This window comes from Candidatus Chlorohelix allophototropha, assembly GCF_030389965.1.
In the GTDB taxonomy this organism is placed as follows: Bacteria; Chloroflexota; Chloroflexia; order Chloroheliales; family Chloroheliaceae; genus Chlorohelix; species Chlorohelix allophototropha.
This window is the reverse complement of sequence record NZ_CP128400.1, coordinates 1,268,773-1,384,115: the sequence shown is the minus strand read 5'-3', so window position 1 is coordinate 1,384,115 and position 115,343 is coordinate 1,268,773. Positions and strand designations below refer to the sequence as shown.

Genomic DNA, 115,343 nt, shown 5'->3' with positions numbered 1-115,343 from the left:
TACCTCCCAGAACGGCTGTTTTTCCTATATGTCTTAACTCTTGCAAAGAAAATTCTGTGCCTAAAGCGAACATCAGCAGCGCTACCCCGATTTCTGCCAGCACCTCTACATCGGATACTACTAATGCCGGTCCGGGGGTATAAGGACCAATGAACACACCACCAAGCAAATAGCCGATTATAAGTGGTTGCTTGAGCCACGCTGCCACTAAACCGCCCACAACCGCTGCAATAACCGCTAGAACCAACGCAGTAATCAAATTGTAGTTAGAACCAGAGTCGGTTGCCTGAATTATTCCTGCTATCCATCCCATCCCTTACTCCATCGTAGAATTGCCCCGCTAAACCAAAAGTTGTATTGGTTAATTATAGTGCAAAATCCCTGTGAGTTGGATAAAATGCGGTTAGAGTTACATACACAAACAACAGCTATAGGGTATAATTCACTAGTGTTTGTGGCTAGCTGAACTTATAATTAGATTTTTCATATGAAGTCATTTCAATATCATTCTCAATTATTAGAGCGTTTTCCTTCGGTAACCGGAGGAGTTATAGTGGCACAAGGCTTGCGTAATAGGCAAACACCGCCCGAATTGCTGGCGCAATACCAAGAACAACAGAAAGCGACAAGGCAGCTTATCGGCGATACCCCGCTTAGCCAGATACCAGCGCTCTCCGCATGGCGTTCAACTTTTTCAGCTTTTGGGGTAGAACCTACTAAATACCGCTCGGCTATTGAAGCCCTATTGCGGCGTTTAACCAAGAAGGGTGACATTCCCTCAATAAATTTGCTGGTAGATATTGGAAATCTGGTCAGTATCCGTTATAACCTGCCGATCGCAGTTTTCGATACTCATCAAACTACCGGCAGCATAACAGTACGCTTATCTGAAGGAACTGAACACTTTACACCGCTTGGTGAAAGTATTACCGAAACTCCTGAAGTGGGTGAAGTGATATTTGTAGATGAAGCGCAAATCGTATCGGCACGACGCTGGTGCTGGAGACAAAGCGCGGAAAGCGCGGCACGCCTAGAGTCGGAGAATGCCATAATCACGGTGGAAGCGCAACATGTCGATGGTCGGCGTGAAGTAGAGGCAGCGTTGGCTGACTTGCAGGAGTTGATTCAAAAATACGCGGAAGGTAAATTTAACGCGAAAGTGCTGAACTTACAAGAGCCTGCTATTTAGCAAAAAGAACAAGCAGTAAGATACTATTGACACAACAAAGTCGAAATGATACCATAAAAATCAGCACTTATTAGCACTCATAGAGGTAGAGTGCTAATATTACTAGGGTAAATTAAAAATATCATTGTCTTTCTAGATACATTTGCCGAGCCATTGTTGGTAACATTTAAGATATGAAACGCCAGGAACGCAAAACAGGGGGAATAGAAAAAGAAAGCAAGGTTAACATGGAAGAGCCGCAAGAATCCATGACTGAGCGGCGCAAGGAATTGTTGCGAACAATAATCAACGAGTATGTCAATAACTACCTACCGGTAAGCTCAGAGATGATCGTTAACAAATACAAACTTCCCATAAGCCCGGCTACTGTTCGAAATGAAATGGCGGAACTAGAACGAGAAGGATACATTACGCATCCGCATACTTCGGCAGGGCGTATCCCCAGCGACAAAGGCTACCGCTATTATGTAGAGCACCTAATGGAACGACAAGGCGGACTTAGCCTACCGGAACAACATAACATCCAACACCAGTTCTATCAGGTACAATTGGAATTAAACGAGTGGATACGGTTAGCCGCCGGAGTGGTGGCGCGTACTTCCCAGAATGTTGGAGTGGTTAGCTCACCTTATGTATTTGATGGTCGTTTAAAACGGTTGGAAGTGATCGGAGTCCAGGAGCGGTTAGCATTGGTGGTTGCCGTAACTCAAGACGGTTCTATTAAAGAGCAAATGCTAAGTTTGGAAGACCCGATTACGCAAGAAGAATTAAGCATAATTTCAAACCGCCTAAATGCAACGCTATGTAACCAGAACCGCACTCAGATTGAAATAAAAGTACGGGATTGGGCAGAAGAGTTGGACAAAATTGTAGCAACTCGTTTGGTGGAAATGCTACGAAGTCTTGAACAGTATAGGGATGTACAATTGTATCGTGAGGGGTTGGCAAATATACTTAACCAGCCTGAATTTAACAATATTTCAACAATGCGACAGGTAATGCAGACGATAGAAACCGGCAACGCATTACCAACCTTAATTCCAGAAATCCTTCAAAATTATGAGGGAGGAGTTCAGGTAGTAATTGGCGGTGAGAACCGATTTGACGATATGCGCTTGCTAAGTGTAGTTCTAGCCCGTTACGGCATTGACGGTCAGGTAGTAGGTGTAGTGGGATTGGTCGGGTCAACCCGAATGGAGTATAATCGCTCAATTTCCACAGTACAATATATTGCACATCTTATGACTAACCTACTTACCGAACGTTCTGGTAATAATTTTATAGGTCCGACTTAAAGAACGGTCGCTATATTTATCAAGTGCGCGGCGAAGGGTTTCATTATCAAAGCCCCACTCGACGCGCTTAATTGTGAGAATAGAATAATATTCAAACATATCCTGATGAGAAAAGGTAGAAGAAGAGGAATGAAAATGGAAGAAACGACCAAACAAACCAATCAGGAAACAGATAGCACAGGTGAAGCAGTCACCGAAACCACCGTACGTACAGTAGAAGAATTGGAAGCGCTATTGGTGGAAGAACAAAAGAAATCCGCGGAATTGGCAGACAACTGGAAACGCTCTCTGGCTGATTTTCAAAATTTAAAACGACGCACCGAAATCGAACGCGCTAATTTAAATGCTGATGTAAAATCAAGAGTGATATTGCGACTATTACCCATAGTAGATGATTTTGAACGAGCGCTTTCATCTACTCCTGACAATTTGAAAGTTGAGCCGTGGGTTAATGGGGTCAGTTTAATAGAAAAGAAATTAAAAACCCTGCTTGATCAAGAAGGCATCAGTTCATTCGATGCGAAAGACGCAGATTTTGACCCTCGCTTCCATGATGCCGTACAGAGAGATGAAGATGGAAACGGAGATAAAGATATAGTAACCGAAGTTTATCAAAAAGGTTACATGATGGGCGATAGAGTGCTTAGACCGGCAGCAGTTAAGGTTGGAAGGGGCTAAAAATCGTTTCTATTTAGCGCTTCCTCTTGACGGGGTATGCGGTTTTGATTAAACTGAATTTAAGAAAAAGACAGGTATATTAATGGCTTCAAAACGTGATTTCTACGAAGTGCTGGGAGTTACCCGGTCAGCAACCGAAGATGAGATTAAAAAAGCATATCGCCGCTTGGCGATGAAGTTCCATCCTGATGTCAATAAAGAAGCGGATGCTGAAGAAAAATTCAAAGAAGTCAAAGAAGCCTATGAAGTCCTTAGTGACGCTAAAAAACGCGCCACTTACGACCAGTTTGGTCACGCCGGTATGTCTGGAGCAGGCGCTAACCCATTTGAAGGTTTTGGCGGAATGGGTGGTTTCAGCGATATATTTGAGCAATTCTTTGGTGGGTCAGGAGGACCCGGAGGAGCGCGTCGTGCTAGTCCACAAAGGGGTGCTGACCTAAAAACCACCATTACCCTTGAATTTGAAGAAGCAGTTTTTGGCACTGAAAAAGAAATCGAAATTGCACGTTTCGACACATGCGCGCGCTGCAAGGGTAGTAAAAGCGAGCCGGGAGTCGAAACCGCTAAATGTCCTAATTGTAACGGTTCTGGAGAAGTACGCCGTGTACAGAGCAGCATCTTTGGTCAATTTGTGAGTGTAACAACCTGTGACCGTTGTCGAGGCGATGGGCGGATTGTAAGCACCCCCTGCAAAGAATGCCGAGGTGAAGGAAGGGTTAAGGTAAGCAAACGCTTGCTGGTCAAGGTTCCAGCCGGGATTGACTCCAACTCACAAATTCGAATAAGCGGCGAAGGTGAAGCAGGTCCTCGTGGTACCCTACCCGGTAATCTGTTTGTGGGTATAGCGATTAAAGAGCATCCCATTTTTAAGCGAGTGGAAAACCATATAATGGTTGATGTGCCGCTCAATTTATGGCAGGCTACTCTGGGTGATAAGATTGAAGTGCCAACGGTAGATGGAGCGTTAGAAATAGAAGTTAAACCGGGTACTCAACACGGTGACATTATCAGGTTAAAAGAGCGGGGAGTACCGTTATTGCGGGGAAACGGGCGGGGAGATCAAATTATTACTTTCAAAATAATAGTACCCCGAAAACTTAGCGAAGAACAACGGCAGTTACTTCAGCAAATGGCGCGTACTATGCCGCGGGAACAAATCGGCAAAGAATCCCAACGTGATAAAGATGATAAAGGCGGGTTCTTTGGGCGATTCCGGGTTGGGTCATAGTAGTTTCAGCGGGAAGTTTGTAACTCTTTTTAATTTCAACGCAGCATATCGTTTGAGCAAAGAGGTAGTACCTCTATGTCGGTAATGGCTTTAATTGGCGGGCAATGGGGCGAAGAAGGCAAGGGTAAATTTACCGAGATTCTGGCCGAGCAAGCCAAAGTTGTGGTACGTTATAGTGGTGGGGGACATATACGCCAGCCCGTAATCAACGAGCAGGGTCGTTTTAATCTTCAATTTATTCCACGCAGCATATTTAACAATAAAGTAATCACAATACTTGGCGCGGGCATGGTGCTCGACCCTAAACGGGTTGTAGAAGAGATGGAAGCCCTTGTCGGTAACGGGATTAATCTTAAAAGGCTTTTTATCAGCGAGCAAGCTCATTTGATAATGCCTTACCATCCTTTGTTTGAAGAACAAGAACGCAGGGTTTATGGAACTCCTATTATTGATACCCTAGGTTCAGGTCTTGGACCTGCCTATGCTGATAAGGTGAGTCGAATAGGGATAAGAGTTGGCGACCTGATTCAGGAAGAACAGTTTTTATCGCGCTTGAGCAAAACGCTGACCGTTAAGAACGACATACTCACCAAGGTTTACAAACAAGAACCCCTAAATCTGCGTGAAATCTACCAGCAATATCTCAGTTACGGGCGAGCAATGCGTGAACGCATTTTTGATACTCGCCTGATTCTTCAAAAAGCAATTGAAGATAATCACACAATCATTCTGGAAAGCGATCAAGGTTCGATGCTAGACCTTGACTTTGGATCTTATCCATATGTCTCCAATGCTTCGCCAACCGTTGGTGCGGCTTGTATCGGGTGTGGGCTTCCACCTTCGGTCATAAAAGCGTCGCTGGGTGTCTTTAGCGCTTACATAATTCGCTCTCAGACCGGACCATTCCCGACCGAAATGTCAAAAGAAGAAGGCGCACCATTGGTAAGCTTTCGAAGCCAGGACAACAGCCGTGGAGGGCGCAGAGCTACCAACCCCATTACAGGTGAGCGATATCGCCGCTATGGTTGGTTCGATACGGTTGCAGCCCGTTTTGTAGCACAGCTAAATGGCTTAACTTCTCTGGCGATTACCAACCTCGATGCACTGGATGATTTCAAAATTGTCAAGATTTGTACTGAGTATCAAGTATATGATACCAACGTGCGACGGTTCCCCTCTGATATTGGAACACTTAAAATAGCTACCCCTGTTTATGAAGAATTACCGGGCTGGGAAGCTCCAACTGCCCATATTAAAAGCTTTGATGAATTACCGGCTAATTGTCAGAATTTCATAAAGCGAATCGGTACGCTGGTTGGGGTTAATGTGGATATAGTTTCTACTGGACCGGATCAAAAAGATACCATTGTGATGCGTGATCCTCTGAGACCGATAAATATGAGTCGAGTAATGGGGAATTACGGGTAAAAAAAAAGCTGGTCCCCTCACTCAAAGGACCAGCTTTGGCTTGTTGGATTCACTTACTCACTGTCACTAACTATATTGACTTGCTCACCTATCTAACCTAGCAAGCTCACCGCTTTCGCGATCGGTAGCAACCAATAAACAGTATCTATCAGATAAAATAATTATCTATAAATACAACTTCACCAGCTTCTACCTGTTCAAGCCATCTCAGTTAAATAAGTTAAGGATATATCTAATTAAAAATGCATTTGCCACTAACTCTCGGGTTTAGGATGAGGAATCTGTATCCGAGAATTAGTAGCAATTACCAAGTTCGTTGCTTACTTAATAGCAATAGCAGCGTTCGGGCTCAAAGAGACTGAACCATCTTCAGGCTCAAAGAATACGTCAAACGGTGTAATATTGCCACGGGCAATTGTGTTAACAAAACCCAGATAACTACCGCCCTGGAACAGATAGCTATTTCGCCCAATCTTCTTGCGGAAGGTCGGCTCTGCTTTCTGAATTCTCCAGCCATCTGGCGTAGTAAGCGTATAATTGAACTCCAAGTCCAACGGGATGGGTTGTGCTGGAATACCATGATGCAGGATTGGTATTTGCGGATGGTCAATAACCTTTAGCAAGTTACCGGCTCGTTCTACACCACTGGGTAATTCAGCTTCGGCAGCCACGCGGATACTTGCACCATCGGTTACAAATTTCGCTTTTACGTAGGCTTCGCGACCTTTCAACTGAGACACCGGGAATAGGCGAGTCCAGTAGGTAATACTGTCCACTTGACCAGTACCACTTGTAACGAAGGATACACGGCTAAGGGTTTTGCCCTCACTAGCACTCAGGGTGCGAACCTGAATATCCTCATACAATTGACCGGTGAGATCAGCAGTGCTCCATAGAGGACCAAAGAACACAGTCTTAGTTAAGACTTCGCTGTTCTTGGCGGTCACAGTACGAACTTGCTCCCATGCTTCACGAGCAATCTGGGTATCAAGCGCAATACGTGCCGTAACATCATGGAACAAACGACCACCGATATAGGTCTGGGATCGGGTCAGATTTAGGCTGCTATCGGGAACGTAAGTTTCTCGCCGAACTGTGCCGCGCCACTCAAATGGGTGTATGAAATCGCCTACGATAATGCGCCCATAGCCCTTACTCTCACGGGTTTTATCATCTAGGTCCGTGATAAGTGCGTTTATTTCCAAGCCCTTCTTAACGCCCTCCACAATCGATTCAACGCGAACCGTAATGTCGGAGATATCGTCACCCTTGGGCCTAGCTCTAAACTCTATCTCGGATTCGAGTGGGAGTTTGGGTACTGCCGCTGGGCAACCTATCGTAGCACGGGCTGTAATGTTAGCCCACCAATCGTTATCGTAGCGGCAGCGCCAATCGGCCAGACCCTTCCCTTGCTCTGCCCTTCCTTCAAGGAATGCTGGCATACGGGAATCCTCCTTCTAAAATACTTGTGGCTTGTCAGTTGTCAATAGCCGCGTCGCCAGCAGTTTGCTTACGACTGCTACCCACTGACGACTGATAGGTTAAACTAAAGGGCAGACTGCATTTCGCCTTGGTTTCACTTGGTTGGCGTGCCACTCGTCTGCTGTTTCAAATAGAGCATAATATTTACTGCCTGCTGAGGCAATGGAATGCCGGAAGGCATATTTCCATGTCCTAGTAAGATAAACTTCACTACATTTGCATCGTTCACGGGCGTACCATTGTAAAGAGTTGCGGTTTGGTAAAGATCACCCAACCACGCGCCGATACTGGTAATGGTCGGAGGACCATAATGACAACCGACACAAATGCGATTAAAGTTAGCTTGCCCTTGAGCAAGGGCACTTTTCAGCGCTTCCTCACCCTGTGCTCCTTGGGTTTTCCACGCTTCCACGTACGCAATCTTCGTACCGTCGGCGGTTAGTGGGATTTTAGCGTATGCAGGACCGGCCGCTTCTCGAGCAGTCTGCTGGGTGCGCCCGTTATAGTCGCCTGCTACCAGAAAACCGAGGAAAAAGAGCAGGATCGCCCCGATGATAATACCACTGAACCAGACAGTGTAAACCACCAGTTGTACACGGGGTTCTCCCAACACCGTCCTAACATTTCTGTTTTGTTTAGGTTGGTAAGCCACTGGTTTTCTCTCCTGTCTAGCTAGACTTGCCGGATACTAGATACTTAAAGGCTTGATGGGCGTTAAAAATTAAACGCAAGAAGAGTTATTCCTACGTAAGCAAACAGGTATTTACTATTGAGTTTATTCTATTAAAACTGGCTTCAGGGTGCGGTAGTTTTTGCTACACCCTCGATTCTGCGCCATCTTCGACAAATTTTGAACAATAGGTTTTGTAGTGGTTACTACTGCGCATATCCCAACTTAGTCATAAATTAATTACAGAAGTCTCATTTCTTTCAAATAGATTAAGGTGGATCCCTATGCTTAAAGTAAATGATACCAATGCTGCCTCTGCCGGGTTACTCACCTCAAAAGCGGTTGATTACATCGAGAGCCTAAAAAAAGAGTTGTACCAGCCGCGTCTCAAAGCTAAACGCCGCGCTGAGATAGAAGATGACCTTGCCAAAATTGCGGCAGGGAAATTTGTTGAAATCAACGGGGTTAAGCACTTTATAATGGATGAGGGGCCCGCGGATGGTGAGGCGGTGATTTTGGTTCATGGCTGGGATTGTAGTAGTTTCTGGTGGCATTCAATCATTGGCAAGCTCAACGAGGGCGGGTATCGTACAATCAATTATGATCTACGTGGGCATGGCTTGAGCGATGAAAACCATCCGGGAAATGATGACTATAGTATCAAGGCTTATGTGAATGACCTCGAAGCTATACGCCAGCATTTTAAATTGGAGAAATTCCACGTTGCTACTTTTTCGCTAGGTTCTGTTATAGCAGTATCTTATGCCGCAAAATATCCTGAACATGTTGCCACCTTGACTGCCTTTAATTTTGGTTTATTCCGATATAATCCGATTGTAGTAAAGGTTATGCCGATAACGCTTAGCACTGTTTTCAGTAAAGTTTTGCGTCCTATGGGTCCTAGAAGTTGGCGGTTTGTTTACTACTACTCTCGATTGACACTCACTAAAAACCCGGTGGACAAGCGCGACATTTTATACGGCTTACTTAGTCTCCGTGATTGCCCCTTCCGCACCTCGTACAATAGCGCCCGTGACATCATGTCAAAACCAGTGCTAGATGAGTTGCCCCTTTGGTGTGCCGCTGTTAAAGCGCCAACTTTGCTGGTGCCGGGTTCACATGATCGGGTTATCGGCAAAAAGAATGCTAAAGCGTTAGCAGACCTAATCCCAAATCTTACCTACTTTGAAATGCCTAAGTGTGGACATTTAATTCTGGCAGAATTGCCAAAACAAGTTGGGGAGTTGATGATAATGCACTTGGGGAAAAATTCAATTGGGAAGAGGAACGATCTTTTGGCGCACTCGGAGAATTGAAAGCCCTTTGAGATAAATTTGAAAAAAAAGCGGGCAAAGCGCTCGCTTTTTTTTATCAAGCCCATGATCAGGATCGAACTGATGACCTCATTCTTACCAAGAATGTGCTCTACCGACTGAGCTACATGGGCATGCCTGGAGTGGGAGTCGAACCCACACGGGTGATTAGCCCAACGGTTTTTGAGACCGCCGCGTCTGCCATTCCGCCACCCAGGCGTAACTCGTACAATATAATAACAAAGTTGAGGCTATTTTGCAACTCGATTGCTTTAACTGCCTGCATTAAGTAAAATCCGATATGTAAAGTGCCTATATATCAGCTGAACAGGAGAAAGATTATGAGCGCTGATACCGGATCTGAACCAAACTCTACCAATACACCCCCTCCAAGTCTTACTACAGCCGATACTCCGGATACTTTCCAATCGGATGAAGAAAGTGCCCCTATGACTATAGCCTCTGTGGGGATGGATGCGGCAGATAGTAATACTGGTTCTATGCAAACTTTCGGTTTGGATAAATCACAGTTTGCGCTGGACAGAATAAACTACTATCGTAGTCAGGTAAGCGTGGCAGCAGCAACGATGAACCAACCGTTACAGCAAGCGGCAGCGTCTCATGTTAATTATTACACCTTGAATGGGTCGGGTAATTATTCCATTCACGAAGAAATAGCCACTAATCAGGGCTTTTGCGGTAAAGATTTCTTTGCCCGTGCTGCCCATTTTGGTTATGTAAACCCAGATAGTACCAATGAAAACATTGATACTATTGCCGACCCTTTGCAAGCAGTCGAACGTCTGATGAACACCTTGAACCATCGTATTCCTCTACTTGACCCTGCTTATCCAGATATTGGGATTGCTTATGGCGCCAAACCGGATGGTACAAACCCGATTTCAGTTATAGATTTCGGAATGCCCGTGTGGAAAACCAGCTTCCAGCCTCAATTTATAATCTGGCCGCCTAATGGCAGTAGTGGGTTTTATCGCAGTTATCGGGGAGAAAGTCCCGATATGTTCAAGCGTGCCGGGTTGAATCCAACTTACCCTATCGGCAATCCGATTACGGTTACTTACCGGGGTTCGGGTAAAATTGTGTATGATCCCAATGGAATGAGCTTGAAAGATTCGAGTGGTAAGGAAGTGCCAAGCTACAAACTGGCAGATTTGAACTCGTTCTGGACTGCCCGCAATAGCGCCGCAATTTCTTCAATTCAACCACTTGCCCCGGATACGACCCTTACCGTCACCTTTACATTCAGTATTAACGGTGGCGCAGCACAAGTGGTAAGTTGGTCGTTCAGCACCAGCCCGTTGATTACTACCTCCACCGTTACCCAACCCAAAGCGGGTTTGAGCAACGCTGATATTTCGGTGCGGAATCTATGGCAGAACACCGATGCACCGGTAGCAGCAGGTAAAGTTAAGCGAAGTTGGTTATACGGACCTGAAATCTTCGAGGCGCGCTACGAACCCTACAAAGAAGCGCCCGGTGGTAATCGGTTGGTTTATTACCTTGATAAAGCCCGGCTGGAAATCAATAATCCGGCTGGAGACCGCAACAGCAAGTGGTTTGTAACCAGTGGCTTGCTCACCCGCGAATTGGTAGGAGGATTCGTGCAGGTAGGAGACAGCAGCTACGAACAACGCAGCCCGGCGCAAGTGCCGGTTGCGGGAGATCCTGCCGCATCCAATCTCAGTGCCCCTACCTATGCCTCTTTTGCAACGGTAGCCACACTCAATAATGACAAGCGTGTCGCAGACCGAACCGGACAAACAGTTCTTGAGACTATTGCTAAAGACGGCTCAGTGCAAAAAGTGGCAAACGCGCCTGCCCCGGTGACTTATAAACAATATGACAAAACCCTAGGACACAACATTGCGGATGTACTTCTGACCTATATGAATAGCATAACCGGAGGATGGCTCTTTGTATTGGGTTACCCCATTACTGACCCTTACTGGACAGTCACAAAATTAGCGGGAACTAATACATACGTACTAGTACAATTATTTGAACGCCGAGTACTTACTTATACACCGACAAATCCTGTGGATTGGCGGGTGGAAATGGGTAACATCGGACGGCATTATTTTAGCTGGCGATACAATCAATAAGCTATGTCATCGTAAGTAGAACGAGAATAACTATTTTGATATGTTATAATGTGGTTTGTAGAAATTGCCGGAAAGCCGGGTTATTAGATTTTTATAATATCCGGAATAGGCATAAATATTAATTAGCAATTATAGGTGGAATTGTGTTCAAAACTCTTAAGAATTTAATTACAGGTGGCGATAGTACCGATAAAGAATTGCGCAAATTAGAGCAAATCGCCAGCAAAGTTATAAATGAATATGATCAGGAATTTTCAAAACTTAGTGATGAAGAACTTCGTGCCAAAACCGACCAATTCAAAGAAAGATTAAATAACGGGGAAAGTCTGGAAGATATTCTGCCCGAAGCTTTCGCGACAGTGCGTGAGGCTGCATGGAGAACCCGTCGTCAGAAACACTTCAAAGTGCAAATAATGGGTGGGCAAGTATTACATAGCGGTAAGATAGCCGAAATGAAAACCGGTGAAGGTAAAACGCTGGTGGCAACCCTCGCTGCCTATTTAAACGCGCTTGAAGGTCTTGGTGTACACGTAATTACAGTAAACGATTACCTAGCAAAACGTGATACTCAATGGATGGGACCGATTTATCATGCTCTAGGACTCTCTGTAGCAGTTATCCAGAGCAATGGCGGCAATCCCAACCGACCTTCCGCCTACATGCTCGACCCTACCTTCCACGATCCTTCCGATCCCTCTATGAACTTCTTGGTACCGGTATCCCGCCATGCTGCCTATAGAGCAGATATTACTCATGGTACCAATAATGAGTTTGGCTTTGATTATCTGCGTGATAACATGGCACGCAGCGCAGAGGAATATGTACAGCGCGAATTGCATTACGCGATTGTGGACGAAGTAGATAACATTCTAATTGACGAAGCGCGAACTCCGCTTATTATCAGTGGACCGGCAGGCAAAGCCGATGATAATTACTACAAATTCGCCGACATTTTGCGCCAGTTACGGGAAGGCGAAGACAGAGATTACACTATCAAAGAAAAAGAGCGGGTTGTAAACCTAACCGAACTCGGTCTCGAACGAGTAGAGCGTATGCTCAATATCCCACCCTACGAAAGCATCTATGATGATAAATGGAGCAAATATACCCCATACCTTGATAATGCGCTCAAAGCGAAAGCTCTCTATCAGCGCGACCGCGAGTATATTGTGCGTGATGGGCAAGTTATCATCGTAGACGAGTTCACCGGACGCTTGATGGAAGGTAGACGTTACGAAGGCGGGTTGCATCAAGCGATTGAAGCCAAAGAGAGAGTACGCATACAACAGGAAAATCTTACCTACGCTACCATTACACTACAGAACTATTTCCGTATGTACGAAAAACTCTCAGGCATGACCGGTACTGCTATAACTGAGTCGGAAGAATTCTATAAAATTTATGGACTTGATGTAGTGCCAATCCCCACCAACAAAGAGATGAAGCGCGCCGACGAAAACGATATGGTTTTCAAGAGCGAAAAATCCAAATACGAAGCAGTGGTGGAAGAAATCGAGGAAATGTACAAAATCGGGCGACCCGTACTAGTTGGTACAACTAGTGTGGAAAAATCCGAGGTGTTGGCAAACCTTTTGCAGCGGCACAAAATTCCTCACAATGTGCTGAACGCAAAATTGCATGAAAAGGAAGCCGCAATCGTCACGCAAGCCGGGCGACCAGGTGCAATTACAATCGCGACCAATATGGCAGGACGCGGTACTGACATTATTTTGGGCGGTTCACCTGACAGCTATTTGCAAGACGAATTGGAGAAACGTGGCTTAAAGGCGGAAGACATAGGCTCGGAAATATATTCTGAAGCAGAAGAAGAAGCCCAAAAACGTTGGGAAGAAGCCCATGAACGGGTTATTGCCGCTGGAGGTTTGCACATTATAGGGACTGAACGCCACGAGTCGCGCCGTATTGACAACCAGTTGCGCGGTCGTGCCGGACGACAAGGCGACCCGGGTAGCACCCGTTTCTATATATCGCTGGAAGATGAGCTAATGCGCCGTTTTGGTTCAGATCGCATCAAAAGTCTGCTAGAACGCTTTAATTTTGAGGATGATCAACCGATTGACTTTGGTATGGTTGGTAGGTTAGTAGAGCAAGCGCAGACAAAAGTAGAAGGCATGAACTTCGACTTCCGAAAGCACTTAGTTGAGTTCGATGATGTAATGAACAAACAGCGCGAATCAATTTATGATGACCGCCATCGTATTCTCACCAGTGAAGACCTGCGAGAACAGATTAGTACCCTGATTAAGGGACGACTGGATGAGATTGTAGAAGAGCATACTCACGGCGACCAACACGAATGGGATTTAGCAAGCCTATTCCGCAACCTCGGTCTGATGCTGCGTAGTAGCGCTATCAAGTTTGACCGCCAGCCTCACGATGAAGAAGATCAAAAGCAAATGGTGCTTGAAGCTCTTGAGAAAGAGTTCAATATAAGCTTACACGATTTTGAAGGCAAAAATCGTGAGGGGATAGATGAACTTGTCTCAGAAATGCTTGATCACGCTTATAACGAGAAACTAGAGCGTCTCGGCGAAGAGAATATGAAGTTGTTCGAGCGGCTGGTATTGGTTCAGGTCTATGACGATAACTGGGTAAATTACTTGACCCCGCTTGAAGAATTACGACGCGGTATTGGTCTGCGGGCGTATGGACAACGCGATCCATTACAGGAATATCGCCGTGCTGCCTTCCAGTTCTGGAATGAGTTACAGGTTAACATCAAGCGCGATATTGCCGAAAAGTTCTTTGCCTATGAACTTCAACGGGCTGCTCCTCCACCACCGCCGATGCAAACCAATGCGCCGGAAGAGTCCGCCGATAACGGTAAAGCTAAACCTACACCTGCCAAATCAAAAAAAACAGGACCGAACGAGCCTTGCCCTTGCGGTAGCGGTAAGAAATATAAGAAATGTCACGGGGCAGTTGCGGCGATGCGCTAGAAATTAGTCTTAATATCCGGTTAGCAGGAATTAAACGCTATGTGAGTTTTTCTTATAACCGGATTGAGATAATATAGCATCGTATAAAGTTGTAAGGTATGTTAAGGTAGTAAAGGGTCAGATATGTCTCAACAAGATTTAAATTCCGGTTCGCACGAGGCAATCACACAACACTCTGCCCATATGGATGATTACCGTGCGCTGGTTAAAATTGCTTGTTTATTAAGTTCAGAACCGGAGTTGGATAATCTACTTAATTTGATTATTGACACCAGCAATAGCTTGCTGAATGCAGATCGCAGTAGTCTTTTTCTGGTAGATTATGCAACAAACGAACTGTTTAGCAAAATTGCGTTGGGAACTTCAAACGAAATCCGGGTGAAAATCGGCTCCGGTCTGGCAGGAACTGTGGCTAAAACAGGGGAAATTATTAATCTGCGAGATGCCCAAAACGATCCACGCCAACAAAAAAGAATTGCCAGTGAGCAAGCCTACATCCCACACACCATGCTTACTGTGCCAATGCGTAACCATTCCGGAAAAATTATAGGAGTAATCCAAACTATAAATAAAAAAACCGGGAGCTTCAATGAGCGCGATGAAGAGGTTTCCCTAGCGTTCGCCTCACTTGCCGCTGTTGCAATCGAAAATGCTACAATGCGACGCGACATAGAGTTAATGCTCAAAAGCTTCATCGAAACAATGGCAGATACCATCGACCTTAAAAGCCCACAAACAGCCGGACACAGCCGTCGTGTCGCCTTCTATGCCGCCGAAATCGCCCGTGAATTGAATTTGTCTAAAGATAATATTGAGCTTATCCGCATGGCAGGCTTGCTCCACGACTATGGGAAAATTGGCGTACCGGAAGTGGTTTTGAAAAAGCAGGGGAAACTCACTGAAGAAGAGTGGGGTTTTATGCGCCAACATGTATCCATTACTGAGGGAATTCTAAAAAGGCTGTATTTAATCGGAGAACTCAAGCGATTACCTAGCATCGCTGGACAGCACCACGAGCGGGTTAATGGCACCGGATATCCGAATGGGTTACTCAGTGAAGCTATTCAGATGGAAGCTAAAATCTTGGCAGTTTCCGATGTTTATGATGCACTGACAGTCCGACGCTATTATCGTGAGCCAATGACCCATATTGACGCGCTGAACTACCTGCGCACTCTGACCGGTATCGAATTTGAAGGTGACTGTGTAGAAGCATTGGTGCGGGTGGTAGAGCGTGTGGGAGCGCCGCAGAACCCTTATGAGGATACTGCACTACAATTTGGTAGCACACCTGCCGAAACATTAGCGCCTGATTTGTCACGCTTTCTGCAATAATTAGCAGTAACAGCCAACCAATATGATTTTCACTTCATTTCGAGTGAAGTCATGTTTAAACTTCCCCTGAATAAATGGTATCTTCAGAACGTTTGCTAGATAATACTGTCAGAAGTTATCGAATTTTTATGGTATATTTACTCCTATAACTATTGTAAACAATCAAAAATCAACTTGGAGATACATAATAATGTTCGAGCGTTGTAGCGGGATTTTGCTCCACCCTACCTCATTGCCGGGACCATACGGCATAGGTGAACTAGGCGAAATGGCTTACAGATTCGTGGATTTTCTGGTCGCTACCGATCAAACTTTGTGGCAATTTATGCCGCTCAACCAGACTGGCTATGGTGACTCTCCTTATTATAGTCTTTCGGCATTTGCCGGAAATCCTTTGCTGATTAATTTAGACAAGCTGGTAGAGGAAGGTTTCTTAAAACCAGAAGACTTACACAATTTGCCCAATTTCCCTGCCGAACGAGTTGACTTTGGTCCGGTTATTGATTTCAAGAAAAGAATCTTGGGAAAATCTTATCAGCGTTTCAAAACAGAGGCTTCGCCTGATGTGAAGAACAAATTGGCTGAGTTTGAAAAAGATAATAAAACCTGGCTGCCTGATTTTGCTTTATTCATGGCGTTAAAGGATCATTTTGGGGGAGCAGTCTGGAATAAATGGGACGGCGCTATAGTACAGCATGAAGCCAACGCAATAACTCAATGGCAAGAAAAGCTGGCGGATGAGGTAGGATATTATAGTTACTGCCAGTTCCTGTTCAACCGTCAATGGTTAGCCTTGCGCCAATACGCTAATGAAAAGGGTATCAAATTAATTGCCGATATTCCTATCTTCGTGGCTTATGATAGCTCGGATGTGTGGGCGAATTCAGGTCTATTTTACCTTGATGACGAACTCAATCCAACCCATGTTGCGGGAGTGCCACCCGATTATTTCAGCGAAACCGGGCAACGTTGGGGCAACCCACTTTACAATTGGGACAAGCTGAAAACCACCGGATACGAGTGGTGGATTGAACGCTTCCGACAAGCTCTGAAGATGGCAGATATAGTAAGGATAGATCACTTCAGAGGCTTTTACAATTATTGGGCGGTACCTGCTTCAGAAGAAACCGCCATTAAGGGCGAGTGGCGAATGGGACCGGGCGCGGATGTTTTTGATAAGATTCGCGAAGCGCTGGGAGATTGCCCGATTGTAGCCGAAGATTTAGGTGATATGGTTCCAGAAGTTTATGAATTGCGCGATCAACTGGGTTTGCCCGGCATGAAGATTATCCAGTTCGCCTTCTCAGACGATGCCTTGAATCCATTTTTACCGCACAACCATACCAAAAATTCAATCGTTTACACCGGAAGTCACGACAACGATACTTCAATCGGTTGGTACGAAAAAGCTCCAGCGGAGGAACAGCACCGCGCCAGAATGTACACCAATAGCGATGGTCGCGACATCAACTGGGGATTGATAAAGCTATCGTTCAGTTCGGTTGCAGATATGGCTATTATCCCCTTACAGGAAGTGCTAGGTTTGGGTAGCGAAGGGCGTATGAATTTCCCCGGTCGCCCCGCAGGTAACTGGCAATGGCGTTTTAGCTATGACCAACTTTCGTCAGGAATGGCAGAATATCTGAAAACCCTTACTATCCTCTACGGGCGCGACCCTGAGACAATAAAAAAGCGTAAGAAGTTAGCAGAACGCAATTCGGAGAAACCGAAAGTCTGAAATAGCCATAGAGAATTTTATAATTAAATGTCTGGGTAGTCCATTGGGCTACCCGGTTTTGTTAGCCAGCATAAATAAACGGTCATTATTATGTTAAAGGTCTCTTTAATTGCTACGGTTTACAATGAAGCCAGCAATATTGAAAAGTTGCTGAACAGCCTGCGTGAGCAAACGCGCCGCCCGGATGAAATAATAATTGTGGACGGTGGTTCAAAAGATGGCACACCTGACAAAATCCAGCAATGGGTTGAAGCAAACCCGGATTTGCCTTTGAAACTGATTATCGAGCAGGGCGCAAACATATCACGGGGGCGCAATCTGGCGATTGCCGCCGCTTCTCATGAGATTATCGCTACCACTGACGCAGGGGTGCGCTTGCTGCCAAGCTGGTTGGAAAAACTGGCGCTATCGTTTTACAGTAACCCAAACGCGGTATCTTGCGGCTTTTTCCGTGCCGATCCCACCGCAGGTTCTGTTTTTGAAATGGCAATGGGCGCAACTGTATTACCCACTGTGCGCGATATTAAGCCAGAAAAATTCCTGCCAAGCAGTCGTTCGGTAGCATTCTCGCGTAGCGCATGGGAAAAGATTGGCGGCTACCCGGAATGGCTCGATTATTGCGAAGACCTGATTTTTGATTTGAATTTGTTAAAGGCGGGCTATCCCTTTGTCTGGCAACCTGAAGCAGTAGTGCTGTTTCGACCCCGAAGCAGCCTAAAAGACTTTTACGTACAATATTACCGTTATGCGCGCGGAGATGGCAAAGCCGATTTATTCCTGAAACGCCACATATTGCGCTATCTAATCTATCTGGTGTTCGCCCCGCTAATGATATTTTTGGCGAGACGTTGGAAACCATTTTGGCTGGTATTATTACTTACTGGCGAGGGATATGTCTTTAAACCACATCGCCGGCTGATTCTTGGCGAAATACAGGGTTGGCAAAAATGGACAACGCAAAAGAAAATACAGGCACTCTTGCTAGTCCCGCTGATTCGCCTCACCGGAGACGTAGCAAAAATGATAGGCTACCCGGTTGGGCTATTATGGCGTTTCAGTAATAGAAATAAGAAGGATTAGAAGATGAGGCAAAGCCGCTTATTCGGTTTAACATTGCGCGAAACGCCCGGCGAGGCAGATACTGCCAGTCACCAGTTGTTGCTTAGAGCGGGTTATATCCGACAAGTTGGAGCGGGTTTGTATTCATACTTGCCGCTTGCTTACCGCGCAATCCGCAAAATTGAGCAAATTATCCGCGAGGAGATAAATGCTATCGGTGGTCAGGAATTATTGATGCCGGTAGTGAACCCAGCCGAACTGTGGAAAGAAACCGGACGCTGGTATAGTATCGGCGGGGAACTGGCGCGTTTCAAGGATATTGCCAACCGTGATATGGTGCTAGCAATGACCCACGAAGAAATAGTGGGCGACCTGATTCGGCGCGAGATTCGCTCTTATCGACAGCTTCCGCAATTGGTCTATCACATTCAAACCAAGTTCCGGGATGAATTGCGACCTCGCGCCGGGCTTATCCGTACCCGCGAATTTATCATGAAGGATAGCTACAGCCTAGATACAGATGAGGAAGGGCTTGATTTGCAATACAAAGCACATTACAAAGCCTACTTCCGCATCTTTCAACGGGTGGGGTTGCCTGCCAGCAGCGTCAGCAGTGACGTGGGTATGATGGGTGGTTCACAAGCACATGAGTTTATGTATCTAACCCCCATTGGAGAAGACACCCTGATAATTTGTCGCGCATGCGGTTGTCGCGCTAATCGTCAGGTTGCCGCTTTCCAGAAACCAAATCCGCCCCATGAAGAAGCCTTGCCAATTGAAAAAGTTTATACGCCCGGCACAAAAACCATCGAGGCGCTGGCAAATTATCTGCAAATCCCCGAAACTAAAACCGGCAAAGCGGTCTTTCTGGTGGCAACATTGGGTGAAGAACGGCGCGAACGGTTGGTTATGGCAATCGTGCGGGGCGATATGGAAGCGAATGAAACCAAAATTTCCAACGCTATAAAGGCAGTGGAATTACGCGCCGCTCGTTCGGAAGAGATAACAGTGGCGGGCGCAGTACCGGGTTATGCCGGGGCGCAAGGGGTAGATGCAATAATCATAGCGGATGATTTGATAACTCGTACACCCAATCTGGTAGTGGGAGCAAACGAGGAAAATTATCATCTTAAAAATGTAAACTACGGGCGTGATTTTACTGCCGATTATGTTACTGACATTGTGGCGGCGGGCGGAGGCGAAACATGTCCGAATTGTGCCGCATCACTAGAAGCGGTGCGCGGGGTGGAAATAGGGAATATTTTCAAGCTAGGCACACGCTATAGCGGTGCATTCGGCGCAAATTTCCTCGACCGTGACAGTCAGTCCAAACCGATTGTGATGGGTTCTTACGGAATCGGGGTAGGGCGATTGCTGGCGTGTGTCTGTGAAGAGTTTCGCGACGAAGCGGGTTTGAAATTGCCGATTTCGGTTGCGCCTTTCGAGGTTCATCTAGTTATGTTAAGTAGCAATAAACCGGAAGTTGGCGAAACTGCCGAAAAACTTTACCACGATTTGCAAGCTGCCGGGTTGGAAATTCTATTCGATGACAGACCAGATGCGGCTGCCGGGGTTAAATTCGCCGATGCCGACCTAATAGGGCTGCCGCTTCGCATTGTAGTAAGCGACCGCTCTCTGAAAGCAGGCGGAGTAGAGTTTAAACTTCGCGCTGCTGCTGAGCGTGAGAATGTGCCTCTCGATACCAGTGTTATGAAAGCGCGGTTGCTTATAGACAATCTTTATCAGGATATTAAGACCGCGATGCAGGAAGTAGAATTTGATACAAAGTAACGGGGAAATAAATCATGGGAACATTCTTGTCTTTGTTCCGGGCAATCAACGTGGGTGGAAATGCTCAGGTAAAAATGGCTGCCCTCAAGGAATTGCATGAGGTTCTTGGATTCACCAATGTAACAACCTATCTGCAAACGGGCAATGTTGTATTTGATAGCGAAGAAACCAACCCGCACCAACTCGCCGAACGCATAGCAAATGAATTTGAAAAAAGGTTTGGCTTCCGTACCGAGGTTATGATACGAACTCAGGCGGAATTAAAAGAAACCTTCCACAACAACCCATTCCATAACCAACCGGAAAAAGAGACAAAATGGATAGTGGCAATGTTTCTTTCAGATGCGCCGGATAGTCAGGTGGTAGAAGGGTTTTTGTCCAGCTTTTCCGGCGTTGAAAAACTCTTTATAGCGGGCAAAGAATTGTATATTTATTACCCAGAAGGGATTGGTAATTCAAAACTTACCAACGCGGTAATCGAAAAAAAGCTAAAGGTAACCGGAACCGGACGAAACTGGAATACCGTAACAAAATTAGCGGAAATGATGCAGCGTTGAAGGGGGTTTTTCGGAAAATCCCTTCATAACCACCCTTATTTATGGTACTGCTCATAGCAATGCATCTGTTCCGCGACCAGTTCGGCGATCAAACCAAAGCATCGATTGGCAGTAGGAGGAAAAGTGGTATGAAGTTGGTAGAAATTGCCACCGCCCGCAGTGGAGATAAAGGCGATAATTGCAATGTGGCGCTTTTTGTACGCACGCCCGAACTCTACGAATTGATCAAGCGGGAAGTTACCGCCGAACGGGTAAAAGCGCATTTCACCGGAATTGTAAAAGGTGAAGTGGAACGTTACGAAGTACCAAATGTACTGGCACTAAACTTCGTTTTGCGAAATGCGTTAGGGGGCGGCGGCACTCGTTCGCTCGCATTGGACAGCCTTGGCAAGACAATGGGCGCAGCACTGCTACGAATGGAAATCCCAGACGCTTAATTCGCGCCGAGAGTGCGCAGATAAATTACCCGCTTGCCGGGTTTCTGCGGTGCTTCGTTTTGGGCCTGCTCTATTTGCCGTAACTTTTCTTCGGCAGCACGGCTGGCTTCGTTCAAACTAGGATTGCCTGACCCAAGTGCGGTGTGACCATCCAACCATATGCGACTAGCCTCATGTTTGTCCGATAGTTCAGGACGGCTCAGAATTAACTGGTACATTACCGCTTCCAACCGCAAGGGGTCATTCATCATTTCTGAAGGCAGGGCATGCCCCGATTGAGTTAAGAAATCAGTGAATTGGAGCAAGTCACCCTGACGCAGAGTATGTTCAAGCTGGGCATCGTATAGAATACCACGCGCCTGAACTTCTGCTCCGGCAGGCTGCTTCACCACCGTTATTCTGAATTTCTTCTCGCCATCGGCAGGCTTACCACAACTAGCCATAACCTTTATCTCCGGCGCGAGAGCATTGCCTCCGCATAGGTCGCGAGGTATTCTTCGAGACCTAAGTCAATTAACTTCTTTTTGTCACCCAGCCTCAGCGCCATCAATTCCGCAGAAGTGAGGTCGTACTTTGGCAGCCATTCATCGGGCTGGAAAATGACTTTGCGACGAAAAATTTCATCGCCCATTGCAATATACACGATTTCTTTAAGAACCCGCAGGCTCATGAGAATGTAGTCTCCTTATAGCGTGATTCGATTGAAAATAGATGTGTATCTCTTCACAAGCGTGTTAATTATAACATAGTATCCCGATATAAATCAGCATTATTCGGGTACTATCGCATGTTCACCAACTGAAAACCAACTCATTACAAAGAAGAGCCATGATTCGATTCGAATCATTCATTTTTTCACCGAGATTATAGCATGAATGTGCTAATATATGCTATAATTCCGCTACGCATTTTAGTTCTAATCGACTTAACCGCGAAATCTGGAGTAAAAAAGCATGCCAATGGGTATAACCCATCGAACCATAAATACTTTCGTCAGCGTGCCTTTAACAGGAATGGGTTACCTACAGCTACACCGTACCACTTTGGAATGTGCTGTATTCTTGGGTGGGTACACTTTCGCCACTTTTTTGATGAATCCCGACCTTGATCTGGAAAGTGATGGCTATAAAAGCTGGGGACTCATGCGCTTCTACTGGTGGCCTTACCAGAAAGCTTTTGCACACCGAAGCTTTTTTTCACATTTTCCGATAATCAGTACCATTCTGAGAATAGTTTATTTACTGTGGTTGCCGATACTACTGCTCTACTTTCTAGGCGCAGCTATTCAATCTAGTGTCCGAGAAACTGTTTTTGATTGGGTTCCGGGTGCATTTCCCTATTTGATTTTCCTTGTTGCCGGGATGATGTTCAGCGACACCTTACATTTTTTTCTGGATATTACCAGCACAAATCTCAAAAAACTGCTACATTTTGGAAAGCATAGGGAGAGTTTTTTCGAACATCATGGCGAATCTAAACGGGGAAGGGGCAAGGGTTATCGGCGCAATTCAGGATATGGTTGGCGTAACACAGCGCGAAGGCGTTAGCGCGTAATTGTTGTAACGGTGACATCAATTTTTTTCAGATACCCGGAAAGCCGTAAAACCGGAAGAAATACCGAGTAGTTATCTCCTTTTACTTCATAATTCTCGAATAGCTGACCTTTTGAAACATAGGCAAGCAACGTCCCCTGTTCGGAATAAACAGGTAGATTATCCTGATTAACTATCAAGGCAGTTACGCGATCTTGAGGCTTTTCTCGTTGTGCTAACGGTGGTCGGGCATCAAGAAATTTTATGATGCCATCGGCAAGCCCTTGTGCAACCGCTTCCTGCCGATTGAGTAATACATTTCGATCTGAGGAATTGGTGAGATAACCCATTTCAATGATAGCAGCCGGAGTAATTTTGCTAATCGAATTTACACGCCGCCGATTATTAAAGGCATAATAGCCTGTCATATTACGAGTAATACTATCGCTTACCCCTAAGCCCGTTAGTTTGCCATAAGCATTGAAAATATTCCCTACTAGCGCATCATCGGTAACCGGAATGGCACTAAAACGACTGCGTGCGATCTTATAACCGCTGGCACTTGCTCCGGTGGAGGCATCGGTATGAATGGCTACAAAAGCATCGGCAGTGTACCCCGCAGGTACTGTGGCGGGCAAGATTTCAACTGTGATGCTATGTGCAGTGAGCAACGCAGCCACGCGCTTTGTAACCTCTAGATTCAAATCCACTTCGCGAATACCGCCCCCGCTGCCTCCGGTCTGGGAACGCAAGCTGGCAAATTCGTCAGGGAGTTGCTCAATTTGATAATGCCCAACCTGAAGAGCCACAAGAGGAGTATTATTCAGCCCGAAATTCTGTTTAAGCGTAGGGTCTGGTTGCGAAATCCGAGGGAGAGGATTCAGCACCGGAATTTTTGGAACTCCATTAATGCGGGGTAAGTCTGAAAGCGCCGGCAAAGGTGTTGCCTGAATTAGCGGTTCTGAGGCTTCTTGGTCGCCGGGCGTAGAAACAGCTTCAGGAGTGGCAACTATAGCAGGAGTGGGTTCTACAGTGACGGTAGGAGCTATGGTAGGAACTGAAACAGTCGATGGGCGGGTCACAACCAAAGTAGCTTGGATAGTTGCGGAAGTTGATGGTTGAGGAGTAAAAGTGGGTTCTGGAACTCCCGCAAGTGTATTTGTTCCACAACTAACTAAAAGAAGCGCCAGTTGTATTAAAAGAATCAGGATTCCATATTTTTTAAGGGAGCAGGCTTGTTTCATTAATTAGACTTCATGCTACATTCAGGCAGGAGGTAGAAAAGTTCCATCCTCGGCGCGTGGGAAAGGTAACACCGCTATAATCGCTTCCCGATTCAAAGCACCGTATATATGGGGAAATATCCTAGCATTATCCTCATATTTGAAAGGAGAAGTTAACTTTTCCAAATCTAGTAATAGAGCGTAAAAAGGACGGGGATCACCCTTATAGAAACGATTACCGGTATCAGCTAGGTTTTGTTCGCCATCGGTGCAATGAATAAATTCCTCGCGCCCGGCTACCATAGGTTCAGGGCGATATGGCTTATCCTGTGATTGGGCTTCAAAATACTCACACGGAACCATGTGATAAGTAAAACTCAAGAGGGTATTACTCCTGTCAGAAATAAAAAAATACGCCAGAGTGGGCTCGAACCACCGACCTTTTGCTCCGGAGGCAAACGCTCTATCCACTGAGCTACTGGCGCGTATAAATAGATAATAACACGAGAGAATCTAACTAGTCAACAAACTACCAGTGAGCCGGCTCAGCGGGGCGCAAATTCGGTTTATTCTCTAGGATACGTTTGAGGTTTACCAGAGTCTCGACGGTGGTTTTTTCTACATCTTTCTCGATCAGCATTTTATCTAAAAGCCAACCAAGAGCACGACCGGGCAAGGAATAGTCACTGGTAAATTTCACTTTAGTTTTAGTGGTATCGACTACACTGAATTCCCAAGTGGAAACACTCTTAACGCCATGCGTGCTACGGGAAACAAACCGTTTGTTAAGCTCAAATTCAGTGACTTCAAGCGTGGTTTTGATAGTCATACCCATATAGTTACCAGCTGCTTCTACTTTTGCACCTAAACCTTGTGCAAGTTGGGAAACTGGTACAAATTTGGTAAATTGAGGAGAATATTTAACAGTGTTATTAGGGTTAGTGACATAGTCAAAAACCACATCAATTGGAGCATCAATGTCTATAGACCTGCTGATCTCAGCCATGACTACTATTAAAACTCCTCTACAGGGTTTGCCGCATGTAGAAGCGACACATTCTCGCATTAGCCAATATTATACACCCAAACAAATGATTTCACCATAATCCCAAGATTTACATCCAAAGCCGCATGAGATTTTCAAAAGGCTACTCCATTCTCTTCGATGATATTATCTCATCTTGCCATGTTTAACAAATTTTTGCTGTGACTCTAGCTACCTACAATGAAAATCATACAAGCTAATCGCAAATTAATACGAGTGTAGATTCGTATTTGGGTATTATACAGATAATAAATACATGCTGTGAGAAGAAAGCGCGGATTTTCTTCTCACAGCATGCAAAGAATCTTACTTATTTAGATAATTTTCCAATCAAACCGTCTTACCGAACGTCTCTAATCCTTTCGGCAGGGCAGTCGATTTAATTGGGGATTCGTTCCTTTACCAAGTCTGCGAGTGCACCGATATAGAGCGGGTCGAGATTGAGCGCGGGAGGGCGTTCCAACCTAATACCGAGACTGCGTGCCAATGCCTGCGCCTTTATGTCTATATCAAATAAGATTTCTACGTGATCACAGACAAAGCCGACCGGAACACTGACAATATTTTTGATGCCTTTTTCCGCCAGAGCCTTAATATGCTCCTCAAGTTGTGGACCAAGCCATGGTTCAGGAGTACGTCCGGCACTCTGATAACTCCAACTCCACTGGCTTTCCGGCAAACCCGCTGACGCTGCTATTAAACGAGCGGTTTCGAAAAGTTGATCTTGGTAGGGATCACCCATTTTGAGGATGCGTACTGGTAGGCTGTGAGCACTGAAGATAACATGAACGTTATCCCGTTCTGAAACATCCCAGCGTGACAATCCGTCTTGAACTCGCTCTGCCAACGCCTGAATATACTTTGGAGCGCTATTGTAGCTATTTACAAATTCAAACTCGATATCGCCCCCAAACATTTCCAATCCGGCGCGCACTTTTTCTTGGTATTTTGCTACACTCATAATACTGTAGTGAGGGGCAAGGGCAATCGCAATAGCTTTCTTAATCCCGTCTTTGATCATATCACGAACGGTTTCTTCCATCCATGGCGACCAGTGACGCATACCAATATATACCTTATAGCCATCCCCTAGCTCATTCTGAAGCGCTTCTGCCTGTTTTGTAGTTATATCCAAAAGCGGAGATTTGCCGCCAATCTGAGTGTAATTACGAATCATTTCGTTCAAAACGGCTTTGGAGGTTGGCTTGCCACCCCGAATGTCGGCAAGATAACCCGGCAAATCATCGAGACTACCGGGACCACCATAAGCCATTAGCAGCACACCTATAGTCGAGGTTTGCATTGCCGTCACAGGGCTACCTCCACTTTAGCAGTCTGCTGATGGACATAATCAGCCAACCGCTTTACCATATCAACCGAAGTTCCCTGCAAGATGCCGTGACCAAGATTGAAAATGTGACCGGGTCGTCCGGCGGCTTGCTGCAAAATCAGATCTGTGTTAGCCTGAAGTTCCTCCCAAGGTGCTTTGAGCATAACGGGGTCAAGATTACCCATAATAGCTTTATCGTAACCGATTTCTTCCCACGCTTTGTCCAACCGAATGCGCCAATCTACCCCTATGACATCACTACCCATACCTCGAATCTCTTCAAGTAAGCTGGCAGTTCCGGTGCTGAAATAGATTACAGGCACTCCGGTTTTCTTGGCTACTTCGATGAGTTGCTTATTATAGGGTGCCGCATATTTAGCATAATCACGCGGGCTGAGCGCCCCTGCCCATGAGTCAAAAATTTGTAAAGCGGAAGCACCCGCCTCAACCTGTTTTACCATAAAATCACTTAAAACGGTGACTATACGATCCATCAAACGTTTCCAAGCAGCAGGCTCAGAATACATTAATGCCTTGGTGAATTCATAGTTACGAGAGCCAGCACCTTCAATGGCATAACTCGCCAGCGTAAAGGGTGCGCCTATAAAACCAATCAAAGGGATGTTGCGAGGGTTAAGTTCTGCTGTAACCATGCGGATAGCGTTGAGGACAAACGGCATGGTTTCCTCGGTAGGGGGAGTAGCCAATCGATCAATATCACGGGTAGTACGTACCGGATTATCGATCTGTGGTCCCTCGCCTTTAACAAAATCCAGGTTAATACCCATCCCAATAAGGGGGGTTAAAATATCGGCGAAAATGATAGCTGCATCGAGGTCAAAAGCGTTGATAGGTTGGAGAGTAATCTCGCAAGCCAGTTCCGCTGAACGCAGGGATTCAAGCATGCTGACTTTCTCACGAATAGCACGGTATTCCTGCATATAGCGACCTGCCTGCCGCATAAACCAAACCGGAGTAGCATCGGTAGTTTCCCGACGGCAAGCTCGAATAAAGCGTGTCTCATTTAACATTTAGTTATGTCCTCCTGATATTTTATCGACTCATTTTATCATAGGAAACCAAAGGTCAAATAGTACGTAGTAAATACTACAAGTTTGTTATTTTATTATCGAATCTTCCCTTAAAAATTTTCCTAATGAAAAATCCTCCTTCTCAATGTAGTTCGATAAGGAGGATTTTTGCTCCATGCAAAAATAAACTGGGAAACAAAGCGGGCTAAAAGCGGGACTTATTTAACCGCAGCAGTCTTTCGTTGCGCAAATAGAACTGGGGGTCTTACCCAGAACATCAAAACGCCATCCACCAAAGCATGCAACGCCACCACTGTCCAAATGTCAGCAGTGAAATAGTAATAGATACACCAGCCCACCACAATAGTAATTTGCACAAACGGCATCATACGTCGCAAAGGTTGTAATTTCGGATTGGCGCTAAAATGCGGCGGAATCAAACGTGCCCAAAAGAAGGCATGGATAAATCCACTGTAGAAGATGAAGCCGAATAAACCAAAAATAAAGTTGACGATATTTAAATCCCCAAACACAAGTTTTGACAAGTTGAACAGTAGATTATAGCAACCCAGAAAAACGAAAGCTTCTATCGCACCGTTAACTATCACAAAGATTGTTGAGGAAACCGGGGCTATAGGTCGCCCATTACCACTCGAAACCATCATATAGGGGATTTGGGAAAGTATTGTTGTTACCAATGCAACCAAAGCTAACCACCCATAATTTTGCCAAGCAGTTGCAACGCGCCAACTTGAAATATCATTCCAGAGTAGAGCGAAACCTACCACAGTACACAATACCCAATAAACCAGTAGGGATAAGTTGGTGTGTTCAATCTGTGGGCGACTGCCAATGTGTCTAGTTTGATCCAGCCCGTGAACTTTTGAAGAACTTTGTTCCATTTGCACGATCCTTCTTTTGTGTGTGTAATGCGAAAACAGCTAAATTTTGCTTAGAATAGCACAAAAAAAAAAAGAAATCATGAACCTATGCTACATCTCAAACTTATTAATAAAATTCATTTTATATGGTAGAATCCCGTTATAACCTATTAGCAATCTGCCAATGAAGTCAGGGTAGTACATGTTTGAAAACTTTGAGCAGCAATTAATAACAATTGGACTTAATACTATTAAGCTTAGAAAAGGGGGAGCAGGACCACCTTTACTCTTACTGCATGGTTATCCTCAAACCCACGTTATGTGGTATAAAGTCGCCCCGAAGTTAGCTCAACATTTTACACTTATAATCACTGACTTGAGAGGCTATGGTGATAGCTCTAAGCCTGAAAGTGATCCAGAACACGCCACTTACTCGAAAAGGGCAATAGCTACCGAACAGGTTAAGGTTATGGAAACGCTTGGTTTCAAGGAATTTTATGTTGCCGGACACGATAGAGGGGCGAGAGTAACGCACCGAATGGCATTGGATTATCCTGAAAGAGTTAAAAAGGCTGCTCTACTGGATATTGTCCCTACTTCCACTATGTACGCCAGCACCGACAAAGAAGTAGCTACAGCTTATTATCACTGGTTCTTCCTTATTCAACCATTCGATTTACCTGAAACCTTGATAGGAGCTAACCCGGAATACTATTTGCGTAAAAAAATAGCACAATGGAGCAGAAATCCTAACTCGTTTTCTGAAGAGGCATTATCCGAATACCTGCGGTGTTTTTGCCAACCTGCAACCATCCATGCTACTTGCGAAGATTATCGTGCCGCTGCTTCTATCGATCTTGAGCATGATAAGCAAGATAGCTACAAAAAAATTGCCTGCCCACTGCTGGTACTGTGGGGGAATAAAGGCTTTGTAGGTAAAAAATATGATGTGATAGCGGAATGGCGCAAAAAAGCGATTAATGTACAGGGGACAGGATTACCATCCGGTCATTTTTTACCGGAAGAAACACCGGAAGAAACATACCAAGCACTAACCAAATTCTTTTTGTAATACAGGATTGTTACATATAGCAATTTGGTGACGTTTCGTAATGTGCATCTTAAGGTTTTTCTGGTTAGATTATAGTTAGACATTAAAATATTTACAGAAGGGTTTTACTGTAGCTGCCCTCCCGAAGATTTAAAGGCTGTAACATAAAAGTTACTTCCCTACTTCCGGACAAATATTTCAATCGTTACGTTGATTAATGAGGTTAAGTATAGTGTGATTTAAATGAGGTAGTACGTCATTTATCTTGCAGTTATAGAACCTGTAATAATTTTTTAAAACTGTTAGCTATATCATAGTACCATGGTACTCTATAAGTCTAAAATGATAAGAAATCCGCTCAAATTACCGAAGCCGTAACAGCACTAATACCTGGAGGAACTAATGGACATACTAGTAATCGAAGACGACCCAATGACACTTAAAATGGTAGAGTTTCTACTTAAAGGTGAGGGTTATAATGTAACTAAAGCCGAAAGCATACGAGAAGCAGAAACAATATTGAAAAAAAGTACCCCTTGGTTGATTATTGTTGATAAGGGCTTACCCGATGGTAATGGAATAGAATTTAGCAAAAAACTAAATGAAACTGAACCTGACATCCCCGTAATTCTTTTAACAGGCGAAGGTCGTTTGCCTTATAAACTTGAAGGGCTTGAGAGTGCAGATGATTATATTGTAAAACCTTTTGAACCGGGAGAATTTATTGCTAGAGTAAAAGCAGTACTAAGACGGGTTGAGCGAGTACCGCGTGAATTGGTGCAAAGCCATCTTAAAGTAGGGGATGTAGAACTGGCGATGCGTGAATTGAAGGTAACGTTGCCCCACCGCAAATCTGTAATTTTAACACCCACCGAAATGAAAATTCTCGAATGTCTTATGGCACATGCCGGTAAGGTTGTAACGCGCGATAGCATTGCGGAAAAGGCGCTGGGGTATGAGTATGAAGGTGAAAGTAACGCCATTGATGTTTATATCCGCCGATTGCGCACTAAAATTGAACCTGATCCTGCACAGCCTATTTATATTGAAACTGTAAAAGGCAGTGGATACCGCTTCCGTAAAGTGCAGAACGGAGAATTGGTAAAATAATCCTTCCTGAAATCAATAATGAGCTATTATTGAAATACCTCCTTTAGGAAAAGCTGAGGCTGGACACAAGCTTCGTCAAAAGTAATGGAAGTACAATGCAGGATATTGAGTCACAAACAATCGTTTCAGCCGGGAAAGAGGAAGAATCTCTGGTCAACCCGGCGCGATATGAAATTGTTTTACGTAGTATAGTCAACCGTATTCTCAATTTACTAGATGCGGAACACTGTTCTATAGCGCTTATAGACAAGAAATCTGGTGAACTGGTCACTCGTGCTTCTTCACGTGTAACTGCTCCGGGTAAATTGAGGCAGAGCAGATTTAAGTTGCGTGTTGGTATCGCGGGTCATGTAGCTGCCACCAAACAATCTTTTCTGTGTGGCGATGTAAACCGGGCAGGGGAATATATTCGGATTGGAAATGATCAAATAGCCTCGCTAATGTGTGTGCCGCTTCTGCATAAAAAACAGGTGCTTGGCACTATTACTGTTACCAGCCCTCGATTTGATGCCTTTACCAGCGAACATCTACAACTACTTGATGAGATGGCTGACCAAGAAGCGGTTGGTATCGCCAAGCTCATTCACTCCGATGCCAGTTTACGCCAATCCAGTAGACTAGCCAGCCAATTACAGCTAAATCAGATAACGGCTAATGTTACAAACCGTGAAAACCTGATAACACGGGTTCTGGAATGGTTGGAAACAAACTTTAAGCAAAGCGAAAGCGCCTTCCTTCTTTTTGGTAAGCGTGCCAAGGATAATTCCTTTTACGGGTCAGCATTGGCTGCTCCTTTAATTTTACACCGGAGTATTCTGGCAGCTAATATCAACAAGATACAATGTTGGTTGACCGAAAATTGCCAGTTTCTACCCGAAGAGTATCGTAACTTTGTAAAATCGCAAAGCTTTAGCTCGATTATTCTTATCCCTGTTGGGCAAGAAGATAAAGACCACAATTGGGGTATTCTGGCTGTATTTAGCAAAAACCACGAAAATAAAATTGCAGCATCCGAGCTTGAATTGCTCGAAGAACTTGGAGAGAAATTAAGCGATGGGTTGGAATTGGCTGAAAGACACCAGCAATCCCAAGAAATGCGCTCGTATTTAAACCTTTTAACAACAAGCCTCAGTGATCCGTTAGTTGAATTAGACCTTGAAGGTCGAGTACAAGAATGGAATGATGCCGCAGAAGCTTTATTTGGCTTTAGTGCGCAGGAAATTACTGGGCAGTTTATACCCAGTTCAGGAGATATCGCCAAAGAAAAAGCGTTTTTCGAACATGTAAAACAGGGAGTCACTTTGGCTAATGTTGTTATGGAGAAACGACATAAAGATGGCTCAATTCTTTCTCTTTCAGTAACACTTGCTCCTATACGGGACGTAAATGAAAGTATCAGGGGCATTTCTTTGTTGGTACGTGATATTACTGAAAATACCCGTTTGAAACAGGAAGCCGCGCGGCGTAATCAGGAAATGACCAACCTGAGCGAAATCGCATTACGGCTCGCCAGCACTTTGGATACAAGTAATCTTCTCTTTATAATAAAAGACTATCTCGGCAAGCTGATTGATTATGATGCTTTGTATGTAGCCACCTTCGATGAAACCCGCAGTATCTTTGAAATCCAACTGCACGTAGAGCATGGCGTTTATTATGCCCCAGAAAGCTGGAATTCCACCGAACCTATTTTGAATTGGCTTCTCCAGCATGGACGGCAATTGGTGATAGATGCCAGTGATAATGACTTCCCGCTCAAACGGTTTCGAAGCCTCGAAGGGCATTTACCAAACGCGCTGTTGGTTACACCTACAAAACTAGACGAGCAGGTTAGCGGTTTTATTGCTATTGCCAATTACCAGAATGCGCCCTTTAAGCAGTACCATAAACAGCTAATGGTCATCGTGGCGAGTCAAGCGGCAATTGCCTTAGAAAAAGCGCGTATCTTAAGACGAAGCCAGCGCAAAGCCGAACATCTAACTATTCTACGACAAGTTGCGAAAGTAACCAGCAGCAGTCTCGAATTAACCGAGGTATTACGCAACACTTTCATTGAATTGCATCGTCATATAGATTTTAACTGGGCAAATATCCAAGTATTCGGGCCTGATGGACTATATCGTCAGCTAGAACATGATTTTATGTCGGGCAACGAACTGCCTGAGTTAAAATTTGGTTCGATAGGTTTAAGTCATAACGAAGTTGCAATCTCACTGCGAAATGCAGTGCCTATCACCGAGCTAGATTACAAAGTTCCGCGATTCCGCCGTATTCTTGAGAGCTATAATTCTCGCCAATTGCTCTCCGGTGTACTAATGCCACTTTGGTATGGCGAACGTTGTACCGGCTTGCTTCAAATCGGCGCTTCACAGGATTATCTTTACACCGAAGATGACCTGATTCTTATAACCGATATTATCAACCAAGCCGTTGGTCCAATCGAAAACGCCCTGCTACATGAATTGGTCATTACTCAAGTAGAGCAGTTAGAGCTTCAGGCAGCCCGAGAGCGTAAATTACTCAGACAAACCGCGCAAGAGCGAGAACGCCTTGAAGCAATTTTTGGTAATAGCAGCGATGGAATTATACTAATTGACGATAAATTTAATGTGTTGCGGTTAAACTCGGCAATTGGTTCTTTCATTGGGGCAGAATCAGAAGAACCCGGCAAAAAATGCCAAGAAGTATTGCGTTGTCAGGACAAAGAGGGCAATTTACTCTGCGAGATTGCTTGCCCCTTAACCAAAGCGCTGGTAATTAAAGAGCCATTGTTACACCACGAAATTCGCCTTGATAACCGGAAAGGCTTGCGACGTACAGTTTCCGCTAACTGGAGCGCGGTGCTGAGTGCAGAAGGAACCACTAATATAGTCGCTACCATGCGAGATGTAACTGCTCTTCGCGAAGTGGAACAGTTGAAAACCAACTTCGTTTCTATGGTTTCGCACGAATTGCGTAATCCAATTAATGTCATAAACGGCTTTACAAAAATGCTGGCGGAAGGCAAAGCAGGTGAATTAAACCAGCTTCAGCAAGAGTTTATCAGTAGCATCTTAGTAAGCGTAAATCAATTAAAGAAATTGGCTGAGGATATACTTGACTTATCTAGGTCTGATGCCGGGCGTTTTAGTGTGAATTTGGTGCCTATCTCACTCACCGATATTATGCTTAAGGCTGTGAATAACATAAAACCGATGATTTACGCTAAGAATATTCGGTTAATAACCGCTCAATTACCTGAAGAAACCTGTGTTGTACATGCGGATGAAATGCGACTTACTCAACTAATCGGTAATTTGTTTGAAAACGCAATTAAGTTTACACCGCAAGGCGGTAGAATAATGGTAGAATTAAAATTAGAGAATGATTTTTCAGTTATTAGCATTGCCGATAGTGGGATAGGTATATCGCCTGAGCATCTCAGCCGTATATTTGAACGTTTCTATCAAGTACAGGACGAAGAAGCGCGAAGAATACGGGGAAGTCAACTTGGCAGCGGGTTGGGTTTAAGTATTTGTAAGGAAATTGTGGAACGACATGGTGGTCGTATCTGGGTAGAAAGCATTCAGGGTAAAGGCAGCACTTTCTCATTTAGTATTCCCTTAGCTTGAAGGTAACCGGGTAAATGTCAAAAATAATGGTTGTGGACGACGACCTAAGTGTGCTAGAAGTTATCAAAAATGCTCTTACTCGCAAAGGATTTAAAGTAGTTACGAATGATAATCCTATTAATGCCCTTACACTTATTCTTTATGAACGACCTGACCTGATACTACTTGACTACAAAATGCCCGAACTTAATGGGCTTGAGTTTTTGTTAAAATTACGCGCTTCAAATTATCCCAAAACAATGTTAACCCCAGTTTTGATGATGAGTGCAGCACCTACCCCAACCTTGATTAATGCTTTAAACTCTATTGAATTAGTGGATTTTATCGAAAAACCATTTGTATCAAAAGAGCTAGTGGCAGGCGTTGAAAGTGCCCTTAAGCGATTCAAAGCTCGGTAGATTAGGCTCACCATCAAGTGTTTAAGCCTTTAGACTAATTAGGAACTAAGTCTTTATACCAACCCTTAACTACCCCTGTGACGGTTTTATCTGTGTTATAGCTTTTGTAGGATTATTAGAGTCAAAGTCCTTAAAATACGGTATTAATGCCTTGTTTTAATTTGGAGCATAAATTTAATGTCTACAACAAATATAATTGAAAATCAAAGGGGTAGCCCGGCTAATCAAACTAACCTTGAAGAAACCGAGTTGGTAGGGAAAATCCGAAACGGGGACGTGGATAGTTTCGCAATTGTATACGAACGCTATCTACCACAGGTTTATAGTTTAACTTACCGATTGCTAGGCAATTCAGATGACGCATTTGATATGACTCAGGAAGTTTTTACTAAAGCTTTCAAAGCGATTAATAAAGATTGTTCCGAGATAAATCTTTCGGCGTGGCTATATCGTATTGCTTACAATGCCTGCATGGATTTGTTGCGAAGAAAAAAGCGTATTAGTTGGGTTCCGTGGGATAACACAATCCATAGTAATTTAAATCGTTCAAAAGACGAGCCGGAACAAATTTATATTGGACAACAAACACGTAATCAGGTAAGAGTTGTATTAAATAAAATGAAGACTCACCATAGGATGTGCCTTGTTCTACGGGAATATATGAATCTATCCTACGATGAGATTGCCGCAATAATGAGCATTTCACCAAGTGCAGTCAAATCTATGCTATTCCGCGCTCGCGAACAATTCAGGTTACATTACCAGACTTTGTTTCTAATGGCAGTTTAGCAGCATGCAGAAATAAAAAAAAAGAGGCTTGCAAGCCTCACCTTAAAACTGATAGGATATTTAGAACCGGCTCAAGTGAAAACCATAGTCGGTTTTTTATTTAAATGTTTCCCCCATCATAACTGCTACCACTCAATTCTTCGTCTTCCTGCTCTTCAGAATCTCCTTGTTCTTCACTTTCAGCAGGAGGTGCTACTTTTACGGTGATATAAGTATTGGTAAAAATACACATCTCACCTGCTATCTGCAAAGAGCGTTCGGCAATTTGGGCAGCATCCAGGTCGGTATTGCGCAACAAGGCTTTGGCAGCAGCTAGGGCGTAGGAACTACCGCTACCGATAGCCGCAATTTTCTCGTCCGGTTCTACCACGTCACCATCACCGGAGAGAATCAGCACTGTATTTTTATCAGCAACCAGCAACTGGGCTTCCAAGCGGCGCAACATACGATCTGTACGCCATTCTTTGGTCAACTCTACGGCTGCTTTACGCAAATTGCCATGATATTGCTCTAACTGACCCTCAAACTTTTCAAAAAGGTTGAGCGCATCGGCAACTGCTCCGGCAAAACCCGCCAACACCTGACCGTTGTAGAGCGTGCGAATCTTGCGAGCAGTATTCTTTAATACCATTTCACCGAAGGTCACCTGACCATCGCCCGCCATTGCTACCTGACCGTTGTGCACTACTGCCAGTATAGTAGTAGCCTGTATTCGGGTTGAATTATGTAAAGTCAAATTATTGCGCTCCGCTTAACTCACCGCTTTTTCTGTAACATTTGTAACAATTGTAGAGGAAGGGGAAACTCGCACTAGGGGCAACTCCTGTTCCTCTTCGGGAATCTCATAATCTATTAACGTACCACAACTGGTACATTTCGCCCGATTACGCCCACTTAAGGTCATAAGGTTGCCACATTCCGGGCAAGGCTGCGAAATTGGACGTTCCCACAAGCTAAAGGTGCATTCGGGGTAGAGAGAGCAACCATAAAAAATACGGCGCTTGCGGGTTTTTTTCACCAATATTTCGCCCTGATGGCACTGGGGACACGCAACTTTAGTGCTTTTCAACAAAGGCTTGGCATTGCGACATTCCGGGAAGCCAGAACAAGCTATAAACTTACCGAATTTACTCATGCGAATTAGCATGGGTCGCCCACACTTTTCACAATCTTCCCCGGCGTATTCAGGCTTAAGCTCTACCTTGCTCATTTCGGTTTCAGCACGGACTACTGTGATTTCAAAAGGCTTGTAGAATTCAGCCAACACCGGTTGCCACTGCTTCTGACCGCCCGCTATTTCATCCAGATTATCTTCCATTTGGCTGGTAAAATTAATATCCACAATATCAGGGAAAAAATCTACCAGTAGGTCATTAACCAACATACCAAGTTCAGTTGGCTGGAAGTGCTTCTCAATTTTGGTGATATAGTAACGCTCTTGAACCGTGCTGAGAGTAGGCGCGTAGGTACTCGGACGACCTATGCCCATTTCTTCGAGCGCACGCACTAAACTAGCCTCAGTATAACGCGCAGGAGGCTGGGTAAAATGTTGCTCTGGCAATAGCTGTACCAAATCAAGGATTTCTTTAATTTCAAGAGCAGGTAGCGCCTTTTTGCTTAATTCATCTTCTCCAGCATCTTCATCCAAACTCTCCTGATAAACTGCCAGAAAGCCTGCAAAGCGGATTACCGAGCCAGTAGCGCGGAAAAGATAACGCCATTGCACCAATTCCGTTAAGGGGCGCGTATCAGCTTTTACATCCACTGAAGTGCTGTCCAGTTGCGCAGGAGCCATTTGGCTGGCGAGGAAACGCTGCCAAATGAGACGGTACAGTTTATATTGTTCAGGACTTAGAAAGGGTTTGAGACTTTCCGGGTCACGGGCTATGCTGGTAGGGCGAATCGCCTCATGCGCTTCCTGAGCATTTTTTGACTTGCGGGTATACACCGGAGGTTGTTCCGGCATATATTCTTTGCCATACTTTGCCTCTATTACTTGGCGTGCTTCCTGTTGCGCTACAGCGGCTACGTTGGTGCTATCGGTACGCATGTAGGTAATTAGACCTAAAGCGCCCTCTTCGCCCAATTCTACGCCCTCATAGAGCGACTGAGCAATTCCCATAGTGCGTTTGCTGGTGAAATTTAACTTCCGGTTAGCTTCCTGTTGCAAAGTACTGGTAGTGAAAGGCGCAGAGGGGTTACGGCTAATCTGACGTTGCCGAATATCACTTACACAATATAAAGCGCCTTGCAGTTCGTTTAAAACCGCTGCTGCCTCTGCTTCAGTTTTCAAAGAAGCTTTTTGCCCATTTATACTGTTAAGGGCAGCGTGAAACTGGGCGGCTTTGCGATTTTTACCCTTCTCAACCCGGAAATCGGTTTCGATAGTCCAATATTCTTCAGGATTAAATGCAGCTACCTCACGTTCGCGATCAACAATCAGGCGCACCGCAACGCTTTGCACCCTGCCCGCGCTCAAGCCCTTCTTCACCTTTTTCCATAATATAGGGCTAATCTTGTAACCTACTAACCTGTCCAGAATACGGCGGGTTTGCTGCGCATTCACCAAGTTCATATCGATATCGCGGGGATGTTTCAGGGCTTCCTTAACGGCTTCTTTAGTAATTTCATGGAAAACAACACGCCCTATACGCTTGCCGTTTTCAGGGGTAGCCAAACCGGTAGCACTGAGCAAATGCCACGCAATCGCCTCACCTTCACGGTCAGGGTCGGTTGCAAGCAAAATTTCATCGGCGGCTTTAACTTCTTTTTTTAGATCTTTAACAACCGCGTTTTTGTCGCGTGGAATAAGATATTGGGGCACAAAATCGTGCTCGACATCCACACCTAATTTGCTCTTAGGCAAATCGCGTACATGTCCATAACTGGCTTTGACGGTATAGCCTTTACCTAAATATTTGCCAATAGTTTTGGCTTTGGTAGGGCTTTCCACTATAACCAGTTTTGACTTGGCTGCCATATGCTGAACCTCGTAAAAAATTCCCCTGATGGTTTGAAAAAAGAAAAAGAGGGGAAAAGCACCAATTAGCCTCATCGTTTAACGAACTGTGACTATATAGCAAGGCTGGTTCTATGTCAAGCTTCTTTTGTACTATTGACAGGAATTTCACAAAGTGGTATTATCTTGTTGCATTCGTTTAGAATTTTTTGAACGATGCGAACATATTTATTTTCCGTTGCTTATGGGCTTTTTAAATGCCAAGCGCACTCAGGGAGCACTATGCTGTGTTAGAAAGCAAAGCGCAGGACCTCAATCAACCTGATTCTGCCAACCTTCAGGGACAATTAGAAGAATCTTCTCGCGATTTTATAAATAGCCTAGGTCGAGTGGCAGATTTCTTCGGGTTTAATCGCCTGATGGGCCAGTTATACGCAGTGCTATTCCTAAGTCCTGAACCTCTTACCCTAGACGATATGGTCAAGCGGTTAGATAGCAGCAAGGGCAATGTTAGCATAAATATCCGAGCGCTTGAACGCTGGGGGTTGGTTCGTCAAATTTACAAATGGGCAGATCGCAAAAATTACTATGAAGCTGAAACCGACATCTGGACAGCCATAAGCGGTATTTTGCAGGAACGCGAACGGCGAGAAAATTCGCAAATATTACGCTCGCTGACCCATAGTATAGAAGCATTGGAAAAAGTTTCAGCAGTGGCGAGCGGACAGGAAGCGCAGGTAGCAGACTTCTATTTGATGAGAATGGAAATGTTGCGCAAACTTCTACAGTTTGGCGATCACTTGTTGGAAAAAATGGTAAAAGGTGGACAAGTAAATTTTACTACTGCCCGTCATAATTCCAAAACCGGGGACGAGCATGAGAGTAGTTTCTCTGAACCGGAAATTCAGGTATTAGAAACGGAAGTAGAATAGACATTTCTACTAATAAGTCGCAATAATATAATTTATTAAAGAAGGTATAGCTTATGAATAGCTTACAGGGGCTGGAAACTCCTAAACTGCTCGCCGGTATCGAGGAGGAAATTGTAGAAGTGAGCAAGGTCTTGACCGAAGCAGCTTCAATCAACTTTCCACTTTTAGAGCCTCTGTTACAAGCGATAATAAATGCCGGTGGCAAGCGCCTACGCCCTCACCTTACCCTCCTTTCAGCACTCGTACCGGGCACTCCTGAAAAAATCGATGCTCTGAAATTGCGGCAGGTAGCCGCAGCAGTCGAAATGTTGCACACCGCAACGCTGGTGCATGATGACACGATTGATAATGCCTTGCTAAGGCGGGGCTTCGCTACCCTAAACTCACAGTTAAGCAGTGGGACGGTTATTCTGGTGGGCGATTATCTTTTCGCTCAATCCGCTATTTTGATCACACGTCCCGGCAACCCGCGCATTGTTCAGATTTTCGCTGAATGTCTGGCGGCTATTTGCGAGGGAGAGTTGACTCAAATTTTTAGCAGCCGTGAATGGAAACAGGCACGCGAGGATTATTATAAGCGGATATATTGCAAAACCGCCGCGCTTTTCGCAACCGCTTGCGAAATGGGCGCAATCATGGGGGGCGCAGAAGAAGAACTGGTTAGTCGCATGCGACGCTTTGGGCATATGGTCGGGATGGCTTTCCAGATTGTAGATGATGTTATAGATTTTCAACCGGCGGCAGTTACCGGAAAGGCAACCGGCGGAGACCTTAAACAGGGTATTGTGACCCTACCTACCATGAACTTCTTTGAAAAGGCTTCGAAGGAAGATGCCAATTTCGTCAAGAAGGTAATCCAAAATAAGGAAGCGAATGATCAGGATATTGCACAAGCGGTTGAACTGATTAAAGCGAGTGGCGCTTTTGAGGCTGCTTACGAAGAAGCGCGGGATTACATTCAACAAGCCAAAGAGTTGGTAAGCGACCAAAGCGAGAATGAGGCGGTACGCGCCCTTCTCAACATTGCAGATTACGCTTTGAAGCGGAATAAATAGTCTCTTTAAGAGATTACAGATTGATTGAGGAGAAGTGTTGAACTTCTCCTTTTTCAATTTGCGGAAGGATCTCCCGGTTTGCCGTAATTTTCTGGTACATGGTGATCGCCCAACGAGAGAATCGGATTTGCACGAATGGCTGATTCTTTGGTAGTGCGTCTTTCACGAGACTTAGAACCTGGTCGTTTTTGCGATTGTTGCAGCGGCTGAGAAGAAACTTCCTCAAGAATGTTGCGAATTAATTGGATCAGGTCATGTGCATCGGTTTTAGGCAGCTTCACCATATTAAAGACTAGTAACAAATGAGGAGTGGTGGAGCGCACCGATATACGACGAATGTCATAGCCATCGTCATTTAGCAAAGTGATGACCCGTTCGGCAAGCCCATTTATTTGGTCGAGCCGCGAGGCAATTCGATAAGGAGCGCTACGTGAATAATCCTGTACCTCCCAATCCTTCATGCCTCCCAAGCCAAGCAGTACAGGGCGAGGTACTGGGTCTGATTTTTTAAAGATTTCCATTTCCGTACCGGGGCGGGGTGGAGGATTAATAGAAATCATGATAGTCATGCTATCTTTACCACCCCGAACCAGTGTAATCAGACGAGCAAAAAATTCACGGCGAACACTACCCAACACTATTACTACTTCCCGAATACGCCCTTTGCCCTGTTTTACTTCAATACTTAAGGTGTTTTGGTTCAACCAACGGCTACCGATATCAGAACCCAACATCGTCAGTGAATCTTCCAACCATCTGGCAAGCCAAGTCAATTTGCGCCGGCTATATTGCAGGTTGTAGAAGAAAGAACCCACCCACAATGCCAATATTATCGGTAGAAGCAGAAGCAAAGGGTTTTCCATATTGCTGAATTATATCCCACCGTGGCAGCCGCAACCACCGCCTTTGCAGCAACCGCCACCGTCATTACCACCGACCTGCACATTGGCGGGTCTGGTGATGCCGTCAGACTTGGAGAAAGCCGCAAAGGTGCTGATCAAACGCTTGGCTTTGCCTTGCGCGCCACATTCGGGACATTCCATTTCAGTATCAAGCTGGCTAATCCCGCGCAGCCGCTCAAAACTTGAATTGCAGTGTGAACACTTATATGCGTAAACGGGCATTCATAATCTCCTACAACATGTAACCAACGTTTTCAAGTTTATCGGCGAACTTTTTCCAATTCTGCCGCAGAAATAGAACCAATAAATACACCGCCCCGATCGAGAACCAGCACCGGCTTACCTCGTCCGGCACGTAACAAAAGGCGTGCCATAGACAGGTCGTCATCCTCATAAACCGCCTGAAAATCACGGCGAGGCATCATAATTTTCTCAAGATAAGTATATTGCTGTTGGTCGCGCGAAACCTTGCGAGCGATAGAACGGGTTAGCATTCCGGCAAAAAAACCGTCACGCAATACCGGGATCATTACCCCATCCGATATAGTCGATGTTCGCGCTAGAAACTCAATTATAGTGGTTCGCGGGTCAAAAGTAGAATCAAATCCGCGATTTGCCAAAGCTCCCGCAGGAATTCCTTCTGAGATGCTTTCTTGCTTTTGAGAGGTAGCTACAGGGGCAGCGGGAGCGCGCTTGAATCGCATAGCTTGCCCGGTAAATTGTTTAGTGCTTTGCAATTGCCCTAACGAAGCACTGACAATCCAGTAGCCCAGCATGCCCAACAAAATGACATTTAGAACAGAGGGCTGCCCACTCTGCAAATCGTTGATAACTATAAAAGCAAAGAACCCACCTACCCCCAGACCACCGAGTGCAACCGCCCAAGCAGCCCATAACTCACGGCGAGTTACCAGCAACACCAGTGCGCGTAAGGCTTGCCCACCGTCCAGCGGGAAACCGGGCAAGAGGTTAAAAATTGCCAGTAGCAGATTAGCTTGCGACACATAGTAGCAAATATATATCCAAGCAGTAGTTTGCAAACTTTGGTTGCGAGTTTGCTCAAAAGAAAGGTTAAAGATAAACCAGAGCGCAAAGTTAGAAGCAGGTCCCGCTAATGAAATCAATAGGTCGCGCCAGTTGCTGGTACGCTTTGAGCCAAAGACACACACCCCACCGATGACGGAAAGCATGATTTTATCGACTTTAGCGCCTAACAGCATCCCAACCGCCGCATGCGCCAGTTCATGTATTAGAATTGAGGCTATAATCAGCACGCCAACCGCTACGCCAATCAGCAGACCGTCATTACGGCTTACCCCGCCAAGTGTAGCAACATAAAAAACTATGATAAAGAGCGCGGTAAGATCCATAAAGATTTCCACGCCGCGCCAAGTAAATAGTTTGAAAGAGTTTCCGAACATAAATTAACCAAAATACCTTTCGAGATTACAACTATATTTTACCCATGATTTGGGCTGTTGTCATGTTATCGCCCAGAACAATCCCCTTATCAAATTATACTCTAACTTACCATAGCCTGACCTGAATAATTGCTCAGAAAGTTAAAAATATCAAAATTAGTAAGTGTGATAAATAACACTAAGAAACTATTGACAGCGATTCAATCCCATGATATAGTTAGTGTGTAAATTACACATACAGATTTAGAAAATCATTTTTAGCCCTTCTCAATCCCGGTTCTATGGTATAACTACATTTTGCTTTTTTAATTAGGAAGGGCATAATTGCGGGTTTAGTTAGTGTTAATAATACATTAACCATAAGAAAGGTTCAAGAATATGCGCCGCTTCAAAGTTAGTGCCGGTTCAACCATTGGAAAAAATCATACGCTACTCCAGACCAACTGCCAAGACAAATACAATATTACGGAAATTCAGGTAAACGGTGAAAGCTACCTGATTGGAGTAGTCTGTGACGGATGCGGAAGCGGGAGCAATTCTGAAGTGGGCGCAGGTTTGATGGCTCGTTTTCTTTGCCAAGAAGCAGCGCGACAACTTTCCAAAGGCGTGCCAATCGAATGGCTACCAGACATGCTCTATCGGGCAGCCTTGCGCTATATGCGGCGCGTTTTACAGGGCTTGCGTGCGCTCAATCCGGCACAAAACCATGAGGTCATTGCCGAATATTTGTTGACTACGGTGCTAGGTTTTGTGATGGATAGCGAAAAAGGCATTATTTTCAGCGCAGGTGATGGCTTGTGCGTTTTGAATAAAAATATCAGTTCGATTGATCAAAATAATACTCCGCATTATCTGGCATATGATTTGCTGAACAATGTCCCCTCTTCGTTCGAGGTGCGCGAATTTTCGGTAAAGCAATTGGAGCGTTTGGCAATCTGGACGGACGGGCTTGACCCGCAACTATTACCCTCTACTTGGGGACACAGCCACCCACGCGGCTTGCAACGCCAACTAAATGTACATTCCCGCAAGGGGCGCCTAGAAGACGACACCACCGGGATTGTGGTAGAAAGAGTGGCATAGCCATGAAATTAGTAGTGGGCAACAAGCGGGTTACAGTACAGGAGAAAGATGTGCTAGGGGCAGGGGGTGAGGCTACAGTTTTGCGCTATAACAACCGCGCTCTCAAACTGTACCACTGCCCTAACCCAACTCGACTAAATAAAGTCAGAGAGTTAATCGAGTTTGCGCCAAGATTGCCATCCAACGTAATTTTACCAGAAGAACTGGTATGGGATGAGCGCGGCAAAGCTCCGGTTGGATTTGCAATGCGCAGTCTGCCAAACGGGTATATGCCGGTTTCACGCCTTTTCCAACGCGCCTATCGCGACTCTACCCATTTGAACGAACGCGATATAACGGGCGTGTTTCTGGAAATGCAACTTACCTTGCTGGCAATTCACGCTGCCGGGCTAGTTGTGGGAGACTTTAATGATAATAACGAGCTTTTTTACAACGATAAAGTCCAGTTCATAGATGTGGATAGTTACCAGTTCGGGCAATATCCCTGCCCGGTAGCAACCCGTGATTACCTCGACCCGCAACTTTACAACCGGGACTTGAGCGCTAATACGCTTTTCAGCCCTGCCAATGATTGGTACAGCTTTGCAGTGATGGTATTCAGGGCGTTGTTGCTGACGCATCCCTACGGAGGCACTCACCCGACTCTGAAACAGCTTGAAGCGCGAGCGCAAATTGGGGTTACAGTGTTTGACCGGAGCGTGAAATATCCTAAAACGGCTTTAAGTCCAAAATTACTGACGGATGAGTTATTGCAGCTTTTCCATAGTATTTTTGCAAAAGGATGGCGTGGGGCAATTCCGGTTGAACTATTGCAGCTTTACCAGGAGTCGTTGCAAGAATGCCATAGTTGCGGACATTGGTATCCGAATGCTCGCCTGCATTGCCCGGTCTGCGCCGCTACATTGGCGTTTGTTATGCCGGAGGTGATAGAGGTAAACGGGCTACGCTGTGAAGAATTTTTGAAGGTAAATGGCAAGCTGATTTTCTGGCAGTTGTTGGGCGATATTCTATATTGTTTGGCGAACGAGGAAGGCAATACCGTACTCTATACGAAAGCGGCGGGAACACCAATCAAGCGACAAGTGTTATTCCACGAACTACCGGGGGCGCGGTTTGAGTTTGCCGGAAATTTTCTAGCGGTCAGTCCCGCAATCGGTGACAATAGCCTGTTGGTAATTGACCTGAACGGAGACCATGCAACCGGAATTGCACGACTAACTACCGATTTATATGGTAGTAATACGGCGATTTTTGCCTGTGCTAACGGGCTACTTTACCGAGTTGCAGGAGGAATGTTGCTAAAAGGGGAGGTGCGCTGGGGACAATTGCTGGAACGTCCTGTCACCAGCATATTGGAGAACCAAACGTGGTTTGTGGCTGCACCCAACCCACTGCCAAATCAGGATAGGCTAATCGGTTATACCCGTATTTTTAACCGCTATGAGTTTTTCCTGTTGAACCGCGAGGGACGACATAACCTTGAAGTGGCTCTGCTGCAACCCGGAGAAAGTTTGCTGGAAACACAAGCTTTTTTCTCAGGCGCATTGGTACTGCTGGTACGAAAAACGCGCCATAACGGAGTTACATGGATACGATTCGAGGTGGTTGACGCTGACGGTAAAATCCGGCACAGCCGCAGAGGGAGTAATGCCGATTTTGGCGGTATAGATGAGCTTAGTGGTATCGCTTTTTCTCAAAACACCGCGTTACTGCCGACTAATGCCGGAATACTCAGGGTAGATTTGGCAAACGGACAGAATAGCCTATTACCTGCTACAGCCGCTTACGTGGGAGAAGGCGATGCGCTAATCCCTTACGGGCGGGGCTTGCTGGTAGTCAGTAATAACAGGATTACTTTTCTTAAAATGGTAAAATAAGTTTCAAACAATGGAATGAAAGGATATTTAAAATGGCAACGAATCAAACTAATGCAGCTTTCCCGGCTTACTACGACCCGGCAAAAGTCGGCACGCTATACCAATCTGAAATAGCGGTAGCAGCCGAAGCCGGGTTGAAAGCGCAAAGCGCCCCAAGCGCACATGATAAAAAGCGGGTTATGTTGCTACTGGTTGACCCGCAAGTGGATTTTATTCTACCGACCGGAACTTTGAGTGTGCCGGGCGCAGTGGAAGATACCCGCCGCACTATAGAATGGATTTATCAGCACAACGGGGAAATTACCAGTATCGCCGCTTCATTGGATAGTCACACCGCTTTCCAGATTTTCTACCCTACGTGGTGGATTAACGAAAAGGGCGAACATCCTGCGCCATTCACCACAATTTCGGGTGAAGATATTCGCAACGGCACTTGGAAGCCGGTTATTGATCCAACTTGGTCATTGCACTATGTTGAGGAATTGGAAAAGGGCGGCAAATATATTCTGATGATTTGGCCCTACCACACCATGATTGGAACACCGGGACAATCTATTGTACCCGCCTTATCAGAAGCGATTATGTACCATTCGGCGGCACGGCACGCCCAACCTATGTGGCTGATTAAAGGCTCTATTCCGCAGACCGAAAACTACTCCATCCTTGAACCGGAGGTGAAAGTACCCACGCATCCGTTAGGTGGATTGAATACTTCATTCCTCGATATGTTGAGCAAGTATGATTTGGTGTATGTGGCGGGTCAGGCAAAAAGCCATTGCGTGTTATCAACGATGCGCTCGATTATCCAGTATTTTAGCAACCAACCGGAGGTTATTGCCAAGTTGCGCTTCCTGATGGATTGCACTTCCTCGGTTCAGCACCCCGCCATTGACTTTGATGCAATTGCCAATGCCGAGTTGCAGGCGATGTCAAAACAAGGGATGCGGTTGGTAACTTCCAAAGACCCAATTAACTAATTCTCCTAAGTTATAAGCCCTGTCTGACTCAAAGAAGCGAGACAGGGCAATCAAATAATTACAACTATACCTTTGTAAAAGGTAGGGCTTACTTAAGGTTTGTCCGAAAGGAAGGGAAATATGAGCGGAAATATAAATGACCTCTTTAGCAGCGCGGTTCAAAACAATGATCTTGACCAACAAGCAGCGTTGGTATTGGTAGAAAATTTGGATGCGGTAGCGTTAGCGGGTTGCAATGGGGTGGGATTAGACCAAATTGATAGCGACGATGTAACGCTGGTGGCGGTAGTGCTGGATGAAAGCGGTTCGATGAGTCCTTACAGACAAGCAGTGATTGAAGGATTTAACCAGATGCTAGAAGCGTTGCGAGAATCGCGCCTGCCAGAATCAATCCTGTTAAGCACATGGGCTTTCAGCGCAAAACCTAGGTTGCTGTTCAGCTATACCCCCGTTACAGGGCTAAATGGTATCAATGGTGCGGATTTCAATCCCGATAGCAATACGGCGCTTTATGATACGCTACTGCACGTTATGACGGGAATGGTGGCATATGGGCAAATGCTTCGGGATAATGGAGTACGTACCCGTGGGGTGATTGTGGTCTTTTCAGATGGAGAAGATAACACCTCGAAAGCTAATAATCAGCAAGTACGTACCGTAAGTAATGCGCTAGTAGCACAAGAGTCTTATACATTGGCGTATGTGGGGTTTGGCAGCCACGATTTAAACCAAATCGCGCGCGAGGTGGGCTTCCCGGCAGTACTTACGGTGCAAGCATCGTCAAGCGAAATACGCCGCATCTTCCATCAGGTTAGCGCCTCGATTATACGTAGCCAAAGCACAATAGGGGCAAATCGTTTCTTTATTTGATGGGGTTTATTTGTAGCTTAAGGCGAGGGTATAGCCTTCGCCTTTTATCTTTTGCGTAGGCGACTGATAGTAACTAATCCGCTAGAGACTTGCTCTAAACAGCGGAAACCTGCCCTATCGTAATGTTGTTCCAGTTGCGCATAATCAAAAAATTTGATGCCGCTGGTAAGGGTTATCAGAGTATCAAGCAAGCGTCCGGTTTTACCACGCGCTTTCATTTGCACCATAAAAACGGCGTTGCCAAACTTGTCGAGAGTGCGGCGCGTTTCACTCAAAGCCGGTTCAGTATGTTTGAACTCGTTTAAAGCAGCGCCGTTGGTAATCCCTGCAAATGCTTTATTTATAAACGGCATATCCTCGACATCGGCCCTGACAAGCGAGATAGCGTCAGAAAGTCCTTCTTGTTCAATATATTTTCGCGCTTCTTGTAACATCTGCCAGCTATTGTCGATAGCGACCACATGTAGGGGTGCGCCTCCCATATTTAGTTTTCCATCTCGAATCGCACACGCAACTGCTCTGGCATAGAATCCGGTGGAAGAACCCTCGTCCAAAATAAAAGCGACCCCGTTATGGGTAGCAATCTCGTAACCTTCACGCTTAAAACCATCGGCATTGAGCATTTCAATTAGGGTTGCCAGTTCTTCTTCCGGTAACCATTCGCGACCACCCAGTAGAGATAAAGCGCGCTTTCTCCACAGACGCTCATAACCCCAAGCGGTGAAGGTAAACTGATTGGGTAATTGTCCAAAAGTGATATTAGGAGTGCGGCGAGACAGGAAATTAATTATGCCGTCTTTTACAGGATAGCGAGTGTGGCAGCGCGGGCAAACTCCCGCGCCGTCAAGAAGGGTTTCTTTGTTTACAATTCTGGAATTTTCTTGTTGCTGTAATCCATCGTGACCACAGTGCAAACACTTTAGAATAGGTAGTAAATCCAGTTGCATTAGTTCCTCAGATATACCAGCCTAGCAATTGTTAACAAGCTGTAAACTTCAATGCTACAGGTTGCGCATTTGCGGAAACAGAATAACATCGCGAATACTCGCTTGATCCAGCAGCAGCATGCAAAGGCGATCAATACCAACGCCAAGACCTCCGGTAGGTGGCATTCCATACATCAAGGCGTTAATAAAATCGAGATCCATTTGCATAGCTTCATCGTCACCAGCATCCTGATTGCGTTTCTGGTCAAGGAAACGCTCACGCTGGTCAACCGGGTCATTCAACTCGGTAAAAGCGTTGCCACATTCGAGACCGGCAATAAAAGGCTGAAATCTTTCGACTGTACCTGCTACTCCCGGCTTTTTCTTAGCAAGCGGCGAGAGTTTTTCAGGATAATCATAAAGGAATGTAGGCTGAATCAGCTTGGGAATTACAAAGGTTTTGAGAGTTTCATCGACAAGTTTAGGCCAAACCGTATCGGGTGCTACATCCACACCCAGTTTTTTAACTTCGCGATATAGGTCTTCCTGCTCAGGATATTGCTCATAATCGAGTCCGGTATAATCAATGATAGCCTGACGCAACTGAAGCCGCCGATAGGGTGGCGTAAAATCCACTTCGTAACCGCGAGTCTGAACTTTGAGCGTGCCGAGTACCTCTTGAGCAATATAGGCAAACATCTCTTCAACCAACTTCATCACATCGTTGTAATCCCAGTAGGCAGCATAACATTCCATCATCGTAAATTCAGGATTGTGACGAACATCAATACCTTCATTACGGAAATCTTTACAAATTTCATAGACTTTGCCAAAACCACCCGCCACCAAACGTTTTAGGTATAGCTCATCGGCAATACGCATGTAAAAATTTTGGTCAAGGGCATTATGATGGGTCACAAAAGGACGAGCCGAAGCGCCACCATACAAGGGTTGTAGGGTTGGAGTTTCCACCTCAAGGAAGCCTTGACGATCTAGATAGCTACGCATTGCGCTAATGATACGGCTACGCTTGACGAATACATCGCGCACTTCTGGGTTGGAAATTAGATCAACATAGCGCTGGCGATAGCGTTGCTCAGTATCCTGTAAACCGGCATGCTTATCGGGGGGTTGGTTAATCGCTTTTGAAAGTATATTCCACTGATGAACTTCAATAGTTTTATCGCCTGTTTTGGTAATAAAAGGCTTACCCACTACCCCGATAATATCACCGAGATCTACGCTATCCTTGAAAAGTAGCAAACTCTGTTCACCGGCTTCAAGATGAGCATCTTTCAAATAGATCTGGATACGGTTGCCGTCTTCTATCAAGTCTCCAAAAACTACTTTTTTATCGCGTTTAAGCATAAGACGACCGGAAACACCAACCAAGACTCCTGGCACTGGCGGATCGGCATGGTCATCTTTTTGCAACGCTTCAAAGTTTTGCAAGACTTCCGCAACGCTATGGGTACGTTGTAGGAAACGTGGCGGGTAAGGGTCTATTCCCAATTCCCGGAATTTTTTTACTTTATCCAGCCTTAAACGTTGGTATTCGTTTAACTGCATTCCATTTTCAAAACTGCTATAAGAATCCATCACGTTTTTCGTCTCTTCTCTTAATTTTTTGCTATAACAGACGGTAAGATGCCTGTGTGATTATAACAAAAAAGGAAACCGGACGTTTAATCCAGAATCCTTTCAATTTCTTCTACAATTATTTATAAGGAAGCTAGTCGATAGAGACTATCTTGACCTTAACGACACCAACACGAGCATTATAGGAAACTTCATCACCTTTTTTCTTGCCAACTATAGCAGCACCAAGAGGAGATTCAGTGCTGATTTTGTTCTCGGTTATATTAGCCTCTGCCGAGCTAACCAGCATGTAGACTTCTTCTTCTCCATCCTCATCAATAATCTTAACGGTACAACCTACACACGCTTGAGTATTACCATTAGTTTGGGTGATAACTTGTGCCCTGCTAAGGGTATTTTCAAGTTCGTAGATTTTCTTCTCGAGCATAGCCTGCTCTTGCTTGGCATCTTCGTATTCGCCACTCTCACTTATATCACCACCGTGTTTTGCTTGCTGAATACGTTCGGCTATTTCTTCCCGTTTAGTAGTCCGCAATTGATGCAATTCTTTTTCGAGTCTTTCCTTACCTTCGGCGGTAAGCTGAATGGTACGCTCAGTTATGCTCATATAAGAGTCTCCTCGAAACTCAATTTAGTAACGGTGCAAGAAAATCTACATCGACAATTTCCAGCACCACGTCTTCCTCTCTATAAAAACAGAGAGAAAAAACAATAGGGCGAGTGACCAAACCTGGCATAAGCACCGGGTTAATAATCAAAGCCTTTTAACTAAAAGGTCATATACTCCATGTTTGATAGCAATGAAGCTATCTGAAAACGGGAGTGGGTACTGCTTGGTTCGCACTACCAAATAGTATCGGAAATAAGAGCAACCTTGAGCCACTTAACAATTGCAGATTTTATATATCTGCACGGCTATAACTGAAGAAGTTGAGGCTAACCTCAGCAGGATATCCGAATTAACATTTGTAAAGCTGCTTGTTTTGCTCACCCTGTTCCGCGGAGTTAGTTTTGCTGCGGAAAGAGGGAAATTGCATTTATAGTACCACCTGTGAGTGATTTATCAGGTTTTGTAGGTACTTCACAACAAAAAAGAAAAACGAGAGCGCGGTTAAAAGTAAACCCCCCATGCTCTCGATATGCTTACGGATTTATTATATTTAATGTTTTGTATTTTGTAAAGAGTAGTAAAAGGTGCTTTCGAAGAAGGAGTTGTAGCCTCAATGTAGCGCATGGGTACAAGGCTAATTTAGCAATATACTTATTCTCCGGTGTGATAAAATATTAAAAAACAGTGAAAGGGTTCAATATTTAAAATGCATATAAGAAAAGATTCAGGCTCAATTATCTCTTCGAAAGCCTTCAGTAAAATGCTTTTTGTTTTAATTTTACTTCTAACCCTAAGTATATTTCTGTCTGCTTGCAGTGAGGAAGTTTCTTCGCAGAATAGTGGGGAAATTGCTAATGTGCCTCGCTTAAATCTAACAAATTGCTTATCAAGCAATGTTAGCACAGATGGTAGTCTTACACCTAACAAAACAGTACCAGTTCCACAGGGTTTTCGCATTTTTGTATCCAATACCTACCCGTATGCGCTTTCATATCCAGATAACTGGACTATACGGGAAAATCAGGCAGCAGGAAACCTCAAAAGCGACTTGATAGTGGCAGATTATAAGGATAATAGCCGAGCGTTTATGTTTGTCCTTTCCGAGAAACTCGACAATCCGGCTACTGACTCAAAAGCTTATTTTGATAGCAAGTTAAAGGAAGTTACCGCTACCCAAAAATCCTTGCCTATAGACCAGCAAGGAGAAAGAGCCGTAGCAGGTAACACAGCCTATGTCATCTCATTTAATGCTTCGCAACCTACCCAAACGCAATCTATTCAAATAACTTTTGTCAGTCAAGGGCGGGGATGGGTAATAAGCTATAGCGCTTCGCCTGATCTTGGTCAAAAATATTGTGGGCAGTTTGTTCAAATTCTGGATACCTTTACTCTGACCAATTTATCGAAGTAAATTTAACAGAATTCCTGCAAATTCTTGCGAATAGTGATATCGCCTTTAACGCGAGTTTGGCAAGCTAACCGTAGCTTTTGAACTAAGCTATGCCGACCTTTCCGAACCGCCAATTGATGTTCCTCTAAACGTGACATCGGAGAAACATTCTCAAATCCTTTAATCAAAACAAAGGCACATGTAGTACATCGAGCTTTACCGCCACAAGTGGTAGGCCAAGCTAACTGTTTAGCCAGTACTGCCTCCATAATTGTTAAACCGGGTTCCACTTCTAATTCCTGTCCTGAAGGTAAGATTGTAATGATGGGCATTTGTCATCCAATATATATGAAGTTAATAGTTTATCGAATTGTGAAGTAGCGTTAGCATGTAGTAATTATAGCAACTGGCAATTTTCACTTGCAATATCCAATATCCAATTGTTATGGAACTGTATATTGGAATGTCCTGAGGTTAATTTGACAAAAAGGACAACTATGTGTGAAACTAGGGCATGTTAATGCTCTCTCGGCTAGCATTAAAATCGGAGTTTTTGAGAAAAGTGAAGTTAATTTGAGAGTAATGTATTAAGGAGCGACCAAACTTGGGCGAGAAGAAAAAAATCCGGGTTGCTATTATTGGCGTAGGCAACTGCGCCTCTTCGCTGGTACAAGGCGTAGAATTCTATAAAAATGCCAAGGACAATGAATTTGTCCCCGGCTTAATGCATGTACGCCTCGGCGGATACCATATAAGCGATATTGAATTTAGCGCCGCTTTCGACATCAATGTCACCAAGGTCGGTAAAGACCTGAGTGAAGCAATTTTCGCTGAACCAAACAACACTATCAAATTTTCGGATGTGCCGCATATTGGCGTACCGGTTCATCGAGGCATGACACATGACGGGTTGGGTCATTATCTGAGCCAGATTATTACCAAGGCTCCCGGACCGACCGCAGATATTATTCGTATTCTGAAAGAAACTAAGACTGATGTAGTAGTAAATTACCTACCTGTTGGCAGCGAAATGGCTACCAAATGGTATGTAGAGCAAATTTTGGAAGCTGGTTGTGCTTTCGTAAACTGCATCCCGGTATTCATCGGACGTGAAGAATACTGGCAACGTCGCTTCCTTGCGAAGGGGCTTCCTATCATTGGCGATGATATCAAATCGCAGGTCGGCGCTACTATTACTCACCGTATGCTTGCCCGCTTGTTTGAGGAACGTGGTGTAAGGCTGGATCGTACCTACCAGTTGAATTTCGGTGGCAATACCGATTTCTACAACATGTTGGAACGCAGTCGCCTCGAGAGCAAGAAGATTTCCAAAACTAATGCCGTTACCAGTCAACTAGAGAACACCCATCTGGAAGAGAAAAACGTGCATGTCGGTCCTTCCGATTATGTGCCGTGGCTGGAAGACCAGAAATGGTGCCATATCCGTATGGAAGGTACTACTTTTGGCAACGTGCCTCTCAAAATGGAAGTAAAGCTAGAAGTATGGGATAGCCCCAACAGCGCCGGTGTGGTAATTGACGCATTGCGTTGCGCTAAGCTAGCTATGGATCGTGGCGTTGCTGGTACAATCGCCGGACCTAGCGCCTATTTCATGAAAAGCCCACCCGTACAGTATCATGATGATATCGCTCGCCGTATGGTGGAAGATTTCATTGATGGCAAAGACGATACTCGCCTTCCTTTCGACACTACTGTTCCTAGCACATCTGCTGTTAAGGAATAAGCTCTGAAAATCAAAAGGACTGTGGATTAATTCCATAGTCCTTTTGATTTTATACCTGTGTAAAATAAGAAAACAGTGATGTTTTTTTATTCCGACTCATGCGTATCTTTGCGCTTTTTTAGCGCTTCAAAATCCTGGTATCGTTTTTCACATTCCTCGATAACTTCCCAAGCTTTCGCTTCGTCATACCAACCTAACATCTCTGTCCATTTGTCTTCAAGAGCCTTATAGGTAGCAAAGAAGTTCTCAATTTCTCTCAACCAGTGTGGACCAAGATGCTCCAGTTTGGTAATATGGCGATATCGTGGATCCTTAGTAGGAACAGCCAGAATTTTTTCATCTTGTCCTTGCTCGTCTTGCATTCCCAAAATTCCAATGGGACGGGTATCAATAACGCAGCCAGGGAAGGTAGGAAAATCCATTAACACCAAAGCATCAAGTGGGTCGCCGTCTAAAGCAAGAGTCTGGTCTATATATCCGTAGTCTGCCGGATAATGAACCGAAGAAAAAAGAACACGATCCAATTTGAAAAGTTTGCGTTCTTTGTCAAACTCATACTTGTTGCGCGAACCCGTTGGAATTTCGATAATAACTTCAATACTCGTTCTCTTCAAAGTATTCTCCTGTAATCGAAATTACGATAAGGTTTTTTTTCGTCTATTACTAATCTTGATACCTATTTTATATCCGATAACCCTTTGTGGCAAGTTAGAACTGGTCTGAATATAATTTAAAATTCATCGAAATGGAGGGAACTTTTTTGCAACCCCTGACGTCAATAGTTATAGCGAGGAGAGATTGTTAGGAGAGGGATGCAAAGCCTATAAAGCTTGCAACCCTTTCTTCTTTTATAACATTCCCCATTTATTCCCTCATTTTTAAAACTCATCGAAAAATCCATATTTATACCCGCTACTTTTCCCCTCCTGCGGTGTTCTTATATATGAAGTAACTAAACGAATTATATCTATTTAGGAAAGCCCTATATTCGATATAACTTAGACAATTACTAGTCATATCAGCGAAAAAACATAAACAGCAGCATTTATAGAACTAGCATACAAAAAAGAAGTAGTGTCCTAGATAATTACGATAAGGTAACACTCATAGCGGATGCAACTTAGCGACCTAGAACTAGTTACTCGCTTGAAACAGGGCGATGCTGAAGCCGTGGGTGTATTGTTGGAGCAATATGCTCACCGCCTATATAACTATGCCTACTATCATTGCGGTGATCATTTTTTAGCTGAGGACATTGTAAGCGAAACGCTTAGCCGAGTCGTAACAAAAATCGAAAGTTATGAACAAAGAGAAGTACCTTTCAAAGCATGGATATTCCGTATCGCCCATAACTTTCTAGCAAATTCATTGCGGCAACGTAGCCGCCATCAAGCAGTTTCATTAGATGGCGTGGATTGGGACAAAAACCCGCATGTGACAGGGGAAAGTGAATGGAGTGCCGCTGATGCAGGTGAGTTGGCGGAGAATCTGGCAATTAGAGAAGAATTGCAACAAGCAATTACAGCATTACCGGACGATCAGAGAACAGTTCTCATATTACATCTTGTAGAAGGTCATAGCTTGGATGAAATTGCCAGCGCACTTGATAAAACTATACCAGCTATTAAAAGTCTTCAATATCGTGCAATTAAAAATCTGCGGCGTTTATTGAACCATGAAGAAGACCGGGTAAAGGGTAATGAACTAGGTAGCTTTGAGGATAAAGCAAGGCTTGGGTGGGGGTCAAACCAACGGCAATGAATGATGAAAATAGAATAGAAGCAGTATTACTCAATACAATCACACAAATAAAACAGGGTAATAGTATAAAGCAAGTGCTGATATATTACCCTGAAGAAGCTGCACAAGTTCGTCCTTTGGCAGAACTTGCGCAAGATATTATGGCGCTTCCTCGTCATAGTATGCGACCTGAAGCATTAACGACCTTAAAAGCACGCCTTATTACGCAGTTACCAACAAATAATAATGCATTTGTTCCTCCAATAATACCAATAGATATAAATAGCAAAAAACGAGTGGGCACTTCTACTGCTAAATCTGACAAGTTTAGTTGGAGTGGGTTATTCAATAAGGCGCAGACTGCTATCATTGCAGCTTCTTTACTTCTGATAATGACCGTGACGGTTTTCGGAGCAGGCATAGGACTTGAAATACAATCCCCTAGATTCGAAATTACCGGAACTATACAAGATGTTCAGGTTGATAACCTCACTATAAAGGATCAAAAGATTACTTATACCGAAACCACTATTATTAGGTATGGAGTCTTAGAAGTTGGGAAAGATACCTATGTAGAGGGTGTTATTGCAGATAATGGTACTAAGTTTGCTTTAGAAGTTCATATCTTAAATGCTAATAAAACATTTGAAGATACTACACCTTCGCCTAGTCCGGTTGAAAATACGCTTCCAGTTGTTGTAGTGCCACAGCCCACAACAGAGTTACTACCTGAGCCTTCACCAACCGATACTACGGTTACAACTACCGTACCAACTACAGCTACAACGATTGTTACAAGTAATAAAGGGCAGCCGATAGCGCCGATTAAAACTGCAACTTCTAAACCTGTCACTGTAAAAACGCCCGAACCAACAAAAGTTGTGCCAGTACAAACTACACGACCCGAATCGGAGGATTCGACTAAGAAGCCCATTGGTACAACTGACTCTGAAGATGATGATGCTACTGATAAGTCTAGAAATATTGACACGCCTAAAGTTACTGAAACTGAAAAAGCTACTGAATATACAAAACCACAGATTACGGAAACGCCCAAACCTAGTGGTACAACTCATACAACCACTACAACGCCTAGGACTACAATAAAGGGTGCCGGAACCCCTAAACCTACTACTCGGTAGTAATTATTAGACTATACCTTAACGAGCTTACTAACCACAGGTAGAGGTGTGAGTAAAATCCGCCTCTGCCTTTTTTCTTGTTCAGTTACACTCAAATGCATTTGACGCTAGAAATAAAATTTGAGGAATCAGGATAAAAAAACCCTTGACAAGAACCCTTGTTCGTGCGTATAATTGTTCTATTGTATATTTGTTTTAATCGCGAAGCTATGCCCTACAAATTTTAAGAGCATAACTCACAAATCCTTTATAACCTAGAGGGTGCTATAGCTAAAGGGAGTTTCAATTTTAATGGCTAACGCAGTAAGTGTTAAACCCAAAACTGCTTCTGCAGAAATTGAAGCGGTGCACATGAAACCCACAAGTGTTGCACCTTCTAACAAGCATAAAAACCCGACTGAGGCGTCTGCTAAGGCTAGCGCACGGTTAACCCGTTCAGGAGGAAGGCGCAAAATGAATCAGCTTTCTGCCAAACAGCAACGAATGCTTGAGTTTATTGAGCAATTCATTGATGATAATAATGGCTTACCCCCCACCGTAAGAGAAATACAACAGGCACTTACTATTTCCTCAACTTCAGTTGTTGACTATAACCTAGCAGCACTTGAGCAAAAAGGCTACATTAGCCGCACAGAGGGGAAGTCTAGAGCCATTTGTTTAAAATATCGTACCTCTGGGGCTAGAACACTCGAAGTGCCTCTCCTTGGCATTATTGCTGCCGGTGAACCCATTCCAGATCGTAGAGATAGAACCACCGAAGATACAGTTGAGGTGCCGCCTTCTATGCTAGGTACGCGCAAAGCAAATGAAGTATTTGCCCTTAAAGTAAAGGGCAATTCAATGGTGGATGCCCTTATCGCTGATGGTGACATAGTTTTAATTAAACCTCAGCAAACAGCTGAAGTTGGCGAAATTGTGGCAGTCTGGCTGGAAGAGGAACGCGAAACCACCCTGAAAAAGTGGTATCCTGATAAATCCAAAGATGAAGTGCGGTTGCAACCCGCTAACCCAACTATGGGACCAATAGTAAAAAAACTCAGCAATGCCCGTGTCATGGGTAAACTCGTTGGGGTTATCCGCGCTTCAATATAAAATAAGTCTCCGATTACCTCAAACCGAAAATAGTAATACTGTTTCCTGAGCTATTGGCAGGAATCAGTATTACCTTGAAATTGATTGCCTCATTTCTTCAGGAAAACAAAATTATTATGAAGTACAACAAAGAAAATAATAATAAAGATAAAGCTACCATTTCTGGAGATAGTGCTGCATCTTGTTGGAACTTTAAGCGCACTTCCAACATAACAGGCGAATATGGTTTCACTCTATCACAACGCACCGCTGACGGAACCTTGAGCGATTACCGAATCTTAGGTCAGTCCAAAGATATAACCATTTCGCAAAGTAGTAAAACTCGTCCGAATCGTTATAACTCCAGTGTAAAAATGGTAGCTTCGGACGGTCCTGCACCGTGGGATAATTTTAATCAAGTAAGTTATGTCAAATTGCCTGTGGTGGGAGAAGTCGCGGCTGGACAATATGATGTAACGATTGCCTATCACGAAACCGGCTATGGAGCGGATGTGGACTTTGTAATGCTTAATCAGGATGAAGTAAAAATCAATCGCCAAACATACGCCCTAAGAGTACGCGGTCAATCGATGATAGAAAACGAAATCGACGATGGAGACATAATAATAGTACAATCTCAAACTTGGGCTGACGAAGGGGATTTCGTTATTGCCTGCCTAACCGATAGCAATGACCCTGCCGGGCTAGTAACCCTCAAGCGATTTTACCGTCATCGTTACTCAGATCGAGTATTATTACAACCAGCCAATCAGAACTTAGGTCCAATCCATATTTTGCCGCAAAGAGGCGATTCTGAGCGTGATGATCTTGATGGGGTGAAAATCCAAGGACGAGTCGTAGCAATTATCAAAAACGGGTGGGTTAACTAACCCGGCGGAAATGATGGATTCATATAACACCTGCCCTACACAATAAAGGTAAGACAGGTGTTATTTTATTTACTCAAAACTAACCCAGAATACTATTCTTTTCCAGATATTCATGCAAAGAAAAGGCTTTTATTCCAAATTCCTTCTCAAGAATCTGATCATCACCAGTAGTATTCTCAAAATCAAATAATTCCAGTGTTGCTGGGGTTAAAGGAGGTTCGGGTAACATATTGAATAGAGCCGCGTTTATACGTGCCAAAGGCAAGGGTAGATATAAAAACAAGCGCTGCTTCTTCAAATTCTTTACAACGAGGGATATAAGCTCTTTATAGGTAAAAGTTGCTGGTCCCCCAAAAGCAACTGCCTTACCTATTTTATCATCTCGATTAATACATTCGATTGCAGCCGTAACTACATCCTCAACATAAATCGGCTGAAAACGAATTTTACCATTTCCAATAATAGTAGCAATCGGAAGCATTTTAATAATACGCGCCTGTGCTTCGAAAAATTCTGCGCCACGCCCAAAAAGAATACTGGGTTGTAGAATAGTCCAGTTTAATTTGCTGTTGCGAACAGTTTGTTCAGCTTCCCACCGAGTTCGCATATAACTTCCGGGCTTACCTTGGATAGTACCTAAGCCGCTACCCAAAATAAACCGCTTTACACCGGCTGCTTCCGCCGCAGCTACGACATTCTTAGTGCCTTCAACATTTACGCGCCAGTAAATATTGTCCTTATCCTTGTAGTTAGCAGTAACCTGAGCATAATCAAAAACTGTCTCAATCCCTTTCATTGCTTTAGCAAGTGAAGCAGGATTTAATACATCACCTTCGACTATTTCCAAACCTGATAATTTCTTCAGCGCAGCTAAACTCGCCGCACTTCGCTTGGAAGAGCTAGAACTTGAACGCACCAAAACCCTAACCCTGCCGGGATAACTTTGCAAAAGTTTTGGCACTAAATTTCTTCCAATAAATCCGGTACTACCAATAACCAAAATCATCTATTTTCTCCATTGTTTTTCATTGAGATTATCACCTTATAATTATAACCCACTGTTTGAGATTAAACTTTTGAAAGAAGTTTGACAGGGTTAAGGTTTGATATATATAATCGAAGCATTGGAATACTGTTTTCATATCTTACCTCACAAATCTGTAGCTCACAGAATAGTGCTAAAGTTCAGTCAAATATTATCTGAGCCAAATGCCGGAGGAAGCATATTCAATGAAACCCAATCGAACTAATTACAAAATTTACAAATCCCGATTATTTCGAGTATCTGTACTCCTCGTAGTTACAGTAATACTGGTAGAATCTGCGCTTATGGCTTCAAGCTACAGTCCGATAGCAGATGGAGCTTTAATTGCGGCTGAGCCGACCGTTGCTAACGCTTCGTGGAATGGTGTTTTGCCAACGCTTCCAAACAGCAAAGAAGAAGCTCAAAAAGTTGAAAAGCAATACTCCTCGCCCTTTAATTTTAACAGGGTTATGCAACTGGACAAGGCTTACCTTAATAGCACTAATCCTAAAGCACTAGCTGCAGGTGGAAGCGCTTTAAATCAGTCTGCGCCTATAACTACGCCATTAGCGCCTACCCCTACACCGGGCTACCATGTTATGGCAGTTTGCACGGGCATACCTAATACTAATGATAATTATGAACCTGATAATACAGCCGCAACTGCAAAAACCATTCAGGTGGCAACCGCACAAAACCATTCACTAGATCCGGCTACAGATGAAGATTGGGTTACTTTTACTGCCCAAGCCGGACGAAATTATACAATCACGGCTGAATCACCATCTACTGAAACATTTCCAGCAATCTTTTTGTTGGATAGTAGCGCCAATGTTAATACTCCACTAGCTGCTGACAACGGAAGTGGAACTACCAGTGCTTCCTACATTTCTAGTATAAATTTCACTGCTACTACTACAGGTACTTATTATGTTAGGGTCATTCTAGGACAATTAGGATCAAACAGTAGTACAGCATCATGTGGAACATACACACTAAGTCTAACATTAAACGGCATAGGCACTACTGTACCCGCTACCAGCACCCCCGGCGCTACTCCAACCCTAGGTACTTGCCAAGATAGATTTGAGTCGGATAATAGCCCAAGTCAAGCTAGTTTGCTTAAGCCCAGCCAAAGCACTATTGTACCGTTCAACCCAACTCCCGGTTTGCCTACTATAGACACTACTAATGATGGAACTCAATTCCATTATTCATGCCCTGCAGGGGATGTAGATTGGGAGTATTTTGATTTGGTTAAGGGTAAAACATACAGTGTTTTCACCAGCAAACTCCAAGGCGGAATTGACACCTTTATGGTGTTGTACCAGCTTAACGCCGATGGTAGCCTCAAACCTATCTACTCCAGCGATGATTATCCCGGAGCAGGGCTAGCCTCTCGCATAGACTGGGTAGTACCTTTCACCACCGGCACACCACTTGGTGAATATGTTCGGTATTATCTAGCAGTTAAAGACGTTGCCGGACACGGCACCGACTTAATGAGCTATAATCTCACATTAGCAGCCTTTGGCAATGGAATTGGAACCTGCTTTGATGCCTATGAATCGGATAATACGCCAAACAATGCTAAAGAAATTTTGATAAACGAAACTCAGACCCATACATTCTGCCCTGATGGAGATACTGATTGGGTTAGGTTTTATGCTAAAGCAGGACGAGTTTACTCAGTCGGTACCAGTTTCAGCGGGCTACCTGCTGCTGGAATCGATACTTCACTATTCGTATGGGCTATTAGCTTTGATACGACTGATCCTTCCCAAATTGCAAGCCAAGTTTTGATCGGTCAAAATGATGACAGAAGTGACGGCGATTTATCCTCACAGGTTAACTTCGGTGTACCGAGTGATGGGATATATTACGCAGAGGTGAGAAATACAGGCGATAGGGGACGAAATGGGATGTCTTACCAGTTAACCTTCTCTACTGGGACAGGTGTTCCTACAACCGCCCCCACAACAACCGCAGCTACTACCACTGCTGCCGCTACAGCGGCAGGAGTCTCAGTAAATTCACTAAGCCTAAGTTTTGGTGATCCGGGTTTCATGCAAGTTTGGGATTATACCGATCTAGCGGTACTATCCGGACGCGCCGCCCGTACATGGATGTGGGGATCACCGGGTTTGGCTAAAACAGAATCCTATGCTGAGGCACCCGGCGGTTCACGACAGGTACAATACTTTGACAAAAGCCGGATGGAAATCAATAACCCTAAGAGTAGCCGCGACTCACAATGGTTTGTAAGTAACGGCTTGCTGGTCAGGGAAATGATTCTTGGTAAAATAGCAACCGGTAACTCAGCATTCCTGCAAACTGTACCAAATACAATACCGATAGCCGGGGACTTGAGTAGCGCTAATCCATCACCTAGCTACCAAAGTTTTTCAAACCTGATTACGGTTGATGGAAACGGTATGGCAACCGATCGCTCCGGGCAAACAGTTACTAATGGCTTAACAAGCGACGGGAACACTTTTGAACTGAGTACAGCACCTGTACAAGTTAAGTTGTCCAAATATGTAACCGAAACCGGACACAATATTCCTGATGTTTTCTGGAACTATCTCACTTCTACCGGAACAGTATTTAACGGAAACAGTTACATAAAAGCCCAATTAATGGATTGGGTATATGTAATGGGCTTACCGTTAAGTGAACCTTACTGGATAAAAGCCGTGGTTGGTGGTCAGGAAAAGGATGTCATGGTTCAGGTCTTTGAAAGACGAATCCTAACATTTACACCGAGTAATAGTGCGGAATGGCAGGTGGAAATGGGGAACGTAGGGCAACATTATTTCCAATGGCGCTACGGAAGACCTTAACAATTATTTGAGCAATCAACCCCTCTCATTCGAATGAGAGGGGTTTTTCTTTTAGAACAGCGAACCGCTACTATCAAATTCAATTTCGGCAAGCTCTGTGATAACTTCAATCCCATCCAGAGATTGCAGTTGTTTCAAAACAGCCTCACTAACCTGTAATACATCCAGCGTCAAGGTGTCTCGGATACGCATCATTTTGATTTCAGAGGGATTCATCGGAGGTAACAGATACTTGATGGCAGTCTGTATCGCTTCCCTGTCTGATTCCAATGTAACCGGTATCGCCCCATGTTGCGGACCATTGCCGGTAAGCACATTAGTATAAGTGGCATGGTAATCTACTTTGTTCACCAACCGACGTACCGTCAAATCCGACAAACCAACACCAACGGCGTTTCCATGTGACTCCTCCGTCATATCCAACGCAATAATCACCTGAATGTCAGGTTCAGGAAAAGCATTAAGACCGGGCAATCGTACTCTGCCCACTACATTTGAGTCCATTCCCGAGCCGCTTATATTTTTGCCGATTTGATCTACAACCAGAATATCGAACTGCTTGAGAGGAAGTTTCGGCATATAATGTTTAGCTTCTTTTAAAAGCTCAATCTCGGTGCGTAAGAAATTTTCTGGTTCTACTCCTATAATCCGGGTGGCATTATGGTAACCATCTTCGATTGAAGCAAATCCTGCCAGCACAGATGCACGATCGAGTATCGCCTGCCCGACCTCTGGAATATTATCGCGTAAGCCCTCCGCACCCATTGCATGAATAGCCATAGCCTGTCGCTGCTTGCCAGTTCCAATTGCCAACATTTTCATTAATCCGCTCTCCACTTCACCGCGAAAATTGGTATGTGCTTTGATGCGGTTCGCAATTATTATTCCATCGGCTTGGATGGCATTTTTATCCAGAAATACTGGTACTCCCCTAGCGGTAGTACCCAATTCGATTACATCCATACTACTGCGAATAGAACAACCGATATAGCTCTCGGTTATCCCCAAAGTGCCAAGCATCTCGACTTGTCCTTCGGCAGTAGCCCCCCCATGACTACCCATTGCAGGAAAAACGAACGGGTTAGCGCCAGTTCTTTTAACTTCCTCAACCAGAGTTTTAATTATCAGATTTATGGAAGCTACCCCACGACTCCCCGCCCCGATAGCAATAGTTTGTCCAGCTTGAATCTTATGCAACAAACCGATTCTAGCAAACTCACGCTGTACCGCTACAACCACACCAGCATCGCCTAAAGGGGCATGGTACAAACTTTGACGGATAGTAGCCATACGCGGCAATCTCAAGTCGAAAGCGCTCATATCTTTATCCTTTGGCAAATTATTAAATGTTTTTGGGAGTAATATTTACATCTTATTTGGAACAAAAGATAAAGTCAATTCGAATATTTTGACAAAACAGATCGATAACCTTAAAATCCTGTAAAGTAAGCTGCTTATAAAATAATTCTGTAACTTAACAGGGAAATATGATAGCTTTATGACTAGAAATCACCCGATTACTACAGATAATCATCAACTTATTGAACCTCAAAAAGCATATTTTAATCGTGAAATCAGCTTGCTGGAGTTTAATTACCGCGTACTCGAAGAAGCTATGGATGAAACACATCCATTGTTGGAGCGTGTAAAATTCCTAAGCATTTTCTACAGTAATATTGATGAATTCTACATGATTCGGGTTTCTGGGTTGAAAGCACAGGTGGAAGAGGGAGTTACAGAATCCAGTGAGGATGGGCTAACTCCGCGTGAACAATTGTTGCTACTACGCGACCGGGTACAGGTGCTTTATAAACTAGCGATAAGATATTTCAAGGAAACCCTACTACCCTTACTGGCTAAAGCCGGAATCCACATTTATAATTATTCAGAACTAAATGATGAACAAAAAACCACTCTAAAAGGTTATTTCGATAGCACCGTCTATCCGGTTCTTACCCCGTTGGCAGTAGACCCGGCACATCCCTTCCCACATATTTCCAATCTGAGCCTGAGTCTCGCAGTTGTAATAAAATCCCCCGATGGCGATAATAAATTCGCCCGCGTAAAGATTCCGCAGGTTTTGCCCCGACTTGTTCCGGTAGATGTACCTTACGATCGCAACCAGCCTGAACTAATACGAGGACGCAAACGCGGTTATGTTTGGCTTGAACAATTAGTGGCGGCTAATCTGGATACTTTATTCACCGGCTTGCAAGTAGTGAATAGCTACGCTTTCCGAGTAGTACGCGATGCCGATATTGAAATACGCCAAGACGAAGCGGGCGATCTTTTGCAAACTGTGGAAGAAAGCCTAGCGAGAAGGCGCTTTGGTAGCGTTACTCAACTTCTAGTAGATGCACACACTCCGGATTCAATCAAAAGCATTCTCAGCTCGAACCTCGAAATTGAGTCGGACTATGTTTATCCAACCGAAGGACCGCTTGGTTTAGCCGATCTCATGAGTCTTTATGAGCTTGAAATACCGGGGTTAAAAGACCCCCCTTTTCGCCCTCGCGTACCGAGTAGTTTGCGTAGCGGCACGGATATATTTGCCAGTATCAGAGCGCACGATATACTACTACACCACCCCTATGACAGCTTTACACCCGTAATTGATTTCCTCAATGCTGCGGCAAACGACCCGGATGTGCTGGCTATCAAACAAACTATTTACCGGGTCGGTTCTAATTCTCCTATTGTAGAAGCGCTGGCAGAGGCAAGCTTAAACGGTAAACAGGTATCGGTGTTGGTGGAACTCAAAGCCCGCTTCGATGAAGAAAATAATATAGAGTGGGCACGAGCACTTGAAAAAGCAGGGGTACATGTAGTCTATGGCGATATCGAACTAAAAACTCACTGCAAAATTTTGCTGGTAGTACGTAAGGAACCGGATGGTATTAGGCGCTACGTACACTTAAGCACCGGAAATTACAATTACAAAACCGCACGAGTATATACCGATATCGGTTTGTTCACTTGTCAACCGGATTTAGGCGCGGACGCTTCTGCGCTTTTCAACTCGCTGACTGGCTATAGCCTTAATACGGCTTACCGCAAACTTTTGGTTTCGCCCGGCGGAATCCGACAAGGTTTGCTGGAACGTATAAACCGCGAAATTGAACATGTTAAAGCGGGCAGAGGGGGGCAATTGATCTTCAAAGTGAATGCCCTAACTGATTTCAAGTTGATAGACGCTCTCTATGAAGCCAGCCAAGCCGGTGTTAGCATTGACCTGATTATCAGAAATAGTTGCTGTATCATACCCGGTGTAAAGGGCTTAAGTGAAAATATCAGAGTTATAAGTATTGTGGGACGTTTCCTTGAACACCACCGGGTTTTCTATTTTCGCAATGGTGATGAAAGCGCGGAGGAAGTTTGGCTTGGGAGCGCCGATATGATGCAACGTAATCTGGATAGGCGGGTGGAAACCACCTTCCCAGTAGAGGACTTAATACTCAAAGATTGGTTGATCAAAGAGGTATTGGCTTCGTACCTCAAAGATAACCAAAAAGCCCGTTTATTATTGCCTGATGGTGCTTACAATCATATTAGACCAAAAAGCGGAGAACCTGCCTTCAACGCTCAGCTTTGGTTCTTGCGCCGTAGCCAAGAACATGACAGCCATTCAATTCTAGAAGAAAATCAAATTACTAGAATCGAAGACTAAGAAGCACATGCGGTGTTCTAACAATAGGCGTGCTACGGTTTTTTGACACATCGCATCATTGAACTTGAGGGTGCGAATCTCTCCGCACCCTTGCCCCATTATTTTATTTTTGACTCCAATGTTTCAAGTCGTTCGCGCAAATCCTTGTTCTCGCTTTGTAGCTTATCCAAATCTTCACGCAACTTCTTGACCTCGTCATCTTTTGCTGTGCCAGAGCGAATTGACGCAATTGCCTCACGGCTGATTCTGATCTCGCGCCCTTCCACCGCAGTATCTACGATTCGTTGCAGGTTGGGGATATGTCGGTTATCGCCTAGCGTTTGCGCCGCTAGAATTGCTTGTAAGCGGGTGCGCCAGCTTGAGTCTTGCAATAATTCAGTTAACCGCTCAACCACCTTTTCCTTTTCATCGTCCTTAAGGATTTTGCCGATTTTACCCAAAGCAGCCGTAGCCGCTTGCCGATTTTGGTCAGGTTTCCCGTAGGCAGTCCACTCTAGCGCAATTGGCAATGCCCGCGAATCTTTCAATTCAACCAGCCCATTAATCGCACCGTTTCGCACCATCTGGTTAAACGAGTCGCGGGATAAAGCCGCTACTAGCGTATTAAAGGCAGCGGGTTGTTTTGTCTTACCAAGCGCCACAGCCGCAGAGCCTTCTACAATATCGGTGATGTCGCCCGCCAGCACTTTGGTAAGTGCCTGCACCGCCGCTTCAGTGCGAAATTCGCCCAACCCTCCGGTAATTGCACGCCGCACTTTGGCATGCTTCTCAGTTGCCAACGCCGTCAGCAGCGCATTTTCCGCAGCAGGAGTTTTAGCCACGCCAAGAGCTTTAGCACATTCGGCGCGAACCGCCCAGAAGGTATCGTTTGCCAGAACCCTTGATAGAGCATTTACCGCTTCAAGCGTCCCTAGTTTGCCCAATTCCTGTGCAGCTATGATACGCCCAAACGAATTGGTGTCCTTCTCAAGTTGGGCTATTAGTTGCTCAGCAGAACGTTTCCAATCCACCGTCTTAAGAATCCAATTATCCGGGTCGAAACTGGCAAAAAGTGGTTTTTCGGCTAAGCGGAAATAGAAGGTCTGCTCTTTTTCTTCAAGCTCAACCTTAAATATTTCACGCTTACCACTTTCACTTATAAAAGCGATTTCTACCGGTAAGGTAAACAGCGATGTTTCAGCGTTAATCTCCTGCGTTTGCGCCACGCTGAATTTTGCAGTTTGGCTCTTATCGTCATAGCTATAGCTAAGTTTGAACTCAGGATAGCCAGACTTATAGACCCATTGCTCGAAGAAGCCTTGCAGATTAAAGCCGGTTGCCTCTTCAATCGCGCGTTCCAAATCGGAGGTAATCACGTTTTGGGTCTTGTGCTTGTTCACATAGTAAGTGATAGTCTTCCACCACAAATCATCGCCCAGAAGATAGCGAATCATGTGCAAAACCAACGAACCCTTCTCATAGAGATGGCGATCGAACAGGTCTATCGGCATATTAAAGGTATAGGCAACAATCGGACGACGATAATGCCCGGTATCTTCGGAGAAATAAATTTGGGAGTTCTGGTACATTTCATAGATAAAGTCATCACGCCCTAGGTCTTGCTCAGCCCATAGCGCTTCAAAGTAAGTAGCGAATCCCTCATTCAACCAACCATGACTCCAATCACGACATGTCAGCCAATCCCCAAACCACTGATGCGCCAGTTCGTGTGCCAACAAAGGGTCGCTGGAATAATCCTGATGGGCACGTTCATCATGCAAAGTAGTTTCGGTCAGAGTAGTAGCGGTGGTATTCTCCATACCCCCGAAAATGAAATCGCTGACACAAACACTGGCATATTTCTCATAAGGGTAGCGGTGACCGATCTTCTCGGAAAAGAATTGTATCATTTGCGGAGTTTTGGTCAGAGAAACTCGCGCTTTTTCTTCTTGCCCCGGCAAAACATAATAGGGTACCGGAATATCCTCCCAGTTATCCTGAATTTCTACAAACTCTGCTGCTGCCAGCGTTATCAGATAAGAGCTATGAGGGATCGCCTGTTTCCAGTGGTAGGTTCTAGTTCCAGCAGAGGGGTGATGTTTAGTTTCAAGTAAGGCGCCATTTGACAGAGCAAACATATTCTCCGGCACCGTAATTCGCATTTCGGTAACAGCTTTCTGATTTGGCGCATCGTAGCATGGAAACCAGTAGTGGTTATCGGTATCTTGCCCCTGCGACCACACTTGTAGCTTTTTATCGGGATAAGCTTCACTAGGCTCTACAAAATAAAGCCCACAGCGAGGATTAGCCACATACTCAATTACAATCGTTAATTCTTCGTTCGATTTACAAGGTTTGCCAAGGTCAATTTTAAGTTTTGCATCTTCGTGCCTGAAAAGCAAAGCCTTATTCTCGCCCTCAATCCACACTTTATTGACTACAGTATGTTCAGAATCGAAAGTTATTGAATCCAGCCCATCATTAATCGGCGTAAGGGTAGTGCGTACCACACCCGCCACACTTTTGCTCTCAAAATGCACTGTAACATCTAGGAATAAATGTTGCAGGGCATACTCTCGGTTAGGCGCATAATGTGGTTTATCGCCCGGTAATGGGAATGGTCTTGCTCCTCCTGCTCGCGCTTCCCTCTGTTCGTAGAGGGCTAACATGCGGCTGCAAGTATGGGAAGGCAACAACTCATGGTAATTTGCCAATCTGTTTTCCTCTTTCTAAAGAAACAAATTTAAATTTATTACTCAAAATATTTTACTATAGGTATTCTATGACAGACGATCAGTTTTTTCAAAGGAAAAAGTTGATGTTATAATCCAATAGAAAGTTCCTGAGCTATTTTCTTAAATATATTTTTTGGAGCTAAGCCATAAATGACAACGTTACCAACGCTGGTTGACGAAGTTGCTTTACGACTTTGGATGCAAGCCAATGTGCCGGGTAAGGATGCCCCGATTATAATTCAACGCATTGGAGAGGGTCATTCAAACCTTACCTTTCTGGTCAAGCGCGGCACTGAAGAATTTGTTTTACGTCGCCCACCGCTTCCACCCTATCTACCTACCGCCCACGATGTCATCCGCGAATGGCGCGTTATCAACGGGCTTAAAAATAGCCGGGTTCCGGTTCCAGAGCCGGTGGCAGCCTGTGAAGATAACAATGTAATCGGTGCGCCTTTTTATGTGATGAAACGGGTCGAGGGATATGTCATTCGTGATAAACTGCCACCCGAATTCGATAATGACAAATCCCGCCTTGAGATCTCGCAGGAATTAGTACGTGCTGTAGCGGAACTCCACTCGGTGGATTATCATAAAGTTGGACTGACTAATTTGGGCAAACCGGAAGGCTATATCGCCCGCCAGTTGAAACGTTGGAACGGGCAACTCGAAGGCGCTTATACCCGTGATCTGCCCGATTTAATCTGGGTAAGCGAATGGCTCAAGGAGCATCTTCCCGACTCTCCTCCTTCGACACTGGTTCACGGTGACTACCGCTTGGATAATGTCATAATCGGCAAGGGACAACCTGCCCGCGTAATCGCAATCCTAGACTGGGAACTCGCTACACTGGGCGATCCTTTGGCAGATTTAGGTTATCTACTCTCGTTCTGGAGCAATCCCGGAGATCCGCCGATTCCCTTCAACCTCGAAATGGGTCAAATATCGGTACAGCCCGGTTTTATGAACCGTCATCAAGCGGTTGAATATTACGCAGAACTGACCGGCACAAAAGTTGGAAACCTGAATTTCTATGTAGCGCTAGCTATCTGGAAATTGGCTATCGTGCTGGAAGGAAGCTACAAACGCCACAAGTTAGGTATCACCGACGATCCGTTCTTTGAAACCCTAGGTGAAGGCGTACCCGCACTGGCAAAACGCGCGCGGGGTGTATGTGAAGGAGCGCCAATCTAATTTAATCCAGAAAACACAGAAAGGAATAGCAAACATGAAACCATTACTACGAGTACACGCACTGTTGATTTCTTTGTTACTGGATGATTCCGACTCCGATTCTGACTCTGGCGATTCGGATTCCGGTTCTGGCGATAGCGATTCCGCTTCCAGCGAAGGTAGCGACACCTCTTCGGATGCCTCGTATTCGGCGGATAGTAGTTCGGACACAAGCGATAGCGGAGGCGGCGGAGATACTGTGTCCCAGGCAGCACAACCACAAAAACGGTTAAACCCGGAAGATTTAAATCCGGGTGACTTTGGCGATATTCCGCCAAACTTCCCAAACCCGCCCGGACAATAAACTAAGAAAGTATGACCGCTAAAGCAGACGACAAAACTTTCTTGCCCGCTTATCGCGCGCCCAGAGTATGGTGGCGCGTGACGCTTTTCTGGATATGGTACACCATTGCAACGGTAATTTACCCGCGATTTTCAAGCCTAGTTTTCTTGCGTCGCTTTGCCGATAAGCCGATTCAGGTGGAAGGATTAGAAAATCTGCCCACTTCCGGCTCTTTTGTATTGGCGGCTAACCACTATCGGGGCGCAATTACGCTTGATGTAATAGCTGCAATACTTGCGGCAGTACAACAGATTCGCCCAGAAGTCTTGGAAGAATTTACCCTAGTGGTAGGGCAGCGCGCTTCCAAACGCAAGAAAAAACCACCAATACCCGCCCGCCTTACAAAAAAGCTGATAAACTATTCTTACCGGCGCTGGAGCAAAAATGTACTGCGAGTCGCATTGGGTAACGAGCGTGCTTCCATCAAAGCTCTGCGAGAATGGAAAATGCGCGTCAAACAGCATCCGGCGCTGGTCTTCCCGGAAGGGAAAGCGCGGTTGGTATTCGGCAATATCCGCCCCGGCGCGGGTAGATGGCTGAATTCTCTAGGGCTGCCGATAATTCCGGTAGGGGTTTGGTGGTATAACGGCGGTTGGCATGTACGAATAGGCAAACCGCTCATTTGGTCGGCGCGCCCTGAGCTATACGAAGTGCAACTTGGCTTGAACATTGCAGCCCTATTGCCGCAAGAGTTAGCAGGGCGTTGGTTGGATAACTTAAAAATATGGCAGGAGGTTCACCGGGAACCAACAGAACAACATGAACTGGAAAAATCGTGTTAAGCAATTAAAAAATGAAATATTCGCCTTATATCTAGCTTACCGTGACTCTCGAACGCCTTGGTATGCCCGCCTAACTGCCGCGCTAGTGGTCGGCTACGCCATCAGCCCTCTCGACTTGATTCCAGACTTTATTCCTGTAATCGGCTATCTGGATGACCTAATTCTATTGCCGCTGGGCATCATTCTGGCACGTGCGCTAGTTCCTCACAACATAATGAGCGAATGTCGCGAAAAAGCTGCCGTTCAAAGTTGGTATTTAAAACCAGCACGCTGGGCTGTAACAGCCGTTAAACTGTTGGGGTTGGCGCTGGCGCTTTATCTCGGCAGAGCAATTATATTGGCGTTTCTACCTCGTAATCTTCGCGCCGATCAATTAGTGCGCTACGCCTCAAGCGGCTTCATCTATATAACCTTTCTGTTTGCAATTACCTACGTATTGGCTAATAATCCCGAATTGCGTCTCAGAATGGGAGTAAAAATGGTTAAACAAGGCTGGCAGTGGCTAACCCCTCTGATATTTTTGCTGTTTGGTTTAATCGCTGTAAGCGTAAGATTGGTATACGGTACTGGCTCAACCACTTTTGAAAATAGCAACCTGATTCTAACAACCATAATATTATTCGGTAGTGTTATCGGGGCACCACTGGTCGAAGAAATAATCTATCGAGGGTTGCTATTCGCGCTCTTGCTAAAATGGGGGGCTTATTTAGCGCCAAACCCGCGTTGGCATTCCTCCTATATTGCCATTGGTGTCACTGCGCTTATATTTGCACTGGCACATGTCGGAACAAGTCCATTTTTTATGGCAGTATTACTTTCCGGTGGTATAATCTATGGCTGGGTGCGCTGGAAAAGCGACTCTCTATTGCCGGGAATCGTCGGGCATATCGCCTGGAACGGTGCACTGGCAATCGGGCAAATACTCACATCATAAAATTTTAAACAAAGGAAATCATGAGCGAGACTTCTCAAAACACCGGGTCGAATCCTTTTATGAGCCGAGCTAACGCCACCGAAATATTGCTGATAAGACATGCCGATGCCTTGCCCGACCCTGCCGAAGTTGTTGCCGGCGGCAGTTACGATGACCAACCTTTAAGCGCAAAAGGACGCGCCCAAGCCGAAGCGCTGGCGCAACGGTGGGGAGGTATCAAGCTAAAGGCAATTTATAGCAGCCCTTTGCGGCGCACCATCGAAACCGCTACCCCGCTCGCCAATTTACAGGCGCTTGACATCATCCCTATTGATGGTGTGCGTGAGATTAATATAGGTTCGCAATTCACGCTCGAAGGAAATTTATCTCCGGCTGAAACTGCCGCCGCATTGCGAGAACGGCTTGACCGCATTATCCAGCTTGCGGCAATACATGGCAGTTGGGATGCTGTTAATACGGAAGAAGGCTCCGCCACTTTCCGTAAGCGGGTTGTAGAAGCAATGGATAGCCTTGCCTTAAAGCACACCGGAGACCGAATAGCTGTCTTTTCGCATGGTGGCGCAATAAACATTTATATTTCGGAAGTGTTAGGGGTTAATCGCGATTTCTTCTTCCCTTGCGGAAACACTTCGGTAACCTTTTTGCGTATATTTAAGGGTCAAGACGGAAAGCCACAACGCCTGTTGGTTTCGCTCAATGAACTAAGCCATCTGCGCGATGTTGGATTATTAAAAGAAGATTGACAGTACCAATAACCCCAAGGGTGGCTGCCAAATTGACACAAGTTATTCACCAACTTAAAGCCTGCCTTCCGATTGGAGCGGTTTGACTTAGATGGGGCTGGACATTAGAATAGAGAAAGTCTTTTACTGCACGGTTAAAACCACAATTGGAATGACAACAAAGTTAGAGGTCTAAAACAAAATGACCGATATCGCGAGTTTGAAAAAAACCCCACTTCACACGCTACACCAACAAATCGGAGCACGTTTAATTGAATTTGGGGGTTGGCACATGCCCGTTCAGTACAGCGGCATAATCGACGAACATAAGGCAGTTCGTACCGCCGTGGGTCTCTTTGACCTGTGCCACATGGGTGAATTTGAAATTAGCGGCGCAACCGCGCTGGATTTTCTGCAATACCTTTGCACCAATGATATATCCAAGTTAGAAGTTGGACAGGCGCAATACAACCTTATGTGCTACCCCGACGGTGGTATTGTGGACGACCTGATTGTTTACCGACTTCCTAACAAATATTACGTAGTCGTAAACGCTGCCAACATTGCTAAAGACCACAAATGGATGCTTGAATGTTCCCTAATTCGAGGCAGCGACGTTATAATACAGAATGTTTCCGAACGAACCGCCCTGATCTCGATCCAGGGACCGCTCTCACTCGAAATCCTCGCTCCTCTAACCGATGTAGCAGTGGGTGACTTGAAATATTACAGCATTGCCAGCGGCAAAGTTGGCGAGTTATCCGCGCTGGTAGCCCGCACCGGCTATACCGGTGAGGACGGCTACGAAATCTTTGTGAAGGCAGCGGATGCCGAAACCCTCTGGAATTTACTTTCAGAAGCCGGCAAAGATAAAGGCATAAAACCAATCGGTTTGGGCGCACGCGATACCTTGCGCCTTGAAGCTAAAATGGCATTGTACGGCAACGATATTGATGCCAGAGTTAACCCACTGGAAGCCGGATTGGAACGCTTTGTAAATCTGGATAAGGGTAATTTTTCCGGACGTGCTACCTTAGTTGCCAAACAAAAAGAAGGTATCAAGCGAAAGCTAGTTGGGTTTGAAATGAAAGGTCGCGAAATCGGGCGACACGGCTACAAAATAACCAAAGACGGCAAGGAAATCGGATTTGTTACCAGCGGTGCGCCTTCGCCATCATTGGGCAAAAATATCGGGTTGGCGCTTGTTTCGGTAGAATTTGCCGAAGTAGGTACAACGTTTCAGGTAGTGGTACGCGACCAGCCAGCGGAGGCGGTCGTGGTTAAAACGCCTTTCTATAAGAAAGCAAAAAAGTAAGGAGAGGTTAATCCCATGAATTTCCCTGAAAATTTGAAGTACAGCAAAGAACATGAATGGGTAAAAGTGGAAGGCGATGTTGCCATCGTGGGCATTACCGAATTTGCACAGGATGAACTGGGCGATATTGTTTACGTGGACGCGCCTGATGTGGGCAAGCAGTTGTCCCAAAACCAGACTTTTGGCGTAATTGAGTCGGTCAAAACCGTTTCGGATCTCTATAGCCCTCTATCAGGCGAAGTTATCGAGGTCAATGCAGCGGTAGTAAACACGCCCGAATTGGTAAACAAAGACCCTCACGGAGAGGGCTGGATTATCAAACTAAAAGCCAATAATCTGGCTGAATTGAACAATCTGATGGATTCGGTGGCTTACCGCGCTTTGATCGGTAAATAGCAGGTTCATTTAGAATCCCTCTACCGTTAATCAATTTTGTGTTTGCCTACGGGTTAGCCTGTAGGCAAAAATACCTTTACTAGAAACAGGCTGGTATAAGAGATGAATTATGTTCCTAATTCCGATGTTGAGCTTCAGGAAATGCTGAAAAGCATCGGTGTCGATTCGGTTGAAGAGCTTTTCGAGGTAGTACCCAAACAGGTGCGCTTCCCTAAACTCGACCTACCCAAAGCCCTCTCTGAACTAGAAACAACTCGCCTGATGAACGGTTTGGCTTCCCGCAACTGGAATTTGCGTGATCATGCCTCTTTCCTCGGAGCAGGAAGTTACAACCACTATGTACCCAGTGTAGTTGGGCATTTGGTGGGGCGTTCTGAGTTTTATACCGCATATACTCCTTACCAGCCCGAAGTAAGTCAGGGTACTTTGCAAGCCATTTACGAATATCAAACCATGATGGGCGAACTCTTCAACATGGATGTTTCAAACGCTTCTATGTATGACGGGGCAAGCGCGCTGGCAGAAGCCGCCATTATGGCAGTTAACGTCACTAATAGAAACAAAGTGATAATCCCTAAAACGGTACACCCTGACTCCCGTGCCGTAACGCGCACCTATACCGAACCGCAGGGTATCGTTATCGCCGAATATGAAACCATGGAAGAAGCGGTTGCCGCCCTTGATGACCAAACTGCCGCTCTGTTGGTTCAACAGCCTGATTTTCTGGGGCAGATTCAAGATTTGAAAAAGCTCGCGGATGCGGCTCACGCTAAAGGGGCGTTGTTTGTAGTTTCAGCCTATCCTACCTCATTGGGCTTGCTCAAACCGCCCGGTGAGTGTGGCGCAGATATTGCGGTAGGCGAAGGGCAAAGCCTCGGAATGCGCCCTAGCTTTGGTGGACCTTATGTGGGTATTTTCACCTGTCGTAATGAATATATCCGCAACTTGCCCGGTCGCATAGTGGGACAGACCACCGATAAAACGGGCAAACGCGCTTTTGTGCTAACCCTCCAGACTCGCGAACAGCATATCCGACGCGAAAAAGCCACCAGCAATATATGCACTAACGAAGGCTTGATCGCTTTGGTCGTTACCGTTTACCTGAGCGCAATGGGCAAACAAGGTTTGCACGAAGTAGCGGAACAATGCTATCACAAAGCCCACTATGCCGCTGACGAAATTGCCAAACTTCCCGGTTACAGCTTGCTACTAGAAGGCGCTTTCTTCAATGAGTTCTTAGTACGTGTACCAAATATAGAAATAGTGCAAGCAGCTTGTAAAGAAGCCGGAATAATCGGCGGTTATGCTCTTGGCAAAGAGTACCCCCAATTTGCCGATTGCTTGCTCTTTTGCTGCACCGAAATGAACACCAGAGAAGAAATTGATTGTTTGGTGGAAGTGTTGCGCGGAGCGTAATTTTGGATGAATATGCTGGGTTCGCCTACTATTATGACCTGTATTATTCTGATGTAACCACCGACAATCCATTTTATCTGGAAATCATTCGGCAAGTAGGCGTTGACCCTCATATTCTTGAACTGGCGTGCGGTACAGGGCGTTTGCTCATACCGCTGGTAGAAGCGGGTTATCGAGTCACCGGGTTAGACCTTTCCGATGAAATGCTTGAGCGCGCCCATAACAAGTTAACAGCCCTGCCCGTGCAAGCTCAAGCGCGTACTCGCTTGCTTAAGGGCGACATGCGTTACCCGCGCACCGTTCTTGGTTCAGAAAAGTTTGAGATAGTCATTCTAGGCTTTAACACCTTCCAGCACATGTATGATGATGAAGATCAGATTGCTTGCCTTGAGAATGCGCGAGATATGCTGTCAACTCAAGGTGTTTTTGTGTTGGCAATGGATAATTCAACTCCCGATGAAGAACCCGCCAACAAACTGACCGAGCTTTATGGTGTTATGCATGATCCAGAACGGCAAAGCACCGTAACCTTGATGGTCAGTACTACCGACTTTCCTCACCACCAGATTCGCACTCGACGTTACATGTACTACGAAAGGCTACCGGGCGGTAATAACGATTTAGTTTGTAATACCACCCTCAAGTTGCGCTATTTTTATGCAGATGAGTTAAAAAACCTGCTTGAAAAAGTCGGATTCAAAATAGTAGAGTCTTATGGCAGTTATTACTTTGAAGAGTATGCCGCCGAAAGCCCTCGCATTATATATATTTGTCAGAAAGCAGAGCCGGAACAAGCGTGAACCCCTACGACAACATCGCCGAATATTACGATACTAAGTATGCAAGGTTCGATGCTGACCTTGATTTTTACGTTGAGATGGTACGCCGTGCTGGAGCTAATGCGCGAGTGTTGGAATTGGCGTGCGGTTCAGGACGGGTTACACTTCCGCTATTGGAAGCAGGTTATCGAGTTGCCGGATTGGATGCTTCCGAAAAAATGCTGGAGATTGCACGCAATAAAGCGATTGGTTTTAAAGAAACGGCACGCTTCTTTCCGGCGGACATGCGCAATTTTGAGCTAGGTGAACAATTCGATTTTATTTTCATCGCGCTCAATTCTTTCCAACATCTACTCAGCCAGCCCGAACAAATTGATTGCCTAAACGCTGCCCGCAAACATCTTGCGCCTGCTGGGCTGTTTATACTTGATATACAAAACCCAGAAATCAAGGAACAATATCCCGCCGATGGAAGGCTTGAACTGGATAGCGAGTTTCAGAATCCAAAAAACGGCAATCTGGTGCAGGTTTTCTTAAGCGCTACTGCAGAACCGGCGATGCAGCAACGCCATTATCGCTACATATTCGATGAAATTGAGGCAGATAATAGCTTGCGGCGCACCGTAACATCCTTTAACCTTCGTTATATTTATCGCTACGAAGCGGAACTGCTGCTCGATAAAAGCGGCTTTTCCATCGAAGATTTGTATGGATCTTATGAATTTGACGAATACCACGCAGGCAGCGAAAAATTAATCTATGTGTGCCGCCGCAAAGCTTGATACAAAACTGCGCTTTATTCTGAACTGAAACTGCTTGTGATTCTTCGCACACGGTGAGACAAATAGCGCCAAAGGGCAATATCTTTGCCGATTCTTTAGCCTGACATAAAATTAATGCCCTAGTCCAATATTGCAAGCCTAAAATCGGAGTGTTATAATGTTCACAACGTTTTAATCTGGCTCATAACGATGAAATAGACGGCTTTTGACTTCTAAGCCGAACCTAACCTTTTCTCAAAGGGGATTACAAATGTATCGTGGTCAATTTGGTATGTGGCTCTGGATACTCCATCGCCTCACAGGTGTTGGGATTCTGGGCTTCCTTTTTCTGCATATTGCTGATACCTATCTGGTAGGGCTTGGTCCGAGTTACTACGAAGACCTCGTTTTTCTTTACAAAATCCCACCCTTCCGCATTATTGAAGTGCTTTTGGTAGGGGCGGTATTGTTCCATGCATCTAATGGCTTGCGTATAATCCTGCTGGACTTCTGGGAATCCGCTATCAAATACCATAAGCAGCTTTTTTACTTCACCTTAGCTCTTTTCTTGGTGCTGTGGCTGCCCGCTGCTATAATAATGCTGAGCAGCGTAAAATGGACATAGATACGACGGTTTTTCGATGAAAGAGCGGGTATAAAACCCGCATTTTCTACTAGAAAAAGGAAATTTTAAAACCTATGGCAGTCGAAACTCAAGCTCAATCCCAACAGAAACGTCGCTATACTTCTAAAGGCTCACGTCCCAAACCCGCTAATCAGTTTGAACTCTATAGCTGGTATTTCTTCCGGGTTTCAGGCATCCTGTTGATTATTTTTGCGCTCGGTCACCTTGTAATCATGCACCTACTCAATAATGTGGATGTGATTGATTACCAATTTGTTGCAAATCGCTGGGCTAACCCGCTCTGGCGCACCTACGACCTGATCTTGCTCTTTCTAGCGCTTTTGCATGGCTTGAACGGCGCAAGGGTACTGATTTATGATTATGTCAGCGCAAGAGGCTGGCGTATGTTCGCCCTTTCTACCTTATATGCGGTTGGCATATTCTTTATACTAATCGGATCACAGGTCATCATTACTTTTAATCCGGTTGTGCCGGTAAAGTAATTCTTTTTCACGAGGAGCAAGTCAGAGATGTACCATAAATATGATGCCGTAGTAATAGGAGCAGGTGGGGCTGGCCTGTCTGCTGCTATAAAGCTAGTCGGCAAGGGTAACGTGGCGGTAATCAGTAAACTGTATCCCAGCCGCTCGCATACCGGCGCTGCTCAAGGTGGTATCTGCGCCGCGCTAGGCAATTGCGAGGAAGACCATTGGGAATGGCACATGTTCGATACGGTCAAAGGTGGCGATTACCTGACCGATCAGGATGCCGCCGAAATCCTAGCACGCGAAGCAATTGATGCCATTTACGAACTTGAGCATATGGGATTGCCCTTTAACCGCACTCCCGAAGGTAAAATTGACCAGCGCCGTTTCGGTGGTCACACCCGCAACTACGGAGAAGGTCCGGTACGCCGTGCCTGCTATTCCGCAGACCGCACCGGACATATGATTCTTCAAACTCTATACCAACAGGGTATCAAGAATAATGTAACTTTCTTTAACGAATTCCACCTGATGGATATATTGATCAATAACGGGCGTTGCGTAGGCGTTACAGCTATTGACATCAAAACGGGCGAATTGCACACTTTCCAAACCAAAGCGGCTATTCTTGCTACCGGCGGTTATGGACGCGCTTGGAAAGTTACCTCGAATGCTCACGCTTGCACCGGCGATGGTATGACCAGTGCCTATCGTGCTGGTGTACCCTTGATGGATATGGAAATGTATCAGTTCCATCCCACCGGGCTTTATCGCATCGGCGTATTGCTTTCCGAAGCGGCACGTGGTGAAGGTGGTATCCTGCGTAATTCAGTAGGCGAACGCTTCTGCGAACGCTACGCCCCAACCCTTAAAGACCTTGCCCCACGTGATATGGTAAGTCGCTTTATCGCTCAGGAAATCCGGGAAGGGCGCGGAGCGGGACCAGATAAGGACTATGTGTATCTGCACGTAGATCACCTCGGCAAAGAGGTCATTGACGCTAAATTGCCTGATATTACCGATTTTGCCCGCACCTACCTAAAAGTTGAGCCGTATAAAGAAGGTGTGCCGATTCAGCCTACCGCTCACTACGCAATGGGTGGCGTACCCACCAACGTGAATGGCGAAGTTATAATAGATGAGAACGCCACCGTATTACCCGGCTTATACGCTGCCGGTGAGGTTGCCTGTGTTTCTGTCCACGGCGCAAACCGCCTCGGTACTAACTCATTGGTAGACCTTGTGGTATTCGGACGACGTGCCGGTATGAAAGCGGCAGAATACATCAAAACGGTAGATTTCGAGGAATTACCTGCTAATCATGAATCCAAAGCAAACCAGTTAATTGGTTGGGTTAATGCCGGAACCGATCCCAAGCGCAAGGAAATTGCCGCCGACATTCGCAAAGAATTACAGCGCGAAATGGAAGAAAATGTAAAAGTAGTGCGCAACGAAAAAGGCATGACCCACGCCCTGACAAAAATACAGGAGTTGAAGGGACGCTACCTTAAAGTACGCTTGCAAGACCCAAGCAGTAAATTCAACACCGAACGCTTGGAAATTCTTGAACTTGGCTCGCTGCTTGAAGTTGCCGAAGCCACTGCCAAGGGCGCGCTGGAACGCAAAGAAAGTCGGGGCGCACATTATCGCGAGGATATGTTAAACCGCGACGATGTGAACTTCCTGAAGCATACGCTGGCTTATCGCAGCGAGGATGGTGGTGTTTCGCGCCTTGCCTATAAACCCGTATCCATAACCAGGTTCCAGCCAAAGGAGCGCAAATACTAGCGTATTTTTACAATTCGCAATGAAAGGTTCAAATAGATGCAAGTAACGGTGAAAGTTTTGCGCTTCGACCCTGAAAAGGATAAAAAGGCGCATTTCCAATCCTATGAATTAGAGGCAGACCCGCTTGATAGAATTCTTGATGTACTCAACACCATCAAGTGGTATCAGGACGGTACTCTTACTTTCCGCCGGAGTTGCGCACACGGCGTTTGTGGTAGCGATGCAGTACGTATCAACGGACGTAACCGTCTGGCTTGTAAAGTGCTGGTACAAGATATAGGCAAGAAAATTCAGATTGAGCCAATGCTCGGTTTTACCATTATCAAAGACTTGGTAGTGGACATGGAACCTTTCTTTGCCAAATATCGCTCTATCAAACCCTACCTGATTAATTATGACGATGCGCCTGCCGCCGAGCGGATACAATCTTCTGAAGAACGCGATGTATTCGATGAAACCACCAAGTGTATCCTTTGCGGCGCTTGTAGCGGTAGTTGCCCTCCTTACTGGGCAAGCGGCGATTTTATTGGACCTGCTGCAATAGTAAATGCGCATCGCTTCATTTTCGATACCCGCGACCAAGGCGCAGAAGATCGCCTTGCCGTTCTGGGCGAAGCCGAAGGTCTATTCCGTTGCCGTACCGTCTTTAACTGCACCGATGCCTGCCCACGCGATATCCCGGTAACGAAAGCTATCGAGGAAATAAAGCGCTATATGCTATATCGACGATAATCTGGAACAACTTAAAACTTGTTGTGATAATTTTACCCCCTTCCCCAACCGGGGTAAGGGGGTTTCGTTAATCCCGGAGAGAAAAAAACTTGATTCACCATATCTCACTGGCAGTTTCTAACCCGCCACATGTCGCGGAAATTCTGTCAAAAATGCTGGGGGGCAGCGCTCATCGCTTTAGCATCATCCCCGGAGCATATATGGTATTCACAGGAGATGAAGCCGGCACTACAATTGAAGTTTACCCTGTAGAGACAGAATTAATCCCCGGTGAGGAAGATGCTCCAGTCAGTTTCCAGCAAACTCAGTGTATCGCATCTTATTCTGCTACCCACGCTGCCATTTCTATAAAATTAAGTGAATCAGAAGTTCTTGCTATCGCGGAAAAAGAGGGTTGGCGTTCTAGGCGTTTCCGACGCGGAACTTTCGATGTAATTGAATTCTGGATAGAAAACCGGGTTATGCTGGAATTTCTAACACCAGAAATGGCTGCCGACTACCTAAAAATACACTGTCGCTAGGAGAAAAGCTTATGCTTGAGCTTTTTGCTCAAACTATTGCAAGAATCGAAGAATGGAAAGCGCAGCCTGATGTACTTGGAATAGTTTTGGTTGGCTCCAAAGGTCACGGGCATGCCGATTCGCTCTCAGATGATGATCTCGAAATAGTGCTAAGCGATGAAGCACATGCCCGACTTTCTCCTGCCGAATGTGGTGAAATTCTGGTGAACGAAGCCAAAAAGAAACTGATCTATGATGTCCAATACATCAGCCTTTCCTACCTACAACAAAAACACCTGTCTCCTCATGACCTTGATCACTGGCCCTACCAACGCGGGCAAGTATTGTACGCCCGAAACGGACTTGTGACTAACGCAGTCGAAAAAGCGGGGCAAATGACCCCTGAATTCAGGCGTTTGCGGCTATTACACGCTACTATCGACACATGGATTGTACCGCGACGCGCCGAAAAAACTATCAAGCGAGGCTACGAAGCCTCCAATCGCCTGATCATCTCGCGTGGGGCTAAAGCGTTAGCGCGGCTGATTTTTGGGCTGGAATGGCGTTGGGTGCCGCTCGACCATTGGCTTGAGGCTGAACTAACTACTCTGGAAGATTCCTCACAAGTAGCTCCCCTGCTGGTAAAAGCGCTGGAAAAAGGCAAGCCCGCTCCACTGGCTGAAGCGCTCGACCGCCTCGAGGAGCGTCTTTTCGCAGAGGGTATTCCTCGCCCTGCCGAGCGTAGAGAGCTATTTTTCGAACTTATACATCCCTCGCGTGCTACCGAAAGAAGTATTCACGGCTTGTATTAAACAAAGGAGTAAATATGATTTGTCTAGCGGTTACTTATATCATCAAGCCCGGTCACGAAAATGAAGCTATAAATCTCCTAAAAATCATGACCGAGTTGACCCGTGAGGAACCGGGCAACCTGCTATACATAGCGCATCGCTCACCTACTCAGCCAAATCGCTTCTTCCTATACGAGCAATATACCGAGCAAGCAGCGGTGGACGCGCATCGCGCTTCCCCCCATTTCCAACAATATGTGATAGGTGGCCTTTTTAACATCTTGGAAAGCCGCACTCCTGAAAGCTACGAACCAATTTAGTAATAGAAACTCAAATACATCCTAGAAAGCGGGCATGAAATTTTACTTTTCTGCTCGTTTTTTTATTGATTTCCAACGTTTTATTTGTTACAATTCCAACAACCGACGGGTCGGTCGGTTTTGTAGCAAGATAAGGAAACACGATGACCGACAGGCAGGATCGCAGCCACACACGTATAGAGAAAATATTGGATGCAGCGGTAGAGATATTCTCCCGCAAAGGTTACCGTGATAGTGGCGTAGATGACATCGTGGTGGAGTCGCAAACTTCAAAGGGCGGTATCTATTTTCATTTCCCCAACAAGCAAGCGATCTTCCTGACTCTGCTCGATCGTATGGCAAACTTGCTACATTCCCGCGCTGAAGAAGCCCTAAATGCCGAGCCAGACCTGCTGAAAAAAGGCGACGCCCTCTTGCTAAATATGCTCAAAACCTTTGGGAGTCATCGCCGTCTCACTCAGCTTTTTCTGGTAGAAGCGCTTGGCGCAGGTCACGAATTTAATGACAAGATAATGGAGCTACACGGACGTTTCTCTACGTTGGTGCAAAGCTATCTGGATGAACTGGTGAAGGCAGGGGTAGTTGCCCCAATCAATAGCCAAGTGGCAAGTATTGCGTGGTTCGGAGCGGTAAACGAAACTGTTACGCGCTGGATACTTACCGGACAGCCTGTCAATCTGGAAGATGCATACCCTACCTTGCGTTTATTGCTGAGACGCGGTGTCGGGTTAAATTAATAAGATGAATCAAAGTGGCATAAAATCGGAGTTATTTTCGATGGCAATTGCAACCGAAATTTTTACAAGTACATCAGAGTTAGAAAATATCTTCAGTACGGGAGCGCGTCAGGCGGCAGAACTTGGTAAAGCCATTCTCGTCAGCTATACCGTACCAATTGACGCGGCTAACCCAATAGAGCTATTCGGACGAGCGCACCAACTCAACCAAACCGCTTTTTATTGGGCGCGCCCTGATAGTAATTTTACGCTGGTGGGAGCCGGAAGCGCCTTTGAAATCATCACCGAAGGCGAAAGTCGCTTTGAAACCGCCGCCCACGAATGGCGAGAGCTTTTACAGGATGCCCTCATTTTAAATGAGGATGATGTCTGGGGTAGCGGGCCTGCGCTGATGGGGGGTTATTCCTTTGACCCGCTTTATAAACGAAGCTCTTTGTGGGAAGGCTACCCTGATGGCTTACTTATATTACCGAAAGTGCAACTGACTTTTAGCGATAACCGCTGTTACTTCACTGCCAATGTTCACCTTAACGCCGATACAGATACATGGGATAAAGCCGAAGAGATTATCCAACTTTATAATGCGCTGGTACAACCCGCCCACCTTGACTACGAACCGGGCAGATTGGCGTTTGAAGAACTGCTTCCTGCCCGTACCTGGAAAAATATCGTAGAAACTACCGCCGAAGATATTGCCAAGGGCAAATTCAAAAAAGTGGTGCTGGCGCGTGCTGCCCGTGTTACCGCCGAAAACAAAATTGATGTGGCACGAATGCTTTGTCGCTTAGAAGCCAGCTACCCTACTGCTATCACCTATGCCGTTAGCCGAGGCGAACAATGCTTTGCAGGCGCTACCCCTGAAAGGTTGGTACGCTTACAAGGCGGTCTGGTGCAAACTATGGCGCTGGCAGGCTCGATTGCGCGTGGTGCAACCTCCGAGAAAGATAACCGTCTAGGTGATAGCCTGATGAATAGCGGCAAAGACCGCTCCGAACACGCGATTGTGGTAGGTATGATCAAAGATGCTTTCGAAAAAGTGTGTTCCGAAGTGAATGTGCCTGAAACACCACAACTGCTAAAACTCAAGAACGTACAACACTTACTCACCCCAGTAATCGGCAGGTTAGCCGCCGACAAAAGTATTCTGCAACTGGTAGAGCAATTGCACCCCACTCCTGCGGTGGGGGGCTTGCCGGGACGTGAAGCCATCGCCGCTATTCGTGAACGAGAACAGCTTGATCGTGGTTGGTACGCTGCCCCTGTCGGCTGGCTCGATCGCCGTTTTGAAGGAGAGTTTGCCGTTGCGCTGCGCTGTGCGCTGGTCAAAGGCAAGGCTGCAACCCTTTTTGCTGGCTGCGGCATCATGGGCGACTCGAATCCTGATAGCGAATACGCCGAGTCTAATTTAAAAATGCGAGTAATGTTATCCGCCATAGAGAATAGCTGAAATGTATCGTGAACCTGAAAACCCAACCTACGCTTATGTTGATGCCTTTGTAGAAGAACTGGCACGCGCCGGGATGCAACATGTAGTAATAAGCCCCGGCTCTCGCTCCACCCCGTTGGCTTACAGCTTTGCCCGCAACGGCAACATAAAAGTCTGGATGCAATACGATGAGCGCTCCGGCGCTTTCTTTGCGCTTGGTATGGCTAAAGCCAGCCGTAAGCCCGTTGCGCTGGTTTGTACCAGTGGCACTGCCGCTGCCAACTACTTTCCCGCTATCACCGAGGCGCAATTATCACGAGTCCCATTGTTGGTGCTTACCGCCGACCGTCCCCCCGAATTGCGTAATAACGGCGCACCGCAAGCGATTGATCAGCTTAAAATATATGGGGATTATGTAAAGTTGTTTGTTGAAGCTGCCCTGCCCGAAGCCAGCGAAGATATGTTGCGTTATGCCCGTACCATTGCCGGACGCGCTTTCGGAACTGCGCTGGCAAAACCATCTGGGGCGGTGCATATAAACTTTCCGTTCCGCGAACCACTCATCCCTGCTCCCATACCAGGTCAACCGTTACCCGCTGTAGAAAAGCGCAACCTCGAAGCATGGCAAGGGCGTGCCGGGGCAAAGACGTACGTCACCTTATCGCAAGCTCCTCGCCGTCTCGCCAAACCTGAGCTTGGCAACCTCGCCCAGACGCTTTCTTCCCAACAACGAGGCGTGATAATCTGTGGCGCAATTGACGAACCGGAATTGTCTGAGCAGTTGGTAAAACTGGCAGAGACATTGCAATTTCCAATTCTGGCAGACCCGCTTTCAGGCTTGCGTACTGGAAGCCACGACAAGAACCTAATAATAGATAATTATGATGCTTTTCTGAGAGATGAGGCAATAGTAGCTGGATTCGCACCCTCTATGGTGCTGCGTTTCGGGGCAATGCCCACTGCCAAACCCGTCTTGCTGTGGCTCAAACGCTTCTCGGAATGTCCTCAAATCGTAGTGGATAGCGGGGATGGCTGGCAAGAGCCAACCATGTTGGCAACCGAAATTATACATGCAGACCCCACCTTGCTCTGCCGCGACCTTTGCATGCAGCTTGCCGACTCCCAGAGTACCACCGAAAATAGCTGGTTGTCAGGTTGGCTTGAAGCTTCGCACCTTGCCCATGAAACCGTTCAAGCAATAATGGGCGAACTAGATGAACCGTTTGAAGGCAAAATCTTCACCGAATTGCGTGAGTTGCTACCGGAAGGCGCAATCTTGTTTAGCAGTAACAGCATGCCTGTGCGCGATATGGATACCTTTTTCTCCAGCACTGACAGAAACATCCGACTTATGTGCAATCGGGGCGCAAACGGCATTGATGGGGTGGTATCCAGCGCGTTGGGTGCAGGCGCGGTTACAAGCGCACCCCTAACGCTTGTTATAGGAGATCTCTCCTTTTATCACGATATGAACGGGCTGCTAGCAGCAAAATTGCATCAGTTGAACGCCACCATCATTTTGATAAATAACGATGGGGGCGGTATCTTCTCCTTCCTGCCGCAAGCCTCTTACCCTGAGAATTTCGAGCTATTATTCGGCACACCGCATGGATTGGATTTCCGCCATGTCGCCGCTCTGTACGGCGCGGAATACACCCTTTCCACTAACTGGCACACCTTCCGAGAAGCGGTCAGCAGCAGTTTTGCAAAACCCGGACTTAAAATAATCGAAATTCCGACTACACGCGCCCAAAATGTTATCCAGCACCGCCGGTTCTGGGGACCAATTGCCGAGAGGATAAAAGCGGGGGTATGGAGCAGGCTCTAGCCTACAACTACCGCCGTGAAGGGCATAGTACAACCCTCGCCCTGTTACATGGCTTTACCGGCAGCGCGGCAAGTTGGAATCCGCATATTGTGGCATTTTCCGACGTTGCCGATGTTCTAGCAGTAGATGCGCCGGGGCATGGTAATTCTCCTGCACCCGCAGACCCTGCTCTCTACTCACTTCCCCATACCACCGAAGCCTTTCTAAAATTATTAGATATCTTGAACCTATCGCGGGTGGTTTTGCTCGGCTATTCAATGGGCGGGCGACAAGCGTTGCATATCGCTACAACCGCACCTGAAAGATTAGAAAAACTGGTGCTAGAAAGCGCGACACCCGGTATAATAGACCCGGCAGAACGAGTTGCTCGGCGCGAAAGCGATGGCAAACTGGCAGATTTTATGGAGCGCGAAGGGCTAGAAACCTTTGTAAATCATTGGGAGAATATACCGCTCTTTGCAAGCCAGAAACAATTGTCGCTAACAGTAAGGGCAGCGCAACGGGTGCAGCGTTTGCAAAACAACCCGGTTGGGCTGACGAACAGCTTGCGGGGTGCGGGAACGGGAACACAAGAACCGCTACATGCGAAACTGAAAAAACTGCAAATTCCGGCGCTGCTCATAGCCGGAGAGCTAGATTTGAAATTCTGTGCAATCGCCCAACAAATGCACGAACTTATACCGCAAAGTCACCTCGAAATTGTGCAAGAGGCGGGACATACGGTACATTTGGAGAAACCAGACGAGTTTGATCGTTTGGTACTGGATTTCCTGAAGATTTAAAAACGCTTGTTTGTGCGTTCTGTATTTTTACAAGGAGGATAGAATAATGCCGTTGGTAGAGTGGTACAAAGCAAAAAAATATGGCGACATCATCTACGAAAAGTGCGAGGAAGGTATCGCTCGAATCACGATTAATCGCCCGGAAGTGCATAACGCCTTTCGCCCTGATACCCTTTTTGAATTGAGCGAAGCCTTCAAGGACGCGCATGAAGACCCGAATGTGGGCGTGGTGCTATTTACAGGCGCAGGCGGGAAAGCCTTCTGTTCAGGTGGCGACCAGCGCGTACGTGGCGTGGGTGGTTATGTCGGTAAGGACGGAGTGCCGCGTTTGAACGTGCTAGAACTCCAGCGCCAGATTCGCGTAATGCCAAAGCCTGTTATCGCGGTAGTGGCAGGCTATGCTATCGGTGGCGGTCATGTGCTGCATGTGGTTTGCGACCTCACTATCGCTGCCGAGAACGCCATTTTCGGGCAGACCGGACCTAAAGTAGGCAGCTTCGACGGCGGTTTTGGTTCTTCATATCTTGCCAGCATCATCGGACAGAAAAAAGCGCGTGAAATCTGGTATCTGTGCCGCCAATACAACGCACAAGAAGCGCTCCAGATGGGCTTGGTAAACACCGTAGTGCCGTTGGAAAAACTGGAAGAAGAGTCTATCCAATGGGCTTTGGAAATGCTGGATAAAAGCCCGATTGCGCTGCGCTTCCTGAAAGCAGCTTTCAACGCCGATTTAGACGGTCAGATGGGCTTGCAAGTGCTGGCTGGCGATGCCACAATGCTTTACTACATGTCTGAAGAAGCAATAGAAGGCAAAACCGCTTATGTCGAAAAGCGCAAGCCCAATTTCAAAAAGTTCCCGCGCCTGCCTTAATCTGGAATAAAGGCAAGGGGCTTAAGTAGGGGCGAATACACAGATTCGCCCTAAAACCGTAATAATGACACAAACATCGGAACAAAATCTAATACCGGACTGGCTGAAGCGGCGCGCCGAATCTTCTGCACACAATATCGCCCTTATCTTCAAGGATGAGACGTTGCGCTGGGCAGAACTTTACGACAAGGCGTTACTGTATGCCGGGCAGATGGCAGCACAAGGGGTAGAGGCAGGGGCGCGAGTGGCGTTGCTACTGGGCAATACTCCCGCCTTTGTTTGCGCCATACACGCTACGGCACAACTTGGCGTAGTAGTAGCGCCCCTCAACACTCGCTTGACTGTTGCTGAATTGGGCTGGCAGTTACAGGATGTACAACCTGCCTTGCTGCTGTACGATGCGCCAAACGCTGCCAAAGCAATGGAACTCGCTTCATATACAATCTGCCCAATTCTCAGCCTTGAGGAATTGGCAGCGACAAAACCTATTGCTATCCAGCAAACTGAATATTACGCCAAAGACCAGACTCACAGCATTATCTATTCTTCGGGGACAACCGGCAAACCCAAAGGGGTGATGCTCACCTGCGGCAACCATCTCTGGAACGCGCTGGCTTCTTGCCTTAATTTGGGCTTGCAACAGGATGACCGCTGGCTGGCAGTTTTACCGCTCTTTCATGTGGGCGGTATGTCCATTCTATTACGCAGCGTGCTTTACGGTATCCCGGTGGTATTGCACGAATCATTCGACCCTGCCACTATCAATCGCTCTATCACTGAAAACCGCGTTACTATTATCTCGGTGGTAGCGAACATGCTCCAACGTATGCTGGATGAAAGCGGCGACAGTGGCTACCCTTCCCACTTGCGTTGTGTACTAACCGGGGGTGGTCCTGTTCCAAGACCGTTGCTGGAACGCTGCGCTGCCCTAAATATACCGATCACCCAAACCTACGGCATGACCGAAACCGCTTCGCAGGTTGCCACTCTCTCCCCTGTGGATGCGCTAAATAAACTGGGTTCAGCCGGACGCGCCCTCTATCCAAGCGAGATTAAAATCCTGCATAAAGAAGTATCTCACGATGGTGTGGGTGAAATACTGGTGCGTGGTGCGATAGTAACAGCGGGCTATTTCAATCGCCCCGAAGAAACGACGCAAGCATTAGCAGAAGGCTGGTTACACACCGGAGACCTCGGCAGGCTGGATGAGGACGGCTATCTCTATGTGGTGGATCGGCGCAGCGATTTGATAATCTCAGGGGGAGAAAACATCTACCCGGCTGAAATCGAAGCGGCACTATTAGCACATCCGACAATAGAAGAAGCGGGCGTGGTGGGCGTTCCTGACGAACGGTGGGGGCAAATCCCCGTTGCAGTGGTAAAATTGCGCGAGAACACAAACGTAACCGAAGCCGGATTGATAGAATGGTGTAGTGCGCGACTGGCTCGCTATAAAGTGCCAAAACGGATAGTCTTTGCTGAAAGTCTGTCTCGAAATGCAGCCGGAAAGCTAGTACGACGACTACTGAAAGATTCACTATTGAAAAAAACGGAGTAGTATGACACCCGCAGGACAGATAAAAAACAAACCCACTAAACGGCAAGCATGGCTAATGGCTTCGCGCCCCAAGACCTTACCCGCCGCCACCGCCCCGGTGCTTGTGGGTACGGCAGCCGCGTTTTACGATAAAGGGTTCAGCCTTTTCCCGGCGTTGGCAGCACTGGCAGGCGCATTATTAATCCAGATTGCCACCAATTTTGCCAATGATGTTTTCGATTACAAAAAAGGGGCTGATACCGCCGAAAGGTTAGGTCCGGTGCGCGTCACTTCGGCAGGCTTGCTAACCCCAAAAGAAGTGTTCACCGGAATGTGGGTGGTATTCGGACTAGCAACATTGGTTGGAGTGTATCTGGTAGCAGTAGGCGGTTTGCCGATCGTAATAATCGGGTTGCTCTCCATCGCATCGGGCATCGCCTATACCGGAGGGCCTTTTCCATTGGGCTATAACGGGTTGGGTGATATTTTCGTTTTCATTTTCTTTGGTCTGGTAGCCGTTTGCGGAACTTATTATGTACAGGCAGGAACGGTTGGGGCATTGGCGTGGTGGTGCGCTATACCGATAGGCTTGCTGGCAACCGCTATCATCGTGGTCAACAACCTGCGCGATGTGAAAACTGACCGGGTGGTTGGTAAAAAAACAATGGCAGTACGAATCGGAGAGAACGGCGCAAAGGCAGAATATGTGCTTCTGGCGGCAGTATCATATTTGGTAGCCCCTGCCATGTGCGTAGCGGGCGTTGCGCCTTGGTGGACGATGCTGGCATGGCTTTCGCTGCCTCTCGCCTATCAGCAAATCAAGCTAGTTTTCACCGTCACCGGACGCGCCCTAAACAAAGCGTTAGGCGGTACGGGTCGCCTTGAACTGGTATATGGATTGTGCCTAGCCGTTGGATTGGTAATAGCCCGTTTGCTTGGTAGCTAAGATTTCACAATCATACGGCTTTGTGTTATGCTTAGAAATGTGGTTTTAGACCGATATTGTTGGAGATAATGGACACTACCCACCAAAATCAAAATACACTCGCCCGTTTCCGCTTTGCCCTTATGGATATGGATGGTGTGCTGTATCGAGGCAACCAATCCTTGCCGGGCTTGGTGGAATTTTTCGACTTCCTAGAGCATGCCGGTATTGGCTATAGGTTGCTCACCAATAACGCCAGCATGACTTCGGACGATTACCACCACAAATTGTTGAAAATGGGCGTGGATGTACCACCAGAGAAAATTATCACCAGCCCGTTGGCAACTATATTACATCTGCGTAAAATTGCGCCAGAGGGAGCGGGTATTTACGTGATAGGTATGGCAGCACTGCGCCGTACCCTATTCGGTGAAAATGAGCAAAACGGTCTCTTTTATTTCGATGATAAAACCCCCCGCTTTGTAGTACAAGGCGCAGATTTCAATCTGGTATATGAATCTTTGCGTAAAGCAACGCTGCTAATCCGAGCAGGCGCAACCTACATTGCCACCAACGCCGACCCAGTATTCCCCTCCGAAGAAGGGCTTATTCCGGGGGCAGGTAGCGTAGCCGCCTTGCTACAGACCGCCAGTGGGCAAAGGCCTTTTATCATAGGCAAACCCGAACCAATTATGTATGAACTTGCGCTAGAACAACTCGGCGCACAAAAGCACGAAACCGTTATGATTGGCGACAATCTTGTAACAGACATTGAGGGCGCATTGCGGTTAGATATACCAACCATCATAACCCTGAGTGGTGTTACCAGCCCTGTCGAGTATGCTGCAAGCCTGCTTAAAGCCGATTTAAGCTTTAACGGCTTACCAGAATTAACTGCCGCATGGCAATCTGTCTTATAAAACCCGGAGAAAGTATATATGGAAAAGAAAGCAGTTCAAACCGACAAAGCCCCAGCCGCCATAGGTCCTTACAGTCAGGCTATTCGGGTTGGCAACCTGTTGTTTACCAGTGGGCAAGTGCCAATAGACCCCACTAACGGCGAAATTACAGGCTGGGAAATCAAGGAACAGGCTCGACAGGTGTTTATCAACATTCAAAACCTGTTGGCAGCACAAGGCTGTACGTTGGCGAATGTAGTCAAAACCACCGTTTTCCTACGTCACATGAGCGATTTCCCAGAGATGAACGAAATTTACGCGGAATTCTTCAGCGGCACTATCTACCCCGCCCGCAGTACGGTTGAAGTGAGTCGGTTGCCGAAGGATGCGCTGATCGAAATTGAAACCATTACCCTAATTCCAGAATAGTGCAAAGTACCGAAACAACATTTCAATTTGATTACGAGAACGAAGCCATCATTGAGGGGCGCGGCATCGGGAATCCTGATGCGCGTGACCTCGGTGCAATTCGATTGCGCCGTTTTTTGGCTGCTTTCGCTGCCTTGCCATCCGGCACAAAAGTGATGGAGCTTGGCTGTGGCGCAGGAAGACAATGCCGCACCCTCAAAAAGCTACGCCCGGAATTAGAGGTGCATGGCTGTGATTTAAGCCATCGCGCTATTGCTGAAGCCGTATCGGCTGCTGATGGAGTAGAATATCGTATTTCAGATGCAGCGCAATTGCCCTATCCAGATGCCGATTTTGAAGCGGTGATGCTTTTCGATGTGCTAGAGCATGTACCCGATGTTGGCAGCGTGGTAAGCGAAATAGCGCGAGTGCTGAAACCGGGCGGTCTCTTTCATGCCTTTATCCCCATCGAAGGGCAACCCGGCACACTTTTTTATCGCCTCAGAAACAGTCGCCTTCTACCCATTGCCCGTTGGAAAAAAGAGCGCATTGGGCATATCCAACAATTAACCGATACCGAAATAATCGCCCTATTTGCTGCCAACGGCTTGACGCTAGTTGATAAAAGCTACAGCTTTCACCTAATGGGGCAAATTCTAGACATAGCCGACTATTGGCAGCGTGATTGGCAAAGTGGAAACCGCCCGGTGTGGCAAAAGAAATTTGCCAAAGTGGTCGCCAAAGCAATTATGTACCCCACGTGGCGTTTGACATATTTAGAAGACAACCGACGTGCTGCTAGTAACCGCGCCACCGGTTTGCACTTGACCTGTCGCAAACGCTAATGCTTTACCTCACGGGTCAAAGTTATAGCTCGGACGAGGTTAGCTCCCGCCCCTTTCAAAACCGTACCGCAAGCATTTAACGTTGCACCGGTTGTACATACATCATCCACCAGTAAAATGTTTTTTCCGGCGAGTGAAGCGCCACGCCACTCAAAGGCATTGGCTACATTCTCCGCGCGTTCGTACAAGCCCAAACCCACCTGTGAGCGAGTTTGCCGAACCCTTACCAGATGCATTTCATCTAGCTTCAGCTTGCAAACTACGCGGATACTTTGTGCCAATAACCCTGCCTGATTATAGCCCCGCTTTCGTAAGTGGGTGCTATGCAACGGTACTGGCACTAACAAATCTGAATCCTGCCAGCCCTGCCGGTTAATTACCACTGCCATTTCTGCCCCCAATACGCCTGCCAACGCCCGCACACCCCGATATTTCAGCTTTAAAACCGACTGGCGAATTGTGCCGGTGTGCATAAAAACGCTGCCCGCTGCATCCAAATAGCGTGAGGGCATGTTGCAGAGTGCACTATAACAGCGCGAACCGTTAAGGGGCGCACCACAAACCGGGCAATAAGGTTGTGATATATAAGGAAGTGATTTTCGGCAATCAGGATGAAGCCATTGACCGAGTTTACCGCAAACAAGGCAGCGTGGCGGAAAGAAAAAATCCACCAATATGCCTGTCAGTTTCATGCTAATTTTCCTGCCATTCCAGTAAATCACCAAGTTGCGTGGCGGTTTGGGTGGCAGTGTGAGCGGGCAACTCCACTACATAATGCGCCTTTGGAACTATCTTGCTGATTCGCCACGGCTTGAGGTTATGCGAAATATACACTACCTTATGCGCTTTGTCGGCGAAAATCACATCAATAGGAATACGCATAAAAAAACAGTGAACACTATTGTTAGGAATGATAATTAGCCCATCCCCCGGTTCAAGCGTCTTACGCCCCATCAATCCCACGAAACGAGTCCAGATACTATTGGCAACTTTTCCATTGCTCATCAACGCAATATTTCGAGTTTTGTTAATTACTTTCATAGGCTTTCAGGCAAAAAATAAGCCCGGACCGTTTGCAGCGGACCGGGCAGACAGTAACAGAATTATTCAACATTAAACCCCATAGCTTTGGCTACAGTTGGGATTACCGGACCAAGAATTACAATATAGATAGTCGGCAATATCAGAAAAGCCATAGGGAAAAGCATCTTGATGGGCGCTTTATGAGCCAGTTCTTCTGCCAGTTGGCGGCGGCGGATACGCATCTGATCGGCTTGAATCCGCAACACTTTGGTCATACTTACACCCAATTGATCAGCTTGAACAATAGAAGCTACGAAAACACTTAATTCCTGCACATCACAACGGATTGCTAGTTCTTTAAGAGCATCGCGGCGTGTTTTACCGACCCGTTGCTCTGCCAACATACGCTTGAACTCTTTACCAAGTTCATTATCCCATTTCTCAGTGACACGCAACAATGCCTGATCAAAACCAAGACCAGCCTCAACGCAGATAGTAAGCAAATCAATTGCATCGGGAAGCGCTCTCAAAATGGCACGACGGCGTTTTTTCATCTTACCGCCCAACCAGTAAACCGGAAGCATGAAGCCTAACACGAAGAAAATTACCGGACCTAGAATACGCCAAGTCATCGGCGTATTTGCAAGAAAGAGCAATATTCCTATTAGACCGCCCACCAAGAACGCTGACAGTAACCGTATTCCCAGAAAATCGGCAGGTGTCATATTATTGGGGTTACCGGCAATAGCCAAATTCTGGCGCAACCTATCCTGAGTGGCGTTAGGGGTAAAAGAGCTAACGATACGCGCAAAAAACGCGATTATCGGTCTTATAACGCGATCCCTGAAAGGTTGTTCGAGTTCAAGCGTTTCAAGAGAAACCGGTTTTTCAATATATTCAGCGAGGCGTTGTTCCACTAGGTCAGGACGATTGCGACGTAGTATAAAATAAGCTGCTAACGCCATCGCAATACCTATAACCAGTACACCTATTATTACAGGTAATATTCCCTGCATACTAATACCTCTCAGACCTCTATATCGGTAATTTTCTTGATTGCGAAAAAGCCTGCAATAATCATTATAATTCCGCAGATAGGCATACAAAGCCAAGGCCACTTAAACATTCTAGTAATATAGTCTGAGTTGATCAACATCAGCACCGCAGTCAAGGCAAGCGGTAACCCGGACAGAATATAACCAGAATATTGTTGCTGCGCGGTTAATACCGTAATCTCGCCTTTAATACGTACCCGCTCACGAATGGTATGACCGATATTATCCAAAATCTGGGAGAGATTACCACCGACTTCGCTTTGAATATTGATGGCTGTAATCAATAAATCGAGGTCATCGCTGGGTACGCGCCGAAGCATATTTGCCAGTGCCTCGCGACTACTCAGACCTAAACCGACTTCACGAGTGACCCGTTTGTATTCATCCGACATGGGTGCGGGAGCTTCGCGTGCTATCAAATCCATTGATTGCAAAAGGCTGTAACCGGAGCGCAAGGAGTTCGCCATCAGAGTGATAGTATCACCAAGTTGGTTATTAAAGGTTTTCATACGCTTCTTGGCGCGCCTTTTAACGTACATATCAGGTACGTATAACCCCAAAATGCCAACAGCCAGCCCTACTATAAGCGCAAATACCCCAAAACCCCGTCCTAAATACCATCCCAAGAGAACCCCAGCACCCGTTCCGGCGACCTTGAAAAGTAAAAATTCCCCAACGGTTATTTTCAAATCGGCTCTTGCAAGATTACGAGCAATATTGTCGGCAAAATTTCTGCCTTTTAAAACTTTATCAATTCTTTCCGCAACAAGAGCGCGAGTGGCAGATGCGCCGCCCTCTAACTGTCCTTCATCTTTAACAGTTTGCGCAATATCAGTATTGGTAAAACTATCGAGGCGTTCTTTTAGATCGTTATTTTTAGAGCCTCTAAGACGAAACGCCATGAAAATCAGGACGATCGCTACCACAACTACCACTAAAACTATTACCAGGATTGTGGTCTGGTTCATTATTACTTCCCCATCAGATTTAGGCTGGTTTTGGGCGTTACTTAGAATGCCCGCAACTGACTCGCCGAACCAAAAGTATCAGGTGGTAAGAAGATGTTATGCTGCTCGAATTTTTCAACACAACGCGGTTGAACTCCGGTTGGCTTCAATTGCCCAATAATTTTCCCGTTTTCATCCACGCCGGTTTGCTCGAAACGGAAAATTTCCTGTAATTTGATAATATCACCTTCCATACCATCCACTTCGGCGATACTGGTGATTTTGCGGGAACCGTCTTTTAAACGCTCCTGCTGTACAATCATATTTACAGCCGAGGCAACTTGCTCTCGGATTGCGCGTACCGGCAAATCCATACCTGCCATTAAGCACATTGTTTCGGTACGGCTCAATGCATCTTTAGGACTGTTAGCGTGTAAAGTTGTCAGCGAACCATCATGACCAGTATTCATTGCCTGAAGCATGTCCAGCGTTTCACCGCTACGGCACTCCCCGACTACTATTCTGTCGGGGCGCATTCGGAGGCAGTTAATTACCAAATCTCGAATGGTTACTTCGCCTTTACCTTCAATATTTGCCGCCTTAGATTCAAGGGTGATCACATGATCTTGGCGTAACTGCAATTCAGCGGCGTTTTCAACCGTAACAATTCGTTCATCATCCGGAATAAAACCGGAAAGCACGTTCAATAGCGTCGTTTTACCTGACCCAGTACCGCCTGATACTACAATATTCATACGCGCTAGCACTGCGGCTCTTAAGAAATCGGCGATACGTGTAGTCAAAGAGCCATAACGTACCAAGTCCTCAATTGTCAAAGGCTTTTTGCTGAATTTTCGGATAGTAACTACTGGTCCTATCAGCGAAAGAGGCGGAATAATGATATTAACACGGCTACCATCGGGCAAACGCGCATCTACCATTGGCGAGCTTTCATCTACGCGACGACCAATCGGAGAAACGATACGCTCGATAATGCGCATCAGATGCTGGTCATCCTTGAACTTTACCTCGCTTTTAACCAACTTGCCTTTTCGCTCAACATAAACTGATTTGGGACCGTTTATCATTACTTCAGTAACGGTTTCATCTCTTAGTAGGATTTCCAGAGGACCATAGCCTAAAATCTCAGCAAGGATTACATCTAGAAGAAGGGATTTTTCAGCCCGGCTTAATGTGACACCTTGCGTTTCAAGTAGCACTTCTTGAAAAATATCATCGGTAATTGTTCTTACTTGGCGCTCTTCTGTAGGCGAAATCTTTCGGCGCTCAAGTTCGGCTACCAAACGTTCCTGAACCTTGCCCTTAAGTTCATAGGTTATCTTATCCTGTTTTGAAACCTGCTCAACGACAGTACGATCAAACCTAGATACTGATTTTTGTTCTTGCTCACGAACTGTTGGGGCACTATTGCTCGAAGGTGTGGCGGCATTTCCGGCATTTCCAGAAGCGCCTTTATCATTGTTATCTCCAGTACCAATACGCCTTAGTAACACTGAACCACCTCACAAAGACCCTTTTACAACTTCAACTGACCCAAGATAGAGAGTTATTGGAACTACTATTTTTTCCCACCAAATAAACCAAATAAGCCACGTTTCGGAGTACTAGCACCGTTCTTAACTACCGCTTTATCCGCCCGTTCATTGAGAGTCTGATCAATAATGCGATGGGCTATAGCCTCAATACCTTTGGAAAACGGATTATTAGGGTCATCTAACACCAAAGGCGTACCCTGATTTATAGAAAGAGTTACAGTAATACCACTGCTAGGTATTGTGGCAGCTACCGGGTGCTGTATCGTAGACTCAATGCTTTCTATTTTTAGTCCATGTTTTGAGTCAACTCGGTTTAGGATCAATACAATTTTGTCTCGCGAATATTCAAGAATCTCGGCAACTTCAAGAAAAAGTCGGATATCCTTAATTGCAGGCATTTCCAACGTCATAATCGTAAGGATGGTATCGCTGGTATCAAGAATCGCCAGTTGGGTCTCATCCTTTAGTGAGGGGAAAGTATCCACAAATACATAATCGAAATTACGCCGCAATTCCTGTAAAATACGGGTAATTTCATCGGCGGTAATCAGTTCGGCTTGATCTGGTTTAGGCGGAGCCAGCAACACTCTAACCTGACTGCTGTGTGACATCATCACATCATTAAGCAATTGCGCGTCTAATTGGTCAGCCCTACCCTGCAAATCACTGATGGTTTTCACAGGTCGCACATCCAGCATCATGCTGACATCGCCAAAGAAAAGGCTGCCATCAACTAACGCAACACGCTTTTTGCTAATTTGTTTGACTGCTACCGCTAGATTAGAAATGATAACGGTGCGACCAACTCCCCCTTTGGGGCTAAAAATACTGATTACCTTACCCAGTTCTTCCTGAGAACCACCATCAGCGCTAGGCGTTCCGGCTACCGGATAAGCGGCTGCCGTCGGGAAGCGACGACGCGAAACTTCGCTGCTATAAACGTGCCTGATACTGCTGATTAACTCATCGCCGGAAAAGGGTTTTACCAAAAACTCGCTAGCGCCTGCCCGCATTGCCCTTCGCAAGTAATCCTGCTCACCTTGAACCGACATCATTATTACTGCTATGTTTGGCAGGTTTTGCTTGATACGTTCTGTTGCAGTTATGCCATCCATATCAGGCATATTTATATCCATTAGAACAATATCAGGCTGGAGTTTTTTGGCAGTTTCAATACCTTCAAGGCCGCTGGTTGCAGACCCGATTACCTCAATATCTTTCTCAAAATAGAGCAGGTTGATCAGGTTATTGCGAGTTTCGACAATATCGTCAACCACCAACAGACGTATTTTCTGTTGCGAGTCACTCATTACTAGTTTCCCTTAAAAATTATTTGGCGGATCTACACGCTCTTGCTCAATTGAGGTCTTAAGCAAGGTTTCCAGCAAAACGCAACAAAAACTCCCCTTAAAAAGGGTTTTGTAGCCTTAAGTAAAATTTTAGCACCTTTAATAGTGCAAAGCAATAGATTTGCTTTTCAGGCGCTGGTCTATATGACTTTTGTACCATTAGCATTTAAACCTAGTAGGACAGGCGAAGCTATTCTGCCCTCGCCTGTCCTTAGCAAAGTCTCCGCTTTTCCTCGATACTCTCTCAACTTTAAATATTGGGAAGCTGTAGCATGTTTTTCCACCGCTTCCCCTTCATTTTCCTATCGCTGGTTGAGATTTGTAGCAAAGACTGCTTCTGGAATGGGCAACCCGTAGTCCCTGACCAAGGTTCTATAAGTCACACCACTGGTTTTATCAATGGTGATAGAAGGGTCTTGCGGGTTTGTCGGGTCTTGCGGACGAGAGCGCAAAGTGAAATGAATCACCGGAATAGTCGCCAGAATATTGCGGTCGGCGCTAACCTGAGTTTGCACATCCGGGCGAGCACCGGATACTCCTGCAAACACCGAGGCTGAAAGCGCCACACGTGCTTCACGAGTGAACTTCAACACTTCCGCTTCTTGGTCGGTCACTGCCAGCACCAAAATCATAGTAGTGCCAAACTGCCTGCCGCTTTCCTCATAAGGCGGGACGGTAGGCATCGGGGTAGGTGTACCGGGACCTACCGCAATTGAAGTAGGCTGCGGTGCGGGACCCTGATCCAGTCCAATACCCGGAGTAGCGGTAGAGCGAATGGCATCGCCTCGGAACGGTTCAAGCGGCGGACCAAAACGAATTACTTTCAGCACCCGCACGTTTTGCAACACGGTTTTAGTACTGATTTCCAACACTACCGGGCGTGTAGTTGAGGATGAACCACTTGCAGGAGTGCTTCCCGCAGCAGCGGCAGCATTACTACCAGCAACCGCGTTGTTTTCATCGCCCTTGCGCTCAAACACGTAAGTAGCAATCACGTCAACCAAATCGCCTTCAGCAATCAAGCCGGCAGCCGCCGAGAGATCATTAGTGGCATAGGCAAAGGCTTTCTTGCCGGGTTCTAGGCGCTTCTCCGATACCAGTTGTTTCATATAGGTAGAAAAGTTGCCATCCACCAAATCGCCGCTTTTCAATTGCTGTCGCGCTAGGATAGGATTTTTGATAATACGCCCGTAAGCCTGTTCTTTGCTGGTAAGATCATTATCTGGGTCATATTCGGCTCGTGACTTATCAATCAGATCCAAATCATCCGGCAACAGTTGAGTTCCAGCTGACAAGTTGCGAGTTACCACTACCACTTTTACGTTAGCCGTAACCGGAGTGGGAGTCGGACCTGCCGCAGTTGTAGGCAAACCAGCGCCGGGAGTTACGGCTGTTGCGCCACCCGGTAGGGTAGTGGCAACCACGCCCGCATCTGGAGTTGTAGTAGTCTGGTTATTGCGAAGTAGCAAGAAAATAACGCCTGCCGCTACCAGACCAATCAAGAGTATCAGGAGTAGAACTAGCGGTCCACGCCTTCTCATAAATCTGCCCCTTTTCCTTTCCGTTTGTCAATTACAGGAGGAATAGGTTACCCCACTTAGTACCTTTTTAATTAATTTAGTAAGCACATAATTTTGGTTATGTTAATCTGCATATATTATGTCTATTTTAACAAAAGAATGCAATAGGAAAAGTGGACGAATTTATGTCAATTTCAATTTTTCATTATTGGTCAGAAAGCAAGTATAAATGCTGTAAAGGTATAGCCGGTGTGGGCAGCATATTGACCGCAAAACGGGCAAGTAAAGCGGAAAAATTTTGTCCCGGTGTAAGTTGCCCCATTAATACAGGGTGGCTTGCCCCGGTGCATGCCGGTAAATTAGCGGGTCTAGCCCGTAAAAGCTCGTAACCAAAGAGGGCAAAGAAAGCCGCCTCTTTCTGCTTGGCGGGTAAACCAAATTCATCGTGTAGTCTTACTGCCACTTTCCCACCCAACGCCTCAGTTAGAAGCCTTAGCAGGAAAGGGTTGCGCCCACCACCACCGCTTACGATAAGCTCATTAACGCCACCTTCCGGTCCGAATCGTTGCACCGACAACGCGATGCTATGGGCAGTGAGGGCGGTAAGGGTAGCGATTATATCGGCACCGCTCAGGTTACGCTCAGACGCTTCCTCTTTTAATTGAAGCCAATAACTTTCGCTGAACAATTCGCGCCCGGTGGATTTGGGCGGTTGCGTTGCATAGAAAGGGTATGCCAGCAGCTTATCCAGCCACTCATAATCAATTTTGCCGCTTGTCCCCATCTGCCCGTCAATGTCGTAACTCAATGCCCCGGAGGAATAATAAGCAGCGGCGAAGTCGATTAGCACATTACCGGGTCCAGTATCAAAAGCGCGTGCAGTTTCATGCCCACCCCCCGCAGGTAAAAAAGTAACATTGCCAATGCCACCGATGTTTTGCAAGGCGCGGGTTTTGTGCTTGTCCGAGAAAAAAACGTAATCGAAGAAAGAGGCTAAAGGTGCACCTTGCCCATTTACCGCTACATCTGCCACTCTGAAATTTGATGAGGTGGTAATGCCTGTTCTTGCTGCAATTACCGCCGGTTCGGCAATTTGGAGAGTGGAAAGGGGTTTGTCAGCTTCAACTTGATGCCATACGGTTTGCCCATGCGAAGCGATTAGGTCAACCTCACTCGCTTTCACACCCAGTTTACCTAAAAGGTTATTAACCGCTTCGGCAAAAGCCTCGCCCAATGCAAAGTTGAGCATGCACAGTTCCTGAGTAGTGGTTTTTGAGGCACAGGCATCCAGTGTCAACTTTCTTAAACTCGCTTCTAGAGGATGTTCATAGTGACCGAGTACCTTAAAACCTAACTCTCCGGTCTGATTCTCATAGAACTCGACCAGCGCTGCATCAATCCCATCCACGCTGGTACCGCTCATCAAGCCGATTACTTTTGCACTTAGTTCCATCTGGTTAGCCTTTTATCGCGCCCATACGTACCCCTTCCAAGAAGTAGCGCTGGAATAACAGGAAGAAAATAATCATGGGTAAAGCGGCAAGTGACGCACCGGAAAAAATCAAACCATAATCGGTTGCAAACTCAGTTTGCAGACTAGCCACTCCCACCGGCAAAGTTTGCGAAGGCGCTTTTATCAATACCATTGAGGGCCACAGGTAGTCATTCCAGTAGCGCACAAAGGTGAAGATTGCTAACGCACCGATAGCGGGTTTACTTAACGGCGCAATAATACGCCAGAACACGCCCCATTCGCTGCACCCGTCAATACGCCCTGCTTCTTCCAGTTCGGTCGGCAGAGTTTGGATAAACTGGCGCATCAGAAAGATTCCAAAAACGCTGGCTGTACCGGGCATAATCACTGCTAGCAAGTTATCCCGTAGCCCAAAATTCTGTACTACAAAATAGAGTGGAGTGAGCGTAACATGAGGCGGTATCATCAATGTGCTGAGAACCAACCAGAACAGCACGTTGCGCCCGAAAAACTTTTTCTTGGCGAAAGCATAGCCGGATAAGGTATCAAACGCCACGTGGAATACGGTAATCGTCAAAGTTATAACAAAACTATTTATCGCCCAGTTCGAGTAATATTTTGCCTGCGAGAATAGACGATTGAAATTTTCTAGGCTGGCGTTCACCGGGATAATATCAGGTGGGATTTTGATGGTATCTTTTGTAGGAGTCAAAGCCGTCACAAAAAGCCAGTACATTGGAAACAGCGAGATTATAGTGGTGATAATCAATGCCAGCCAAAGCGGCACTTTCCACCAAATGTTCGAAACCGCTTTTGACCTGCCTTTTACATTGACCAATTCTGCCGCCATTTTAATACTCCACGTCACTGCGCAAGAACTTGAACTGAAACACCGAAATGGTAGCGATAATCAAGAACAGCACAATCGCCTGAGCCGAAGCCACTCCGTAATTTAGATTGCTATAAAGCATCTGGTATATCTGGGTCACAATTGTCTGAGTACTATCACCCACCCCGCTCGGCACCATCACATATACTTTTTCAAAAACTTCAAAGCTGGCAATTGTGTACAGCACCACCACATACAGAGTAGTCGGTCGAATCAAAGGCAGCGTGATGCTCCACCATTTACGTACCGGACCTGCCCCTTCAAGCTCAGCCGCTTCATACAAATCTTTGGGAACGCTGCCCATTGCCGCGCTGAATAACACCACGCCTGTAGCTGGCGCAGTAAAAACGGTGGAAAGCACAATACTGTTCAACGCTATATCCGGGTCGGAGAGCCAACGCACCGCGTCTGCTCCAAACAAGCTCAACAGGTAATTCAGAAAGCCCCACTGGGTATTGAACATCCAGCGCCATATAACGGCGATTATAACCGCGCTAGTTACGGCTGGCAGGTAATAGGCTGCTCGGAAAAAGGTTTGAGCATATTTATTCAAGGGCTGAATCAGACTGGCGAGTATCAGCGCAATTAAAATATTAGCGGTGACAGTAAGAATGGCATAATAAGCGGTATTCTTAAGAGCAGTAACAAAAACATAATTCTGAGTGGTAAATGCTTTTACATAATTGTCGAAACCGTTCCAGGTAGTGCCACCGCGCGGTTTAAAATCCTGAAAGCTGATGATGAACGACCAAAACACCGGAAAAAGCGTGAAAATAGCAAAGGTTAGCATACTGGGCAATACGAAAACGTAGCCCCAGCTATTTTTTTTAAAGAACAGCGTGAGGCGTTGCCCCATACTGACCTGACGAACCGGAATTTTACCTGCTTCTAATTGTGCCATCGGTGCATTACCCGCCTGTCACTTAAAGCCCATATCTCCCCTAAAAATGAGGAGATATGGGTTTGATTACTAAATTCGCGAGAAAAGATCAGATGGAATTACTGGGCAGCCAAAAGCTTATTGACTTCCACAGTTGGTTGACCAAGTGCATCTTCCGGCGTCATCTTACCGAAAATAGCATTTTGCAAATTCGGGTGAATCAGCGTGCGGATTTGAGTCCAAGCAGGCAAACTCGGTGTAATCCATGCAGTTGGGGCAATCGGGGCAAAGAAGCTGAAAGGCTCCTGTACAGTCACCGATTTGCGAGCGGCAGGCGCTAGATAATAGCCCGGCACATCCTTCTCAACCCCAGCACTGGTCAGGTATTTCACCAAATCCATGCTCGCAGCTAACCGAGCTTTATCCTTGCTAGCCGCTACTGCAATCAAGCCGATACCGCCAGCCGAAACAGCTTTGCCACTCTTGCCGATTGGCATGTGGATAATCTGGAAATTTACCCCATTCGCCTTCAGGGTAGCAGAGTCACCGCTGGGGCGGCTCCACATCGCCTGCAATTTCTTCTGCATTGCAGTCAGGATGTCATCCAGTTTCTGAGTGCCGAAGTCGGGCGGGGTTACTTTGTGTACTAACGCCAAATCAGTTACCTTCTTCAAACCGCTAATACCTTCAGGGGTGTTAAAAGTGTACTTGGTATTGTCGGCGGAAAGCGGACGAGCGCCATCAGACAGAATGAAGGGCCAAGTGTCAACTAGACCGGGGTCAACCAGTGCACTGTAGCCGTAAACCTTCTCACCGTTAGCGCGGGTGAAAGTCAGTTTCTTAGCAATTTCAACGAATTGGTCATAAGTCCAGCCTTCTTTAGGTAAATCTACGCCCTTTTCCTTGAAAATATCCACGTTCAGATACATAGCAACCGGAGGAACCCACAAGGGCCAAGCATAATACTTGCCGTCAAATTTCACAGTATCGAGCAAACCGGGCAGAATATCGGAGCGGTCTGCATCGGTAATATATTCATCAATCGGAGCAACCGCACCCTGCTTTACCAGCACCGGAAGGCTGTCGTTGGGAATACGGAAAGCATCTACGCCAGAACCAGCCTGTACCGCGTTTACGATTTTGGCAAAACCAGCTTGGTCGGCGGTATAACCAACTACTTCCACTTTAATATCCGGGTTAGCTTTCGTAAAAGCCGCTACCGCAGCATCGGTTGATTTGCTGAAACCGGTGTTCGCGCCCGGAGCATAACCTAGCGCCCAGTAGCTCAAAGTACCCTTGAAACCGCTCTTGCTAACAGACGCGCCCGCAGCCGCAGCGGTGGTGGTGGCAGCAGCAGTCGTTGCCCCGGCAGTGGTGGCAGCAGCGGTGGTGGCAGCAGCGGCAGTCGTTGCAGCGGCGGTAGTGGCAGCAGCAGTTGTTGCAGCTTTGGTAGCAGCAGCAGTTGTTGCCGGAACTGGGGTCGCGGTATTGTCACCGCAAGCTGCCAACACCAGCGTCGTAAACAACGCCAGCGCCACAAACAAACCGATGCGATGATACCGTGGGAACAAGCGTTTGGACATTTTCCCCTCCTTAAGAGATAACTTGTCAACAACAAGACACCATACAGCGATGTCAAGATACTAGAGATTCGGTTAATAAACCAGAAAGTTGCGCCGAAGCGCAATAAAGGATTGTTCTTGTTCTTCCCACTCTTGAAAGAGCAGGCGCAAAGCTGAAAAGTCTCCGGCGCTATTACTTAAAACTAGACGCGGGTTTTCACTACCGATTAGTCTATCAAAGTGCGCGGGTTGCCATTCAAAAACATTTGGGTAGAGCCGCAGCAAAGCCGCGATTATCTCTAAACCAGCCCGCACAATCTGCAATATATTGCTGTTTTCTGTTAGGTGAACCTGTACGCCTCCGCACACTTGCCCCGCAAACCGATCAAAGGTTGGCTTGAAATAGGTTTCCCTGAAATGTAACCCGGCTAAATTTCGGGAAGTTAGTTCCCGTGCCAACAAAAGCGGGTCAACCCATGGTGCGCCAAAGATTTCAAAAGGTCTAGTAGTGCCTCGCCCGGTCGATACATTTGTACCTTCCAGCAAACAAGTACCCGGATAGAGCAGTGCAGTATCCGGTGTAGGCAGATTGGGGGAAGGCATTACCCATGGAAGCCCAGTTTGAGCAAACAGCATTCCGCGCTCCCACCCTTCCATTCTCACCAATTCCAACTGCGCCTTACCTTTTAGAAACAGCGTATTGACCAGTAAAGCCCACTCGCCAATGGTCAAGCCATGTCTCACCGATAGCGGATAGCGCCCTACAAAAGAGCTAAACTGCTCTTCCAAAAGTGGCCCTTCTATTATCTCGCCACCGAGCGGATTCGGACGGTCAATCACCAGCAGCGGCAACGCCACTTGCTCCATCAAAATCCCCAACGTGGTTGGGTAGGTGTAATAGCGCGTCCCTACATCCTGAATGTCGAAAACCAGCGCGTCCAGTTCTTCCAAACTTCCAGCGGGGGGCGCAAATGGATTGGTGGCATTTCCCAGTTCATAATCGTGTTGACGATATAAACTGTACACGGGCGCACCACTGAAACGATCTATTTCCTGCCCCTCTACCGGCAGCGCATCCTGTTCTACCCCGTAATAGCCGTGTTCAGGACCAAAAATAGCAGCTACTTTTCCGCCTAGCGTGGTTATCACTTCGGCAGAACGGCGTAAATTGCAATCAACTCCGGTCTGGTTAGTAACCAACCCAAGCCGCTTGCCATGCACCAGTTGCGCAGTTAGCGCATCTAGCCCACTTCTAACAGTCATTCCCTTACCAAGCGAGCATAAAACTTGTACTTATCGCCCCGATAAACCGACTCGGCATATTCAAGCGGTTGAGCGCGTTCGGTATAGGTAATTCGGCGAATCAGTAGCACCGGGCTACCGGGCGCAATATTGAGCAAACGGCATTCCGACTCTCTGGCAATACCCGCTTCCAGTTCTTGTTCCGCTTCAAGTGGAGTCAATCCGTATTTAGTTTCAAGAACCTGATACAATGAATCGCGCTCAAAATCTTCTTCCAGCAACTTCTCGCAACCGATAAAGCTGATATAGGCTAACTCTACCGCTAACGGCTCACCATCGGCAAGGCGCAACCTTCGTAACTTAAAAACCTGACGACCAAGATTGATACGCAACTTATCCGCCACAGTCTGATCGGCAATATACATTTCCGCGCTCAACACCGTTGCACCGGGACGCTGAGAGCGAGTCTGCATATCCTGGGTAAAGCCGGTCAAACGTATCAATTGCTGAGTAATTTTAGGGCGTGAAACGAAAGTACCCCTGCCCTGCTTGCGGTATAATAAACCTTCCTTCACCAACTCGGAGAGGGATTGCCGCACCGTCATGCGGCTCAAGCCATACTGTTCGGAAAGCTCACGCTCGGATGGTATCTCATCATCCTCTTTCCACTGCCCTGAGACAATACGTTCTCGTATAATCTCGCGTAGTTGGTAATAGCGTGGCATAGTACCAGTTTTGGAAATATTCAATCCCATATATATTGGGTCGATTCTTGTTGTGTGGACTAGATGTATATACCAGTTAATTTTATTATAACTCAGAGGTATAGATTGTCAAGCCTTACACCCTTGTTTTTCAACGCACCTCTTTAGCCTAAAATTGGACTAGCCTCTACTAATATAGTAAAATCCGCTGAAACAAATACTGGAGTAAAGGCGTTTTAATTGAAAAGCGAGTTTGAAATTTACTCAAGCAGAAGATGGCAATAGACGAACAGAACCCCCTCTACACTCAGACCGACGAATTACCGCCGGATACTGTCATAGAATCTGGACTGGATAGCGGGTATTCCCATTCCCGCCCACCCTCCAAGCGATTTTATGTCCATCGCTTTGGTGGTTTTACTTTCAAGCTAAATCTTGAGGTCTTACTCTACCTTATAATAATTATTTTCGCTCTATTCACCCGCTTCGCCGACCTTGATAGCCGCGCCCTGCACCATGATGAAGGTGTTCACGCCTACTATTCCTATCAATATTATATTGGCGGGGGCTATGAGCAAGAACCTTGGAAACATGGACCATTGCTGTATCATGTTACGGCAGCGACTTTCTGGCTTTTTGGCGACTCCGTAACAACGGCACGCTTCCCCTCCGCCGCTCTGGGCGTAATAATGGTGCTATTACCACTACTCATACGGCGCGAATTGGGACGTTGGGGGGCTTTGAGCGCATCTTTTCTGCTGGCGATTTCTCCTCTATTCCTTTACTACAGCCGCTTTATTCGTGAGGATATTTTCGTAGCAGTAATCTCATTATTGCTGGTAGGCTTTATCTTTCGGTTCATCGACAAGCCCGGAAGATCCCACTTTTATCTGCTTATGGCTTCGTTGGCGCTACTCTTTTGCACCAAAGTTATCAGCTTCTTCTATGTCGCCTTGTTTGGTGGTTTTTTGTTCGCATGGCTCTGTTGGCAACTTGCCCCACGCCTATTAGTAATAATCGGAATATATTTGCTGGTAGCATTGGCAGGTTTTAGTTTTCTGGCAGGGTTTTACCCGCTACCGCCAATCCCCTCGGATAATCCCAATCCCGATGCTTTGAAAACCTATGTATATCAGGTTTTGTCACATCCCCTAGTCTGGGCTGCCTTGATATTGGGGATAATCGGCTTGGTGTTGATATATTACGCCTTCAAGGAAGTAGCGGTAAATCGTCGGAATTATTTCACCCGCATGGGACTGGTAAATTCAACCTATCGAGCTTCCACTGCTCTTTTCATGCCATATGAACCAGGTACGGTTGCTTATGCGGTGGGTTGGTTGGGACGACGTTGGAAAGTAGTAGGGGTGGGCTTCGCGCTGGCTTTCGGTATATACAGTGCCTTTTATACCGGCTTTTTCAGTAGTCCGGCACAAGGTGAGGTTGGGTTATTATCCACGCTGTTCTACTGGATGGCACAGCAAGGGGTAGAGCGGGGCGCGCAACCTTGGTATTATTATATGCTCACCTTGCCGCTATATGAACCGCTGGCGTTAATGTTTGGCTCTATCAGCGGCATACTCATCCTCTGGCAAACAATACGCTTTGGAACACGACGTAAAATCCGCCGGGAAATAATTCCGTCATCCGATATACCAGATGTAGAAAATGATGACGAACTGGACGCACCCGTAGGCACTATGGCTGAAACGGTCTCACGCCCACGTTGGCAAGTTCGCGAAACCAGTACCAGTATCAAAGGTAATAGCCTCTTACCCGGAGAAAGACAAAGACTCCCACATCCCTATTTTGCCCCTCTATTCTTGCTAACTTGGGCTATCGGAAATTTCATCTTTTTAAGTTGGGCAGGGGAAAAAATGCCCTGGCTGACTATACATCTGGCATTGCCATTCATTCTTTTAACCGCTTACCTGTGCCAAAGTGTGTTTGGTGGAATAGATAAATATCTTAGCGGAGCAGAATCGCGCGAACTGATAATTTACAAATTTCGCAGCGTTCATTTCTTCTGGATATTGACGGGTTTGCTTTTGTTCGTAGGTGTACTTGGTTACACAATCACCATGAATGTGAATGTAAACTCCGCAATTTCGCAGCCGCGGAGTTCCCAAGCACTACTATGGATTCCGCTAATTCTCTCTATATTTCTGCTCATCAGCGGGAGTATATTGCTGGGTAGTCGAATAGCCTTTTATGCCGTAGGGTTGGTTGCCTTTGGTTTAATGTCATATTTCACCCTACACACCGCTTTTGCCTATGCCTATGTATATGCGGATGTTCCACAGGAAATCGGGATTTATACCCAAACTTCGCCCGATGTAGTACGGGTGGTTAAAGAGATTAACACGGTCGCAAATGTTTTACCGCAGCGTTACCGTACTCCCATTATGTATGACAACGATGCACGCACCCCGCTCGATTTCTATTTGCGGGATTTTACCAATCGTAATGTTGTCAAAGATTTTAGCGCGCAAGCCCTTTCACCAAATGGAATTGATAAGCTTTCAACTTACCCAATAATCATTGCTTTTACCGACAAGCGCACCTTGTTGGAACCACAACTTGGTGATCGCTATGAGCGATATACTTATTCTTTCCGTGCATGGTTCGGTGAGGAAACCTACCGTAATTTTGTTCCTATCGCCGATAAGGAAATTGAGTTTCTAACCGGAAAAACCAACCAAACTACGGTGCGTGACAACGTAGGACAGGTCGCAGTAGCCAAGGGCGAAGTGATGAACGCCGACAAATTGCAATCATTGCGTACTACCAAAGGGATATTGGATAAACTCTACAACGGTAATGGTGGCAATAGCTGGATTCTAAATACCAGCCTGTTAGTTTCAGGTGTTAGCAAAGAATTGCAGGGAGATGATTTCTCTCGTCTGTGGCGTTATGTAGTTTTCCGCGAAGTGGTACAACCAATCGGCACCCTCGATTTTGATTTATATATCAGTAAGGATATTCTGGCGCTTTACCGTCAGTATGGTGATTTGGTCGAAAGACCGTTAGACCGTTCATAAAGCAGGATATGTCAAAATCTTACGCAAATAGAATAGATACCCCTGAACAATTTAATGGCGATATCGAAGAAAAGCTACAGCCTAGCGCCCTAGATCGGGTACTGGCTTTTGGTTGGCTTAACTGGGAGAGTATCCTGTGGATAGCGATTATTGTGCTGGCAATAGCAAGCCGATTCGCTTCACTTGATCTAAAAGCCATACACCATGATGAATCTATCCATGCCAAGTGGAGCTATGATATGTTCAAGGGAACATTTATCTATCGCTATGACCCCACTTGGCACGGACCTTTGCTTTATTACTTAGTCAGCGCTTCTTTTATGCTTTTCGGCGGCGATAACGAAACAACCGCCCGTTTGATGCCTGCTCTTTTCGGAATAGCCACTGTTTCTATATGCTGGTTTCTGCGCCCACTTTTAGGACGTTTCGGCGCATTGTTCGCCGGCACGCTGGTGTTAATTTCACCAACTATTCTGTATTTCAATCGTTCTCTACGACACGACTCTTTTGCGCTTTTCGGCGAGCTACTCTTTGCAATTGGCGTTTTCCGCTTTCTGCAAAGCCGCAAATGGCTCTGGATGGCATGGGCAGGGCTAGGATTGGCTATCACCTATGCCAGCCACGAAATGGTTTTCCTCAATACTGTCATTCTTGTATCGTGGCTAGGTTTGGCATTTGTAGTGGAATTGGTAACACTCCCAAAAGAGGTAAAAAACCGCATCGCAAAGCGTATTACCGAACGATTACAAGAAATTAAAAAAAAGCCGGAACAGTCGCCTGAGCAAACTAAACGTGCCATCATCACCGATGGCGAACTGGATGAGCCTGAAATAACACCCCAAGAAATAGCTGTTTCTGAAGAAGCTCCAACACTCGAACCGCAGAACGTCAACCTTCCGGCAGAGCAAGAAATTCTCGCGCCTGCACCGCTCTCGTGGTGGCGAGCTTTGCTAATTTATACCCCGGCAGGCTGGTTTGGCTTCTCTTATACCCTCGCCGGGACTTTATTGCTTGCTACACTTGTGAGTCTGCGTTTTGCGCTTACGCCAAAAAACCCGATCCTGCCTAATAACGGCATCCCAAAAGGGAATCTCTTTCTAATAGGACCAGAAGTGGATAAGTGGCTGGCTTATGTCGTCAACGGTGCGTTATTGGGCATCGCGTTAGGATTGGTAGCGGGTTGGTTAGTTTCGCTGGCGGACGTTGCAGAAGACGACAAGTTTGCGGGTAGCGCGGCTTTGCGTGGAGCTATACGCATCTTCCGCCAACCAAAAGCTATCGCCGCTTTCTTCATTGCCTTTGCTCTAATATATATACCTTTATTTGGAAACTTCTTTACCTATATTCCGGGTCTTGCCGATGGAATCTTCCGAGGCGTGGAATATTGGGCAAGCGTACATAATAGCCGCCGCCTCGATCAACCTTGGTTCTATTACCCGATGCTGATGATGTTGTATGAAACTTTGCCTTTCCTGTTAAGCCTAGTTGCGCTGGTTATAATTCCGGTGGCTTGGTTCAGGCGTTCTATGGGCAAGGGGCAACTCATATTCAGTGTAAAGGGGTTGTTCGCAGGTTATACACTGTGGTGGAGTGGGTTGGCAATGGTGATGTATTCCATCGCCGGAGAAAAAGTGCCATGGCTCAATATGCAGGTTGCCTTGCCTGCTATCCTCGCTGCCGGAGTGCTGGTGCAACGAACGGTACAAAGGGTTGATTGGCGCAGCGTGGTCAAACCCTCGCAGGGCTTGCTATTCGGGGCGCTTTTCATTCTAATGTTTGCGGGCATAGCAGTGATAATCGGACAACTTATCGGTATCGGAGAACTGGGTAGCACCGTTACCCCGGCTGACGGTACTACCATAGAAAGCTCCCGACTTTACCGTACCCTAGAAACTATACTGGTACTGATTGTACTAGTGCTTTTATTCTATTTCGCACTGAAACTCTGGCGAAGTGGACGTATCGCAGGAAAAACCATGCGGGCGGTAATCTTAACAATCGTGGTTTTAGCGCTTGGCGGCTACGGGTTAAAGTCTAGCATTGCCGCTAATTACGAGCACCCAGATAGTGCAGTAGAACCCTTAGTGCAGGTACAAACTGCGCCGGACGTGGTGCTTTTCACCAAACGATTGGAGAGACTGGCGCGAGATGCCCGCGATCAATTCCGCACTACACCACCTACACCCGGCACAACCACCCAAGCGGCTGACCCTGCCGGTATAAAAGGGCTACCTATACTGGTTTCTAATGAAGTGGCGTGGCCGTTAGTCTGGTATTTAAGAAGCTATACCGATGTGGGTTATTTTACCCCTAATGATGATATTACCCAGACCGATGTGGAAGCACTGCCCTTAAAAGACAGTCGCGGCAATCCTTATGCGGTGATTGCGATTCAACTATCCGAAGATCAAACCAAACTTCAAGCAGCATTAAAAGGTCAGTACACCCGCTATCAAATTCGTTTTCGCTGGTGGTTCCCAGAGGATGCTAATGGTTATGGAAGCATTGGCATAGTTCCACCGGGAAGTATCGCGCCGGATTTAGATAAGAAAAAAATTCAGAACACTGACTGGGGCAAGCTATGGGACACCTTCACCAAACAGCCTAGTGCCGATCAAATGTGGCGCTACATTATGTATCGGGAGTTAGCTACAACTCCGGGTCAAGTAGACCTGGTTTATTACATTCGCAATGAGCTTGAACCTGATTTGCCTCTAGTAAGCAATACTCCCCCTGCAACGGTAAGCCCGCAACCAACCGAAACGGCGACAAACGGTGTTTTCGATATGACCACCTCCAAACAAGCCGGAACGAGCAATGGGCAATACCGTTTGCCGCGTACCCTGACGGTCGCACCCAATGGCGATTTTCTGGTATTGGATAGCGGGAACGGGCGAGTGCAGCGGTTTTCCGCAGATGGGAAATTTCTCTCTAAATTCGGGAAAGCCGGTTCAGATGATGGGCAATTCGCCTTGATACAGTTAAGCACCGGTTCACCTGCCACCTCCAACGAACAAAACGACGGCGGACCTGGTGGCATTGCCGTAGACGAGGATGGGAATATTTATGTAGCCGATACGTGGGGCTACAGGATTGAGAAGTTTGACGCTAACGGTAATTTCTTGCTCAAATGGGGAGAGGGTATGAATTCGCGCAACGACCCGGCGCAAGCCCTACAAAACCCCAAAGGCTTTTATGGTCCGCGTGGACTCTTTTATGATCGTAACCGCAAAGAACTCTACGTGGCGGATACCGGAAATCGTCGAATCGTGGTTTTCGATAAAAATGGAGTCCCACTCAGGCAGTTTGGTACTTCCGGTTCAGCTCCCGGTCAATTCGATGAACCTACCAGCGTAGCAGTATCTGATGCTGGAAAAGTGTTTGTTACCGACCTGCATAACAAGCGAGTTCAGGTTCTCGATTTGGATGGTAAATATCTAAGTGAAATTACGATTCCCTATTGGCATGAACAACCCCTTAGCGAACCGTATATAACGTTGGATAAAGCAGGAAACGCCTATATCAGCGATGCAGCCAATGCCACAATTTATCGTATTGGGAAAGATGACCAGGAGTTAGGAATTATAAACGATAGTGCGCTTATAAATCCGTTGGGTTTAGTGATTGGCAACGATGGTAATCTGTATATTGCAGATGCAAAACGGCATTCTATTATAAAATTATTGCTTTAAGCGAGCTTTGTTGTTAAAATATCTTTTACTTGTATAAAGTAGGTTATATAAAAGGTTCTGTAGTAAATCAGTGGTAATACAATGACTCAGAAAATAAATGCAATAGATCATGTACACATATGCCCTAAATATGAAAAAGCTATTTCTATATTAGGAAAACGTTGGACAGGACTTATTATTAAGGCTTTAATGGATGGTTCTTTGCGGTTCAATGAACTATTGAAAATCGTGGGTACTGTCAGCGACCGGGTTCTTACCGAGCGACTCCGCGAACTAGAGGCAGAAGGTTTGTTGGAACGTCTTGTTCATCCCGAATCGCCTGTTCGAATCGAATATATGCTAACCCCTAAAGGTCGCTCAATGGAACAAGTATTAGATGCTCTCCAAAATTGGGCGAACAAATGGGTTAGTTACGAGCCAAGTGAAAATGCACACACCTTTGAAGAAGTCTCAGATATAACAGCGCAAAGCTAATTTCATTTAACCTGATTACAAAAGGAGGCAGCGCTATTGCTGCCTTTTTTGTTTCTTATCCTACATATATGCTTTTAATGATAGCTTTGAGGTAGCCCTGCGGCGTTCAATTCGTCGGAAGGTAGCTTCCAACAATTGGTTTAAAAAGCCTGCGCCTTCACGATCCTTAGTAACAAAATGGTCTGCACCTGCTTTATATGCCTCATTCATTGTTGAAAGGCGCGTCTGTGCGCTGAACATCAACACTGGAATCGTGCGAATCCATTCAACTTGGCTTTGATGTTTGAGCCTTTTACATACCTCAATACCATCCATGCGCGGTATGTTCAGATCAAGTACGATTACATCAGGATGAAAACTTGCTACTGCTTCAAGTCCCTTCATCCCATCATACGCTAACACAACTATGTAACCCTGCTTCTCTAATTCCCTTTTAAGTACAATAGCCTGTGTCAGACTATCTTCAATGACCAGTACTTTCTTTTCCATGGCTTAGCCTTGCTTGTTGCATTAAATTACTGAGACAACTCATCGAGGATTTACGCTGACAAACTAGCATCAGATTTATATTCACTCACACTACCATTGTCGATGAGCTTACAAGTGAGGTCAATAGCCATATTAGCTATATAGACATGGTACCATATGGCTATTAAGAACAAGTTTTCCAGATAAATAAGCAGAATGTTATAATACTTATCGAGGTCTGGAGCATAACCAATGACAATGCAGGTTGAAAGATTGACTGAAACCAGCTTACCTTTACCTCCCGCCGATTCGGGGGAACCACAAAAAGCTCGCCTATATGCCGAGGTAGCGGCTGAATCACAAGGTACTCTCCTTAGTGGGCTAACCTATAGTGTGCCAAAAGAGTTTGAGGAATTCATTCAGCCGGGGCAACTGGTGTGGGTTCCGCTTCGCAAACGTCAAGCACAAGGCATCGTGCTAAGTTTGGGCGAACAGCAACCCGATTTTCCTACCCGCGACCTATTAGAAATCGTAGATCAACGCCCCCTACTGGCTACTTACCAGCTAAAACTG

General features: G+C 46.0%; 103 protein-coding genes, 3 tRNA genes and 1 pseudogene (2 of these 107 only partly in view). 66 read left to right on the top strand and 41 right to left on the bottom strand.

The window, feature by feature from the left end; genetic code table 11:
• A protein-coding gene (locus tag OZ401_RS18580) for a cation:proton antiporter (RefSeq protein ID WP_341470012.1) crosses the window boundary here: on the bottom strand, positions 1 to 313 show its 5' end (the start). Its footprint begins 1,535 nt before the window's first position; the window shows 313 of its 1,848 coding nt (coding positions 1-313); the start codon lies at positions 311 to 313; its stop codon lies off the left edge, out of view.
• Between the two features lie 174 nt (positions 314 to 487).
• Here OZ401_RS18580 and OZ401_RS18575 point away from each other — a divergent pair, with 174 nt between their 5' ends.
• The 5 genes from OZ401_RS18575 (at position 488) to OZ401_RS18555 (ending at position 5,818) form a co-directional block, all read left to right on the top strand.
• Positions 488 to 1,189, top strand: coding sequence for a B3/B4 domain-containing protein (locus tag OZ401_RS18575; RefSeq protein WP_341470011.1), 702 nt, complete (start codon positions 488 to 490; stop codon positions 1,187 to 1,189).
• Between the two features lie 173 nt (positions 1,190 to 1,362).
• On the top strand, positions 1,363 to 2,484 hold the full coding sequence (gene hrcA / locus OZ401_RS18570; protein ID WP_341470010.1) for a heat-inducible transcriptional repressor HrcA: 1,122 nt from the start codon (positions 1,363 to 1,365) through the stop codon (positions 2,482 to 2,484).
• A gap of 135 nt (positions 2,485 to 2,619) precedes the next feature.
• Positions 2,620 to 3,162 (top strand): nucleotide exchange factor GrpE, encoded by a 543-nt coding sequence (locus tag OZ401_RS18565; RefSeq protein WP_341470009.1) that lies wholly within the window; start codon positions 2,620 to 2,622, stop codon positions 3,160 to 3,162.
• A gap of 82 nt (positions 3,163 to 3,244) precedes the next feature.
• A complete protein-coding gene (dnaJ, locus tag OZ401_RS18560) occupies positions 3,245 to 4,390 on the top strand; it encodes a molecular chaperone DnaJ (RefSeq protein WP_341470008.1) in 1,146 nt (381 codons plus the stop codon).
• A gap of 75 nt (positions 4,391 to 4,465) precedes the next feature.
• Positions 4,466 to 5,818, top strand: coding sequence for an adenylosuccinate synthase (locus OZ401_RS18555; protein WP_341470007.1), 1,353 nt, complete (start codon positions 4,466 to 4,468; stop codon positions 5,816 to 5,818).
• A 320-nt stretch (positions 5,819 to 6,138) separates the two neighbouring features.
• Here the strand turns inward: OZ401_RS18555 and OZ401_RS18550 are convergent, their stop codons facing one another.
• Both OZ401_RS18550 and OZ401_RS18545 read right to left on the bottom strand, forming a co-directional pair.
• Positions 6,139 to 7,260, bottom strand: a complete 1,122-nt coding sequence (locus OZ401_RS18550) for a hypothetical protein (RefSeq protein WP_341470006.1) — start codon at positions 7,258 to 7,260, stop codon at positions 6,139 to 6,141.
• Positions 7,261 to 7,394: 134 nt separating this feature from the next.
• Positions 7,395 to 7,952: a hypothetical protein gene (locus OZ401_RS18545; protein ID WP_341470005.1), complete on the bottom strand. Its 558-nt coding sequence runs from the start codon at positions 7,950 to 7,952 to the stop codon at positions 7,395 to 7,397.
• 302 nt (positions 7,953 to 8,254) lie between these two features.
• Between OZ401_RS18545 and OZ401_RS18540 the strand changes: the two genes are divergently transcribed.
• On the top strand, positions 8,255 to 9,286 hold the full coding sequence (locus tag OZ401_RS18540) for an alpha/beta fold hydrolase (RefSeq protein ID WP_341470004.1): 1,032 nt from the start codon (positions 8,255 to 8,257) through the stop codon (positions 9,284 to 9,286).
• Between the two features lie 58 nt (positions 9,287 to 9,344).
• Here the strand turns inward: OZ401_RS18540 and OZ401_RS18535 are convergent.
• Positions 9,345 to 9,417: transfer RNA gene (locus tag OZ401_RS18535), tRNA-Thr, on the bottom strand.
• Position 9,418: 1 nt separating this feature from the next.
• Positions 9,419 to 9,502, bottom strand: a tRNA-Leu gene (locus OZ401_RS18530).
• Between the two features lie 122 nt (positions 9,503 to 9,624).
• On the opposite strand from OZ401_RS18530, the gene OZ401_RS18525 reads away from it, so the two are divergent.
• From OZ401_RS18525 to OZ401_RS18490, 8 genes are all read left to right on the top strand, one after another.
• Positions 9,625 to 11,406, top strand: coding sequence for a CAP domain-containing protein (locus tag OZ401_RS18525; RefSeq protein ID WP_341470003.1), 1,782 nt, complete (start codon positions 9,625 to 9,627; stop codon positions 11,404 to 11,406).
• Positions 11,407 to 11,549: 143 nt separating this feature from the next.
• Positions 11,550 to 14,366 carry a preprotein translocase subunit SecA gene (gene secA, locus OZ401_RS18520; protein WP_341470002.1) on the top strand — a complete coding sequence of 939 codons (2,817 nt, stop codon included), beginning with the start codon at positions 11,550 to 11,552 and terminating at the stop codon, positions 14,364 to 14,366.
• Positions 14,367 to 14,489: 123 nt separating this feature from the next.
• The gene (locus tag OZ401_RS18515) at positions 14,490 to 15,701 is read left to right on the top strand and encodes a GAF and HD-GYP domain-containing protein (RefSeq protein WP_341470001.1); all 1,212 of its coding nucleotides are present in this window, start codon (positions 14,490 to 14,492) and stop codon (positions 15,699 to 15,701) included.
• A 190-nt stretch (positions 15,702 to 15,891) separates the two neighbouring features.
• A complete protein-coding gene (malQ, locus tag OZ401_RS18510; protein WP_341470000.1) occupies positions 15,892 to 17,439 on the top strand; it encodes a 4-alpha-glucanotransferase in 1,548 nt (515 codons plus the stop codon).
• Positions 17,440 to 17,529: 90 nt separating this feature from the next.
• Positions 17,530 to 18,519, top strand: a complete 990-nt coding sequence (locus OZ401_RS18505) for a glycosyltransferase (protein ID WP_341469999.1) — start codon at positions 17,530 to 17,532, stop codon at positions 18,517 to 18,519.
• Positions 18,520 to 18,522: 3 nt separating this feature from the next.
• A complete protein-coding gene (locus tag OZ401_RS18500; RefSeq protein ID WP_341469998.1) occupies positions 18,523 to 20,289 on the top strand; it encodes a proline--tRNA ligase in 1,767 nt (588 codons plus the stop codon).
• A gap of 14 nt (positions 20,290 to 20,303) precedes the next feature.
• Positions 20,304 to 20,846, top strand: coding sequence for a DUF1697 domain-containing protein (locus OZ401_RS18495; protein WP_341469997.1), 543 nt, complete (start codon positions 20,304 to 20,306; stop codon positions 20,844 to 20,846).
• A 128-nt stretch (positions 20,847 to 20,974) separates the two neighbouring features.
• Positions 20,975 to 21,283 (top strand): AtuA-related protein, encoded by a 309-nt coding sequence (locus OZ401_RS18490; RefSeq protein ID WP_341469996.1) that lies wholly within the window; start codon positions 20,975 to 20,977, stop codon positions 21,281 to 21,283.
• On the opposite strand, the gene OZ401_RS18485 is transcribed toward OZ401_RS18490, so the two are convergent.
• Together OZ401_RS18485 and OZ401_RS18480 are read right to left on the bottom strand one after the other, a co-directional pair.
• A complete protein-coding gene (locus tag OZ401_RS18485; RefSeq protein WP_341469995.1) occupies positions 21,280 to 21,726 on the bottom strand; it encodes a hypothetical protein in 447 nt (148 codons plus the stop codon). The genes OZ401_RS18490 and OZ401_RS18485 overlap by 4 nt on opposite strands.
• A 5-nt stretch (positions 21,727 to 21,731) precedes the next feature.
• Complete coding sequence (locus OZ401_RS18480; protein WP_341469994.1) at positions 21,732 to 21,953, bottom strand: hypothetical protein; 222 nt, start codon at positions 21,951 to 21,953, stop codon at positions 21,732 to 21,734.
• A 283-nt stretch (positions 21,954 to 22,236) separates the two neighbouring features.
• Here OZ401_RS18480 and OZ401_RS18475 point away from each other — a divergent pair, with 283 nt between their 5' ends.
• Positions 22,237 to 22,830 carry a metal-binding protein gene (locus OZ401_RS18475; protein WP_341469993.1) on the top strand — a complete coding sequence of 198 codons (594 nt, stop codon included), beginning with the start codon at positions 22,237 to 22,239 and terminating at the stop codon, positions 22,828 to 22,830.
• Here OZ401_RS18475 and OZ401_RS18470 read toward each other — a convergent pair.
• The 7 genes from OZ401_RS18470 to OZ401_RS18440 form a co-directional block, all read right to left on the bottom strand.
• Positions 22,827 to 24,059, bottom strand: a complete 1,233-nt coding sequence (locus OZ401_RS18470) for an N-acetylmuramoyl-L-alanine amidase family protein (RefSeq protein WP_341469992.1) — start codon at positions 24,057 to 24,059, stop codon at positions 22,827 to 22,829. The genes OZ401_RS18475 and OZ401_RS18470 overlap by 4 nt on opposite strands.
• A gap of 21 nt (positions 24,060 to 24,080) precedes the next feature.
• A complete protein-coding gene (locus OZ401_RS18465) occupies positions 24,081 to 24,419 on the bottom strand; it encodes a DUF952 domain-containing protein (RefSeq protein ID WP_341469991.1) in 339 nt (112 codons plus the stop codon).
• 31 nt (positions 24,420 to 24,450) lie between these two features.
• Positions 24,451 to 24,523: transfer RNA gene (locus OZ401_RS18460), tRNA-Arg, on the bottom strand.
• 44 nt (positions 24,524 to 24,567) lie between these two features.
• The gene (locus OZ401_RS18455) at positions 24,568 to 25,044 is read right to left on the bottom strand and encodes an SRPBCC family protein (RefSeq protein ID WP_341469990.1); all 477 of its coding nucleotides are present in this window, start codon (positions 25,042 to 25,044) and stop codon (positions 24,568 to 24,570) included.
• Between the two features lie 418 nt (positions 25,045 to 25,462).
• Positions 25,463 to 26,386 carry a ferrochelatase gene (hemH, locus tag OZ401_RS18450; RefSeq protein ID WP_341471839.1) on the bottom strand — a complete coding sequence of 308 codons (924 nt, stop codon included), beginning with the start codon at positions 26,384 to 26,386 and terminating at the stop codon, positions 25,463 to 25,465.
• A gap of 5 nt (positions 26,387 to 26,391) precedes the next feature.
• Positions 26,392 to 27,444 (bottom strand): uroporphyrinogen decarboxylase, encoded by a 1,053-nt coding sequence (gene hemE, locus OZ401_RS18445; RefSeq protein WP_341469989.1) that lies wholly within the window; start codon positions 27,442 to 27,444, stop codon positions 26,392 to 26,394.
• Positions 27,445 to 27,662: 218 nt separating this feature from the next.
• The gene (locus OZ401_RS18440) at positions 27,663 to 28,346 is read right to left on the bottom strand and encodes a hypothetical protein (RefSeq protein WP_341469988.1); all 684 of its coding nucleotides are present in this window, start codon (positions 28,344 to 28,346) and stop codon (positions 27,663 to 27,665) included.
• A gap of 181 nt (positions 28,347 to 28,527) precedes the next feature.
• On the opposite strand from OZ401_RS18440, the gene OZ401_RS18435 reads away from it, so the two are divergent.
• The 5 genes from OZ401_RS18435 (at position 28,528) to OZ401_RS18415 (ending at position 35,284) form a co-directional block, all read left to right on the top strand.
• Positions 28,528 to 29,397 (top strand): alpha/beta fold hydrolase, encoded by an 870-nt coding sequence (locus OZ401_RS18435; protein ID WP_341469987.1) that lies wholly within the window; start codon positions 28,528 to 28,530, stop codon positions 29,395 to 29,397.
• A 381-nt stretch (positions 29,398 to 29,778) separates the two neighbouring features.
• Entirely contained in the window at positions 29,779 to 30,486 is a 708-nt protein-coding gene (locus tag OZ401_RS18430; protein WP_341469986.1) for a response regulator transcription factor, read from the top strand.
• Between the two features lie 95 nt (positions 30,487 to 30,581).
• Positions 30,582 to 34,097 carry a GAF domain-containing protein gene (locus tag OZ401_RS18425; protein WP_341469985.1) on the top strand — a complete coding sequence of 1,172 codons (3,516 nt, stop codon included), beginning with the start codon at positions 30,582 to 30,584 and terminating at the stop codon, positions 34,095 to 34,097.
• 14 nt (positions 34,098 to 34,111) lie between these two features.
• The gene (locus tag OZ401_RS18420; protein ID WP_341469984.1) at positions 34,112 to 34,495 is read left to right on the top strand and encodes a response regulator; all 384 of its coding nucleotides are present in this window, start codon (positions 34,112 to 34,114) and stop codon (positions 34,493 to 34,495) included.
• Between the two features lie 177 nt (positions 34,496 to 34,672).
• The gene (locus OZ401_RS18415; protein WP_341469983.1) at positions 34,673 to 35,284 is read left to right on the top strand and encodes an RNA polymerase sigma factor; all 612 of its coding nucleotides are present in this window, start codon (positions 34,673 to 34,675) and stop codon (positions 35,282 to 35,284) included.
• A 100-nt stretch (positions 35,285 to 35,384) separates the two neighbouring features.
• Here OZ401_RS18415 and hslV read toward each other — a convergent pair whose 3' ends face one another.
• Both hslV and topA read right to left on the bottom strand, forming a co-directional pair.
• On the bottom strand, positions 35,385 to 36,020 hold the full coding sequence (gene hslV, locus OZ401_RS18410; protein ID WP_425607619.1) for an ATP-dependent protease subunit HslV: 636 nt from the start codon (positions 36,018 to 36,020) through the stop codon (positions 35,385 to 35,387).
• Positions 36,021 to 36,035: 15 nt separating this feature from the next.
• The gene (gene topA, locus OZ401_RS18405; RefSeq protein ID WP_341469982.1) at positions 36,036 to 38,264 is read right to left on the bottom strand and encodes a type I DNA topoisomerase; all 2,229 of its coding nucleotides are present in this window, start codon (positions 38,262 to 38,264) and stop codon (positions 36,036 to 36,038) included.
• Positions 38,265 to 38,530: 266 nt separating this feature from the next.
• Between topA and OZ401_RS18400 the strand changes: the two genes are divergently transcribed.
• Together OZ401_RS18400 and OZ401_RS18395 are read left to right on the top strand one after the other, a co-directional pair.
• Complete coding sequence (locus OZ401_RS18400; protein WP_341469981.1) at positions 38,531 to 39,175, top strand: GbsR/MarR family transcriptional regulator; 645 nt, start codon at positions 38,531 to 38,533, stop codon at positions 39,173 to 39,175.
• Positions 39,176 to 39,228: 53 nt separating this feature from the next.
• Positions 39,229 to 40,230 carry a polyprenyl synthetase family protein gene (locus tag OZ401_RS18395; protein WP_341469980.1) on the top strand — a complete coding sequence of 334 codons (1,002 nt, stop codon included), beginning with the start codon at positions 39,229 to 39,231 and terminating at the stop codon, positions 40,228 to 40,230.
• Between the two features lie 53 nt (positions 40,231 to 40,283).
• On the opposite strand, the gene OZ401_RS18390 is transcribed toward OZ401_RS18395, so the two are convergent.
• Genes OZ401_RS18390 through OZ401_RS18380 form a run of 3 tightly spaced genes read right to left on the bottom strand, consistent with a single transcriptional unit; the run spans position 40,284 to position 42,553 of the window.
• On the bottom strand, positions 40,284 to 41,093 hold the full coding sequence (locus OZ401_RS18390) for a hypothetical protein (protein ID WP_341469979.1): 810 nt from the start codon (positions 41,091 to 41,093) through the stop codon (positions 40,284 to 40,286).
• 9 nt (positions 41,094 to 41,102) lie between these two features.
• Entirely contained in the window at positions 41,103 to 41,354 is a 252-nt protein-coding gene (locus tag OZ401_RS18385; RefSeq protein WP_341469978.1) for an FmdB family zinc ribbon protein, read from the bottom strand.
• Between the two features lie 38 nt (positions 41,355 to 41,392).
• Entirely contained in the window at positions 41,393 to 42,553 is a 1,161-nt protein-coding gene (locus tag OZ401_RS18380; protein ID WP_341469977.1) for a M50 family metallopeptidase, read from the bottom strand.
• Between the two features lie 378 nt (positions 42,554 to 42,931).
• Here OZ401_RS18380 and OZ401_RS18375 point away from each other — a divergent pair, with 378 nt between their 5' ends.
• From OZ401_RS18375 to OZ401_RS18360, 4 genes are all read left to right on the top strand, one after another.
• A complete protein-coding gene (locus tag OZ401_RS18375) occupies positions 42,932 to 43,636 on the top strand; it encodes a protein phosphatase 2C domain-containing protein (protein WP_341469976.1) in 705 nt (234 codons plus the stop codon).
• Positions 43,637 to 43,638: 2 nt separating this feature from the next.
• Complete coding sequence (locus OZ401_RS18370; protein WP_341469975.1) at positions 43,639 to 45,513, top strand: hypothetical protein; 1,875 nt, start codon at positions 43,639 to 43,641, stop codon at positions 45,511 to 45,513.
• Positions 45,514 to 45,545: 32 nt separating this feature from the next.
• Positions 45,546 to 46,490: a cysteine hydrolase family protein gene (locus tag OZ401_RS18365; RefSeq protein ID WP_341469974.1), complete on the top strand. Its 945-nt coding sequence runs from the start codon at positions 45,546 to 45,548 to the stop codon at positions 46,488 to 46,490.
• A 120-nt stretch (positions 46,491 to 46,610) separates the two neighbouring features.
• Complete coding sequence (locus OZ401_RS18360; protein WP_341469973.1) at positions 46,611 to 47,360, top strand: vWA domain-containing protein; 750 nt, start codon at positions 46,611 to 46,613, stop codon at positions 47,358 to 47,360.
• A gap of 44 nt (positions 47,361 to 47,404) precedes the next feature.
• Here the strand turns inward: OZ401_RS18360 and OZ401_RS18355 are convergent, their stop codons facing one another.
• The 3 genes from OZ401_RS18355 to greA all read right to left on the bottom strand — a co-directional run bounded on the left by OZ401_RS18355 (position 47,405) and on the right by greA (position 50,492).
• Positions 47,405 to 48,307, bottom strand: coding sequence for a methyltransferase domain-containing protein (locus OZ401_RS18355; protein ID WP_341469972.1), 903 nt, complete (start codon positions 48,305 to 48,307; stop codon positions 47,405 to 47,407).
• A 54-nt stretch (positions 48,308 to 48,361) separates the two neighbouring features.
• Entirely contained in the window at positions 48,362 to 49,885 is a 1,524-nt protein-coding gene (gene lysS / locus OZ401_RS18350) for a lysine--tRNA ligase (RefSeq protein WP_341471837.1), read from the bottom strand.
• Between the two features lie 133 nt (positions 49,886 to 50,018).
• The gene (gene greA, locus OZ401_RS18345) at positions 50,019 to 50,492 is read right to left on the bottom strand and encodes a transcription elongation factor GreA (RefSeq protein ID WP_341469971.1); all 474 of its coding nucleotides are present in this window, start codon (positions 50,490 to 50,492) and stop codon (positions 50,019 to 50,021) included.
• 859 nt (positions 50,493 to 51,351) lie between these two features.
• Here greA and OZ401_RS18340 point away from each other — a divergent pair.
• Positions 51,352 to 51,906, top strand: a complete 555-nt coding sequence (locus OZ401_RS18340) for a hypothetical protein (protein ID WP_341469970.1) — start codon at positions 51,352 to 51,354, stop codon at positions 51,904 to 51,906.
• Positions 51,907 to 51,908: 2 nt separating this feature from the next.
• Here the strand turns inward: OZ401_RS18340 and OZ401_RS18335 are convergent, their stop codons facing one another.
• Positions 51,909 to 52,217 carry a 2Fe-2S iron-sulfur cluster-binding protein gene (locus OZ401_RS18335; protein ID WP_341469969.1) on the bottom strand — a complete coding sequence of 103 codons (309 nt, stop codon included), beginning with the start codon at positions 52,215 to 52,217 and terminating at the stop codon, positions 51,909 to 51,911.
• A gap of 272 nt (positions 52,218 to 52,489) precedes the next feature.
• On the opposite strand from OZ401_RS18335, the gene OZ401_RS18330 reads away from it, so the two are divergent.
• Positions 52,490 to 53,629, top strand: coding sequence for an inositol-3-phosphate synthase (locus OZ401_RS18330; protein ID WP_341469968.1), 1,140 nt, complete (start codon positions 52,490 to 52,492; stop codon positions 53,627 to 53,629).
• A gap of 86 nt (positions 53,630 to 53,715) precedes the next feature.
• Here the strand turns inward: OZ401_RS18330 and OZ401_RS18325 are convergent, their stop codons facing one another.
• Positions 53,716 to 54,243: an inorganic diphosphatase gene (locus OZ401_RS18325; RefSeq protein ID WP_341469967.1), complete on the bottom strand. Its 528-nt coding sequence runs from the start codon at positions 54,241 to 54,243 to the stop codon at positions 53,716 to 53,718.
• Between the two features lie 499 nt (positions 54,244 to 54,742).
• Here OZ401_RS18325 and OZ401_RS18320 point away from each other — a divergent pair, with 499 nt between their 5' ends.
• The 4 genes from OZ401_RS18320 to OZ401_RS18305 all read left to right on the top strand — a co-directional run bounded on the left by OZ401_RS18320 (position 54,743) and on the right by OZ401_RS18305 (position 58,472).
• Positions 54,743 to 55,390: an RNA polymerase sigma factor gene (locus OZ401_RS18320; RefSeq protein ID WP_341469966.1), complete on the top strand. Its 648-nt coding sequence runs from the start codon at positions 54,743 to 54,745 to the stop codon at positions 55,388 to 55,390.
• Complete coding sequence (locus tag OZ401_RS18315; protein ID WP_341469965.1) at positions 55,387 to 56,511, top strand: hypothetical protein; 1,125 nt, start codon at positions 55,387 to 55,389, stop codon at positions 56,509 to 56,511. Before OZ401_RS18320 ends, OZ401_RS18315 begins: the two co-directional genes overlap by 4 nt.
• Before the next feature lie 453 nt (positions 56,512 to 56,964).
• Positions 56,965 to 57,603 carry a transcriptional repressor LexA gene (gene lexA, locus OZ401_RS18310; RefSeq protein WP_341469964.1) on the top strand — a complete coding sequence of 213 codons (639 nt, stop codon included), beginning with the start codon at positions 56,965 to 56,967 and terminating at the stop codon, positions 57,601 to 57,603.
• A 116-nt stretch (positions 57,604 to 57,719) separates the two neighbouring features.
• Entirely contained in the window at positions 57,720 to 58,472 is a 753-nt protein-coding gene (locus OZ401_RS18305; protein ID WP_341469963.1) for a LexA family protein, read from the top strand.
• A gap of 79 nt (positions 58,473 to 58,551) precedes the next feature.
• Here the strand turns inward: OZ401_RS18305 and OZ401_RS18300 are convergent, their stop codons facing one another.
• Entirely contained in the window at positions 58,552 to 59,478 is a 927-nt protein-coding gene (locus OZ401_RS18300; protein WP_341469962.1) for an NAD(P)H-binding protein, read from the bottom strand.
• Between the two features lie 224 nt (positions 59,479 to 59,702).
• On the opposite strand from OZ401_RS18300, the gene OZ401_RS18295 reads away from it, so the two are divergent.
• Entirely contained in the window at positions 59,703 to 62,339 is a 2,637-nt protein-coding gene (locus OZ401_RS18295) for a PPC domain-containing protein (RefSeq protein ID WP_341469961.1), read from the top strand.
• A 51-nt stretch (positions 62,340 to 62,390) separates the two neighbouring features.
• On the opposite strand, the gene OZ401_RS18290 is transcribed toward OZ401_RS18295, so the two are convergent.
• The gene (locus OZ401_RS18290) at positions 62,391 to 63,659 is read right to left on the bottom strand and encodes a nickel pincer cofactor-dependent isomerase, group 22 (RefSeq protein ID WP_341469960.1); all 1,269 of its coding nucleotides are present in this window, start codon (positions 63,657 to 63,659) and stop codon (positions 62,391 to 62,393) included.
• Between the two features lie 178 nt (positions 63,660 to 63,837).
• On the opposite strand from OZ401_RS18290, the gene ppk1 reads away from it, so the two are divergent.
• Positions 63,838 to 66,006: a polyphosphate kinase 1 gene (gene ppk1 / locus OZ401_RS18285; protein WP_341469959.1), complete on the top strand. Its 2,169-nt coding sequence runs from the start codon at positions 63,838 to 63,840 to the stop codon at positions 66,004 to 66,006.
• 98 nt (positions 66,007 to 66,104) lie between these two features.
• Here ppk1 and OZ401_RS18280 read toward each other — a convergent pair whose 3' ends face one another.
• Positions 66,105 to 68,699 carry a DUF3458 domain-containing protein gene (locus OZ401_RS18280; RefSeq protein ID WP_341469958.1) on the bottom strand — a complete coding sequence of 865 codons (2,595 nt, stop codon included), beginning with the start codon at positions 68,697 to 68,699 and terminating at the stop codon, positions 66,105 to 66,107.
• 171 nt (positions 68,700 to 68,870) lie between these two features.
• Here OZ401_RS18280 and OZ401_RS18275 point away from each other — a divergent pair, with 171 nt between their 5' ends.
• The 28 genes and pseudogenes from OZ401_RS18275 (at position 68,871) to OZ401_RS18140 (ending at position 92,897) form a co-directional block, all read left to right on the top strand.
• Entirely contained in the window at positions 68,871 to 69,911 is a 1,041-nt protein-coding gene (locus OZ401_RS18275; RefSeq protein WP_341469957.1) for a phosphotransferase family protein, read from the top strand.
• Between the two features lie 34 nt (positions 69,912 to 69,945).
• Positions 69,946 to 70,254 (top strand): hypothetical protein, encoded by a 309-nt coding sequence (locus OZ401_RS18270; protein WP_341469956.1) that lies wholly within the window; start codon positions 69,946 to 69,948, stop codon positions 70,252 to 70,254.
• Positions 70,255 to 70,265: 11 nt separating this feature from the next.
• Complete coding sequence (locus OZ401_RS18265; RefSeq protein WP_341469955.1) at positions 70,266 to 71,075, top strand: 1-acyl-sn-glycerol-3-phosphate acyltransferase; 810 nt, start codon at positions 70,266 to 70,268, stop codon at positions 71,073 to 71,075.
• Between the two features lie 22 nt (positions 71,076 to 71,097).
• A pseudogene (locus tag OZ401_RS18260) lies at positions 71,098 to 71,260 on the top strand (YkvA family protein); the annotation flags it as partial.
• Positions 71,261 to 71,289: 29 nt separating this feature from the next.
• Complete coding sequence (locus tag OZ401_RS18255) at positions 71,290 to 72,009, top strand: CPBP family intramembrane glutamic endopeptidase (RefSeq protein ID WP_341471836.1); 720 nt, start codon at positions 71,290 to 71,292, stop codon at positions 72,007 to 72,009.
• A gap of 20 nt (positions 72,010 to 72,029) precedes the next feature.
• The gene (locus OZ401_RS18250) at positions 72,030 to 72,752 is read left to right on the top strand and encodes a histidine phosphatase family protein (protein ID WP_341469954.1); all 723 of its coding nucleotides are present in this window, start codon (positions 72,030 to 72,032) and stop codon (positions 72,750 to 72,752) included.
• Positions 72,753 to 72,933: 181 nt separating this feature from the next.
• A complete protein-coding gene (gene gcvT, locus OZ401_RS18245) occupies positions 72,934 to 74,046 on the top strand; it encodes a glycine cleavage system aminomethyltransferase GcvT (protein WP_341469953.1) in 1,113 nt (370 codons plus the stop codon).
• 15 nt (positions 74,047 to 74,061) lie between these two features.
• Positions 74,062 to 74,442, top strand: coding sequence for a glycine cleavage system protein GcvH (gene gcvH / locus OZ401_RS18240; protein ID WP_341469952.1), 381 nt, complete (start codon positions 74,062 to 74,064; stop codon positions 74,440 to 74,442).
• 102 nt (positions 74,443 to 74,544) lie between these two features.
• Entirely contained in the window at positions 74,545 to 75,858 is a 1,314-nt protein-coding gene (gcvPA, locus tag OZ401_RS18235) for an aminomethyl-transferring glycine dehydrogenase subunit GcvPA (RefSeq protein ID WP_341469951.1), read from the top strand.
• 2 nt (positions 75,859 to 75,860) lie between these two features.
• Positions 75,861 to 76,658 (top strand): class I SAM-dependent methyltransferase, encoded by a 798-nt coding sequence (locus OZ401_RS18230; protein ID WP_341469950.1) that lies wholly within the window; start codon positions 75,861 to 75,863, stop codon positions 76,656 to 76,658.
• A complete protein-coding gene (locus OZ401_RS18225) occupies positions 76,628 to 77,419 on the top strand; it encodes a class I SAM-dependent methyltransferase (RefSeq protein WP_341469949.1) in 792 nt (263 codons plus the stop codon). Before OZ401_RS18230 ends, OZ401_RS18225 begins: the two co-directional genes overlap by 31 nt.
• A gap of 250 nt (positions 77,420 to 77,669) precedes the next feature.
• On the top strand, positions 77,670 to 78,023 hold the full coding sequence (gene sdhC, locus OZ401_RS18220; RefSeq protein ID WP_341469948.1) for a succinate dehydrogenase, cytochrome b556 subunit: 354 nt from the start codon (positions 77,670 to 77,672) through the stop codon (positions 78,021 to 78,023).
• A 74-nt stretch (positions 78,024 to 78,097) separates the two neighbouring features.
• A complete protein-coding gene (locus OZ401_RS18215) occupies positions 78,098 to 78,526 on the top strand; it encodes a succinate dehydrogenase/fumarate reductase transmembrane subunit (RefSeq protein ID WP_341469947.1) in 429 nt (142 codons plus the stop codon).
• A 27-nt stretch (positions 78,527 to 78,553) separates the two neighbouring features.
• Positions 78,554 to 80,296: a succinate dehydrogenase flavoprotein subunit gene (gene sdhA, locus OZ401_RS18210; RefSeq protein ID WP_341469946.1), complete on the top strand. Its 1,743-nt coding sequence runs from the start codon at positions 78,554 to 78,556 to the stop codon at positions 80,294 to 80,296.
• A gap of 36 nt (positions 80,297 to 80,332) precedes the next feature.
• A complete protein-coding gene (locus tag OZ401_RS18205; RefSeq protein WP_341469945.1) occupies positions 80,333 to 81,028 on the top strand; it encodes a succinate dehydrogenase iron-sulfur subunit in 696 nt (231 codons plus the stop codon).
• Positions 81,029 to 81,117: 89 nt separating this feature from the next.
• Positions 81,118 to 81,549, top strand: a complete 432-nt coding sequence (locus OZ401_RS18200) for a hypothetical protein (protein ID WP_341469944.1) — start codon at positions 81,118 to 81,120, stop codon at positions 81,547 to 81,549.
• Between the two features lie 11 nt (positions 81,550 to 81,560).
• Positions 81,561 to 82,340, top strand: a complete 780-nt coding sequence (locus OZ401_RS18195) for a hypothetical protein (protein WP_341469943.1) — start codon at positions 81,561 to 81,563, stop codon at positions 82,338 to 82,340.
• Positions 82,341 to 82,354: 14 nt separating this feature from the next.
• Entirely contained in the window at positions 82,355 to 82,639 is a 285-nt protein-coding gene (locus OZ401_RS18190; RefSeq protein ID WP_341469942.1) for a putative quinol monooxygenase, read from the top strand.
• Positions 82,640 to 82,782: 143 nt separating this feature from the next.
• Positions 82,783 to 83,376, top strand: a complete 594-nt coding sequence (locus OZ401_RS18185; RefSeq protein WP_341469941.1) for a TetR/AcrR family transcriptional regulator — start codon at positions 82,783 to 82,785, stop codon at positions 83,374 to 83,376.
• A gap of 40 nt (positions 83,377 to 83,416) precedes the next feature.
• Positions 83,417 to 84,823: an isochorismate synthase gene (locus OZ401_RS18180; protein ID WP_341469940.1), complete on the top strand. Its 1,407-nt coding sequence runs from the start codon at positions 83,417 to 83,419 to the stop codon at positions 84,821 to 84,823.
• A 1-nt stretch (position 84,824) separates the two neighbouring features.
• Positions 84,825 to 86,630, top strand: a complete 1,806-nt coding sequence (menD, locus tag OZ401_RS18175) for a 2-succinyl-5-enolpyruvyl-6-hydroxy-3-cyclohexene-1-carboxylic-acid synthase (RefSeq protein WP_341469939.1) — start codon at positions 84,825 to 84,827, stop codon at positions 86,628 to 86,630.
• Positions 86,615 to 87,412 carry a 2-succinyl-6-hydroxy-2,4-cyclohexadiene-1-carboxylate synthase gene (gene menH, locus OZ401_RS18170; RefSeq protein WP_341469938.1) on the top strand — a complete coding sequence of 266 codons (798 nt, stop codon included), beginning with the start codon at positions 86,615 to 86,617 and terminating at the stop codon, positions 87,410 to 87,412. Before menD ends, menH begins: the two co-directional genes overlap by 16 nt.
• A gap of 46 nt (positions 87,413 to 87,458) precedes the next feature.
• Positions 87,459 to 88,283 carry a 1,4-dihydroxy-2-naphthoyl-CoA synthase gene (gene menB, locus OZ401_RS18165; protein ID WP_341469937.1) on the top strand — a complete coding sequence of 275 codons (825 nt, stop codon included), beginning with the start codon at positions 87,459 to 87,461 and terminating at the stop codon, positions 88,281 to 88,283.
• Between the two features lie 64 nt (positions 88,284 to 88,347).
• Positions 88,348 to 89,841, top strand: a complete 1,494-nt coding sequence (locus OZ401_RS18160; RefSeq protein WP_341469936.1) for an o-succinylbenzoate--CoA ligase — start codon at positions 88,348 to 88,350, stop codon at positions 89,839 to 89,841.
• 1 nt (position 89,842) lies between these two features.
• Complete coding sequence (locus OZ401_RS18155) at positions 89,843 to 90,766, top strand: 1,4-dihydroxy-2-naphthoate polyprenyltransferase (RefSeq protein WP_341469935.1); 924 nt, start codon at positions 89,843 to 89,845, stop codon at positions 90,764 to 90,766.
• Positions 90,767 to 90,834: 68 nt separating this feature from the next.
• Positions 90,835 to 91,665: an HAD-IIA family hydrolase gene (locus tag OZ401_RS18150; protein ID WP_341469934.1), complete on the top strand. Its 831-nt coding sequence runs from the start codon at positions 90,835 to 90,837 to the stop codon at positions 91,663 to 91,665.
• Positions 91,666 to 91,683: 18 nt separating this feature from the next.
• The gene (locus OZ401_RS18145) at positions 91,684 to 92,073 is read left to right on the top strand and encodes a RidA family protein (RefSeq protein WP_341469933.1); all 390 of its coding nucleotides are present in this window, start codon (positions 91,684 to 91,686) and stop codon (positions 92,071 to 92,073) included.
• Positions 92,073 to 92,897, top strand: coding sequence for a class I SAM-dependent methyltransferase (locus OZ401_RS18140; RefSeq protein WP_341469932.1), 825 nt, complete (start codon positions 92,073 to 92,075; stop codon positions 92,895 to 92,897). Before OZ401_RS18145 ends, OZ401_RS18140 begins: the two co-directional genes overlap by 1 nt.
• On the opposite strand, the gene OZ401_RS18135 is transcribed toward OZ401_RS18140, so the two are convergent.
• The 13 genes from OZ401_RS18135 to OZ401_RS18075 all read right to left on the bottom strand — a co-directional run bounded on the left by OZ401_RS18135 (position 92,894) and on the right by OZ401_RS18075 (position 107,149).
• A complete protein-coding gene (locus tag OZ401_RS18135) occupies positions 92,894 to 93,589 on the bottom strand; it encodes a ComF family protein (RefSeq protein ID WP_341469931.1) in 696 nt (231 codons plus the stop codon). The genes OZ401_RS18140 and OZ401_RS18135 overlap by 4 nt on opposite strands.
• A 1-nt stretch (position 93,590) precedes the next feature.
• On the bottom strand, positions 93,591 to 93,938 hold the full coding sequence (locus OZ401_RS18130) for a DUF192 domain-containing protein (protein WP_341469930.1): 348 nt from the start codon (positions 93,936 to 93,938) through the stop codon (positions 93,591 to 93,593).
• A 62-nt stretch (positions 93,939 to 94,000) separates the two neighbouring features.
• Positions 94,001 to 94,936, bottom strand: coding sequence for a type II secretion system F family protein (locus OZ401_RS18125; RefSeq protein ID WP_341469929.1), 936 nt, complete (start codon positions 94,934 to 94,936; stop codon positions 94,001 to 94,003).
• 11 nt (positions 94,937 to 94,947) lie between these two features.
• On the bottom strand, positions 94,948 to 95,943 hold the full coding sequence (locus OZ401_RS18120) for a type II secretion system F family protein (RefSeq protein WP_341469928.1): 996 nt from the start codon (positions 95,941 to 95,943) through the stop codon (positions 94,948 to 94,950).
• A 41-nt stretch (positions 95,944 to 95,984) separates the two neighbouring features.
• The gene (locus OZ401_RS18115) at positions 95,985 to 97,436 is read right to left on the bottom strand and encodes a TadA family conjugal transfer-associated ATPase (RefSeq protein ID WP_341469927.1); all 1,452 of its coding nucleotides are present in this window, start codon (positions 97,434 to 97,436) and stop codon (positions 95,985 to 95,987) included.
• Positions 97,437 to 97,501: 65 nt separating this feature from the next.
• A complete protein-coding gene (locus OZ401_RS18110) occupies positions 97,502 to 98,788 on the bottom strand; it encodes a CpaE/TadZ family protein (protein ID WP_341469926.1) in 1,287 nt (428 codons plus the stop codon).
• A gap of 341 nt (positions 98,789 to 99,129) precedes the next feature.
• Positions 99,130 to 100,368 (bottom strand): Flp pilus assembly protein CpaB, encoded by a 1,239-nt coding sequence (cpaB, locus tag OZ401_RS18105; protein WP_341469925.1) that lies wholly within the window; start codon positions 100,366 to 100,368, stop codon positions 99,130 to 99,132.
• A 184-nt stretch (positions 100,369 to 100,552) separates the two neighbouring features.
• Positions 100,553 to 101,800, bottom strand: a complete 1,248-nt coding sequence (locus OZ401_RS18100) for an anhydro-N-acetylmuramic acid kinase (RefSeq protein ID WP_341469924.1) — start codon at positions 101,798 to 101,800, stop codon at positions 100,553 to 100,555.
• A gap of 4 nt (positions 101,801 to 101,804) precedes the next feature.
• Positions 101,805 to 102,671, bottom strand: coding sequence for a carbohydrate ABC transporter permease (locus tag OZ401_RS18095; protein WP_341469923.1), 867 nt, complete (start codon positions 102,669 to 102,671; stop codon positions 101,805 to 101,807).
• A 1-nt stretch (position 102,672) separates the two neighbouring features.
• A complete protein-coding gene (locus OZ401_RS18090) occupies positions 102,673 to 103,611 on the bottom strand; it encodes a carbohydrate ABC transporter permease (protein ID WP_341469922.1) in 939 nt (312 codons plus the stop codon).
• A gap of 98 nt (positions 103,612 to 103,709) precedes the next feature.
• Positions 103,710 to 105,173 carry an ABC transporter substrate-binding protein gene (locus OZ401_RS18085; RefSeq protein WP_341469921.1) on the bottom strand — a complete coding sequence of 488 codons (1,464 nt, stop codon included), beginning with the start codon at positions 105,171 to 105,173 and terminating at the stop codon, positions 103,710 to 103,712.
• Positions 105,174 to 105,245: 72 nt separating this feature from the next.
• Entirely contained in the window at positions 105,246 to 106,415 is a 1,170-nt protein-coding gene (locus OZ401_RS18080) for an exo-beta-N-acetylmuramidase NamZ family protein (RefSeq protein WP_341469920.1), read from the bottom strand.
• Positions 106,412 to 107,149 (bottom strand): GntR family transcriptional regulator, encoded by a 738-nt coding sequence (locus OZ401_RS18075; RefSeq protein WP_341469919.1) that lies wholly within the window; start codon positions 107,147 to 107,149, stop codon positions 106,412 to 106,414. Before OZ401_RS18075 ends, OZ401_RS18080 begins: the two co-directional genes overlap by 4 nt.
• Before the next feature lie 224 nt (positions 107,150 to 107,373).
• On the opposite strand from OZ401_RS18075, the gene OZ401_RS18070 reads away from it, so the two are divergent.
• The 3 genes from OZ401_RS18070 (at position 107,374) to OZ401_RS18060 (ending at position 114,302) form a co-directional block, all read left to right on the top strand.
• Entirely contained in the window at positions 107,374 to 110,136 is a 2,763-nt protein-coding gene (locus OZ401_RS18070) for a flippase activity-associated protein Agl23 (RefSeq protein ID WP_341469918.1), read from the top strand.
• Between the two features lie 8 nt (positions 110,137 to 110,144).
• On the top strand, positions 110,145 to 113,828 hold the full coding sequence (locus tag OZ401_RS18065; RefSeq protein ID WP_341469916.1) for a flippase activity-associated protein Agl23: 3,684 nt from the start codon (positions 110,145 to 110,147) through the stop codon (positions 113,826 to 113,828).
• 81 nt (positions 113,829 to 113,909) lie between these two features.
• Positions 113,910 to 114,302 carry a winged helix-turn-helix transcriptional regulator gene (locus tag OZ401_RS18060; RefSeq protein WP_342399003.1) on the top strand — a complete coding sequence of 131 codons (393 nt, stop codon included), beginning with the start codon at positions 113,910 to 113,912 and terminating at the stop codon, positions 114,300 to 114,302.
• A 60-nt stretch (positions 114,303 to 114,362) separates the two neighbouring features.
• Here the strand turns inward: OZ401_RS18060 and OZ401_RS18055 are convergent, their stop codons facing one another.
• Complete coding sequence (locus tag OZ401_RS18055) at positions 114,363 to 114,791, bottom strand: response regulator transcription factor (RefSeq protein ID WP_341469915.1); 429 nt, start codon at positions 114,789 to 114,791, stop codon at positions 114,363 to 114,365.
• Positions 114,792 to 115,022: 231 nt separating this feature from the next.
• On the opposite strand from OZ401_RS18055, the gene priA reads away from it, so the two are divergent.
• A protein-coding gene (gene priA, locus OZ401_RS18050; protein ID WP_341469914.1) for a replication restart helicase PriA crosses the window boundary here: on the top strand, positions 115,023 to 115,343 show its beginning. The gene runs 2,376 nt beyond the window's last position; the window shows 321 of its 2,697 coding nt (coding positions 1-321); its start codon is at positions 115,023 to 115,025; its stop codon lies off the right edge, out of view.

What these genes read in the sequence shown, in the direction of transcription:
- OZ401_RS18430 (WP_341469986.1), top strand. Translation starts at nt 29,779, where the DNA reads ATGGACATACTAGTAATCGAAGACGACCCAATGACACTTAAAATGGTA.
- OZ401_RS18205 (WP_341469945.1), top strand. Translation starts at nt 80,333, where the DNA reads ATGCAAGTAACGGTGAAAGTTTTGCGCTTCGACCCTGAAAAGGATAAA.
- OZ401_RS18480 (WP_341469994.1), bottom strand. Translation starts at nt 21,953, where the DNA reads ATGAGCCTGCGGGTTCTTAAAGAAATCGTGTATATTGCAATGGGCGAT.
- OZ401_RS18435 (WP_341469987.1), top strand. Translation starts at nt 28,528, where the DNA reads ATGTTTGAAAACTTTGAGCAGCAATTAATAACAATTGGACTTAATACT.
- OZ401_RS18270 (WP_341469956.1), top strand. Translation starts at nt 69,946, where the DNA reads ATGAAACCATTACTACGAGTACACGCACTGTTGATTTCTTTGTTACTG.
- OZ401_RS18145 (WP_341469933.1), top strand. Translation starts at nt 91,684, where the DNA reads ATGGAAAAGAAAGCAGTTCAAACCGACAAAGCCCCAGCCGCCATAGGT.
- OZ401_RS18150 (WP_341469934.1), top strand. Translation starts at nt 90,835, where the DNA reads ATGGACACTACCCACCAAAATCAAAATACACTCGCCCGTTTCCGCTTT.
- OZ401_RS18080 (WP_341469920.1), bottom strand. Translation starts at nt 106,415, where the DNA reads ATGACTGTTAGAAGTGGGCTAGATGCGCTAACTGCGCAACTGGTGCAT.
- OZ401_RS18525 (WP_341470003.1), top strand. Translation starts at nt 9,625, where the DNA reads ATGAGCGCTGATACCGGATCTGAACCAAACTCTACCAATACACCCCCT.
- OZ401_RS18385 (WP_341469978.1), bottom strand. Translation starts at nt 41,354, where the DNA reads ATGCCCGTTTACGCATATAAGTGTTCACACTGCAATTCAAGTTTTGAG.
- OZ401_RS18550 (WP_341470006.1), bottom strand. Translation starts at nt 7,260, where the DNA reads ATGCCAGCATTCCTTGAAGGAAGGGCAGAGCAAGGGAAGGGTCTGGCC.
- OZ401_RS18275 (WP_341469957.1), top strand. Translation starts at nt 68,871, where the DNA reads ATGACAACGTTACCAACGCTGGTTGACGAAGTTGCTTTACGACTTTGG.
- OZ401_RS18160 (WP_341469936.1), top strand. Translation starts at nt 88,348, where the DNA reads ATGACACAAACATCGGAACAAAATCTAATACCGGACTGGCTGAAGCGG.
- OZ401_RS18180 (WP_341469940.1), top strand. Translation starts at nt 83,417, where the DNA reads ATGGCAATTGCAACCGAAATTTTTACAAGTACATCAGAGTTAGAAAAT.
- OZ401_RS18515 (WP_341470001.1), top strand. Translation starts at nt 14,490, where the DNA reads ATGTCTCAACAAGATTTAAATTCCGGTTCGCACGAGGCAATCACACAA.
- OZ401_RS18110 (WP_341469926.1), bottom strand. Translation starts at nt 98,788, where the DNA reads ATGAGTGACTCGCAACAGAAAATACGTCTGTTGGTGGTTGACGATATT.
- OZ401_RS18555 (WP_341470007.1), top strand. Translation starts at nt 4,466, where the DNA reads ATGTCGGTAATGGCTTTAATTGGCGGGCAATGGGGCGAAGAAGGCAAG.
- OZ401_RS18320 (WP_341469966.1), top strand. Translation starts at nt 54,743, where the DNA reads ATGCAACTTAGCGACCTAGAACTAGTTACTCGCTTGAAACAGGGCGAT.
- OZ401_RS18540 (WP_341470004.1), top strand. Translation starts at nt 8,255, where the DNA reads ATGCTTAAAGTAAATGATACCAATGCTGCCTCTGCCGGGTTACTCACC.
- OZ401_RS18290 (WP_341469960.1), bottom strand. Translation starts at nt 63,659, where the DNA reads ATGAGCGCTTTCGACTTGAGATTGCCGCGTATGGCTACTATCCGTCAA.
- OZ401_RS18380 (WP_341469977.1), bottom strand. Translation starts at nt 42,553, where the DNA reads ATGTTCGGAAACTCTTTCAAACTATTTACTTGGCGCGGCGTGGAAATC.
- OZ401_RS18365 (WP_341469974.1), top strand. Translation starts at nt 45,546, where the DNA reads ATGGCAACGAATCAAACTAATGCAGCTTTCCCGGCTTACTACGACCCG.
- OZ401_RS18565 (WP_341470009.1), top strand. Translation starts at nt 2,620, where the DNA reads ATGGAAGAAACGACCAAACAAACCAATCAGGAAACAGATAGCACAGGT.
- dnaJ (WP_341470008.1), top strand. Translation starts at nt 3,245, where the DNA reads ATGGCTTCAAAACGTGATTTCTACGAAGTGCTGGGAGTTACCCGGTCA.
- menH (WP_341469938.1), top strand. Translation starts at nt 86,615, where the DNA reads ATGGAGCAGGCTCTAGCCTACAACTACCGCCGTGAAGGGCATAGTACA.
- OZ401_RS18295 (WP_341469961.1), top strand. Translation starts at nt 59,703, where the DNA reads ATGAAACCCAATCGAACTAATTACAAAATTTACAAATCCCGATTATTT.
- OZ401_RS18335 (WP_341469969.1), bottom strand. Translation starts at nt 52,217, where the DNA reads ATGCCCATCATTACAATCTTACCTTCAGGACAGGAATTAGAAGTGGAA.
- OZ401_RS18255 (WP_341471836.1), top strand. Translation starts at nt 71,290, where the DNA reads ATGAGCGAATGTCGCGAAAAAGCTGCCGTTCAAAGTTGGTATTTAAAA.
- OZ401_RS18120 (WP_341469928.1), bottom strand. Translation starts at nt 95,943, where the DNA reads ATGAACCAGACCACAATCCTGGTAATAGTTTTAGTGGTAGTTGTGGTA.
- OZ401_RS18395 (WP_341469980.1), top strand. Translation starts at nt 39,229, where the DNA reads ATGAATAGCTTACAGGGGCTGGAAACTCCTAAACTGCTCGCCGGTATC.
- OZ401_RS18265 (WP_341469955.1), top strand. Translation starts at nt 70,266, where the DNA reads ATGACCGCTAAAGCAGACGACAAAACTTTCTTGCCCGCTTATCGCGCG.
- OZ401_RS18130 (WP_341469930.1), bottom strand. Translation starts at nt 93,938, where the DNA reads ATGAAAGTAATTAACAAAACTCGAAATATTGCGTTGATGAGCAATGGA.
- hemH (WP_341471839.1), bottom strand. Translation starts at nt 26,386, where the DNA reads ATGCAAACCTCGACTATAGGTGTGCTGCTAATGGCTTATGGTGGTCCC.
- OZ401_RS18155 (WP_341469935.1), top strand. Translation starts at nt 89,843, where the DNA reads ATGACACCCGCAGGACAGATAAAAAACAAACCCACTAAACGGCAAGCA.
- OZ401_RS18415 (WP_341469983.1), top strand. Translation starts at nt 34,673, where the DNA reads ATGTCTACAACAAATATAATTGAAAATCAAAGGGGTAGCCCGGCTAAT.
- greA (WP_341469971.1), bottom strand. Translation starts at nt 50,492, where the DNA reads ATGAGCATAACTGAGCGTACCATTCAGCTTACCGCCGAAGGTAAGGAA.
- cpaB (WP_341469925.1), bottom strand. Translation starts at nt 100,368, where the DNA reads ATGAGAAGGCGTGGACCGCTAGTTCTACTCCTGATACTCTTGATTGGT.
- OZ401_RS18100 (WP_341469924.1), bottom strand. Translation starts at nt 101,800, where the DNA reads ATGGAACTAAGTGCAAAAGTAATCGGCTTGATGAGCGGTACCAGCGTG.
- gcvPA (WP_341469951.1), top strand. Translation starts at nt 74,545, where the DNA reads ATGAATTATGTTCCTAATTCCGATGTTGAGCTTCAGGAAATGCTGAAA.
- OZ401_RS18505 (WP_341469999.1), top strand. Translation starts at nt 17,530, where the DNA reads ATGTTAAAGGTCTCTTTAATTGCTACGGTTTACAATGAAGCCAGCAAT.
- OZ401_RS18055 (WP_341469915.1), bottom strand. Translation starts at nt 114,791, where the DNA reads ATGGAAAAGAAAGTACTGGTCATTGAAGATAGTCTGACACAGGCTATT.
- OZ401_RS18420 (WP_341469984.1), top strand. Translation starts at nt 34,112, where the DNA reads ATGTCAAAAATAATGGTTGTGGACGACGACCTAAGTGTGCTAGAAGTT.
- menD (WP_341469939.1), top strand. Translation starts at nt 84,825, where the DNA reads ATGTATCGTGAACCTGAAAACCCAACCTACGCTTATGTTGATGCCTTT.
- OZ401_RS18455 (WP_341469990.1), bottom strand. Translation starts at nt 25,044, where the DNA reads ATGGCTGAGATCAGCAGGTCTATAGACATTGATGCTCCAATTGATGTG.
- sdhA (WP_341469946.1), top strand. Translation starts at nt 78,554, where the DNA reads ATGTACCATAAATATGATGCCGTAGTAATAGGAGCAGGTGGGGCTGGC.
- OZ401_RS18185 (WP_341469941.1), top strand. Translation starts at nt 82,783, where the DNA reads ATGACCGACAGGCAGGATCGCAGCCACACACGTATAGAGAAAATATTG.
- OZ401_RS18470 (WP_341469992.1), bottom strand. Translation starts at nt 24,059, where the DNA reads ATGAAACAAGCCTGCTCCCTTAAAAAATATGGAATCCTGATTCTTTTA.
- OZ401_RS18375 (WP_341469976.1), top strand. Translation starts at nt 42,932, where the DNA reads ATGCGCCGCTTCAAAGTTAGTGCCGGTTCAACCATTGGAAAAAATCAT.
- OZ401_RS18195 (WP_341469943.1), top strand. Translation starts at nt 81,561, where the DNA reads ATGCTTGAGCTTTTTGCTCAAACTATTGCAAGAATCGAAGAATGGAAA.
- OZ401_RS18490 (WP_341469996.1), top strand. Translation starts at nt 20,975, where the DNA reads ATGAAGTTGGTAGAAATTGCCACCGCCCGCAGTGGAGATAAAGGCGAT.
- OZ401_RS18495 (WP_341469997.1), top strand. Translation starts at nt 20,304, where the DNA reads ATGGGAACATTCTTGTCTTTGTTCCGGGCAATCAACGTGGGTGGAAAT.
- menB (WP_341469937.1), top strand. Translation starts at nt 87,459, where the DNA reads ATGCCGTTGGTAGAGTGGTACAAAGCAAAAAAATATGGCGACATCATC.
- gcvH (WP_341469952.1), top strand. Translation starts at nt 74,062, where the DNA reads ATGAATTTCCCTGAAAATTTGAAGTACAGCAAAGAACATGAATGGGTA.
- sdhC (WP_341469948.1), top strand. Translation starts at nt 77,670, where the DNA reads ATGTATCGTGGTCAATTTGGTATGTGGCTCTGGATACTCCATCGCCTC.
- OZ401_RS18065 (WP_341469916.1), top strand. Translation starts at nt 110,145, where the DNA reads ATGTCAAAATCTTACGCAAATAGAATAGATACCCCTGAACAATTTAAT.
- OZ401_RS18475 (WP_341469993.1), top strand. Translation starts at nt 22,237, where the DNA reads ATGCCAATGGGTATAACCCATCGAACCATAAATACTTTCGTCAGCGTG.
- OZ401_RS18125 (WP_341469929.1), bottom strand. Translation starts at nt 94,936, where the DNA reads ATGCAGGGAATATTACCTGTAATAATAGGTGTACTGGTTATAGGTATT.
- OZ401_RS18315 (WP_341469965.1), top strand. Translation starts at nt 55,387, where the DNA reads ATGAATGATGAAAATAGAATAGAAGCAGTATTACTCAATACAATCACA.
- OZ401_RS18355 (WP_341469972.1), bottom strand. Translation starts at nt 48,307, where the DNA reads ATGCAACTGGATTTACTACCTATTCTAAAGTGTTTGCACTGTGGTCAC.
- ppk1 (WP_341469959.1), top strand. Translation starts at nt 63,838, where the DNA reads ATGACTAGAAATCACCCGATTACTACAGATAATCATCAACTTATTGAA.
- gcvT (WP_341469953.1), top strand. Translation starts at nt 72,934, where the DNA reads ATGACCGATATCGCGAGTTTGAAAAAAACCCCACTTCACACGCTACAC.
- hrcA (WP_341470010.1), top strand. Translation starts at nt 1,363, where the DNA reads ATGAAACGCCAGGAACGCAAAACAGGGGGAATAGAAAAAGAAAGCAAG.
- OZ401_RS18070 (WP_341469918.1), top strand. Translation starts at nt 107,374, where the DNA reads ATGGCAATAGACGAACAGAACCCCCTCTACACTCAGACCGACGAATTA.
- OZ401_RS18075 (WP_341469919.1), bottom strand. Translation starts at nt 107,149, where the DNA reads ATGGGATTGAATATTTCCAAAACTGGTACTATGCCACGCTATTACCAA.
- lysS (WP_341471837.1), bottom strand. Translation starts at nt 49,885, where the DNA reads ATGGATTCTTATAGCAGTTTTGAAAATGGAATGCAGTTAAACGAATAC.
- OZ401_RS18390 (WP_341469979.1), bottom strand. Translation starts at nt 41,093, where the DNA reads ATGGAAAACCCTTTGCTTCTGCTTCTACCGATAATATTGGCATTGTGG.
- malQ (WP_341470000.1), top strand. Translation starts at nt 15,892, where the DNA reads ATGTTCGAGCGTTGTAGCGGGATTTTGCTCCACCCTACCTCATTGCCG.
- OZ401_RS18095 (WP_341469923.1), bottom strand. Translation starts at nt 102,671, where the DNA reads ATGGCGGCAGAATTGGTCAATGTAAAAGGCAGGTCAAAAGCGGTTTCG.
- OZ401_RS18090 (WP_341469922.1), bottom strand. Translation starts at nt 103,611, where the DNA reads ATGGCACAATTAGAAGCAGGTAAAATTCCGGTTCGTCAGGTCAGTATG.
- topA (WP_341469982.1), bottom strand. Translation starts at nt 38,264, where the DNA reads ATGGCAGCCAAGTCAAAACTGGTTATAGTGGAAAGCCCTACCAAAGCC.
- OZ401_RS18485 (WP_341469995.1), bottom strand. Translation starts at nt 21,726, where the DNA reads ATGGCTAGTTGTGGTAAGCCTGCCGATGGCGAGAAGAAATTCAGAATA.
- OZ401_RS18135 (WP_341469931.1), bottom strand. Translation starts at nt 93,589, where the DNA reads ATGAAACTGACAGGCATATTGGTGGATTTTTTCTTTCCGCCACGCTGC.
- OZ401_RS18060 (WP_342399003.1), top strand. Translation starts at nt 113,910, where the DNA reads ATGACTCAGAAAATAAATGCAATAGATCATGTACACATATGCCCTAAA.
- lexA (WP_341469964.1), top strand. Translation starts at nt 56,965, where the DNA reads ATGAATCAGCTTTCTGCCAAACAGCAACGAATGCTTGAGTTTATTGAG.
- OZ401_RS18370 (WP_341469975.1), top strand. Translation starts at nt 43,639, where the DNA reads ATGAAATTAGTAGTGGGCAACAAGCGGGTTACAGTACAGGAGAAAGAT.
- OZ401_RS18360 (WP_341469973.1), top strand. Translation starts at nt 46,611, where the DNA reads ATGAGCGGAAATATAAATGACCTCTTTAGCAGCGCGGTTCAAAACAAT.
- OZ401_RS18500 (WP_341469998.1), top strand. Translation starts at nt 18,523, where the DNA reads ATGAGGCAAAGCCGCTTATTCGGTTTAACATTGCGCGAAACGCCCGGC.
- OZ401_RS18300 (WP_341469962.1), bottom strand. Translation starts at nt 59,478, where the DNA reads ATGATTTTGGTTATTGGTAGTACCGGATTTATTGGAAGAAATTTAGTG.
- OZ401_RS18440 (WP_341469988.1), bottom strand. Translation starts at nt 28,346, where the DNA reads ATGGAACAAAGTTCTTCAAAAGTTCACGGGCTGGATCAAACTAGACAC.
- OZ401_RS18215 (WP_341469947.1), top strand. Translation starts at nt 78,098, where the DNA reads ATGGCAGTCGAAACTCAAGCTCAATCCCAACAGAAACGTCGCTATACT.
- OZ401_RS18085 (WP_341469921.1), bottom strand. Translation starts at nt 105,173, where the DNA reads ATGTCCAAACGCTTGTTCCCACGGTATCATCGCATCGGTTTGTTTGTG.
- OZ401_RS18190 (WP_341469942.1), top strand. Translation starts at nt 82,355, where the DNA reads ATGATTTGTCTAGCGGTTACTTATATCATCAAGCCCGGTCACGAAAAT.
- OZ401_RS18425 (WP_341469985.1), top strand. Translation starts at nt 30,582, where the DNA reads ATGCAGGATATTGAGTCACAAACAATCGTTTCAGCCGGGAAAGAGGAA.
- OZ401_RS18250 (WP_341469954.1), top strand. Translation starts at nt 72,030, where the DNA reads ATGAGCGAGACTTCTCAAAACACCGGGTCGAATCCTTTTATGAGCCGA.
- OZ401_RS18305 (WP_341469963.1), top strand. Translation starts at nt 57,720, where the DNA reads ATGAAGTACAACAAAGAAAATAATAATAAAGATAAAGCTACCATTTCT.
- OZ401_RS18575 (WP_341470011.1), top strand. Translation starts at nt 488, where the DNA reads ATGAAGTCATTTCAATATCATTCTCAATTATTAGAGCGTTTTCCTTCG.
- hemE (WP_341469989.1), bottom strand. Translation starts at nt 27,444, where the DNA reads ATGTTAAATGAGACACGCTTTATTCGAGCTTGCCGTCGGGAAACTACC.